Raw genomic sequence first — 103,655 nt, 5'->3', positions numbered from 1 at the left:
GCGGCGCACTTTGAGGCAGATCCACACAGACTCAGCCCAAAAAGGAGAAAACCAAGAACTTATCCACATCGTGAGCACCTTCTGCTCACAAAGAGTGTGGGTCAATATTCGATGGAAAACTCGGGTCAGACTTCAGCGGAATTCAACAGTGGTTCATTCCCATAACGGGATCAGATTCAATTTAGTTACTTCTCCGGCGACTCAATCAACGTCAAAGCGACGCGGCCAGCATCTCTTCGTATTCCCCCGCGCTGGCGATGCGCGGATTCGTCTTGTGGCAATGGTCGGCCAGCGCGCCGGTGATGATCTGGCCGAACTGCTCCCGCTGAACACCCATCGCGGCCAGGCCGGTCGGCAAGCCCAGCCGGGCATTCATGTCGCGGATCGCCTCCGCGATGTCGCCGCCTGAAGCCAGGCCCATGGCGCGGGCCATGCGGTCCAGGCGCTTGTCTTTTTGCACCGATTCGGCCTCGGCGTTAAAGCGCACCACCGCCGGCAGGAACATCGCGTTCAGCGTGCCGTGGTGCAGGCGCGGGTCCACGCCGCCCAGGCTGTGGCTCAGGCTGTGCACGCAGCCCAGGCCTTTCTGGAAGGCCATGGCGCCTTGCATGGAGGCGCTCATCAAATTGAAACGCGCGTCGCGGTCGCTGCCGTCGCGGGTGGCGCGTTCGATGTGGGCCCAGCCGCGTTCAAGGCCGTCCAGCGCGATGCCGTCGGCCGGCGGGTTGAAGGCCGCCGACATAAAGGTTTCCATGCAATGCGCGATGGCGTCCATGCCGGTGGCGGCCGTCAATTTGGCGGGCAGGCCCAGCGTGAGTTCGGGGTCGCAGATGGCGGTTTTGGGCACCAGGTGCCATGAATGAAACCCCAGCTTGCGGTGGTCGTCCACGATGAGGATGGCGCCGCGCGCAACTTCGCTGCCAGTGCCGCTGGTGGTGGGCACGGCAATCAGCGGCGCGGCGCGGTCGGTGATTTTGAGCGAGCCGCCTTCAATGGTGGCGTAGGTGGTGAGCGGCCCTTCGTGCGTGGCGGCGATGGCCACGCCCTTGGCGCAGTCGATCGCCGAGCCGCCGCCCACGGCGATCAGGCCGTCGCAGCCGCTGGCCTTGTACAGTTCCGCGGCGGCGCGCACGGCGGCCTCGGTCGGGTTGGAGGGCGTCTGGTCGAACACCGTGACCGTCATGCCTGGCAGGGCGTCCAGCGCCTTTTGCAAAACGCCGGCCGCCTTGACGCCGGGGTCGGTCACGATGAGCGGTCGGGTGATGCCCACGCGCTCGCACTCCTGCTTGAGCAGCTTCACGGCGCCGAACTCGAACTGGACCTGGGTCACGTAGTAAATGAAGGCCATGCGGGCTGTCTTTCTGCGTTGTACGATGTGGGGCTATGCGGGTTCCTGCTCTGACTTTAATGGCTTTCAAGGCCGCCCGCCCGAATCCCCCGCCCGCCAACCCCGATTTCCGTCACCTGCGCGATAGCGGCCTTCGCGCCGCCGTCCAGACCATCCCCTGATGCCGACCCATTTGCCCGATCCGCATTCCTTGCTGACCCATGCCATGCGCGATGTGCTCAGCCGCATCGCCCGCGCCAGGCGCCCGCCGTTCCACACCCTGACAGCGGAGCAGGCCCGCGCCGCCTACGAGGCCGGCGCCGGCGTGCTGGAAATTCCCAAACCCGCGCTGCAGCGCGTGAAGGATTTGCAGATTCCCGCGCGCGACGGCCAGTTGCTGGGCGCGCGGCTGTATGCGCCGTCGGCCGGTGCGCTGCCGGTGCTGCTGTTCTTTCACGGCGGCGGCTTCACGGTGGGCAGCATCGCCACGCACGACATCCTGTGCCGCCAGCTCAGCCTGCTGGCCGGCATCGCCGTGGTGTCGCTGGACTACCGGCTGGCGCCGGCGCACAAGTTTCCGACGGCGGCCAACGATGCCTGGGACGCGCTGCAGTGGGTGGCCGGCAATGCGGCTGCGCAGGGACTGGATGCCTCGCGCATCGCCGTGGGCGGCGACAGCGCCGGCGGCACGCTGGCCGCCATGTGCGCGGTGCTGGCGCGTGACGCCGGCCTGCCGCTGGCCCTGCAGCTGCTGATCTACCCGGGCTGCGCCGCCCACCAGGACACACCTTCGCACAAAACCTTCGCCCAGGGTTTTGTGCTGGACGAGGCCGACATCACATGGTTCTTCAGCCAGTACGTGCGCAGCGCGGCGGACCGCGACGACTGGCGCTTCGCGCCACTCAATGCGCCCGACGTGGAAGGCGTGGCGCCGGCCTGGCTGGGCCTGGCCGAATGCGACCCGCTGGTCGATGAAGGCGTGATGTATGCCGACAAGCTGCGCATGGCCGGCGTGGCGGTGGACCTGGAGATTTACCGCGGCGTCACGCACGAGTTCATCAAGATGGGCCGCATCATTCCCGAGGCCAGGCGCGCCCATGCCGATGCGGCCCAGGCCTTGCGCGGCGCCTTCGGCCTCGATTAACCCCACAACGACAGCAACACCCATGAAACGACAGGACTTCCGCTTTTTCCACCGCCTGCGCGTGCGCTGGGCCGAGGTGGACATGCAAAAAATCGTCTTCAACGCGCACTACCTGATGTACTTCGACACGGCCATCACCGACTACTGGCGCGCGCTGGCCTTGCCGTATGAAGAAACCATGGTGCAACTGGGCGGCGACCTGTACGTCAAGAAAGCCGGCGTGGAATACCACGGCTCGGCGCGTTTTGACGACAGGCTGGACGTGGCGCTCAAGTGCGCGCGCATCGGCACGTCGTCGATGACCTTTGCGGGCGCGATCTTTCGCGGGGATGAACTGCTGATCACCTGCGAACTGGTCTATGTGTTTGCCGACCCGGCCTCGCAGACCTCCAGGCCGGTGCCCGATGCGCTGCGCCGGGTGCTGACGGGCTATGAAGCCGGCGAGCCCATGCTGCACATCAAGGCCGGCGACTGGGCCGCGCTGGGCACCGATGCCGGCAAGGTTCGCACCGCCGTGTTTGTGGAGGAGCAGCGCATTCCCATGCAGATGGTATGGGACGAGGCCGACAACACGGCCCTGCATGCCGTGGCCTACAACGGGCTGGGGCAGGGGATTGCGACGGGGCGGCTGGTGCGCCATGCGGACGGCATGGGCAAGATAGGCCGCATGGCGGTGCACCGCGCGCTGCGGGGTTCACGCGTAGGCGCGGACATCCTGCACACGCTGATGGGCGCGGCGCGCGAGCGCGGCGACCGTGAAGTCATGCTGCATGCCCAGCGCAGCGCGGAAGGTTTCTACCAGCGCCTCGGGTTTGCGCCGCGCGGCGAGCCGTTTGAGGAAGTCGGCATCCCGCACATCGAGATGGTCAAGGCGCCCTGAAGCTCAATTGCTCGCGATGGATTGGCCCCGCTGCGCCCGCAATGGCGCCGCGCCCATGCGTGCGTTCTTCCAGCCGGATGTCCCAGTCACGGCCCGAAGCCGTGGCCAGCAGCACGGTGCTGCAACGCGTGCCGTAAGCGCGTCCCGGCACTTCGACAAATGCGCTTGAGAGCGCTTCTTCCAGGTCGGCCGGTACGCCGGTGTGCGGCAGGTCGGCGGGCAAGGCGCGCTGCCGGTTGCCCAGCGCGGTCCACAGCAGCGCTTGCAGGCTTTCGTCGCCCGCCGCCCCATCGCCCGATTGCAGCGCCGCCGACAACACCCGCTTCAGCTCTACCGTTTTGGGCCAAGGTGTGTCGAGCCCGGCGTTGGAGAGTCCATAGAGGCCGGGCGCCAACGCCTGGGCATGCAAAACCGGCGCGCCGGCGTATTTATTGGTCACCCAGGTCCAGGCCTTTTGCCGCAGGTCGCCCAGCACCAGGTTAAAGCCGCCAAAGGCCGCACCGTTTTCTTCAAGCCCTGCCACAAAACCCGCCGCGTCGGCGTCGCTTGTCAACCAGCGCGTGACCAGTTCCCCGCGCGAACGCGGCGCGGCTTCAGATGTGGCTTGCCGCACATTGGTCAGGAAGGCGACGCGGCCGCCAGGTGTGATACCCAGCCAGGTGCCGCCGGCGCGCAGGTCGCGGCCGGAGAGGATTTCCTGGCCCGAGGCGGTTTTCCAGCGCGCGAGCGGCAACGTGGGCCGCTCCAGGAATTCATCGCGGTTTGCCGCGATCACCAGCGGCCGGCGAGTGGAGGCGCCGATGGCAAACGCAACCAGGCACATCAGATGTCTTCGAGCAGCGCGTAGGGCAGGGGAAGCAGGCTCAGGGCTGCGCCCGAGGCGCTTCCCAGGGTGAGGCGGCCGCCTTCGGCATCGGCCGCGGCGGAGGTCTGCATGGACACGATGGCGTCAAAGCCTCCGACGGGATTGGGCGCCGCCGCCGCGACAAGGCCGCAAGGCTGGCCGGCATCCGAAGCATGAAACACCTCTTGCCCGACCGACGGCATGCCGGCGGTGTGGGCCACGTAGGCACGCCGTTTGAGCGTGCCGCGGAACTGGCTGCGCGCCACGATTTCCTGGCCGGGGTAGCAGCCTTTCTTGAAGTTCACGCCGCCCACGGACTCGTAATTGAGCATCTGCGGCACAAAGGCCTCGAAAATGGGCTGGGTGATCATCGCGATGCCGGATTGCACGCCCAGCCACTGCCAGTCGGCCAGGCTGATGGACGAGGCTTGGGGCGCGGGCGAGCTTGCCGGCGCGCACCACAGCGCGCGCGCCTGGCCGGCGCCGGGGTGCAGGAACACCAGGCTGGCGTCGCCAAGATCGACCTTTTCCCAGAGGGCTCCGTCACGGCCCGCGACCTGTGACACGGCGGCGCCGGCCACGCCGTACAGGGAAAATTCCGAGCTGGCGTCACTGAGCTTGGCCTTGGCGCGCAGCACAAACATGGAAAGCCGCTTGAGCGTGGCCGGCAGGATGTCGCGGTTGCAGACCAGCAGTACGTCCACGCCGTGTTTGAAAACCACAAAGCTGGCCTGCATGCGGCCCTTGGCATTGCAAAAAGCCGCCAGGCGCGCTTCGTTGTTGCCCATCAGCGCCATGTCTTGCGTCAGTTGCCCCTGCAGGAAAGTGACGGCATCGTCGCCGGTTGCGCGGATCACGCCCAGGTGCGTCAGTTCGGTGGTGCCGGAGATCGAGGGGAGGGTCATGGAAGTCTTCACAGTCTGTGGGGAGATGGGCTGAATTATCATAGGCCTGAGCTTTTGCGTTCTGTACAGAAAAGGTAGCTGGGTTGTGCGTCGTGTCTTTACAAGTCTGTTGATACTGGTATTTACCGGCGCCCTGCTGTTGTTCGGTGCGGGATTATGGTGGCTGCACGAGCCGATTCCGCTGCGCCTGACGCCCGGCAGCCAGGTGGTGGACCTGGAAATCGAGCCCGGCACGCCCGCCAGCGGCGTGGCCGAGGTCATCGTGGCCAGCGGCGCCGATGTGCCGGCGATTTTTCTCCATGCCTGGTTCCGCTTTTCGGGTCAGGGTCGGCTGATCAAGGCCGGCAGCTATGAGCTGGCGCCAGGCACCACGCCGCAAAAGCTGCTCAGCATGCTGGTGCGGGGTGATCAAGCCCTCAAAAGCGTCACACTGGTCGAAGGCTGGAACTTCAACCAGGTGCGCGCGGCGCTGCAAAAAGCCGAGCAGCTGTCGCCCGACACGCTGGGCATGGCGCCCGAAGCCATCATGCAAAAGCTGGGCAAGCCCGGCGTGCACCCCGAGGGCCGCTTCTTCCCCGACACCTATACCTACGCCAAGGGCTCCAGCGACCTGGCCGTGCTCAAGCGCGCGGCGCGGGCCATGGACAAGCGCCTGGACGCCGCCTGGGCCCTGCGCAACCCGGACACCCCGCTCAAGACGCCTGACGAAGCCCTGATCCTGGCCAGCATCGTCGAAAAAGAAACCGGAAAGCCCTCGGACCGGGCGCAGATAGGCGGCGTTTTCACCAACCGGCTGCGCCAGGGCATGCTGCTGCAGACCGACCCGACCGTGATCTACGGCCTTGGCGATAAATTCGACGGCAACCTGCGCAAGCGCGACCTGCTTACCGACACCCCTTACAACACCTACACCCGCGCCGGCCTGCCGCCCACACCGATTGCCATGCCGGGCCGCGCCGCCTTGCTGGCCGCGGTGCAGCCGGCGCCCACCAAAGCGATCTACTTTGTGGCGCGCGGCGATGGCAGCAGCCATTTCAGCAGCAGCCTCGACGAGCACAACCGCGCCGTGAACAAATACATCCGGGGTCAGTAAATATGGCCCCCACGCTTTTCACTGCGTCTTCGACTTCGTGTAATACGCTGCCCCCCGAGGGGGCGCTGCGCCTGCGGCCCGGCAAAGCCGGTTCCGCGGCCCCTGCTTGCAGCACAACTTCGGCCGGGCATTTGAGCGAAAGAGATCATGAGCAATAGACCTCTGAGCGGCCTCTTTATCAGCTTCGAAGGCATAGACGGCGCCGGCAAGTCCACGCACATCGCCGGCCTGGCCGAGGCCTTCAAGGCCGGGGGCAGGGCAGTGACGCTGACGCGCGAGCCCGGCGGCACGCCGCTGGCCGAGAAGCTGCGCGCCATGGTGCTCAACGACGCCATGGATCCGCTGACCGAGGCCTTGCTGATCTTCGCCGCCCGGCGCGACCACATCGTCAACGTGATCGCCCCGGCGCTGCGGCGCGGCGACGTGGTGCTGTGCGACCGTTTCACCGACGCCACTTTTGCCTACCAGGGCGCGGGGCGCGGGTTTGACCTGAATCTGCTGGCCACGCTGGAGCAATGGGTGCAGTCCGACGAAGGCCTGCTGGGCGACCCGGCCGGCAATTCGCCGATGAAGCCTGAAGTCGAAACCGTGATCGAGCCGCACCTGACCGTCTGGTTCGACCTGGCGCCCGAGGAAGCCTCCTTGCGCCTGGCCGGCGCGCGCGTGCCCGACAAGTTCGAGGCGCAACCGCTGGAATTCTTCCGCCGTGTGGCGCAGGGTTATGCCGACCGGCAGAAAAACCACCCCGAACGTTTCGCCCGCATAGACGCCGCCAAATCCCGCGACGAGGTCTGGCAGGCGGTGCGCCAGGTGTTCGAGGCCAAAGGCTGGCTGCCATGAGCGACATCAACGATACCGAATCGAATAACCCGCCGCTGGCGCCCTGGCTGCAAACCCAGCTGGAAAGCCTGCTGGTCCAGCGCGGCCATGCCTGGCTGCTGAGCGGGCCTTCCGGCCTGGGGCAGTTCGAACTCGCGCTGGCGCTGGCCCGGGCCTGGCTTTGTGAAGAGGCCACGCCCCAGGGCGCTTGCGGCCATTGCGGCAGCTGCCATGCGGTGGACGTGCACACGCATGCCGACCTCTGCATGCTGATGCCCGAAACCCTGTCGCTGTCGCTCGGCTGGCCGCTGGACGAAAAAACCCAGGACGAGCTCGACGCCAAAAAACGCAAGCCCAGCAAGGAAATCAAGGTCGACGCCGCGCGCGAAGCCGTGTCCTTCACCCAGTTCACGCGTTCGCGCGGCACGACAAAAGTCGTGCTGGTGTTCCCGGCCGAGCGCATGAACAACGTCACGGCCAACACTTTGCTCAAGACGCTCGAAGAACCGCCCGGCGCGGTGAAGTTCATCCTGGCCACCGAGGCGGCGCACCAGCTGCTGCCCACCATACGCAGCCGCTGCCTGGGCCACACCATGGTCTGGCCGGACTTTGAACTGGCGCTGGGCTGGCTGCAGCAAGAGATCTCCAACGCCGGCGAGGGCGCCGCCACCGGCAAAAAAACCGCCCCGGTGCCCAAGCCCGCCGACCTGCAAACCCTGCTGGTCGCCGCGGGCGGCCGCCCGGCCGACGCGTTGGCCTGGGCCCAAAGCAGCCCGCCGGGCGAAGCCGCCCTGCATTGGCAGGCCCTGCCCAAAGCCATGGCGCGCGGCGACGTCAGCGCCTTGTCGGACTGGGCGCCCGCGCAGGCGCTCGACGCCCTGCAAAAGCTTTGCCACGACGTGCTGGCCGTGCGCATGGGCGCCGCGCCGCGGTTTTTCAGCGCCGGCGACCTTCCCGCGCCACAGCCCAGCCGGGCCGGCAAGGCCGGAGGCGGCTTGTATGCGCTGGCCGCCTGGTCCCGCGAACTGGCCACCGCCGCCCGCACCGTGGAGCACCCCTACAACCCCGGCCTGATGCTGGAATCTCTGGTCAGCCGCGCCCGGCTGGCGCTCAACACCCAATAAGCAGGCCGATTTTTGTGCCGCAATGTGCAGCAATTGCGGGCGCCGTCGTCCTCAAACCGATAAACTAAGGCCATGAGTACACCTCCACCCGCCAGTACCCCCGCAGCCGCCGGCGCGCGACCCAGCGTCGTCCAGCTGGCCATCAAGGAAAAAGCCGCGCTCTACGCCGCCTACATCCCGCTGTTCAAGGAAGGCGGCGTTTTTATCCCCACGGCACGCGATTACAAGCTCGGCGACGACGTCTACGTGCTTCTGACGCTACCCGAAGACACGCAGCGCTACCCGGTCGCCGGCAAGGTCGCCTGGGTCACGCCCGGCAGGGCGGCAGGCAACCGCACCCAGGGTGTCGGCGTGCGCTTTCCGGCCGACGAAAAATCCCGCCTGCTCAAGCTCAAGATCGAGGAAATCCTCGGCGCGCACCTGGCCTCCGACCGGCCCACGCAGACGATTTAAGCGAACCGGCGGCTGCGCTGGCCGCCCCCTTTATGCTTCCTGCACCCTCATAGATATAGAGCGGCAGCGGCATCCCCATCCAGAGCCCTTGCGCCATGTTCACCGATTCCCACTGCCACTTAAGCTTTCCCGAGCTCCAGGCCCAGCTGCCGCAGATCCGCCAGGCCATGCAGGACGCCCAGGTCGACCGGGCGCTGTGCATCTGCACCACGCTCGAAGAGTTCGAGACCGTCCACGGGCTGGCCACCCGCTATGACAATTTCTGGGCCACCGTGGGCGTGCACCCCGACAACGAGGACGTCCAGGAACCCAGCCTGGAAGACCTGCTGACGCGCGCGGCGCTGCCCAAGGTGGTCGGCATAGGCGAAACCGGGCTCGATTACTACCGCCTGGGCGAGCGCACGGTGGCCGACATGGAATGGCAGCGCGAGCGCTTCCGGGTGCACATACGCGCGGCGCGCCAGACCGCCAAGCCGCTGGTCATCCACACCCGCAGCGCCTCCGACGACACGATTGCCATCCTCAAGGAGGAGGGCGGCAACATGGGAAGTGGGGGGCAGGCCGGCGCCGCCACCGGCGTTTTTCACTGCTTCACCGAAACCCTGGCCGTGGCCCGCGCGGCCCTGGACCTGGGTTTTTACATCTCGTTTTCCGGCATCCTGACTTTCAAGAACGCGGCCGATTTGCGCGAAGTGGCCCAGTTCGTGCCGCTGGACCGCATGCTGATAGAAACCGACAGCCCCTACCTGGCGCCCATGCCTTACCGCGGCAAAACCAACAACCCGTCTTATGTGCCCTTCGTCGCCAAACAGATCGCCGAGCTGACCCAGAAACCGCTCGAGGTCATTGCCGAGGCCACCAGCCGCAACTTCGAACAGCTTTTCAGTGGGGTCAAAGCATGACGAAAAACCTCATCCATCACTTTAAGACAGCAATTTACCTGGTTGTTATTGTTGGAGTTTCTGTGGCAAGCGCCGGCTCGTATGAAGACTTCTTCATGGCCGTGAAGCAAGACACGCCGAACCCCATCCAGAACCTGCTGCGGCGCGGGTTTGACCCCAACACCGTGGACCCCAACGGCCAGACGGGCCTCTTCATCGCCCTGCGCGAACCGTCCCCCAGAGTCGCCCAAGTGCTGATCGACTGGCCCAAGACCGACGTCAACCGGCTTAACAGCAAGGGCGAAAGCGCCCTCATGCTGGCCGCGCTCACGGACCAGCAGGACTTGGCAGAAAAACTCATCAAGAAGGGCGCCGACGTCAACAAGACCGGCTGGACGCCGCTGCACTACGCGGCCACCAAGGGCCACCTGGCCATCATCAGCCTGCTGCTGGAGCAGCATGCCTATATCGATGCCGAATCCCCGAACGGCACGACGCCCCTGATGATGGCCGCCATGTACGGCACCCCCGCGGCCGTCAAGCTGCTGCTGCAGGAAGGCGCCGACCCGCAGCTCAAGAACCAGCAAGGCCTGACAGCCCTGGAGTTCGCCGAACGCGCCAGCCGGCCGGACGCGGTGGAATTGCTGGCCGCGGCCGTCAGGGGCAAAAAGCCGGCTGGGCAATGGTGATCGCCGCTCGCAAGAAAAAGAAAGCCCGGACAGTTTTGTAAAACCCGGTCATTAAACTGCAGGTAAAAGGAGCGCCGTTTCAGGCGCCGCTCAACATAAGGCAAAGGAAAAAAATGCACGATACCGCCATGGAGCACGGGGCCGCGTTCTTTAACACCTATCTGAGGTATTCGACAAACCTGACCATTGTGGACATCGGTTCACAAGACGTGAACGGAAGCCTGAGATCGGTCGCTCCGCCAGACAACAAATACGTAGGCGTGGATTTTGAGAATGCCAAAGGCGTTGATGTGGTCATCACGGATCCTTATTCTTTGCCTTTTGAAAATGAATCGGTGGACGTGGTGGTGAGTTCCTCCTGCTTCGAGCATTCGGAATTTTTTTGGCTTTTATTCAACGAAGCTTTAAGAATCCTCAAACCCACCGGGCTGCTCTTTATCAACGTACCGTCCAACGGGGCGTTCCACCGATATCCGGTGGATTGCTGGCGCTTTTACCCCGATAGCGGCGTGGCCCTGCAGAACTGGGGAAAAAGAAGCGGCTACAGCTGCGCACTGCTGGAGTCATTTATAGGCGGCAAACAACAAGACATCTGGAATGATTTCATCGCAGTATTCGTGAAAGACGAACGCCATGAATCCAGGTATCGCGATCGCATGCAAGATGCGCTGCCGGCAATTACCAACGGCCGCCTGTATAACTCGGAAGAGATCAGGAACTATGTCCAGCCGTCCGAGGACCAGGCTGCCCATACAAAGCTTGCCGCCATCGTTCAATCCATCAATCAGATCCTGAGCACCTGATCTGTAATGGCCGGCAACCCGCTCAAAGCGCAGCTTGCTTGCGGCCAGGACACCATGGGAGTCAGTTCTGTCAAGTCCTCAGCGAGATGTGCAGCAGTTGCTCCGCATCGGGGTGTTTGAGGCCCAGGTCAGCCAGCACGCTCGGACGTGCCGGGCCTGTTCAAGACGGTCAGCGAGGTACTGGGGCACCTTGCGAGACTCTCGCTCAATATTCCACGATGTATATTATGTTAACTAACATTTGGAGCAAAGTCGTGGAAGCATCCAGCTTGTCAAAGCAGCCTTATAAAACGGCGAGCCTGGTGGCTGTCTGCGCGGTGCTCCTTGCCGGTTGCGCCTCTGATGGCCACACGCCGGCCAACACGCGCTGCGGTGATCTTCAGTTCAGCCAGAACGACCGTCTTGTGGAGTCCAACGGGGCGTCGGTCACGATCCGCCGCATGCCCTTTACCGTGAGTTATGCCGGAAAGGCACAGGGCGTGTTCAGGCTGCACGCGGCCTCGCCGAACTCCCCGACCAACGGCCTGCGCGATGCGCCCAAGGACCTCTGGCTTGTGGATTCCAGGCCGCTGGTACGCGAGCCTGGCGATCTGCGCCTCGCCGGACATCTTCTGGAACACACACGCTTGTCCAGCTACTCTGCAGGCCCTGACATGAGCATGCCTCGGCAACTCCGGCGCCCGGCAGTCCCGCCGTCGGATTCCCGCGCAGTTGGCCGCCTGGACTACAACGAAACGACCGTGGGCGACGACCCCGGCAAGCGATTGATGCGGGTGACCAAGGTGCAGGGGCAAGCACTTCCCGGCTCGAAGTGGCCTGTATTGCATTTGACTTCGCTGGTCGGCGCGCTTGCGCCGGCCTCCTCCTCCCCGGAAGTGGTGAACTGGTCGGCCTGCACCGTGTTCTTCGAGTGAGCGGGCATCACCTGAATGGGCCGAATACTGCGGCACACACGCCTCCTGCTGAGCGCCTCTCGTACCTTTCGCCCCCTTCCGGCGCACCGATCACGCAGCCATCCAATACGATGAAATCCTGGCGGCGCTCAAGCGTCGCCAGCCGTCCCCTCCGCGCCTGCCGTGCGGTCAAGGTTTGCAATCAGCCGGGTGAGAAAAGCGACAAACTGGGTGGCTTCATCTTCCGTGAAGCCGTTCAGGGCGTCGCGGTTGCCCTGGAATAGGGTCGCGCAAGCCTCCGGCAGGCGTTGGCGCGCAGTGTCCGTCAATGCGATCTGACTGCTGCGCCCGTCATTCGGGTCAGGCGTGCGGAGGATCAAGCCGTCCCGCTCCATGCGGGCCAGCATTTGCGCCATTGAAGGCTGCTCGATGCGGGCGAAGCGTGCCAGGTCACGCTGCGATGCTGCCGGCCAGTCCTCCAGCGCAATCAAAACCGGCAGATGGCCGACTCCAAAGCCCAAAGGCTTGAGACGGGCTTCGCTCAGCCGTGCAAACCCACGTGCCGCCAGGCTGATCAGATGCCCGGGTGAAGACAGCACTTCGTGCATGGATTTCTCTACTTGCATAGGCGCCTATTGTTTTATATAGTTACCTATATTAATCAGAAATCACCCTGCCTCGCAAGCAGTCGCTGCATGCCGGAGCCTGCACCCTACCGAAAGAAGGAACTCAAATGACCGAAAACGTGGAAATTCTCAAACGCATGTACGAGCGCTTCAATGCAAGGGATATAGACGGCGTCCTGGCCGCCCTCACCGACGACGTCGCCTGGGCCAATGGGATGGACGGCGGGCATGTCCATGGCCGTGAGGCTGTCCGGGACTATTGGACACGCCAATGGGCCGTCGTGAGCCCGCGCGTCGATCCCGTGAGTTTCGATACGGCTGAGGACGCCTCGGTCCTCGTGAAGGTTCAACAGTCCATCCGCGATCTCGAAGGCCGCCCGCTGCAGGACCAGGCACATGGGCTGAAGGACAAGCTGGTCGGGCACCTGTTTCAATTTCGCCAGGGTCAAGTCGCCCGCTTCGATATCCAAGACTTCTGAGGTCCGCCGGCCTCAGGGATTCCGCACCAGGCGAATCGCCGTCGGCGAAGAGCTCGTGGATTCACCGGCCGTGCCATCCACGAAATCCACACGCAGAAAGTAATGCGCTCCCGCGGGGGTTGAGGACCAGAACCTGCCTGGCGGTGTGTCCGGGAAGGCTTTCGGGTCTATCGCCGCCGTGTTGGCGGTGACGTCGGCCAGCGTGAGAGATGCGATGGAAAGCAGTTCCTTCACGGTGGGCAGGCGCCAGGGCTTTCCTGTCGCGGCGTTGACCTGGGCCGCACGCAACACGGCGAGCTGGTGCGTCAGTGGTTCTATCGTTCCGGTGCAGCGGTTGTTCTTGTATTCCATGCCGACCGCGCACCGTGACCAGACCAGGTTTGTCTTGCTGTCCACGACTTCCATGCCGTCACCGGACACCTGGTAGCGGCCCTGCGCGCCGGCGGTCAGATGAAACCCCATTGCAAGCACCAGGAACAAAAGCGTTTTCATGACAAGCCCTCCAGAGGTAGTCGATCCGGCCGTGCCGAAATGGTCAATGGTGCAAATCTCTCACCAGTTGGTGGCGATGTATTTGGCCTCGGAGAATTCCAGGATTCCCTCGTGCGCGCCCTCCCGGCCCAGGCCGCTTTGCTTCACGCCGCCGAAGGGGGCGGCCGGGTCGGACACCAGGCCCCGGTTGAGCGCCACCATGCCGCTTTCAATCTGCATGCTGACGCGCAGGCCCCTGGCCATGTCCCGGGTGTAGACATAGGCGACCAGGCCGTATTCGGTGTCGTTGGCCAACGCAATGGCTTCGGCCTCGGTGTCAAACACCACCAGGGGAGCGACCGGGCCAAAGATTTCCTCTCCCAGCAGCCTCGCATCCCGGGGCACGTCCGCCAGCACCGTCGGCATGTAGAAGTAGCCGCCGCGCCCGGGCCGCGTGCCGCCGGCCAGCACGCGCGCGCCGCGGGCGACCGCGTCGTCGACCAGGTCGCTGACTTTGTTCACCGCTTTGGGGGTGATCAGCGGGCCGCAGCCGGTGGCCGGGTCCAGGCCGTTGCCGACCTGGATGGCGCCCATGCGCTCGGCCAGCCTGGCCGCGAAGCCGGCGTAGATGCCGCGCTGCACATAAAAACGGTTGGCCGCGGTGCAGGCCTCACCGCCGTTGCGCATCTTGGCGACCATCGCGCCTTCGATGGCGGCGTCGATGTCCGCGTCGTCAAACACCAGGAAAGGCGCGTTGCCGCCCAGCTCCATCGAGCATGAAATCACCTGTCCTGCCGCGCTGCGCAGCAAGGTGCGGCCGACCTGGGTCGAGCCGGTGAAGGACAGCTTGCGCACGCGCGGGTCCGCCAGCATCGCGTCAATCACCGGGCCGGGCTCGGAGGTTGTCACCACGTTGACCACGCCGTCCGGCACGCCCGCTTCGGCCATCAGTTCGGCCATGGCAAAGGCGGTCAAAGGCGTTTCGGCCGCTGGCTTGAGCACACAGGTGCAGCCTGCCGCCAGCGCGGGCGCGATCTTGCGCGTGGCCATCGCGGCGGGGAAGTTCCACGGCGTGACCAGCACCGAAACGCCTATGGGCTGGTACTGCACCATGATGCGGTTGGCGCCGCCGGGCGCCGTGCCGAGCTGGCCGTTCAGGCGCACGGCCTCCTCGGAAAACCAGCGGAAAAACTCCGCCGCATAGGCAACTTCGCCCCGCGCATCGGAGAGCGACTTGCCGTTTTCGAACGAGATCAGTTGCGCCAGGTATTCCTTGTCGCGGATCATGAGTTCGAAGCAGCGCCTGAGCATCTCGGCGCGCTCGCGGGCAGGCAGGCGCGCGAAGGCCGGCGCGGCGCGGCTGGCGGCGGCGACGGCATCGAGGCCGTCCTGCACGCCCGCATCGGCGACTTCAGCGATCAAGGCTTCTGTGGACGGATCAATGACCCGAAGGCGGCGGCCATCGCCGGCGTTGCGCCACTGGCCGTCGATAAAAAGCTGTACGGGAGGAATACGTGGTGTCATGAGTGGTGGGGAGTCTGTTGAAGGAAGTCTGGCGGAGGCCATGAGTGAATGAATGAGCGAATGGTTCAGACCGGTGCGGGCGGCCTGCCCTGATGCGCCGCCCGCGTGATCGCGGCCATCGCGGCTTCATCCAGCGGGCGCGGGTTGTTGTTGACCAGCCGCGCCGCCAGCATGGACTGCGCCGCCACGTGCGCCAGGTCGTCGCCGGAAAGGCCGATGTCCTGCAGCGTTGCGGGAATGCCGATGCGGCTCAAGAGGCCGCGCACGGCCTCGATGGCCGCATCCGCGAGTTTTTCCTCGTCATGGCCTTCCACGCCCATGGCGCTTGCGATCTTTGCAAACTCGGCGGTGCAGGCGGGCCGGTTAAAGGCCATGACATAGGGCATCAGCACCGCCACACCGATACCGTGGGCGGTGTGCGTCAATGCGCCCACCGGGTACTGGATGGCATGGGCGGCCGCGGTGCCGGCCGTGCCGAATGCAAGGCCGGCATGCAGGGCCGCCATCATCACGCCCGCCCTCGCCTGCGTGTCGTCGCCGTTTTCAACCGCCCGGGGCAGGTATTTCGCAAGCAGGCCTATGGCCGTGAGCGCGTGCACGTCGGTCAGCGCGTTCTTGCCCACAAACACTCGCCCGGTGGCCAGGTCCGCCGCGGCTTCCCTGCGGACGGCGGTGAAGGCCTCGATCGCATGTGTCAGCGCGTCCGCACCCGAACACGCGGTGAGCCCTGGCGGGCAGCTGCGGGTCAACTCCGGGTCACAGATGGCGGTATGCGGAATCAGGTGCGGGCTGGATACGCCGACCTTCATGTCCTTCCGGTCATCGGCCACCACTGCCACTGCGGTTACTTCCGAACCGGTGCCGGACGTCGTCGGGATCGCGATCAGCGGCATCAGCGGCCCCGGCACCTTCAACTCACCGTAGTAGTCCGACAGGTCGCCGCCGTGCGTCAGCAGCAGGCCCACCAGCTTGGCCATGTCCATGCAACTGCCGCCGCCAATGCCTATCACCACGTCCGGCGCGAAGGCCCGCGATCGTTCAACGCATTCCAGGACGCCGGCCATCGGCAACTCGGCCTGGGTCTTGTCATAGACCATGGTTTCAAGGCCGCAGGTTTGCAGGTTCTGGATCATCGCGCCGAACATGGCATCGGCGGCCAGGCGTTCGTCCGTGCAGACCAAGGCACGCGTGCCGAGTGTGCGGGCGACGGCGCCCAGTGCGTGGCGCTGGCCGCCGCCAAAAAGAATGGCACGCGGCGAGCGCAAAAACCCGGAAAACCCCGAAAACCCGGCGCTGGCCGGCATGGATAGAGACATGAAACTTTCCTTGAAATGGATCCTGTAAAAATCGTATCGTATTTGATTCGTCAATCTATTAGGGTAAATCCGATACGATATTTGATTTTCAGACTTCACAATCCACGCCATGACTTCGATAAGCCCCCTGCCCCATCCCGACCCCATCCCCTCCTTTGGCGATGGCGACGCGGAACCGCAACTGCGGTCCCGGCGCTCCGTCGGCGATGACATTTATGAAGTGCTGCTGGCGCGGCTGATCTCGCTCAAGGTCCCGCCCGGCGCGCGTATTTCCATCGACAAATTGGCCCGTGAACTGGGTGCATCCCAAACGCCGATACGCGCCGCGCTGATCCGGCTGGAAGCCGAAGGCCTGATCGTCAAGACGCACCTGGTCGGCTACAGCGCCACGGCCATCCCCTCTTCCCAGCGCTTCGGCGAGATCTTCCAGCTCCGCCAACTGCTGGAGCCGCATGCCGCCGCGCAGGCTGCCGCAAAACTCAGCGCCGAAGAGCGCGAAGACCTGCGCGCCCTGGTCAACAACATGTACGAGCCGTCCATGGACGATGAAAAGCTGGCCTACGGCAAGTTCGCGCACTGGGATGCGCACTTTCACCGCCTGATCGCGCTGTCCGGCGGCGGGCAGCTCATGGCCGAAACGCTGGACCGCCTGCAGACGCACATGCATCTGTTCCGGGTGCTTTTCCATTCCAGCGTGACGCAGGAAGCCATCAAGGAACACGAAGAGCTGTTCGACGCGCTGGTCGCCGGCAACGCCGACCGCGCCCGCACCGCCATGAAGCGGCACCTCCAGCTGTCGTTCAAGCGGATCTCGCCCGTGCTTGAAGCCTATGGCGATACGGGCTCTTTGCGCAGGGAGATTGCCGCCAGGCGCACGCCGTGACGAGCCGGGATTGACAGGGCCGGCCATCCCCCGGCCGCGCAACCACTATTAATAAGGAGACAAAAATGAAACGCAGACAACTTGCGATTGGACTGGGCGGCCTGGTAGCAGGCCTGGGCACGCGCCCGGCCTTCGCGCAAACGGCCGCGCCCTACCCCGCCAAACCCATCACCCTGGTCGCGTCGTTTTCAGGCATGACGGACCAGATGGGCCGCGTGCTGGGCGAAGCGATCAGCGCCAAAACCGGGACCCCGGTCGTCGTGGATACCAAGGCTGGCGCCAGCGGCATCATCGCGGCGGAATACGTGCTCAAGTCGCCGCCCGACGGTTATGTGCTCCTCCACACCACCAACACCACGCACGCGGCCAACCAGTCGCTGTTCAAGACTCTGCCCTACGACTACATCAAGGACTTCATTCCGGTCACGGGCGTGCTGCGCGGCTCCCTGATGATGGTGGCGAGTTCGGCGTCGCCCGCAAAAACCATTTCCGACCTCACGGAGATGGCCAGAAAACAGCCGGGCAAGCTGTCCTTCGGCTGGGGCGCCTCCGCCGTGCGCGCCGCCGTCGAGCTGTACCGCCAGACCGCATCGCTCGACTTTGTGTCGGTGCCCTACAAGACCAACGCCCAGGCCGTCGTCGACCTCATAGGCGGCAGGCTGGACTTCATGGCGCTGGACGCCCTGACGGCGGCGCCGCACATCGCCAGCGGCCGCATGCGCGCGCTGGCGGTCACCGGCGAAAAACGCATGCCGGGCTATCCTGCCGTCCCGACCATGCAGGAATCGGGTATTCCCGGTTATTCGATGACCTTCTGGCAAGGCATTTATGCGCCCAAAGGCACGCCCGACGCTGTGATCAAACGCGCCGCGGCCCTGCTGGTCGATGCCATCAACAGCCCGCAGGCCCGCAAATTCATGGCCACGGTCAGCGTCGATCCCTTCCCGATTTCCGGCGACGAACTGATGAAGTTCCAGCAGGCCGAAGCCGTCAAGTGGCGCGCGATCGTGGCCGCCGCCGGCATACAGCCTGAATAGAGCCCGGACAGAGCCTGAATAAAAGACCTCTTCAACCCGCAACACCGAACAGACAGAAAACCACCCATGCGTAAAGTCATCGTCACCTGCGCCGTCACCGGCTCCATCCACACGCCCTCGATGTCGCCGTACATCCCGATCACGCCGAAGGAGATCGCCGCCGCATCGATAGAGGCGCATGCCGCGGGCGCGTCCATCATCCACCTGCACGCGCGCGACCCGAAAGACGGCCGGCCCTCGCAGGACGTGGAACTGTTCCGGCAGTTCCTGCCCGAGATCAAAAATGCCTGCGACGTGGTCATCAACCTCACCACCGGCGGCGCCTCGACCATGTCGGTGCTGGAGCGCCTGCAGCCCGCGCTGCAGATGAAGCCCGAGGTCGCGTCGCTCAACATGGGCAGCATGAACTTCGGCCTCTACGAGATGCTGGGCCGTTACCCCAACCTCAAGCATGACTGGGAGCGCCCCTACCTGGAAGAAAGCGACGATCGCGTGTTCAAGAACACCTTCAAGGACATCGCCTACATCCTCGAGTCCTGCAGCGACAACGGCACGCGCTTCGAGATCGAGTGCTACGACATCGGCCACCTCTACACGGCCGCGCACTTCCTGGACCGCGGCCTCATCAAGGCGCCCATGATGATCCAGTCGGTTTTCGGCATACGCGGCGGCATAGGCGCCGACGTGGAAGACCTGATGCACATGAAACGCACCGCGGACCGCCTTTTCGGCGAAGACTATGTGTGGTCCGTGCTGGGCACCGGGCGCTCGCAGATGCCGCTGGCCGCCGCCGCCATCGTGGTCGGCGGCAATGCCCGCGTCGGCCTGGAAGACAGCCTTTGGGACGGCCCCGGCAAGCTGGCCGAAAGCAACGCAGCGCAGGTCAAGCGCCTGGTGTCCATCATCAAGGCGCTGTCGCTGGAAGTCGCCACGCCGGCCGATGCCCGCGCGGCGCTCAAGCTCAAGGGCAAGGACAACGTGGCGTTCTAGATAAAAAGCCGCTGCCGCTCCTCCATCCATCCCCATCCCATCGGAATACGACACCATGTACGACAAGACCGATCTGCGCTCAACCCTGTCCGCCACGGCCCCCGCAGCCGCCACGGCGCCGGATGCTTCCAAGCCTTTCGGCGGCGCCTCCTGCGTCCACTTCAAGCAAGGCCCCGCCGACGACAGCGATGCCCTGTGCCGCAAGTGGTACGGCCGCGGCCACAACTTCGTCATCTGTTATGTCGAGGCCAAGGCCGGCGCAAAAATCACGCGTGCCGGCCAGCCCGACGAGTTCGTCATCCTCTCGCCCCTGCACGCCACCGAACTGCACATCCGGTCCGACCACGGCAGCGCGGACATTCCGGGCTACTCCGTCGTCATCGTTCCGGCCGGCGCCAGCACCATCGAGGTCAAGAGCGACGGCCACTTCTTCATCCTCTACACCGCCCGCAGCAAGGACCTGGCGGCCAAGGCCGCCAACGCCGCGGCCTATGAAGCGCCGCGCCACCACGTCGCCCCGCTCGCGCCCTGGCCGGACCCGCTCGGCGGCCCGAAGATACGCCGCTACAGCATGGAAGTGGCCAACGAGCCCGGCCGCTTCGGCCGCATCTGGCGCTGCACCACCTTCATGGTCAACCTGTTTGTGGAAACCGCCCCGCGCGACGTCGAGAAGGTCTCGCCCCACTACCACGACGACTTCGAGCAGGGTTCGCTGCTCATGAGCGGCACCATGAGCCACCACATCCGCTGGCCCTGGACCACCAACATGCGCAACTGGCTGTCCGACGAACACATGGACTGCACCAGTCCCTCGATCGCCGTGATCCCGCCGCCGGCCATCCACACCTCCAACGGCACAGGCAGCGAGCTTCGCTTGCTGGTGGACGTGTTCTGCCCACCCCGCGTCGACTTCTCCCAGAAGCCGGGCTGGGTGCTCAACGCCGATGAATACCCCATGCCGGCGCAGCAACACGCCACCAACTGAAACCAATCTGCAACACAGCCATGAATCCAACACAAGGCGCGCGCGCCGCGGCATTTCGTGAGCGTGTCCTGAAACGGGAAACCGTCTATGGCACCTTCATCAAAACACCCAGCAGCCACAGCATCGAGATCATCGGCGGGGCGGGCTACGACTTCGTCCTGATCGACGCCGAACACGCGCCGTTCGGCCGCGTGGCGGCGGACAGCTGCATCCTGGCGGCACGGGCCGTCGGCGCGGCCCCGCTGGTGCGGGTGGCCTCACCCCATGACATTCTTGGCGCGCTGGACGATGGCGCTTTCGGCGTCATGGTGCCGCACCTGACCTCGGCCGCCTCCACCCGGGAGATCGTGGACCTCTGCCGCTACGCCGGCAAACGCGGCTTCTCGAACTCCCCGCGCGCCGGCGACTATGGCGTGCGCACCACCTGGGAGCACATCGACGCTTCGGACAAGGAGGTGCTGCTGCTCGGGATGATCGAGGACCCGGAGGCGGTCGAAAAGGCCGACGAGATCCTGGCGGTCGACGGGCTCGATGCGGTTTTCATCGGCCGAGGCGATCTCACGGCGGCTTACCGCGACCGCGAAGCAGGCTCGCCCAGGGTCAGGGCCGCGACGCTGAAGGTGATGGAGGCGGCCGGGCGCCACAACAAGCCCGTGTTCCTGCTGACGGCCAATGCCAAAGAAGCGGCCGAATACGCGGCGCTGGGCGCCAGCGGCTTTGTGACCGGCACGGACCAGGGATTCATGCGCGCCGCAGCCACTTCGGCCCTGCGCGAATACCAGTCGGCACTGGCCGGGAGATGACTTTCAGGGCCTGGCGATGGAAGGGCCGGCAGCCCTTCCCCGCCGGCCGTCAACCGGGCTGATTCCACCCAAGCCCGCACATTCCCTGCAAAACAAGGAGACACAAAATGAAAAAATTCAGCATTCCAGTTCTTCGCGCGAGGACTTTACTGCTGGCCGGCTTCACGGCCGCCGGCGCGCTGGCAGGCTCCCACGCCCTGGCGCAGGCTTACCCGACCAAACCGGTGAAGCTGGTCGTGCCCTACCCCGCCGGCGGCCCGGTCGACGGCGTTGCCCGCGGGTTGGCCGATCGCCTGGCAAAGATATGGAATGTGCCCATCATTGTCGACAACCGCGCCGGCGCCAACGAGGTGATCGCGGCGGACATCGTCGCAAAGTCCGCGCCTGACGGCTACACCATCCTGGCCGGCGCCGATCCCACCTTTGCGACCAACCAATATCTGTTCAAGAAGCTGCCCTACAACCCCCGCACCGACCTCATACCAGTCAGCCGCGTCGCCTTTGTGAACATGGCCCTGGTCGTCAACGGCAACTTTCCGGCCAACACCATGAAAGAGTTTGTGTCGGTGGTGCGCGCCAACCCCGGAAAGTACAACTACTCCGCCGGCTCCGGCACTGCGGCCCATGTGCACTTTGACGCCTTTTTGCGGCAACAGAAGCTGGACATGACCCATATCTCCTACCGGGGCGTCGCGCCGGCATTGCAGGATTTGCTGACCGGCCAGATCCACGCCACCATAGGCGGCATCACCACGGCGAAGCCGCACCTGGCCTCGGGCAAACTCAAGTTGCTGGCCATCAACGGCAGCAAACGCGCCAAGTCCCTGCCCGATGTGCCCACCTTCGCGGAAGCGGGGTTCCCCAACACGGAGGCCTACTTCTATGTCGGGCTGGCGGTTCCGAAAGGCACGCCCAAGGCCATCGTCGACGCCATTGCCAGCGCCAACAGCAAAGCCGTATCGGACCCCACTTTTGCCGGGAAAACCCTGGAACCGTTTGCCTATGACGCGCTCAGCGAAACCCCCGCGGAGTTCGAGGCCTTCCTGGTCGAAGACCGGGCCAAGGCCGAGAAAAAGATACGCGACGCCGGCGCCAGCCTCGACCAGTGACGGCCATGAGCAGCGCCAAGGGGAAGCTTCAGGAATTCACCATGCCTCCAAAACTTCTGTATGCCCTGTGTCTTGCCCTGTGCGCGGCGATCCTGCCGGCGGCCGCACAGGAAACGTTTCCGAACAAGCCCATCAAGATCGTCGTGCCGCTGGGCCCGGGCGGCTCGTCCGACCTGGGCGCAAGAATCGTGGCGCGCAAGCTCTCCGACGAACTCAAACAACCTGTGGTGGTGGAAAACCGGTCCGGCGGCAACCAGGTGATAGGCATTGGTGCGGTCAAAAACGCGCCGCCCGACGGCTATACCCTGCTGTGGACGACCAGCGGCATTTTTGCCGCCGCCGTCGTCAACAAGTCGGTGCCCTTCGACGCCTTGAAGGACTTTGAACCCATCACCCTGGGCGGGCGCACCAATGCGGTGGTCATCGTCCACAACTCCGTGCCTGTCAACAGCCTGAAGTCCTTTGTCGACTACGCCAAGGCCAACCCCGGCAAGCTCAATTTCGCCTCCACCGGCGGCTCCGTCACCTTGCTGATCCACCATTTCATGCAGACGGTCGGCATCGACATGCCCGTCATCGCCTACAAAAGCCAGCCCGCCAGCATGAACGACTTCCTGGCCGGGCAGGTGCAGGTCATGATCGACAGGCCCAGTGTCTACAAGGCGCAGATTGCCGGCCGCGGCCGGGCCGTGGCGGTCACGGGCGCCGGCAGGGACAGGGATATTCCGGATGTGCCCACCGTGGCCGAGCAGGGCTACAAGGGCTTTGACATCGACACCTGGCAGGCCATGTTCATCAGGTCCGGCACACCGCCGGACCGCGTGTCCAAAATCAGCAGCGCCATGGCCCGCGTGATGGCCGACCCTGAAGTGCGCAGGCAGTTCGTGGACATCGGCGTGGAACCTGCGGGCTCAAGCGCCAAAGAACTGGAGGCCTTGAGCCGCAGCGATGCCGCGCGATGGAAAGCAGTGGCCGCGAAATCAGGGTTCCAGGCCGAATAGCCCGGCCCGGCGGCAGGCCTTCCCCCAATTTTCCCTTTCGTGTCTTTTCTTTTTTTTTGATGGAGCACCCCTGTATGGTCGACGACGACACCCTGAAACTCAACGCGCAGCTTTCGCTGCAACTCTCCGAATATTGGAACGAAATCGACGTCAACGGCGGCACAAACGCCTCCGCCTATTACACGGAGGATGCCGAGTTCCACGGCCAGGCCGCCTCCTACCTCGGCCGCGCGAAGATCCAGCAGTTCTACGACTGGCGCGTGAAACAGGGGCCCCGCCTGTCGGTCCACAGTTTCACCAATTTCAGGGCCTGGTTCACAGGGCCGGACACGGCCGAGGCCACCAACTACCTGTGCCTGTATGCCGCCAACGGCGTCCGCATACTGCCCACCCATCCGCCCATCTCGATATCGCTCGCAACCGACCGCTACAAACGGTCGGCGGACGGCCGCTGGCTGTGCACCTACCGCCGCTTCGAGCACTGGTTTGAAGGCGGCGCGCCGATTACCAACCCCAAGCTCGACGACAAGTAGCCGTCACCGAGGCATGCGAACATGCGGCATGTGGCATGCACGGGCTTGCCCCTCTTTCCTGTTTTTTCAACGTCCGTCTGAATAATGGTCAATTTTCCGAGGTAAACGAATGTCTGAAGTCATCATCATCACCGGCGCCAGCAGCGGCATAGGCGCGGCCACTGCCCGCATTCTGGCGGCGCAGGGCGCGAACATCGTCATCAACTACGTCAGTTCCAGGGACCTGGCCGAGGGCGTCGTCGCTGAAGTCAAGAAGCTGGGCGGCAATGCCATCGCGGTGCAGGCCGACATGGGCTCCGAAGCGGACATCGTCCGCCTGTATGCGGAAGCCGACAAGGCCTTCGGCCCCGTCACCGGCGTCGTCAACAATGCGGCCGTCAATTCGCCGACGCACCGCAAAATCGCGGACTACACCTTTGAGGAAGTCATGCGCGTGCTGGGCGTCAATGCCGCCGGCGTGCTCATCTCCTGCCGCGAGGCGGTCAAGCGCATGTCGACCAAAAACGGCGGCAAGGGCGGCGCCATCGTCAATGTGTCGTCCATAGGCGCGCTGACCGGCTCGCCCGGCCGTTTTGTCCACTACGCGGGCTCCAAGGCCGCTGTCGACACCATGACCATGGGCCTGGGGGTTGAGCTCGCGCGCGACGGCATACGCATCAACGCCATCCGCCCCGGCATGGTCGACACCCCCATGCACGCCAAGACAGGCCAGGCCGAGCGCGTCGCCGAAGGCGCCGCCGCCACTCCGCTGGGCCGCGCCGGCCGCCCCGAAGAAGTGGCCGAATCCATCGTCTGGCTTCTGTCTGACAAGGCCTCGCTGGTGACCGGCGCCGTCCTCAATGTGATGGGCGCGCAGCGCTAGGGGCTGAGAGCGTCATTTGCCTGGTTATTGAGTCAGGCCGGCGCGGCCGCCGCCGGCGTGGCCGTGCGCTCCCAATCTCAACACACCTGCCTGCAGGGACGACCGCTACGACCGCAACCGGGAAACGCCTGGCTGCGCCCCCGGTTAACGGGACCGGCCACCGACCGGATACTGATCTCTGAAAACAGTATGGCGCACACTATGCCTGTTCCCCGAACGTCAGGATCCCAATATGCAGCTCTCAACATTCATCAACGCCAGCATCGAGGAAATTCTCGGTGAATGGAACAGGTTTGCGAAGACCCTGTTCCCTCCCGAAGACAAGAGCAACGCGTATCTCCTGCGTGACCATGCGCGAGAGCCTTACAGCATGAGCCTGATGCCGAATGCGGCCGGCAGCGCCGCGCAGGCGCGCTCTATAGGCCGGTGCAGCGTCATGTAGCCCTCAATCACGCCGGGACCGCCCAACCGCGAGCGTCCTGCCGCAATACTCACAGCAGAAGCCGCGGATCCAGCTCTGCAATGGCGAATTTGCGCACATGCGCAATGAAGGGATCGACCAGCTTGGGCGGGGTGCGCTGCAGGGGCGTCAGCACTGAAAACTCCAGCGGCACCGAGGGCTCGAAGGGAATGAAGCGCAGGTCGCCGCCCTTGTATTCCATGGCCGTGATGGCATCGACCAGCGCAATGCCCTGCCCCGCCGCCACCAGCGAACACATCGCGGCCGAAACCTGGACCTCCACCTGGGCCGGTTTGTATTTCACCCCGTGGGCCGCGAACATGGCATCGATCAGCAGCCGCGTTGCGATGTTGTTCGGGTGCGAAATAAACAGTTCGCCTTCGATGTCGGCCGGCACCACCACCTCACGGCCGGCCAGGCGGTGGCCGACGGGCACGACGCACACGTGCGCGGCCGACAAAAGGGTGTCTCCGTGCGTGCCGGTGTTGCTGATGGAGAGGTTGACGATGCCCACGTCGCAGCGCTGGCCTATCACCATGTCGACGATGGTGCGCGAGTCGTACACCCCCAGCATGATCTTGATCTCGCCATGGTCCTTCAGGAAGCCCGCGATCGCGCGCGGCAGGAAGGACAGCGCAATCGACGGCGGCGCCGCCACGTGCAGCGCGCCGCGCTGCTGCGTCTTGATGGCGTGGGCCATGCGCGCGATGCGTTCGACGCCGATCAGCGAGCGGTTGACCTCCTCATACAGCAGTTGCGCTTCCGCCGTCGGGTGCAGGCGCCCGCGCGCGCGTTCGAACAGCGGGAAACCCGCGCTCTCTTCCAGATCGGCGAGCAGGCGCGTGACGGCCGGCTGCGAGATGAACAGCATGTCGGCCGCGCGGGTGACGGTCTGGCACAGCATGATGGCGCGGAAGGCTTCGAGTTGTCTGAGACGCAAGGGAAAACCCCGAAAACTCCATAACACAATGTTATGGATGTAAAAAATAATTGTATTGGTTTTACATCAAGCCGCCATCTACCATTGAATTCGTCAGTGTAGATGTGGGTTGTGTGGCCATTATCGACCCATAACCTGTTGTGTCAAATTAGTGCGTGAAGCGCCCCAGAGTGGGCCGGATGCACCGTTATGGAGAACCCCGATGAAAGCAAAATTCCTGGGCGCGCCGCTTGCCGCAACCGTCGCCCTGGCCTGTGCGGGCCTGGCCCACGCGCAATCCGTCCCCACCGTTTACGTGGGCTCGTACGGCGGCTCCACCGAAAAGGCGTTCAAGGAAAAAATCATCCCGGCCTTTGAGGCAGCCCGCAAGGTCAAGGTCGTCTACGTGGCGGGCAACTCCACCGATACCCTGGCCAAGCTGCAGGCGCAGAAGGACAAGCAGGAGCTGGACCTCGTGCTGCTGGACGACGGCCCCATGCAGCAGGCCGTGCAGTTCGGCTTTTGCGACAAGGTCAAGGACGCGCCCATCTACAAGGATCTTTACCCGCTGGCCCGCATCGACGACCGCTCCATGGCGATCGGCGCCGTCGCCACGGGCCTGGCCTACAACACCGAAGCCTTCAAGAAAGCCGGCCTGCCCAAACCCGACTCCTGGCAAATCCTCACCGACAGGAAGTTCAAGCAGAAGCTGGCCATCCCGCCCATCTCCAACACCTACGGCCTGCAGACGCTGATCATGTACGCAAAGATGCGCGGCGGCGGCGAAAAGGCCATCGACGCCGGCTTCGACGCCATGGCCAAGGAAGTCGCGCCCAACGTGCTGGCCTGGGAGCCATCGCCCGGCAAGATGACCGAGCTGTTCCAGAACGGCGACATCAACCTCGCGGTGTGGGGCAGCGGGCGCACCGAGTCCTTCAGGGCCACCGGTTTCCCCATCGAGTTCGTCTATCCCAAGGAAGGCGCGATGGCGCTGCTGATCGCGGCCTGCCCGATCGTCAACAGCGACGTGCCCGAGCACGCCCAGGCCCTGCTGCAATACCTGATGACGCCTGAAGTGCAGGTCCTGCTGGCCGAGACCCAGGGCTTCGGCCCGGTCAACAGCAAGGTCAAGCTGGAGCCCGCCATCGCCGCCAAGGTGCCCTACGGCCCGGCGCAGATCGGCAAGCTGCTGCCGACCAACTGGTCTGTGGTCAATGAGAAGCGCGGCGAATGGACGAACCGCTGGAACCGCACCATCGAACGCTGAAGGGGGATAAACCTACTGCGCGGCCCGAGGCCGGCGCTGCGGTCCTCACCGTACTGGTGTACGGTTCCGGTCCTCCCACCGGCCTCGGACCGCTCGCTACGGTTTCTCCGCCCTTCAGCTCCCTTCGCGATCTCCTTTTTCTGGCGATTTTTTTCGGCAGCTCCTTAGCCACCTGAATTGAGCACCTATGACCTTCCTCTCCCTCCAAAAGCTCACCCGGCATTTCGACGATTTTGTCGCGGTCGAATCGCTGGACCTGGACATTGAGCGGGGCGAGTTCATCTCGCTGCTCGGCCCGTCGGGTTGCGGCAAGACGACCACGCTGCAGATGATCGCGGGTTTCGTGACGCCGACGCGCGGCAGCATCGTGCTCGAGGGCCAGGACATCACCGCCCTGCGTCCTGAAAAGCGCGGCATGGGTGTGGTGTTCCAGAGCTATGCGCTGTTTCCCCACATGACGGTGGAAGCCAACGTTGGTTTCGGCCTGGAGATGCGCGGCATGGGCCGCAGCGAGCGCGCCCGGCGCATCGGCGAGACGCTGGACCTGGTGCGGCTGGGCGGCCTGGGCAAGCGCTTCACGCGCGAACTCTCGGGCGGCCAGCGCCAGCGCGTGGCCATCGCCCGCGCCCTGGCCATACGCCCGCAGCTGCTGCTGCTCGACGAGCCCATGTCCAACCTCGACGCCAAGCTGCGCGAGGACATGCACATCGAGCTGCGCGCCATCCAGCGCCACCTGGGCATCACCACCTTGCTGGTCACGCACGACCAGGTCGAGGCCATGACCATGAGCGACCGCATCGCCGTCATGCACGGCGGCAGGATCGTGCAGCTGGCCATGCCTTTCGAGGCCTACGAGCAGCCGGGCTCGCCCTTCGCCTCGGCTTTTCTCGGCAAGACGAATTCGCTGAGCGGGCGCGTCGTCACCAACAACCAGCGCTGCGCCGTCGTCACTGTAAACGAGCGCGAGTTGCACATCCCGCACGGCGGCCGCAGCCTGGACGGCGAGGTGCACGTCTTCGTGCGGCCTGAAAAGCTGCGCCTGGGTGCGGCCGGCGGCGGCCTGCCCGGCCAGGTCAAGACGCGCGTCTTCCTCGGCAACCACTGGATGCTGCAGGTCGACACCGCCATGGGCCTGATGAGCGTGAGCCTGCCCAACATCGGCGAGGTGCCGCCGGCCGAAGGCAGCACCGTCGGCGTCAGCTGGTCGGACGACGACCTGCGCGTGCTGCCCCGGCAGGAGGTGGCCCATGGCTGAAGCCACCGCCGCCATGCCCGGGGCCGGCGCCGCGCCGCCGCGCCGAACATCCACCGAAGGCGCCGGCGCCACGCCCTGGCTGCTGGCTTCGCCCGCGCTGCTGCTGTTCATCGGCCTGCTGCTGGTGCCGCTGCTGCTGACGGCGCTGCTGTCCTTCCACGCCTTCGACGGCACGCGCGGCGTGCTGCCCGACTACACCTGGCGCAACTACCTTGAAGTGTTCTCGGACGGCTATTACCACGAGATATTCCTGCGCACCGGCGGCCTGGCCCTGGGCGTGACCCTGCTGTGCGTGCTCTTCGGGGTGCCGGAGACGCTGATCCTGGCGCGCATGAAAAGTCCCTGGCGCGCCCTCTTCCTCATCGTCATCCTCGGGCCCCTGCTGATCTCGGTGGTGGTGCGCACGCTGGGCTGGGCCATCCTTTTCGGCAACAACGGGTTGATCAACAGCACGCTGATGGGCCTGGGCATCACCAGTGAGCCGGTGCGCCTGCTGTTCAGCATGACGGGCGTGGCCATCGCGCTGACCCATGTGCTGATTCCCTTCATGGTGATCTCGGTCTGGGCCAACCTGCAAAAGCTCGATCCGCAGGTGGAAAACGCCGGCCTTTCGCTGGGCGCCCCGCCGCGCAAGGTGTTCTGGCGCGTGATGCTGCCGCAGTTGCTGCCCGGCATTCTCTCGGGCGGCATCATCGTCTTCGCCCTGTCGGCGTCGGCCTTCGCCACGCCGGCCCTGCTGGGCGGGCGCAAGCTCAAGGTGGTAGCCACGGCCGCCTACGACGAGTTCCTCAACACCCTGAACTGGCCGCTGGGCGCCACCATCGCCATGCTGCTGCTGCTGGCCAACGTGCTCATCATCCTGGGCGCCAACCGCTGGGTAGAACGACGCTTCAGCCAGGTCTTCTCCTGAAGGTATGAATAAACCTGTTGCGCCCTCCGATCCCGGCACTGCGGTCCTCACCGTACTGATGTACGGCTCCGGTCCTCCTACCAGGCTCGAAGCGCTCGCTACGGTTTCTTCACACCTTCAAGGCACTGATCAGCACTAATCATCAAGGCACAGGATTTTTATGCGCAAGAACGGTTTCTTTTCCCTGCTCTACCACGCCCTGTTCATCGGCTTCATCATCGCGCCGCTGGTGGTGGTGATGCTGGTGTCCTTCACCAGCAAGGGCTTCATCTCCATGCCCTTTGCCGAAGGCTTTTCGCTGCGCTGGTTCCGCGCCATCCTCGGCTCGACCGAGATCATCCGCGCGTTCTGGTTCTCGCTCTGGCTGGGCCTGGCCTCGGCCACCGTGGCTATCGCGCTGGCCGTGCCGGGGGCGCTGGCGCTGACCCGCTACAAGTTCGCCGGCCGCGGCGTACTGGTCGGCTTTTTCATGTCGCCGCTGATGATTCCGCACGTCGTGCTGGGCGTGGCCTTCCTGCGCTTTTTCACGACCATCAACGTGACCGGCTCCTTCATCTGGCTGGCCGCCACCCACGTCATCGTGATCGTTCCTTATGCGCTGCGGCTGGTGCTGTCCTCGGCCACCGGGCTGGACCGCGATGCCGAGCGCGCCGCGCTGTCGCTGGGCGCCTCCCCCTTCACCGCCTTCCGGCGCGTGGTGCTGCCGCTCATCCTGCCGGGCGTGGCCGGCGGCTGGATGCTGGCCTTCATCCAGAGCTTCGATGAACTCACGATGACGGTCTTCGTCGCCACGCCGGGCACCACCACGCTGCCCGTCGCCATGTACAACCAGATCGCCCAGACCATAGACCCGCTGGTGGCCGCGGTGGCCACCGTGCTCATCGTCGGCACGCTCGTCGTGATGGTCGCCATGGACCGCCTTGTCGGCCTGGACCGCGTGCTGATCGGCAAGAACTGAATACCGCATGACAAACACCACACCCCCCCACAACAACAGCGACGTCATCGTCATAGGCGGCGGCCTGGTCGGCAGCGCCCTGGCCTACGGCCTGGCACGCCAGGGCGCCCAGGTCACCCTGCTCGACGAAGGCGACCAGGCCTTGCGCGCCTCGCGCGGCAACTTCGGCCTGGTCTGGGTACAGGGCAAGGGCTTCGGCATGACGCCCTATGCCCGCTGGACGCGGTCCTCGGCAAGCCTCTGGCCGCGGCTGGCGCGGGAACTGCTCGACGACACCGGCATCGACGTGCGGCTGGAGCAGCCCGGCGGCTTTTGCTTCACCTTCTCCGATGAAGAGAAAGAAGAGCGGCGGCTGCGCATGCAGGCCATCCAGGATGAACTCGCGGGCGACTACCCCTTCGAGATGCTGGACCGGCAGGAGGTCATCGCCCGCGTGCCCGCCCTGGGTCCCGCCGTGACCGGCGCGAGCTACACGCCCATGGACGGCCACACCAACCCGCTCAAGCTGCTGCGCGCCCTGCACGCGGCCAGCCTCAAGCGCGGTGTGCGCTACGTCGGCGGCCAGCCGGTGAAAACCGTGACGGCCCAGCCGCGCGCCGGCGGCAGCCTGTTCACCGTCGAGGGCCGCTGGCAGGCGCCGCGCGTGGTGCTGGCCGCCGGTCTCGGCAATCGCGACCTGGCCGGGCAGGTCTGCCTGCACGCGCCCGTGGTGCCCAACCGCGGCCAGGTGCTCGTCGGCGAGCGCACGGCGCGCTTCCTGGACTACCCCACGCTCAACGTGCGGCAGACCGACGAGGGCACCATCCAGCTCGGCGACTCGATGGAAGAGGTCGGCTTCAACGACAACGTCACCACCGGCGTGCTGGCGGATATCGCCCGGCGCGGCGTGCGCACCTTTCCCGTGCTGGCCGGCCTGCGCCTCGTGCGGGCCTGGGGCGCGCTGCGCGTCATGAGCCCCGACGGCTTTCCCGTCTACGACGAGTCGCCCCGGCACCCCGGCGCTTTCGTCACCACCTGCCACAGCGGCGTCACGCTCGCCGCCGCGCACGCTTTCCGCGCCGCGCCCTGGATCAGCGGCGCGCCGCGGCCCGAAGAGATAGGCGTCTTCCAGGGCGACCGCTTTTTAAACCCCAACTACCGCCCCAGCCATGCCCACTGATTCCCTCTTTCAACCGCTGGCCCAGGCCGGCGCCTCCACCACGGCGACCGTCGCCGTCACCCTCAACGGCCGGCCGCTGCAGGTACCCATGGGCGCCAGCGTGGCGGCCGCCCTGCTGGCCGCCGGCGTCAAGCGCTTTCGCAACTCGCCGGTGTCAGGCGAGGCCCGGGCCCCTTACTGCATGATGGGCGTGTGCTTCGAATGCCTGCTGGAGATCGACGGCGTGCCCAACCGCCAGGGCTGCCTGGTTCCTTTGGAAGCCGGCATGGCCATCCGTACACAAGATGGCATGCGCGACCTGCTGGCCGAAGCCCAAACCAAAACCCCGGCCCTTGCGCTCGCGCAGGCGATGGAGGCACCCCATGGCCTATGAAGCATCAGCGCCTGTGGCGCCCCGTCCCATTGAGCAGGTCGACGTCGCCATCATCGGCGCCGGCCCCGCCGGCATGGCCGCGGCCATCGCCGCGCGCAAACACGGCGCCAGTGTCGTGCTCCTCGACGAACAGCCGGCCGCCGGCGGCCAGATTTACCGCGGCGTCACCGATGCGCCCGCCGCCCGCCTGGACATCCTGGGCCCCGATTACGGCGCCGGCGCCGCGCTGGCCGGGGACTTCGCCGCCAGCGGCGCCCGCCACATCACCGGCGCCGCCGTCTGGCAGGTCACGGCCGAACACCAGGTGCACTACCTGCAGGACGGCGGCGTGCGCTCCGTGCAGGCCGGCTGCGTGCTGCTGTGCACAGGCGCCATGGAACGGCCCTTTCCCATCCCGGGCTGGACGCTGCCCGGCGTGCTGACGGCCGGCGCCGCGCAAATCCTGCTCAAGGGATCCGGCATGGCGCCGACGCAGCCGGTGGTGCTGGCCGGCTGCGGCCCGCTGCTCTACCTGCTCGGCTGGCAGTACGTGCGCGCCGGTGTGCCGATTGCGGCCATCGTCGACACCACCGACGGCGCCGACTACCGCCGCGCCATCCGCCATGCGGGCAACGCGCTGGCCGGCTGGCGTTACCTGCACAAAGGCCTGTCGCTCATGGCCGCGCTGAAGAAAGCCGGTGTGCCCTTCTACAAAGGCGCGACCGGGCTGCACGTGCTGGGCAATGGCCAGGCCAGCGGCCTGGGCTTTGCCAGCGGCGGCGCCCTGCGCAAGGTGGACAGCCCGCTGGTGCTGCTGCACCAGGGCGTGGTGCCCAACACCCAGTTCTCCTGGTCGCTGCGCGCCAAACACCTGTGGGACGAGGCTCAGCTCTGCTGGTCGCCCGTCACCGACACCTGGGGCGAGCTTGACGTGCCCGGCATCTTCGTCGCCGGCGATAGCGGCGGCATAGGCGGCGCCCGCGTGGCCGCGCTGCAGGGCGAACTCGCCGGGCTGGCCGCCGCCGCGCGGCTCGGCAAACTCGCCGACTCCACGCGGGACAGCCTGGCCGCACCACTGCGCGCCGAAATGCGGCAGCACCTGTTCATCCGGCCCTTCCTCGACGCCCTGTACCGCCCGAAGAAAGCCAACCGCATTCCGGCCGACACCACCATCGTCTGCCGCTGCGAGGAGGTCACCGCCGGCGACATACGCGGCTATGTCGGGATAGGCTGCGCCGGTCCCAACCAGGCCAAGAGCTTCGGCCGCTGCGGCATGGGGCCTTGCCAGGGCCGCCAGTGCGGCCTGACGGTGACGGAAGTCATCGCCGATGCGCGCGGCGTATCGCCCGGCGAGACCGGCTACTTCCGCATCCGCCCGCCCATCAAGCCCATCACGCTCGGGGAACTTGCGCGTGAGGCCTGAGGGCGCCGCGCGGCCGATGGGCAGCGACGTCATCGTCATAGGCGGCGGTTTTCACGGCACCTCAAGCGCGTTTCACCTGTCGCGCCGCGGTGCCAAGGTCACGCTGCTGGAGGCCGAGTACTGCGCGCGCCACGCCTCGGGCGTCAACGCCGGCGGCGTGCGCACCCTGGGCCGCCACCATGCCGAAATACCCCTGGCGCGCGCCTCGCTGGGACTCTGGCATCGCCTGACGGAGTTGCTCGGTGAAGACGGCAGCTTCGTGCCCAGCGGCCAGTTGCAGATCGCAGAAACACCGCAGGAACTGGACACCTTGCGCCGCCGCGTGGCCGGGTTGAACGCGCTCGGCTTCACCCATGAAGTCATCGTCGACGCACAGCAGGTGCGTGAGATCGCGCCGCGCCTGGCACACCACGTGGTCGGCGGCATCTGGGTCAAGGACGACGGCCATGCCGTGCCCTACCGCGCCGTCACGGCCTTTCGCCAGGCCGCGCAACGCCTGGGCGCGCAGTTTCATGAGGCCACGCCCGCGCAGGCGATAGAGCGCGTCGGCAGCCAGTGGCGCGTCAGCACGCCGCGCGGCACCTTCACCGCGCCGTGGCTGGTCAACGCCGCCGGCGCCTGGTCCGGCGACTTCGCCGCGCAGGCCGGCGACACCGTGCCCATGCAGCCCGGCGGCCTCATGCTGATGATCACGCAGCGCGTGCCGCACTTTGTCGACCCGGTGCTGGGCGCCGCCGGGCGGCCGCTGTCCTTCAAGCAGTTCGCCAACGGCACGGTGCTCATAGGCGGCGGCCTGCGCTGCGCGGCCGACGTGGTGCGCCGCCACGGCGAGGTCGACTTCCTCAAGCTTTCGTCGAGCGCGCAAACCGTGACCGACCTGTTTCCGCACCTGGCCGGCATCAACGTCGTGCGCGCGTGGGCCGGCGTCGAGGCCTTCATGCCCGACGAGATTCCCGTCATCAGCCTGGGCCGCCATGCGCCGCAACTGGTGCACGCTTTCGGTTTCTCGGCCCACGGCTTCGAGCTCGGCCCCATAGGCGGGCAGATCGTCGCCGAGCTGGTGCTCGACGGGCGCAGCACCCTGCCGATAGCGCCCTTTGCCGTGGACCGGTTCGCGCCGGCCACCGTGCATTGATCCGCCTTCTTCCCTCTTCCTGCTTTCCGTTTCCTTCCCATCCCACCACTACAAAGAAAGACTCTTCCATGTCCGATATCCAGCGCTACGAATCCACGCCCCGCCTGTCCCGCGTCGTCGTTCACAAGGACATCGTCTACCTCGCCGGCATCACCTCCGCCGTGCGTGACGGCGACATCCATGTGCAGACAAAAAGCGTGCTCGACACCATAGACGCGCGCCTGGCCAGCGTCGGCAGCAGCAAGGAAAAAATCCTGAGTGCACAGATCTGGCTCAAGAACATCGATCGCGATTTCGCGGGCCTCAATGCCGTGTGGGAAGCCTGGGTTCCCGCCGGCGCGGTGCCGACGCGTGCGACCTGTGAAGCCAAACTCGCCGCGCCGGAGTTGCTGGTGGAAATCATCGTGATCGCAGCCTTGTAAGCAGCGCTCACGTCGGGCTGGGGGTGCCGACGGACACCACCAAGCCTCAACCCAATCTGAGCACCCCCACCTGCAGCGTATTGAGCGCATGCAGCGTCTGTGCCTGTGCGCCGAATTGCGATCCGGTCACCACGTCCTGGGCCTTGTCAAAGCCGATACCGCCGAGTGTGCCGTCACGGCCATAGTAGTAAGCCAGGTCGCCGCCCAAGGCTTCGCTGTCGCTGCCCGCCAGGTGGAATTGCGTCAGCCCGTTGCTCAGGGACCAGCTGCTCAAGGATGGATTCGTGGCCAGCGCCGTATCGAATGCCGCGACCAGGCCTTGAAAGTCGAAGGTCTGGACCTTTTTATTGAGCAGGGGGTCGCTGGATCCCGCATCGAACGCCGACATGGCCTCAGCGACCAACTGGAGGTTCAACACGTTTTTGTTGGCGGTGCTCGCGTACCAGTTGCTGAAGGTGAGCTTGTCGTTGGCGCTGACGTTCAGGATCAGGTCATTGCCGTTTTTCTGCAGGCTCAGGCTGGCGTAGCTGAGCCCGGCGCCGCCCAGGGAGACCGTGTCGTCCAGGCCGCCGCCGGGGTTCACCGTGTCCTGGCCGTCGCCGATATTGAAGGCGATCACGTCCGGGCCGTTTCCGCTGGTGATGACGTCGTTGCCGGCGCCGCCTGCCAGGAAGTCAGCCGCGGCACCGCCGGTCAAGGTGTCCGCGCCATCGCCGCCGTTGTAGTAACTCGCGCCTGAGGTGTCCGCCAGGATGTCGTTCCCCGCCCCGCCTTCCAGCGCGTCGAAGCCGCCCGCGCCGTCCAGGGTGTTGTTTCCAGAATTTCCGCGCAACAGGTTGGCCAGGCTGTTGCCCGTGCCGTTGTTGTTCCCGAAGCCCGCAAGCACCAAGCCTTCCAGGTTGGCGCCCAGGCTGTAGCCGATGGCGCTGATGACCGTGTCCGTGCCTTCAGCCGCATTCTCGGAGACCGTGTCCGCGGCGTTGTCCACATAAAAGGTGTCGTCGCCGGTGCCGCCGTCCATGGCGTCCGCCCCTGCCCCGCCGTCCAGCACGTCGTTGCCGCCGCCGCCGCTGAGGGTGTTGTTGCCGCTGTTGCCGCTGATCTGGTTGTCCAGCGCATTGCCGCTGCCGCCCAGGTTGGCGGTGCCCGCCAGGATGAGATTTTCGACGTTGGCGCCCAGGGTGTAGCCCAGGCTTGCAATGACCACGTCGATGCCTTCGGCCGCGTTCTCGGCCACGGTGTCGCCCGCGTTGTCGACAAAATACGAATCGTTGCCCATGCCGCCGGCCATGGCGTCGGCGCCCGTGCCGCCGTCCAGCATGTCGTTGCCCCCACCGCCCGTGAGGGTGTTGACGAGACTGTTGCCGAGCAGGGTGTTGTCCAGGCCGTTGCCCGTCAGCGTGGTGGCCGCGCCGAACAGCACGGCGTTTTCCACGTTGGCGGCCAGGGTCAGGTTGACGCTGGTGTAGACCGTATCGATGCCTGCGTCCAGGCCTTCCGTGACCGTGTCGCCGGCGTTGTCGACGTAGTAGCTGTCGTTGCCGGCGCCACCGGCCATGGCATCCGCGCCCTGGGCGCCGTCCAGGATGTTGTCGCCCGCATTGCCTGCCAGCACATTGGCCAGGTCGTTGCCCGTGCCGTTGATGTTGCCCGCGCCGGTCAGCGTCAGGTTTTCAAAATTGTTCCCCAGGGTCCAGGATACGCCGGACTCCACCGTGTCGGTGCCCTCCCCCGCATTTTCATAGGCCGTATCCAGCTGGTCGTCCACCACATAGACATCGTTGCCCAGACCGCCGATCAGGCTGTCGGCCTCGGCCCCGCCGTCCAGGCGGTTGTTGCCCGCATTGCCGACCAGGCGGTTGCGCTGCGCATTGCCTGTCGCGTCGAGGTTTGCGGCGCCCGACAGCGTGAGGGCTTCCACGTTGTCGCTCAAGGTGTAGCTCACGCTGGACTGCACGGTGTCATAACCGCCGCCCGGCAGTTCATTGATGGTGTCGCCGCTGTTGTCGACAACGTAGCTGACTGTCAGTTCTGACAGGTGATTAATCCATGCACCGCTCCCTGGCCACCTCCGCTCAAGCAGGCACAGAGCGACCCATGGTGGGGCGCATCCGCGGTCTTGTCTGTCCCCAGTTTTAGCGACAGGTTTTGGAGAGAACTAAATCGCTATACGCCTGAGCGTGAATATTCACGGCGCACAGGCGGCGCGTTTTTATGGGGGTGTGAACCACCCCGAGCGGTGGCCTGCTCCGGCTGGCTGCCAGGCGGAACTATCCAGGCAGCATGGCAAGCTGCAACGCTGCGGCAAACGGCATTGCCGCGGCGGCGATACGCTTGCAAGCCGGCATGCCACACCGTGGATGGCCATGGCGTGATGACAAGCCGCTATGGCGGCGAAAGCCTTGACTTCGGGTGCGGCGTTTTATTCACCCTTGATGCCCGCCTTGCGGATCACATCCGTCCACTTGCGCGTCTCGTCCTCGATGAACTTCCCGAACTCGGCGGCGGTGGTGCCGCGCGCATCCAGGCCCTGGGCCAGCAGCTTGCTCTTGACCGTCGCATCGGAAAGCGCGCGAATGACCGCGGCCTGCAGGCGGGCGGTGATCGAGGCGGGCGTGGCCGCCGGCACCATGAAGCCATACCAGCCCGAAGCGATCACGTTGGGAAAGCCCTGCTCACTCAGGGTTGGCGCCTGGGGATAGATCGGCGAGCGGGCCGCGGAGGCCACGCCCAGCACCCGCAGCTTGCCGCTCTCGATGTGCGGCAAGGCGGTAGTGATGGCCGTGAAGGTCGCGTCGACCCGGCCGGCCAGGAGTTCGGTGTAGGCGACGGCATCGCCGCGTACATGGGCGTTGAGCCCTTTGACGCCGGCATCGCGTAGCAGCAACTGCGCCGCCAGGTGCGGTTGCGATCCCGCGCCCGGCGACGCAAACGTCAGGCCGTCGGGCCGCGCCTTGCCAAAGGCGATGAAGTCCTTCACGGTCTTGAAGGGCGTCTCGCTGTTGACGATCAGGAAGAGCGGGGCCAGCGCGGCCATGGCCACGGGTTTCAAATCCTTGCGCGGGTCGAACGCCTGTTTTCCGTAGAGCGCTTCAGCTGTCGCATAAGGCGCCGCCGCATACAGCACGGTGTACCCGTCCGGCGCCGCGCGCGCGGCCAGTTCGTTGGCGATGCGGGTTCCCGCGCCGGGCTTGTTCTCCACCAGGAAGGTCTGGCCCAGGGTGCCTCTCAGGTGCTCGGCCAGGATGCGCGCCGAAATGTCGCTGGCCCCGCCCGCCGCATAGGGCGATATCAACCGCACCGGCCGCGAGGGCCAGTCGGATTGCGCCAGCGCCTGCAAGGCGGGAGCAGCGGACAGGCTTGCGGCGGCGGCCCCCAGGACGGCGCGGCGTGTGACGTTCATGAATGTCTCCTTGCGTTATAAGAATAGGAAGATTGAAAAGAACAGGGTCACGCGACGTCTTCTCACCAGAACGCCGCCTCCCCTCCTCCTGCAAAACCCGCCTCAGGCCGCAACGATAGGCGTGCGCCTTGCGCAAGACAATATGTATTTTCCGACGAACCTATCGTTTAATCTTATAAATGCCGCGTGCCCGCGGCGGGGAGTACCAGGATGTCCATGCATGTGACCCTGCGCCAGCTGCGCGCCTTCGTCGAGGTGATCGAGACCGCCAGCTTTTCTGAGGCGGCCAAGTCCATGCACCTGTCGCAGGCGGCGCTCAGCGGCCTGATCCGCGAACTCGAAAACCGCGTCGGCATGCGCCTGCTGGACCGCAACACCCGCAGCGTCAGCCCTTCGGCGGTCGGTGAGGTTTTCGAGCCCATGGCCAGGCGCGTGCTGTCCGACCTGGACGAAGCGCTGGAGAGCCTCGGCAACCTCAAGGAGCTGCGCCGCGGCCTGGTGCGGGTGGCCGCGCCCGAGCCGCTTTCCTGCACGCTGATGCCGGAACTCATGGCGATGTACAACAGCAGCCACCCCGGTGTGGAGGTGCGGTTCGACGACGTGCCCATTGACCAGGTGCTGGCCGGGCTGCAGGACGGCGCCAGCGACATCGGCTTTGGCCCGGCAAAAGTCGTTGTGGACGACTCCGTGGACGTTCACCCGCTGTGGGCCGATCCGCTGCGGGTTGCCTTGCGCGCCGACGACCCGCTCAGCAAAGGCGCGTTCGTGACCTGGAAGGACTTGCGCGAACGCCCGCTGATCAACTACATGCCCAACTTCGCCCTCAACGTGTTGAGCAACGTACCGCCGCGCCATCACCCCTTGCAGCTGGTGCCCGTGCACCGGGTGAACACCGCCCTGTCCCTGCTCAAGGTCAGGCAGGGCGCCGTCATCTGCCCTTCGATGGCGGAGCCGCTGGTCCACGGATTCGGCCTGAAATTCCTGCCGCTGGCGCAACCCGAAGTCAGCTGGAAGATCGCCATGTTCGTGCGGCGCCGGGCATCGCTGTCGCCCGCCGTGGAAAGCTTCCTGCATTTCACGCTGAACCTGGCCAGCACCTGGGAAGCCATCAGCCGGGAGGCCGGCCGCGACGCCGCAACGGCGGTTTAAAGGCCCGGCGCGGACGGCCGCGCATTCGGGGCCGGGCCAATTATTCACAAAATCTGATAAGTGGATAGAAATTCACGTCTTGTCCGATAAAAGCCCGCTGGCTATATTGGGCGGCTGCATCGCGGGCGGGCCCTGATTCACGGGCCGCAGGCGATCCCGGGGGCCCTGCCCTCTTCAACCGTCAAGCAGCACGCCGTGGCCCCACCCGATCTCGATTCTTTTTTTGCGCCCCGTTCCATCGCGGTCGTCGGCGCCTCCGCCGCGCCGGAAAAAATCGGCGCCGCGCCTTTGCGCTACCTGCTGGACCACGGCTATGCCGGAGCGGTCTACCCGGTCAACCCGGGCCGCGCTGAAATCCTGGGCCTGCGTGTGTATCCGCGCCTGCAGGCCGTCGGCCAACCCATAGACCTGGCGATCTTCGCGATACCCGCGGCGCAGGCCGACGCGGCCCTGGACGACGCCCTGGCGGCCGGCGTCAAAAACATCGTGATGTTCTCGGCCGGCTTTGCCGAAACCGGGGAACAAGGCGCGCAGGCGCAGCAGCGCTTCATCAACAAGGCGCGCGAAGCGGGCATACGGGTGCTCGGCCCGAACTGCCTGGGCTTCATGAACGCCGCGCTGGGGGTGTACGCGACCTTCTCGCCGGCCGTCTCCACCGGCATCGCGCCCTCCGGCTGCGTCGGCATCGCCAGCCAGAGCGGCGCCTTCGGCGCCTATGCCTACGGCATGGCCCGCGAACGCGAGGTGGGCCTTTCCACCTGGGTGACCACCGGCAACGAGTCGGACATCGAGGTGGCGGACTGCATCGCGTGGATGGCGCGCGACCCGGCGACCCAGGTCATCATGGCGTATATGGAAGGCTGCAAGGACGGCGCCAAGCTCAAGCGGGCGCTGGGCCTGGCGCGCTCCGCGGGCAAGCCGGTGGTCATGGTGAAGGTCGGGCGCACGGAACTCGGCGCCATGGCCGCCGCCTCGCACACGGCCGCGCTGGCGGGCGACGACGCCGCATTTGACGCCCTGTTCCGCCAGTACGGCGTCTGGCGCGCGCGCACCATCGACGAGTTCTTCGACATCGCCCATTGCCTGGCCGTCTCGGGCCTGCCCGCCAACGCCAGCGTGGGCCTGCTCACCGTCTCCGGAGGCGTGGGTGTGCTGATGGCCGACGAAGCCGCGGACGCAGGCCTGGACATCGCGCCGCTTGCGCAATCCGCGCAGGACCGCATCCTGGCCCGCGTGCCCTTCGCCGCCACCCGAAACCCGGTGGACGTGACCGGGCAGGTGACTTCGGATCCCGGCCTGCTCGAGCTTGCCGCCGGCGCGATGCTCGGTGAAGGCGGCTACGGCAGCCTGCTCATCTTCCTCGCCGCCGCCGGGCTTTCACCCGTGATGCAGGACATGCAGAAGACGCTCGCGCGCACGCTGCGGCGCGACTACCCGGGGCGCCTGGTGATGTTCAGCACGCTGGCGGACCCGGCGCAGCAGCGCGCGCTGCAAGCGCTGGGCTGCCTGACGTTCCCGGACCCCAGCCGCGCCATCCGGGTGCTTGCCGCGGTGAACTTCTTTTGCGAAAGCCGAAAGGAGGCCAGCCATGCGCCGTCCCCGCCGGCCGCGCCTGTTCTGCTGGATCGCGCGACGTACAACGAGGCCGACGCGCTGGATCTGTTGCGCAGCCACGGCGTGCCGGCGGTGCCGCTGCGCCGGGCGCCATCGCGCGCCGAGGCGATCGCCGGCGCGCGCGAACTCGGCTTTCCCGTGGTGATGAAGGTGCTCTCCGCGGACATCACGCACAAGAGCGAGGTCGGCGGTGTGGTGCTGTCCGTGGCGGATGCCGAGCAGGCGGGCGAGGCCTACGACCGCATCCACGCCAGCGTCAAGGTTGCCGCGCCCGAAGCGCGGGTAGACGGTGTTCTGGTCGCGCCCATGGTGCGCGGGGGGGTGGAGTGCATCCTGGGCGTGCACCGCGATCCCGTGCTGGGCCATGTGCTGATGCTGGGCCTGGGCGGCGTGAACGTGGAGCTGCTGCGCGACGTGGCATTTCGCGTCGCGCCGGTGGACCTTGCCCAGGCACGCGGCATGATCAGCGAGCTGAAGACCACCGCCCTGCTGCACGGCTTTCGCGGCGCGCCCATGGCCGACGTCGACGCCCTGGCCCAGGCGATTGTGAAATTGTCCGGTCTCGCCATGGCCGCCGGTGATTCGCTGCAGGCCATCGACATCAACCCCTTTACCGTACTGCCGCGCGGAAAAGGCGCGATGGCGCTGGACGCGGTGGTGCTGGGCCGGGCGGCCGCGCTTTCGCAGCCGACGGCCCAGGCGGTGATGGAAACGCTGCCGCTTTTCGAGATGGCGCGCATGCGCGCGGCCAACACCGCCCGGCGCCATCCGGTGCACGGCTTCGCCGGCGACGGCCCGGCCTCCACCCTGCGCTGGGTGAACCAGTTCACGCACACACGGCGGCTGCGCGGCCCTGAAGACAGGGAAGTCGTCACGCCGAACAACGACACGCTCTTCACGAACGCCTGGCTGGACCTGTCGGGCGGCCCGGTCGTCATCGACGTGCCCGAAATGGGCGAACGCTACTGGACCCTGGGCTTCCTGGATGCCTGGACCAACCCCTGGGCCTATGCAGGACGGCGCACCACGGGCGGGTGCGCGCAACGCCTTTTCGTGCACGGCCCGACATGGCGAGGCGCCACGCCCGCCGGCATGCACACCATCAGCGCCCCCGGCGACGACGTCTGGGTCATAGGCCGCATCCTGGTAGACCATGATGAGAAGGACCACGCGCTTGTCCATTCCCTGCAGGACCGCTTCAGCATCAGCCGGCCGGACGGCGCCCCGGCCGTGTCCCGCATCGACACCCTTCTCGATGGACGCGGCACCGGCGTTCCGGATGCCGGTGAGTACCTGCGCGTTCTCGGAGAGATGATGTCCCGCAACCCCGCGGAACACGCGCTGACCGGCTGGCCGCCTTCGCCCGGTGAGCTGCAGCCGGCGCTGGCCCAGGTCTACCGCGACTTGCGCGGCGCCAGCCACGACGCGGAACTGGGCGGCGGCTGGACCACCGCCGTCTCGGTGCGGACGCACTTCGGCCGCGATTTCGCCACACGGGCGCGCGTGGCCCGGAACTGGATAGGGACCCTGGGCATCGAAGAGGCCATGTACATCATGGCCGAAGTCGACGCCGCCGGCGCCGAACTCGACGGCAGCTTTCGCTACCTGCTGCGCTTCCCCGCCGGCGCGCCGCTGCAGGTGGACGCTTTCTGGTCGATCACGCTCTACCAGCGCAAGGACTGCCTGCTGGCGGCCAATCCGCTCGGGCGTCATTCGATTGGCGACCGTACGCGCGGGCTGCGGCTGGATGCCGACGGCGGCCTGGACATTGCCATCCAGGCCGATGATCCCGGCGAAGGAAGGAACTGGCTGCCCGCCCCCGCGGGCGAAGCGTTTTACCTGGTGCTGCGCCTTTACCAGCCGCGCAGCGCCCACCTGGAGGGCCGCTTCAATTACCCGCCGGTTCAGCGGGTGGATTGAGCGCCCCCTCAATCAATCTTGATGTTCGCCTTGCTGATGATCGCGCCGTAGCGTTCCAGGTCCCGCTGGATGACGTCGGCAAACTGTTTGCTGCTTCCACCGACGGCTTCGTACGATATCTTTTCCATGCCGTCCCTGATTTCCGGGCGCGCCAGGGTCTTGTTGATCTCGGCGTTGAGGCGGGCGATGACGGCGTCGGGTGTGCCGGCGGGTGCCAGGGCGCCGAACCAGACCTCGATGTCATAGCCCGGAAGATTGCTTTCCTGCACCGTCGGCAGTTCAGGCGCCAGCGCCGAACGTTTGGCGCTGGTGACGGCCAGGGCCCTCACCTTTCCCGTCTGCACAAAGGGCCGGATGTTCGCGACGGTGTTGAACACCACGTCCACCAGGCCGCCGGCGGCATCCACCGCCGCCGGGGAGCATCCCTTGTAGGGAATGTGGGTGATGTCCACCTTGGCCATCATCTTGAACAGTTCACCGGCAATGTGCTGCGGCGAGCCGGACCCGCAGGAGGCATAGCTGAGCTTGCCCGGGTTCTTTCGGGCCATGGCGATCAGTTCCTGGATGGAGTTCACCGGCAACGAGGCTTTGACGCCAACAACAACCGGCGACGATCCCAGCAGCGCGACGGGCTTGAAGCTTTTCTGCGGGTCGAAGGCCAGCCTGGGAAACAAAAACTTGTTGATCGCCAGGGAGTTGGGCACCACCAGCAGCGTGTAGCCGTCTCCCGGCGAGCGTGCGACGAACTCGGTGCCGATGTTGCCGGTGGCGCCGGATTTGTTGTCCACCAGAAAGGGTTGCCCCAGCGCCTGCTGCAAGGCCAGGCCCAGGGTGCGGGCCATGGTGTCGGTGCCGCCGCCCGCCGGGAAGGGCACGACGACACGAACCGGCTTGTCGGGGTACTTGTCGGCGGCATGGGCCGAAAGCCATAGCGGCAGGCAGCAGAGCACGAGTGCACTTGCGCGCAACAATTTGAATCTGGGGATCACGGCTGTCTCCTGTTTTTGGGTTTTGGTTTTTGGAAGTGATGAACGGGCAAGGGGAAAAACTTCTTCAGCTGTCCAGGTCGACGGCGCCCAGCCGCTTGATCCACAGGTTCCACGAGCGCGGGATCTGCCCGTCATTGGCCTCCGAACACAGCCGGGCTTCCTCGGCATTGAGGAAGGTGATCTCGCCCAGGCCCTGGGCCGCCAGTTGAAGCCTGGCGTTGGTCTCGGTGTAAATCGCGCGGTAAACCGCCTGCTCGATGGAGGTGCCCACCACGGTCGAGCCGTGCCCGCGCATCAGCACACAGCTGTGCCGCCCCAGCGAAGCGGCCAGCGCGGCGCCCAGGTAGGTGCTGCGGATCAGCATATCGGTGTTGCCGGCGACGTCGCGGATCTCGAAATGCGCCGCGCCCTCCTCCAGGAAGCCGGCCATGTGAAACACCGGCCGCAAGGCCGTCTGCGTGCTGGCGAAGGGGATGACGTTGTGCGAATGGCTGTGCACCACGGCCATCACATCCGGGCGTGAGCGGTAGATTTCCGCATGGATGAAACGCTCGAGGTAGGGGCGCTCTGCCGTTTCGGACACGGCGTTCCCGTCCAGGCCGTAGCACACGATGTCCTGGCGGCGCACCAGGCCGGGCGCGCGGTTGCAGGACAGCAGGAAGACATCCGGGTCGCTCTCGTGCCGCACGCTTGCGTGGCCCAGCCCGTCGACGACACCTTGGTCGTACAGGATGCGGTTGGCATAAACCAGCTTGTCGACAGCTTCGGCGGAAGGGGAATGAAGGGTCACGTGGGTCTTTCGGAGCTTCAGGTTTTAAGGGGTCAGCGCGTTTCGTACACGCCGAGCTTGCGGTGCAGCGGCGATTCATCCGCCATGAAGATAAAGGCCGGTTCAAGCTCCGAGCGGTTGCGCAGCTCGACGGCGGTGTAGCCCGGGACCACGGCGGTATCGGCTTCCAGCAGGGCAAAGGCCTTGCCGTCCACGTCCACGTCGGTCTGGCCTTCGATCTGGTGCAGGACCTGCGCCGGGGAGCGGGCCGCCAGCCGCAGCGACTGGCCCGGGCGCAGCATCAGGGCATAAAAGCCGAGGATGTTCTCCGCGTCCCGGCCGGTTTCCGGGTTGACGTAGGTCACCTGCACCGCGCCCGTATCGGGCTGGTCTTCCGCCAGCGACAGCAAGGCCGCCCTGGTGTCCGCCCAGGGGTAGCACAGCATGGGGTAGCGTTTGCCGGAACGCTGGAAGACGGTGGTGGGCACCACGCCGCCGCGCGCATAGGCCTTCGCGCCCTGCCCGGCCTGCGCCTCCTGGTGCGGGCCCTCCACGTGGTAGGAGGTCTCCATGTAATACACCAGCGGGATGTCCAGCACGTCCAGCCAGATCACAGGGTCCGCGCCGTCGTGCCCGTGCTCGTGCCACATGCCGCTCGGCGTGAGGATCAGGTCGCCGCGGTTCATGGGGCATTTCTCGCCGTCCACCAGGGTCCAGGCGCCCGTGCCTTCCACCACCATGCGGACCGCATTGGGCGTATGCCGGTGGGCCGGCGCCTTTTCACCCGGCAGCAGCAGTTGCATGCCCAGGTAGATGGCCGGGCTGGCCTGCATCTTGTCGATGCCGTGGCCGGGGTTGGCGAGCACCAGGACACGCCGCTCGGCTTTTTCAATCGGCGTCAGTTCACCGGCCTTGAGCAGCAAGGGGCGCAGCGACCGGTAGGCCCAGTGCGTGGTTTCCGTCCTGCGCGCCGGCACGTGGGGCGGCAGCATGGCGCGCAGGCTGGGCCAGAGCGGCGCCAGGTTCTGGGCGGTGAGTTCATCGCGGTAGGACTGGGGCAGGTCTTCGAGGCGTCCCAGCGACTCGAAACGGCCGGTGTCTTTGGTGTCTTGCGTGTCTTGCATGGGATGTTCCTTGCGCGTGGTCAATCGGTGAATCGGTGAATCGGCTGATCGGCTGATCGGCTGATCGGCTACCCGGCTAGTCGGTTTGAAGGCAGTTGGTGACCTTCCAGCCGTAAAGCCATTCGATGGCGTCGTAATAACGCTCCTGGCTGCGGCCCTTCCAGAGGCTGTTGCGCACCAGGCGCTCCACGCCCGACATGTGGAACAGGCGCCCCATCTCGCGGCCCGACAGCACGATGCGCGCGGTGCGGGTGACGCGGCTGCGCTGGTAGAGCGCCAGCGCCCTGCCCCAGTCGTTGCCGGAGACACGCAGCGCCTCGCCCAGCGTCACGCCGTCCTCGACGGCCATGCAGGCGCCCTGGGCCATGTACTGCGTGGTCGGGTGCGCGGCATCCCCGAGCAGGGTGACGCGGCCGAAGTTCCACTGCGCGATCGGGTCGCGGTCCGCCGTGGCCCAACGCTTCCAGCTTTTCGGCAGTTTGATGAGCTGGCGCGCTTTCGGGCAGACGCCCTGGAAGTAGCTTTCAACCTCCTCCTGGCTGCCTTCGGTGACGCCCCACTGCTCCTGCTGCCGGCTGTGGAAGGTCACCACCACGTTGTACTGGGCGCCGCCGCGCAGCGGGTAGTGCACCAGGTGGCAGTTCGGCCCCACCCAGATGCTGGAGGCGTTCCATTTCAGGTCGGCGGGAAAGTCCGCCTCGTCGACCACGGCGCGGTACACCACATGGCCGGTCACGCGCGGCTGGTCGTTGACGTACTGGGCGCGCACCACCGACTTGCCGCCGTCCGCGCCTATCAGGGCCTGGCCGGTCCAGCGCTTGCCGTTCTGGTCGGTCGCCGTCACGGTGCCGGCGGCTTCATCCTGCTCCACCTTTTCGATGCGGGTACTGGTGAAGAACTCCACCCTGCCGGTCTCCGCCGCGCCCTCCATCAGGGCGGTATGCACGTCCACACGGTGGACCACCGCATAGGGGTTGCCGAAACGTTGGCGGAAGGCTTCGCCGGTCTCTATCCTGCCGACCTGGTACTCGTCGAGCGCATCGTGCATCACCGCATAGTCGGTGTACACGGCGCGGCTGCGGGCTTTCTCGCCGACACCCAGGGCATCGAAGGCATGGAAGGCATTCGGGCTGAGCTGCACGCCCGCGCCGATCTCGCCGATCTCGCAGGCCTGCTCCAGCACCTGGACGGTAAAGCCCTGGCGAACCAGCGCAAGGGCCGCGGCCAGGCCGCCTATACCGCCGCCGGCAACCAGCACCGGCATTGAGTTGGGATTCATTGAAATTTTCTCCACTGATTGATAAACGGCCGGCGCGGGTGCCACCGGCAAGAGCCCAAGAGCTCACTCGGGCTTGATGCCCAGCCTGTCGAGCACGCTTTGCGCGGACTTCCTGTCCTGCTCGATGTGCTCCAGCAGCTGTTCGGGCGTTCCCGGGCGCGGGTAGGTTCCCAGCTCGCGCGACTTGGCGACCACGTCGGGGCGCAGCAGCACGTCGTTCAGGTCGCGGTTCATTTTGGTGAGGGCCGCGGCAGGAACGCCCTTTTTTGCGATCACGGCGAACCAGCCATGCGCCACCGCGCCGGGTACCGTTTTATTGGCCAGCGGAAACTGTTCCAGGCCCGGCTCGACGCGGTCCGACATCGAGGCCAGCACGCGCAGCTTTCCGCCCTGGACATTGCCGGCGACCACGTTGTAGGAATCCACCATCATCTGTATCTGCCCGCCGAGGGCGGCCTGCATCGCCTGCGCGCCGCCCGGGTAGTGGACCTCCAGGAACTGCGCGCCGGACTGTATGCCCAGCAAGGCCGATGCCAGGTGCGGCGCGGTGCCGCGGCCCACGTCGGCAACTTCAACACTTTTGGGATTGGCCTTGGCCGCCGCGACCAGGTCGGCCAGCGTCTTGTGCGGCGAATCGGCTGGCACCACCAGCACAAAGGGCGCCACCGCCGCCAGCGTCACCGGCACAAAATCGCGCTTGAAGTCGTACTTCACATCCTTGATGATGCTGGGCGCCACGGAGATCGCCGAGCCCTGCACAAAACCGAACACGCTTCCGTCCGCAGGCGCCGTGAGGATGGCGTTCATGCCGATCACGCCGCTGCCGCCCGGCCTGTTGTCGACGATCACCGATTGGCCCCACTTCTCCGTCAGCTTCACGCCGACAAAGCGGATCAGCACGTCGGGCGCGGAGCCGGCGGGGAAAGGCACGACAAAACGCACGGGCCCTGTGGGCCAAGCGGCTTGCGCGGGCTGGGCCTGCGCCATGGGCGCAAGGGCCGCCAGCAGGGAACAAGCGGCAACCCAGGTTCTGATGCTTTTGTTCATCTTGTCTCTTTCAGTTTTTGGATTTTTATAAGGAGATGCGGTTTCTTCAATCCGCGTGGATGCCGACTTCCATACGGCCCAGGCCTTCAATCTCCGCCACCATCCGGTCGCCGGGAAAGACCTGTGACACACCCTCGGGCGTGCCGGTCAGCAGCACGTCGCCGGGTTTGAGCGTGTAGAACGAGGATGCGAATGCTATGAGCTGCGGAACGGTCATGATCAGGTCCCGCGTGTTCGCGCGCTGCCGCACTTCGCCGTTGACCGTGATGACCAGTTCCAGGCTGGCGGGGTCCGCGATCTCGTCCGGTGTCGTCAGCCAGGGGCCGAGCACCGTGTAGCCGTCGGGCGACTTGCGCATGCTTCGCTCTTCCGGGCCCCTGACGGTCATGTCCAGCCCTATGCAATAGGCCGCCACGTGGTCCAGCGCATTCGCGGCGGCGATGTTGCGTCCGGCTTTCCCGATGATCACGGCCAGCTCGATTTCATGGTCGTTGCGCCTGTCCGGCCGCGCGATCTTCACGCCCGCCGAAGGCCCCTCGACGGAACTCGTGGCCTTCAGGAACATGCCGACACGCTGGATTTCACCGATCTGGTTCTGGTGGTGGATGGCCTTGTCCTCGCGCGCTTCTTCCAGGTGCTTGAGGTAGTTCACCGGCGCGGCCACCACCTTGCCCGGGTTCGCGACCGGGCTCAGCAGGCGCAGCGAGGCCAGCGGATGGCGCTCGGCCCCGGCGGCCGACGCAAGCTTTTGCACTTCGCCGCGAATCGCTTCGAGATTTGCGATCAGCAGGTCATGCGCCGGCAGCGGATAGTGGCAGGCGGGCAGCAGGCGCAGGGCCGCCGTGACGTCGACCACTTCGTCGCCCAGCACCAGGCCCAGCCGGCCGTCGTTGAATCTGCAAAGTTTCATGTGTCTCCTCAATGCGTTCGTTGTTCAGAAAGGAGGGCTGCTGTTGGCGCGGCCCTCGATGGACTGAAATTTACGGGGCCTGCACTATCAATACAATGCGTACTTATCGATTCACACAATCGAAAATATCAATAGTGGGATGCCATGAGCGAACTCGATTTACGCCACCTGCGCATATTTGTCGCGCTGTGCGCCGCCCGGAACGTGACGCGCGCCGCCGAAGCGGTGGGCCTGAGCCAGTCCTCGGTCAGCGTGGTGCTGGCCCAGCTGCGTGAGCACTATGAGGACCCGCTGTTTGTGCGCACCGCGCAGGGCATGCAGCCCACGCCGCGCGCCAAGCTGATCGAGCCGGTGCTGCGGCAGGCCCTGCAGCTGCTGGACCAGAGCCTGGTGCGGCCCGCCGAATTCAATCCCGCGGAGATCACGCGCAGTTTTCGCATCTGCATGACGGACGTCGGCCAGATGACGCTGCTGCCGCGCCTGCTGCCGAAGATCCAGCGGCTGGCCCCCAACGTCAAGATCGAGATCGCCAACCTCAGCTTCGAGACGGCGCGCCAGCTTGAGTCCGGCGAGGCCGACCTGGCGGCCGGCTTCACGGCGCAGATCAATGCCGGCTTCTACCAGCAGAAACTGTTCGACGAAGGTTTTGTCTGCATCGCGTCCAGCAACCACCCGCGCATCGGCAAACGCATGACGCTGGCGCAGCTGCAGCAGGAGCGCCACGTCAACATCCTGCTGTCGGCCACCTCGCACGCCATCGTCGACAAGTTCCTGGAACGCAAAGGCGTGCAGCGCGTCTTCGCGCTCAAGGTGCCCTCCTTCCTCGGCCTGGGCCAGGTGGTGGCCGGCTCCAGCCTGGTGGCCATCGTCCCCTTGCGCCTGGGCGCCATTTTCGCGGCCGAAAAAGGGGTGAAGGTGGTGTCCCTGCCGGTCAGGTTTCCCAGCTACGCAGTCACCCAGTACTGGCACGACCGCTACCACCGCGACCCGGGCAACGCCTGGTTGCGCGCGCAGATCTACGAGACCGCGGTGAACCTTCCCCTGGATGCGGCCGTTTCCGAAATCGGTGGGCGCGTCCGCGCCAGGGCAACGGGTTCATAGGCGCCCGCGGTCCTTAACCCGCCCTGGAAATCATCGCGGCGGCGGCACTGCGGGCAACTCCCGCATGGCAGGCAGGCCGCCCCGCCCGCTTGAACCGCCCTACTCCGCCGTCTCGCGCAGCCCGGCGCGCGGACCGCGCGCAACGGCCGGCATGCGCAAGCCCTCATCCACAACCCTGACCGGCAACTCGCCCCCGCAGTTGCCGCGGCTGTCCGCGCAGGCAAAGAGCTGCCTGACTTCAGGCACGGGCAAGGGCTTTTGCCGGGCTGCCTGTTGCTGCTCGTTCTGCCCGGGGGTGCCGAGCACCGGCGCGGCCGTGATCACCAGGCTGCCCGGCGTGTAGTCGATGGTGTAGTTTCCATTGGAGGCCAGTAGGCCCTGGTTGATCGCGTAGGCGCCCGCCTGTTCCCCCGCGGCGCGCTGCAACTGGCCGCTGAGCACCGAAGCCGCGCTGTCGCCCGCGGCGAACGGCCCGGTGGTGTAGGTCAGCAAGGGGTCCGCGGTATTGGCCTGCTTGGCCTGGTTGTCCGCCACCACCGACAGCGACGCCGGCGTGATGACGCCGCCGGTGTTGGCGACGTAGCTGACGGCATAGTTGTTGCCGCCGTTGCCGTCGTTCATCACGAGGCCGGCCGCGTTCAGGGTCTTGCCGGTGCCGGCATTCCTGTTGTCGAAGCTTTGCGTCGCCGCACTGCCGATCGCATCGTAGAGCGTGCCGGTGACGACCGGGCCCACCGAGGACGCGGTGCTGCCGTTGTAGACACGGTTGTCGGCCTGCGCCGTCACCGTCAATGCGGCGGGCGTGATGTCGGCCGTGGTGGCCGTCTGGCCGGTGATCGCGTAGTTGCCGGCGTCGGCGCCGCTGTAGTTGCCGGCCAAGGTCACGGTTTTGCCGGTGGCCGCGTGTTTGTCGGCGAAAGTGCCCGTGACCGTGAGCGTCAGGTCGTCGCCGCCTATCAGCCCGCTGTAGGTCGCGCCCGCGGTGTTGACGGTGGCGGCGGTGCTGCCGTCGTAGACCTTGTTGCCGGCCGTGACGCCGCTGACCGTCAAGCCCTTGGGCGTGATGCTGGCCGTCGTCGTGGCCTGGCCCGTGATGCTGTAGTTGCCGAGGTCGGCGCCGCTGTAGCTGGTGGCCAGGGTGACGGTTTTTCCGTTGCCCGCGTTCTTGTCGCCAAAGCTGCCGGTGGCGCTGACCGTGAGGTCGTCGCCGCCGACCAGGCCGGTGTAGCTTGCGCCGCTGGTGTTCACCGTGGCGGCCGTGCCACCGTCGTACACCTTGTCGCCGGCCGTGATGCCGCCCATCGTCAGCGCCTTGGGCGTGATTCTGGCCGTCGTCGTTGCCTGGTCGGTGATGCTGTAGTTGCCGAGGTCGGCGCCGCTGTAGCTGCTGGCCAGGGTGACGGTTTTTCCGTTGCCCACGTTCTTGTCGCCAAAGCTGCCGGTAGCGCTGACGGTCAGGGCATCGCCGCTCACCAGGCCTGTGTAGCTTGCACCGCTGGTGTTCACGGTGGCGGTGGTGCCGCCGTCATACACCTTGTCGCCGGCCGCGATGCCGGTGACGGTCAGCGCTTTGGGTGTGATGTTCGCCGTGGTGGAGGCCTGGCCGGTGATGCTGTAGTTGCCGGCATCGGCGCCGCCATAGCTGCTCGCCAGCGTGACGGTTTTGCCATTGCCCACGTTCTTGTTGCCAAAGCTGCCGGTGGCGCTGACCGTGAGGTCATCGCCGCCGACCAGACCCGTGTAGCTTGCGCCGCTGGTGTTCACGGTGGCGGTGGCGCCGCCGTCGTAGACCTTGTCGCCGGCCGTGATGCCGCCCACCGTCAGCGCCTTGGGCGTGATGCTGGCCGTGGTCGTTGCCTGGCCGGTGATGCTGTAGTTGCCGAGGTCGGCGCCGCGGTAGCTGCTGGCCAGCGACACGGTTTTGCCGGTGCCCACGTTCTTGTCGCCGAAGCTGCCGGTGGCGCTGACGTTCAGGGCATCGCCGCTCACCAGGCCTGTGTAGCTTGCGCCGCTGGTGTTCACGGTGGCGGCGGTGCCGCCGTCGTAGACCTTGTCGCCGGCCGTGATGCCGCTGATGGTCAGAGCCTTGGGCGTGATGCTGGCCGTGGTGGAGGCCTGGCCGGTGATGCTGTAGTTGCCGAGGTCGGCGCCGCCATAACTGCTGGCCAGCGTGACGATTTTGCCGTTGCCGACGTTCTTGTCGCCGAAGCTGCCGGTGGCGCTGACGGTCAAAGCATCGCCGCTCACCAGGCCTGTGTAGCTTGCGCCGCTGGTGTTCACGGTGGCGGCGGTGCCGCCGTCGTAGACCTTGTCGCCGGCCGTGATGCCGCTGATGGTCAGGGCCTTGGGCGTGATGTCGGCCGCCAGCCCGGCCGGGTTGCTCACGCTGTAATTGCCGGCATCGGCGCCGGACAGCAGGCCGGCGCCGCTCAGGCTCACGGCCTTGGCAGTGCCCACGTTCTTGTCGGCGAAGCTGCCGGTGACGCCGCTCAGGTTGACGGCCACGGTGTCGCCGCCTATCACGCCCGACAGCGCGGCCGCGCCTGTGTTCAGCGCGGCGGTGGCGTTGCCGTCGTAGACCTTGTTGCCGGCGCTGACGCCGCTGACCGTCAGCGCCTTGGGCGTGATGCTGGCTGTCAGCCCGGCGGGGCTGCTGACGGTGTAGTTGCCGGCGTCCGCACCTGACAGCAGGCCGGCGCCGGTCACGGTGACCGCCTTGGCATTGCCCACGTTCTTGTCGGCGAAGCTGCCGGTGGCGCCAGCGAGGTTGATGGCCACGCTGTCGCTGCCCAGCACGCCGCTCAGCGCGCCTGAACCGGTGTCCAGCGTGGCGGTGCTGGTGCCGTCGTAGACCTTGTCGCTGGCCGTCACGCCGCTCACGGTAAGCGCCGCCGGGGTGATGGTCAGAAGCCCGCCCACGATGTCCAGGCCCTGCTGCCCGGAAAACGCGGTGTAGGTGCCGGCGTTGCGGCCGCTGGCGGCGGTGCCGGTGCGCGTGCCCGAGGGCGCCACCACGCTGCCGGCCTGCGTCGCCGCGTTGTAGACCGCGCTCACATTGGCCACGTTTTGCGCCACCAGGAAGCTGCGCAGCAGCGGGCCGGTCTGGCCTTCGTAAATGCGCCAGGTGCTGCCGGTGCCGCCCAGGTTGTCGATGCTCCAGCCGGCAAAGGTGGCGGCCTGTTTCATCTGGGCGCTGGTCTTGCCGGTGCCGACGGGGCTGGTAGCCTGCCCCGTGCTGACGGTGTCCCAGTAGCTGTTGGTGACGCCGCCGATCGAGGTGCCGATCAGCCCGCCCGTGGCGCTGTTGCCAGTGACCGCCCCCGTCGCGTAAGTGCGGTTCAGCGCACCGACGATGTGTTCGCCGATGAGGCCCCCGACCCGGGCGGCGCCGGTGACGCTGCCGGTGGCATAGGCATCGGTGAGGCTCGCCGCGCCACCGTAACCGATCAGGCCGCCCACCGCGTCGCCCGTGCCCGTCACGTTGCCCGAAGCATAGACGGCGCGGAATCGTTCCTTTGCGACCCATCCCGGGTTCAAGAAGCCCCCCGCCCCCACCAGCCCGCCAACGCTACCGGCGCCGCTGACGTCGCCGGTGGCGTACAGGTTCTCCATCCAACCCAGGCTGTCCGTCGGGCCGTCGATTCTTGAATGCCCTATCAGCCCGCCGACCATGTTGCCGTTTGCCTCGACCCGGCCCGTTGCGGAACTGTTGACCACCAGCGATTCCGAATATCCGATCAGGCCGCCCGCCTCGCTGTCGCCGGTCCCCGTGGCACGCACGGCACCCTCGGCCCGAGCGTTTCGCACGGTCATCAGATTGCCGCTGGTTCCGATCAGGCCGCCGACCTGGCTGACGCCCTCTACCCTGCCGCGGGCGACGGCATCCGTGACGTCATACACCGTCCTGCCGATCAGCCCCCCTACGTCCAGCCCACCGGTGACGTTCCCGGTGGCTTCCGCATTCGAGACAGGCGCGAGGGCGCTGCCAACCAATCCGCCAGTGGCTTGATAGAGGCCAGTCACGTCGCCGGTCGCTTTGGCGTTGTCGATGGTGCCTAACGCCAAACCGACAAGGCCGCCGACCAGGTAGTAGCCCGTCACGGCCCCGCTGGCCTGGCCATCGGTGAGGCTGCCGCCGTTCAGGTGTCCCACCAGACCGCCGACCCAATGCCCGGCCGCCCCCACGCCGGTGCCGGTGTTCGTCACCGATCCGCTGGCGCGGGCATGGGTCAGCGCCGCTCCGGTCGAGCGTCCTATCAGCCCGCCGGTGTATTGGCCCTGGCTGGTGAGGTTGGCGTTGGACCTTGCATTCTGGATATCGCCACCGCTGTGGTCACCGATCAGGCCGCCGGTGTAGTTGCCGGGTCCATCGACGGTCAGCGCGTTGGAATACGCATCCGTCACAGCGCCGATGTTCTTGCCCACCAAGCCGCCGGTGTAGTTGCCCCCTGAAGTCACGTTACCGGTGGCGTAGACGGTGGTCAGGGTACCCGTGCTGCTCCCCACCAGCCCGCCCGTGTAGTCGCCATTGGACTTCACATCGCCGGTGGCGTAAACGGAAGTCATGTCACCCGTGCTGCTCCCCGCCAGGCCGCCGACGTACTGGGCCTTGCCAACCAGGTTCGTGGCGGTGACGGCGCCGGTGGCGTGGGAGTCGCTGATCGACCCGGAATGGTTGACGCCGACCAGCCCGCCAATACCGCTGTAGCTGTACTGATTGAGGCCATCGGCCAGCACCTCGCCTGTCGCGCTGGCCTGGCTGATGTTGCCGAAGTTCCAGCCGATCAGGCCGCCTACGTTGCGGTTGGTGCTGGAACCAAAACCGATGCCGGTGACGTTGCCGGCGGCGCTGACGTTGACCAGGTTCGCGCCGGACGTTGCCGCCGTGGGGTTGCCATTGGCGCCAATCAAACCGCCCACGTTTGCCGCTCCCTTGACCTTGCCTGTGGCGCGCGCATTCTCCAGGGAGCCCCCCTGCATCCGGCCAATCAGCCCCCCCACATCGTTGTAGCCCGTCGCCGTGACATCGCCGGAAGCCGAGACATCGCGCATAGCCGTGTTGAGAGCAGTGCCAACGAGGCCACCGACATCGCTGAGGCCGGCGCTTGTCATGTTGACCGTGACTCTGGCGTGCGCGTCCTGCAGTGTCCCGCCTGTCATCAGGCCGACCAGCCCGCCGACGTCGTGGCCGGGCCCCGTGAGCGTGCCGGACGCACGCAGGTTGTGCAAGGTGGCGCCGTTGGCGGAACCAGCCAGGGTGCCGTACCACTCGTCCACTCCACCGGTCACGCCGGCCAAATCCAGGTTGCGCACCGTACCGCCGTTGATGCCGGCGAACAGCCCGCCGTTGTTCACTGTCCTGATCTTCAGGTTGCTGATGCTATGGCCCAGCCCGTCCAGGGTGCCGCTCAGCCCTAGCAGCGGCGACGCGCCCTGGTTGCCGTTCCAGGTGGCCGTGGCGGCGGCGTCGATGTCCGCACCCAGTGCATAGCGCAGACTACCTTCGAGGTTGATGGACTGCAGGCCCGTGGCAGAGCCTTCGGTGCCGAGGGTGTTGATAACGATGTAACCCTCACCATTGATGGTGAGAAAGCCCGTGCCCGCCCGGTCGAAGTTGACGCGCCCGGCAAAACCCGTGACCGGATCCACCGCCACCTTGACCTTGCCGCCGGCAACACCCGCATCGGCGCCGTTGGCGGTGCCGGTGTTCATGACCAGGGCCGAGCTGCCGGTGGCGTCCATCACGGCGCGGATGTTGATGTCGCGCGCGGCGGTCAGCGTCAGCGTGTTGGCGGCCCAGTTCACGTTGTCGTTGACGTTGATGTCGCCATTACCCGCCGCCGTGCCGCCGCTGCTGGACAGGATGGTGACGTCGCTGTTGGCCAGGTTGCTGGACAGCGTGGCGCCGCTGATGTCGCCGCCGCTGGCGGCGATGGTGAAGTCAGCGGGGTCTATCAGCCAGGTGCCGGTCTTGCCCTGCGCGGCGCGCGTGCTGACGCGTGTGCCTTCGGCCACCTTGACATGCGCGCCCGAGGTGTCGACAAAACCGCCGTCGCCGCCGGTGGGCGCGGAAGCGTCCAGCGTGCCGCCCACCTGCACCGTGCCACCGTTGAAGCCGCCCAGCAGCTTGATGACGCCGCCGCGGTTTTCCAGGGTGCGCGCCTGGATGACGCCGGTGTTGTTGACCACGGTGCCGGCCAGTGCGTCGGCGGCTTTGGCGGTCAGCAGGGCGGTGCCGCCGTCGGCCTGCATCAGCCCGCCGTTGTGCGCCAGCGCATTGACCGCGCCTTCGTCGACCGCGAGTTTCAGCAGCCCGTCGCCGGAAAAATCAAGCGTGACCTGCTTGCCCGCGGCCAGCGCCACCGTGCCCAGGTTGGCCACCAGCGTACCGGTGTTGCTGACCTCGCCGCCCACCAGCGCAATGCTGCCGCCGTCCGCCGCGCGTATCGTGCCTTCGTTGCGCACGCTGCCGCCTCTTCCGCTGCCGTCGCGCAGCACATAGCGCCCGGCCATGAAGTCGGCGTCGCTCATGCCCAGGGTCGAGGCCACCAGCCCGCCCACGCTGACCTGCGCGCTCTGGCCGAACAGCACGCCGTTGGGATTCAGCAGGAAGACCTGGCCGTTGGCATTGAGCCGGCCCATGATCTGGCTGGCCTCGGTGCCCAGCACGCGGTTCAGCGCGACCGCATTTGCGCCGGGCTGCACGAAGTTGACGGTCTCGTTGCCGGCGATACCAAAGCTCTGCCAGTTGATGGCGAGTCTGGGCGTGGACTGGGTGATGGTGGTGGTGCCGCCGCTTTGCGCGATGTCGCCCTGCCCGGCGCTGACCTGCCCGCCCGCGGGCGCGGCCAGCGCCTGCGCCGCCGCGGCCAGGCCGGCCGCCAGGGCCAGCGCGCGCACGCCGCGCTCGCGTTTGCCCAGGCTGCGTTTTCCTTTGGCGCCGGCCGTTTCGGCCACGGCTTCAAAGCAGGCGCGTGCGTCGTTCCAGATGATGCGGTAGATGTGGTTCATGGCGGTTTTCCCTCACTCAGGTTGTGAATCAAACGGGTTGCAATCCTTGATGCGGCATGGGGCGCGGCGCTTTGGCATGTCAAAAGCTTTTGGCCAGCTGCAGCCACACGCGCTCGCCGCGATCCGGCTCGGCGGTGGCCGGGCCGCCGTGCAGCTTGCGCGCGTAAAAAATACGGGCCGACCAGCCCTGGGCGCCCGCCCAGTTCAGGCCCAGGCCGGCGCCCGACAAGCTGCGCCGGTTGGCCGCGCCGGTGCCCGCACCCGCAGGAAGAGGGTCGGTGTTGGCATAGCCGACGGCGGCATCAAAAAATCCCGCCAGGTGCCAGCCCTCGCCGAGCGGATATTGCAGCTCCAGCGTCAACAGGCTGGCACGGTCCGAGGGCGCCTCGCCCTGCGGGTAGGCGCGCACGGCGCCGGCGCCGCCCAGCGGCAGTTTTTCCGAGGAGTCCAGGTTCTTGCTGCCCCACTGGCCGGTGTAGGCAACCAGCAAGGTGGCCTTGCCCACGCTTTGCTGGCGCACGGCCTGCAGGCCCAGCTTGCCGAAGCCGCCGGCGCTGCGCACCGTGGCCTCGTCGATGGCGCGCGCCGCCGCGCTGTCCATGTCGAGCTGCCCGCGCGTGTAGGTGGCCGACAGGCTCCAGGCGCCGCCGCCGCCCCAGTCGTCGCGCGCGTCGCCCGACACGCCCAGGTTCAGCAGGCTCAGCTGCTTGTCGTCCACCGAGCCGACCAGGTCTATGCGGTCGCGCAGGCGCTTGTGCTCGGCGCTGGCCTGCACGTTCAGGTTGCGCGCGCGTGAACGCAGCAGCGGGTGGGCGGCGAACAGCGTCACGATGGACGCCGTGCCGTGCGCCTCCAGGCTTTCAAACTCGCGGCCCAGGCGGTAGTCCATCGCCGACACGGCGGCGCCCACGCGCGTGCCGTAGCCGCCCACCGGCAGCTGCCAGGCCAGGCGGCCATAGTTCAGGCCCCGGCCCGCGGTCAAGGCGCGCAGCGACAGCAGGTCGCCCAGGCCGGCCGGGTTGTTGAAATAGACGCTGGCGCCCACGCGCGTGCTGCCGGTGGCGCGGCTGCCGAAGTTGTCGGCCTCCAGCAGGCCCGTGACGGCCGGCCCGGGCTCGACCTCGACCACCAGCTCGCTGGTGCCCACCGATGCGCCCGGCTGCAGGGTGGAGCGCACTGCGATGCCGGGCACGTCGGCGGCCAGCAGCAGCGAGCGCTCCAGCGCCGCGTCGTTGACCAGCTCGCCCGGCGCCAGCGCGGCCAGCGGCAGCGGCGCGGGCAGCCCATCCTGCGGCTTCTGCGGCTTCACGGTGATGGCGCTGTAGCGGCCTTCCACCACGGCGATCTGCACCACGCCGTCCTGGATGTCCTGCGGCGGCAGGTAGGCGCGCGCCACCGTGTAGCCGTGCTGGCGGTAAAAGCGGCTCAGGCGCGCGGCCAGTTCCTCCAGCCCGGCGAAGTCCAGCTCACGCCCTATGGCGTCCTGCACCACCGCGAGCAGTTCCGCTTCCGCAAAAACGCTGGCGCCCGAAATCCTGATCTGCGCCACCCGCACCCGGGCCGCGGCCTCTCCCGTGGAGGCCGGCACCGGCGCCGCTTCAGGCGCGGCGGGCAGCACGGCCGGCGCTTCCTCGCGCGGCGCGGGCGCCGGAGGCGGCCGCAATTGCTGCAGCACGCTGCCCGCATCGGGCGGGCCGGCGGCGGCGGCCGGCTCCAGCCCGGCCAGGCAGGCGGCCCCGCACAGCAGCGCCGCGGCGCGGCGCACCGGGCTGGCGGAGATCGCGGAGATCACGGTAGAGGCCGGGCGCCGCGGCCGCGGCAGGCCTGTGGTGGAGCGGGAAGTGGTTTGCATGCCGCGTATGGTGTCGAGGCAGGGGGGCCCCTGCCTCCCCTGTTTCGGGGAGACGCCGCGAAATTTTTTGCGGTCCAATCAGCGCAGCCACTAAGATTTACGGCGGGATCGCCGGCACTTCAACCCAGAAGGAACAAGAAAGTATCCATGTCCATCCTGACCGTGACCCTGGTGGAAGACGACACACCGATACGCGAGGAATTCGCGCGCATGGTGGGTGAAGACGTCGGCCTCAAGCTGCTCGAGGCGGTCGGCTCCTGCGCCGAGGCGCGCCGCAGTTTCTCCTTCGCGCAGCCCGACGTGGCGCTGATAGACCTGGGCCTGCCCGACGGCGACGGCACCGAGCTGATCGCCGACCTGGCGCGCCGCTCGCGCCACACCAGCATCCTGGTGGTGACCATCTTCGGCGACGAGGCCCACGTGGTGCGCGCCCTGCGGGCCGGCGCCCACGGCTACCTGCTCAAGGACACGCCCACCGCCGAATTCGGCCGCGCCATACGCGCCGTCAGCGAGGGCGCGGCCCCGCTGTCGCCGCAGGTCGCGCGCTACCTGCTGCGCAGCTTCGCCGCGCCGCGCATGGACGCGCAGCGCTGGCCGGTGGAGCCGCTGACCCCCCGCGAAAAGGACGTGCTCATGGCCGTCTCGCAAGGGCTGTCGGTGCCCGAGACCGCGCGCCGCCTCGACGTCGCGCCCTCCACCGTGGCCGCGCACATCAAGAGCATCTACGGCAAGCTGGCCGTGCACTCGCGCGTTGAAGCGGTCAACCAGGCGCGCGCGCGCGGACTGATCTGAACATGCGCTGCCTGCGGCTTGCCTGTGCCGCGCTGTGCGCCAGCGCCGCGCTGCTGCTTGCGCCGCCTTCGCGGGCCGCCACGGCGGTCACGCTGGACCAGGCGGTCGTGGTGACCGAAGACGCCGGCCGCCCCGCCGACGTCGATTTCAGCGCCGCCTCCCCCGTGGCCCTGCCCGACAACTGGCGCCGCAGCCGTCCCGGTTTCACCGGCGTCGCCTGGTACGCGATACCGCTGGACGTGCCCCTGCAGGCGGCCGGCGCCACCGGCCCCGAGCAGGACCTCGTGCTCGTCGTGCCGCGCGTGGCCGACATCGGCGAGTTCTGGCTCAACGGCGAACGGCTGGACCTGGGCACCGGCAACGGCTTCACCCGCAACCGTACGCTGTGGGTGCCCCTGGGGGGCCACACGCTCAGGCGCTCGGGCAACCTGCTGCAGGTGCGCGTCACCGGCGGCGCCGACACGCGCGGCGGGCTGTCGCGCATGCGCCTGGGCACCGTGGCTGCCGTGGGGCCGGCCTTCCAGCTGCGCCGTTTCCTGCAGACCATCGCCCCCACCATGCTGATGTTCGCCGTGCCCATCTGCCTGTTCGGCGCCATCCCGCTGTGGTTCAAGACCCGCCGCTACATCCACCTGCTCTTTGTGCTGCTGTGCCTGAGCTGGATGCCCCGCGCGCTGGTGATGCTCGCGCCCGAAGCCGGGCCGCCCGGGCCCGAGTCCCTGCTGTTCGCGCTGGCCAGCACCTTTGTGTCCAACACGCTCATGATCATGCTGCTGCTGGAATACAGCCACTGGACCAGCCCGCGCTGGAAGCGCTACCTCAAGGTGCTCTACGCGGTCATCGCAGTATCCTTCGCGGCCGGGGTGGCCGCCTACCTGCAGGGCCACATGCGGCCCAACGTGGCGGCCGCGCTGCACTGGCCGTATTTCGCCCTGACCATCGCCGTCGTGCTGGCCCAGGTTCGCCGGGCCTGGCGCACACGCCGGCGCAACGAGGTTTTCCTGGCCGTGACACTGACCCTCTGGTGGGCGGCCGTGCTGCAGGACCTGGCCATTCCCGCCGACCTCAACGCCTTCGACAGCTTCTTCATGGCGCCCATGGCGGCGCTGCTGGTGCTGGCCACCCTGGTCGCGCGCACCCTAGAAGGCCTGGCGCTGCACAGGGCCAGCGCCGAGGAAGAAATCAACCTTGCCGTGGCCGGCGTCAGCACCGCGCACGGCCAGGCCCTCGAAGAAATGCGCGCCGAATTCGACCGCCGCAAGGCCGAGGAACGCCAGGCCGTCATCGCCGCCGAACGCACCCGTCTGCTGCACGACCTGCACGACGGCATGGGCAGCCAGCTCATCACCGCGCTGCGCATGACCCGCCGCGACGAAGTGCCGCGCGAGGAAGTCGCGCGCGTCATCGAGGATTCGCTGGACGACATGCGCCTCATCATCGACTCGCTGGACCTCGAAGAAAGCGACCTGCTGCCCCTGCTGGCCAACCTGCGCTACCGGCTGGAACCCCGCCTCAACGCCATAGGCGTGGGCCTGCAGTGGGAGGTCGGCCCCCTGCCCGAGATGGACTACCTGACACCCGAGACGGGCCTGTCCATCCTGCGCACACTGCAGGAAGCCATCAACAACGCCGTCCGCCACGGCGCCGCCAGAACCATCACCGTACGCGCCCGTGAAACCGCCACAACCCTGGAACTGTCCGTCATCGACGACGGCTGCGGCTTCGACACCAGCGCCACGCCCGCCCCCGGCAAAAAACAGCGCGGCCTGGTGGCCATGCGGCTGCGCGCGCAAAAGCTGGGGGGCGAGGTCCGCATCGCCAGCAGTGCGAACGGGACTTGTGTGACGCTGGAGTTGCCGTTGCGGCGCTGAGCCTGGTCTCCCGTAGCTGCCGCGGATCCCGCCGGTTGGCCCATGCGGTCTGTAGGTTACCGGACGGTCTGGCGGACGGATTTTTGCGATAAAGGCCGTGCATCGGTTCCTGGAGCATTTGCCCTGGCCAAAGAGCCATTTACTTGATCCAGGACAAAGCGCTGAGCTGGCAGTGCTCCAGACTGGGGAATGTCGAACGGCCGAACGGCATGGAGGCCACCCCGGGGTGTCTTTCGGGCCGACGCGCGTCAAGTGCCGTCGGATACGGTTCGCTGTTTCAATTCCAATCCTGGGTACACCCTGGATACCTCCAAGGTCGATCAACGATGCTCACGCACAGCACCATCACCACAGACGGCATCGCGCATACCGGCGTCATCCGCGCGCATGAAGAAGCACATCGGTCGCTGCAGCCCGAGGCCATGGGTTTTCTCACGATGCCGACGCGATATCTTTTCTTTACCGGAAAGGGTGGGGTCGGCAAGACATCGCTGTCCACCGCCACGGCGCTGGCGCTGGCCGACGCCGGGAAAAAGGTTTTACTGGTCAGTACCGACGCGGCATCGAATCTCGACGAAATGCTGGGCATCGAGCTGCGCAACATCCCCACACCGGTGCCCGGCGCCCCGGGGCTGTCGGTATTGAACATCGACCCGGACACGGCTGCGGAGTCCTACCGCCAGCGTGTGCTGGCCCAGATGGGCGCGCAGGCCAGCGAAGCGGAACTTTCAACGGTTCGTGAGCAGTTGTCAGGCGCCTGCACCACCGAAATCGCCTCTTTCGATGAGTTCGCATCCCTGCTGGCCGACGATGCGGACCACTTCGACCATATCGTTTTTGACACCGCGCCGACGGGACACACCTTGCGCCTTCTCAGTCTGCCCAAGGCATGGAGCGGGTTTCTGGACGGCAACGACCGCGGGGCATCCTGCCTGGGCCCTCACTCGGGCCTGAAGATGCAGGAGGAGCGGTTCAAGGCGGCGCTGGAGGCTTTGGGCGACCCGGCCAGGACCACCGTGATTCTGGTCACCCGGCCGGACAGGGGTGCGATCGCCGAGGCGGCACGCACCTCCGGGGAACTCCGCGTCTTGAGCCTGAACAACCAGCGGCTGGTGGTCAATGGCGAGTTTCACGCCAGCGACGCAGCCGATGCGGTGGCGGCCGCCATCGAAACTGTCGGGCAGCAGGCCCTGGCAGAAATGCCCCCTTCGCTGCACGTACTGCCGCAAGACAGGGTGCCGCTACGGGTGTTTGACACCGTCGGCTTGCCCGCCCTGCGCGCGCTTCTTGCCGCAGACGCCGGCCGCATGGAAGCCGGCAAGGCGGTGCCTGTAGAACCCGCCGCCCCACTACCGGGTCTGGACGCCCTGGCCGACGAACTGGCCGGAACCGGGCACGGGCTGATCATGGTCATGGGCAAGGGTGGCGTCGGCAAAACGACGGTCGCCGCCGCGCTGGCCCTTGGACTCGTCCAGCGCGGCAAAACCGTGCATCTGAGCACCACCGATCCCGCGGCCCACCTTGCAGGCACGATCAGCGGCGAAGTGCCAGGCCTGCGCGTGGACCGCATCGACCCGAAAGTCGAAACGAAGCGCTACATCGACAAGATCATGGCGGCCAGGTCGCCCGGCCTGGATGCGCAGGAGCAGGCCCTGCTGCTGGAAGACCTCCAGTCGCCATGCACCGAGGAGGTGGCCGTGTTTCACGCCTTCTCGCACGTTGTCAGCGAAGGACGCAGTGCCTTTGTGGTGCTGGACACCGCCCCGACCGGCCATTCCCTGCTGCTGATGGACGCCACCGGCGCCTACCACCGGCAGATGATGCGGGAGTATGAAGGCCAGGGCGCGGCGCGCGTTGTCACGCCATTGATGAGGCTGCAGGATGCTGCCTACACAAAAATCATTCTGGTGGCCTTGCCCGAAGCGACCCCGGTATCGCAGGCCGCAGCACTGCAGGACGACCTGCGCCGCGCCGGCATCGAGCCCTATGCATGGGTGCTCAACAAGAGCGTGCTGGCGGCCGGCACCACGGACCCCCTGCTGGCGGCGCGGCTTGGGGGTGAACGCAAGCAGATGGATCGCATGGCCGGGGGACTGGCCAAACGCGTCTTCATATTGCCCTGGCTGATCCGTCCGCCGGTCGGCGTGGTGGAGTTGTCCAGACTTGTGGCGAAAAAGTGAGAAGGTTGATACGGGCCTGGAGTAATGGGATGGCCCCTTTTAAAGGTCCGAAAACCGGAATCCTCGCAGCCATTTAAAGCGGGCTCAACTCCTGCCGCCCAAGCACCCGCACCACAAGACCGCCCAGATCGGTCGAAGCTTCAACTTGCAGCAGCATCCCATGCACGGCCGCGATGCGCTGCACAACGGACCAGCCCAGCCCGCTGCCGCTTTCGGTGTTGCCGGTCACCCGGAAAAAGCGCTCACCCAGGCGCCGGCGTTCGCCTTCGGTCATGCCCGGGCCGCTGTCTTCCACACGCAAAACCACCCGCCCATCCTGTTGCTGAAGCGACACCTTCACGCGCGCCATCCCAGGGCTGTACCTCACCGCGTTGTCCACAAGGTTGCGCACCAGCACGGCCAGCAGGATTTCGTCGCCCTGAAGATGGCAGGATTCGGCGGCGTCCAGTTCCAGCGTTTGGTTTTTGCTGATGGCCTTGGGTGCCAGCTCCGCGACCACGCGCCGCACCAAGGCGCTCATGTTCACTGGCGCAGACGCCGGCAGTGCGGCGGCGTCCAGCCTCGACAGGGTCAGCAACTGCTCCACAAGCCGGGCCGCCCGGTCGCAGCCCTCGAGCGTGTTGTGCAGCGCTTGCCTTCGCGGCCCTTCGGCGGTTTCGCCCAACGCCACCTCGGCCTGTGCCCGGATGGCGGCAATCGGGGTGCGCAACTCGTGGGCGGCATCGGCGGTAAAGCGCCGTTCGGACTCCAGCAGCGTAGCTATGCGCACAAACAGGGCGTTCAGGGCGTCAACCATGGGCACCATCTCCGATGGCACGCCGTCCACGGCAAGCGGCCGTATGGCCGCCGGTTGCCGCTCGGCCAACGCTTGGCCGAGCCGGCGCATGGGTGCAACGCCGCGGTACACGGCCCACCACAGCGCCAGGGCGAGCAAAGGAAGAGCCAGCGCCATGGGCCACAGCGTGCTGCGCAGCACCGCCAGCAAGATGTCGTTGCGGGAGGCCGTTTGCTCCCCCACATACACCTGCACATCGTCTTCTGCGCCGTAGGTGGCAAACACCCGCCACGCTGAACCGGCCATCTGCACGGTGGTGAACCCGGTTTTGAAATGTTTGCTGCGCTCGATCATGGGCGTGACAGGTGCGTTTGCGGAACGCAGCGTAAGCCGGTTCTCATGAAACACCTGGAACACCACTTTGGGCGCGTAGCGGTGCAGTGTTGGCGTATCAACGCCACGGTCGCCCTCCTCCGATTCCCGTGCCTGCTGCACCACCAACAGGGCGGCAGCCTGGGCCAGGTGGCCATCAAGCAGTTCGTCAAGTTCATGGCTCGCATCCAGCCATGTCAGCGCCGCGGTCGCCAGCCAGACCGTCAGCACCACGGAAAGCACCATGGCCATCAGCCGGCCCTGCAGGGAGCGCGGCCGCGTCATCACGATTTCTGCGCGTCGCGCTGCAACATATAACCGACACCACGCACCGTATGGATCAGCGTGCTGCCCAGCTTGCGCCGCAGGTTGTGGACATGAACTTCCACGGCGTTGCTCTCCACCTCCTTGCCCCAGCTGTAGAGCTGCTGCTCAAGCTGTTCACGGGAAAGGACTCGGTTGGCACTGAGCATGAGTGCTTGCAACAGGTCAAATTCGCGGGTAGACAGTGTGATGGACTGACCGGCCTGGTGCACGGAGCGGGCGGCCGGGTCGAGCACGACATCCTGCGCACGCAGGCACTCCTGCGGTTGGCCGTGCGCACGGCGCACCAGCGCCCGCAGGCGGGCGGCCAGCTCATGCATATCGACCGGCTTGACCACATAGTCGTCGGCTCCGACATCAAGTCCGCGTATGCGGTCCGGCACCGCGTCGCGGGCCGTCAGTACCAGCACAGGCGTTACGAAGCCCGCCCGCCGAATGTCGCCCAGAACCTCCAGGCCGTCCTTGCGCGGCAATCCGAGGTCAAGCACCGCGGCGTCATAGACCTGTGCACGCAACTCGCGTTCTGCGGCCATGCCATCGCGAACCCAGTCAACCTGAAAGCCAAGCTGTCTCAGGCCGGACTGCAGGCCGTCACCAAGAAGCGGGTCGTCTTCAGCAAGCAGGATGCGCATGCGGCAATTGTCCCATTTGTTCCACGGGAGCCCTCAGTCGTCATCACTATCCAGGCCGGCAGCTTTCGCCGCTGCTGCGGGACGGTCCGTCAGGCGGCCGGACGGAGCGCCTTGCCATTGCAGCCACCAGAAGCCCAGCACCGCCACGAGCATCAGGATGGCCACGCTGCGCCAGGCCCGTGCAACAGAGTCCTGAGGGCGGCCGGTCTTGTAGCCGGTGACCATGGCCCAAACGAGGTTCTCACGGTGCAACCAGCTGGCAGCCAGCACGCCGGCAATATGCACCCCCACCACCGCCAGCATGGTGTTGGCGGCCAGCTCATGCAGGTCTTCCAGCCAGCCGCCGTCAAGGTCGTTGTAGGTGGCCCAGCCCGTCGCCGCGATCAGCGCGGCCAGCCCCAGGAGCGCCACGATGGCCATCGCGCCGGCCGGGTTGTGTCCGATATGGTGCTCCGGCCGGCGGCGCAGCAACGCACGCAGGTAGCTTGCCACCGCGCGCGGTCCGCGCACAAAGCTGGAAAAGCGCGCATAACGCGTACCGATCAGGCCCCAGAGCACACGAAAGATCACCAAACCGGCCATGGTGTAGCCCAGCGTGACATGCAGCAGTCGCCAGCTTTCGCTTTCGGCGGTGATGTAGGCCCCCGTGAAACTGAGCACCAGCAACCAGTGAAAAACACGCACCGGCGCGTCCCAGACAAGCACCCTGGCCACGGCCTGTGCCTGAGCGGGTATTTCAGCCGAAGGTGTGGCCGCCGTGTCAGCGGGGGATGCGGATGTCGCGCTCATTGAATTCTCCTTGGTCAGCTCGTGTATGGCAGGCGATGCAGTTGGCCGCGCTTTTGACCGCCGGCAGTTTCCAGGTGGCGGGTGCCACCTCATCGTGTTTGCGAACGAACCACGCGGAACGGGTGATGCGATCCTGCGGCGGCTCTTGCGCCGCGCGTCTGTAGGTACCCGCGCGGGCGTCCAGCCAGACGGTCAGGTCTTTGACCGTGGCCGCGTCCAGCGAAGCGTCGGTGCCGTAATGGTTCTTCAGGTTGCCCATCACGCGCTGCCACGACGCGGCAGGCAGCATGCCCGGCGGGTAAGCCACATGGCACGCCGCGCATTCCTGCTGGTACTTCGGCAGCAGCGGCACCAGACGCCCGCCATCGGCCAGCGCGGTGTGCGCCACACCCACTGCGGCAAGCAGGCCGGCGCAGTATTTGTAGAAGCGGGAACGAAGGCGGCGAATCATGTGTTTTCCTTTCAGGGGGTGTTACCGGCGTCAGGGCTTGAGCGTGAGCAGCCAGCTCAGCACATCGGCCTTTTCGGCGGCGCTGCATTCGCGACCCAGCACGTCGTTGCAGTTGCGGCGGAACCATTTTTCGGTTTTCACTGCGTCCGTGAAACGCTCAGGGTTGAAGGCCGGCGCCAACGGGGCGAGCGACTTGCCGGTGGATGCGTGTTTGCCGGCCTGCGTGGGCACGGCACCGTGGCAAGAGGCGCAGTTCCATTCGCGGCCCTGCCGTGTGGTGAACAGCTGCTGGCCCCGGGCCGGCACGGCCGGCGCACCCGCCTGGGCGGTGTAGCCGCCCAACATCTCCGCCGGCGTGGCTGCCTGGGCGACCTGCGTATATACCGTGCCCGCGAGGCAGGCCGCGGCGATTGCTAGGCAGAGACCCCTGCGGCATGGGGGCGACGACGAAAAGTTCATTGGAGACACCTCTTTTTGGAATGACTTCATGATGTTGCGCCGTCCTTAGGGTTTTCTTAAGCGGGATGCGCTGTGCCCGAAATTGCGGCCGCATGCGGTGCCAACCGTGTTTGATATGCCCGTTTGACCAGAATCAAACGGAGTTCCCGGCCCCGGTCTATCCTCTTCCCATGCACACCGCAGACGATGCCCTTGTGTCCGCCCGCGAACTGGTCCATACACTGGCCGGTGTTTTGCCTGCGCGGGTGATAGAGACGCACATCTCCTGGGTGCTGCTGGGGCCGGAGCTGGCCTGGAAAATCAAGAAGCCTGTCCGCCTTCCTTTCGTCGACTACACGGGCCTGCAGGCCAGGCGGCATTTCTGCGAAGAAGAAGTGCGGCTGAACCGGAGGCTTGCGCCTTCGCTCTACCTGGGGGTCACGCGCATCACGGGTACACCGCACTCACCGGAATTGGATGGCGAGGGGCCGGTGCTGGAATACGCGGTGCGCATGCGCCGCTTTGCGCCGGGTGCGCTGTTCAGTGAAAAAGCCGACGCCGGCGAACTGGGTACGGCCGACATTGACGAGCTCGCCGCGCTGCTGGCGGGCTTTCATGAAAACGCACCGCGTGCGGACGCCGCCGGCGGTTTCGCGGGCGCACCGCAACGCCGGCAGGCGGCGCTGGCCGCGCTCGACGGCGCGCGGCCGCTGATGGACGATGCCGCGCACGCCGCGCTCGGCGCGTGGCTGGAGGCCGAGGCGGCGGCCCTTGCGCCGCTGTGGGCCGCGCGGCTGGCGGACGGCCGTGTGCGCGAATGCCACGGCGACCTGCACCTCGCGAATATCGTGCGCCTGGATGACGGTGTCGCGGCCTTCGACGGCATCGAGTTCGACCCGGCGCTGCGCTGGATCGACGTTATTGACGACATCGCCTTTGTGGTGATGGACCTTTGGGCCAACCAGCAGCGCGACCTGTGTTTCCGCTTCCTCAATGCCTGGCTGGATGTGACGGGCGAGCACGGCGGCCTGCCGGCCTTGCGCTTTGCGGTCGTCTACCGGGCGCTGGTCCGGGCCCAGGTGGCGCAGTTGCGCGATGCCGGCAGCCCGGCCGCGCGCCGCTACCTGGACACGGCGCTGGCCTGGGCCGCGCCGGCCGCTGCCCACGCGAGCGCCCGGCTCTCCATCACCCATGGCTTGCCGGGCTCCGGCAAGACCTTCGCCTCGCAGCGCATCGTGGAGCACGAAGGCGCGATCCGCCTGCGCTCCGACGTGGAGCGCAAACGACTGCACGGCCTGGGCATGCTGGAGGACTCGCGCGCCAAAGGCGTGGACCTGTACCAGGCCGAGGCCGGCGCGCGCACCTACGCGCACCTTTTTGCCATGGCGCGCACGGCGCTGCGCGCGGGCTACCCGGTGATACTCGACGCGGCCTTCCTGCGCCGCGCCGAGCGCGACCAGGCGCATGCGCTGGCACTGGACCTGCGCGTGCCGTTCGGCATCGTGGACTGCGAGGCGCCGCTGGACGTGCTGCGCGCGCGCCTGCTGGCACGCCGCGGCGATGCTTCCGAAGCCGATGGCGCTGTGCTGAACCGCTTGCGGGAAACGGCGGAACCGCTGTCCTCGTCGGAGCGCGCCTACGCGCAGGCGCCCTTGGCCGGGTAATGCACTCCGGCCCGGACTTGCGCTTTATCAAGGCCGGTGGCGTTTGCCGCGCCTACAGTGGCAGGAAGGACCGCCATGCAAGTACCTGCCCAAGACCCCCTCCCCAACCGCCTGCGCCTGCGCAGGCTGGGCATAGACACCTATCAGGAGCCGGTGCTGTACATGCACCGCGACTGCCCCGTCTGCCGTTCGGAAGGCTTTGAGGCGCAGTCGCGGGTGGAGCTGCGGCTGGACGGCCGCACCATTGTCGCGACGCTCAACGTGGTCAGCGGCGATTTCCTGTCGCCCGATGAAGCCGGCCTTTCCGAGGCCGCCTGGCGCCTGCTGGACGCCCGGCCGGGCGCCGAGGTGTCGCTGCGCCATCCCGCGCCGCTTGAATCGCTGGGCCATGTGCGCGCCAAGGTCTACGGAAAGCGCCTGGGCCAAGCGGCCATCGATGCGGTGATTCAGGACGTGGCGGCGGGCCGCTATTCGGACCTGCAGCTGGCGGCCTTCGTCACGGCCTGCGCGGGCGAGCACCTGGACATGGACGAAACCATTGCGCTGACGCGCGCCATGGTCAACGCCGGTGAGCGCATGCAGTGGGGCGAAGGCCTGGTGATGGACAAGCACTGCGTGGGCGGCCTGCCCGGCAACCGGACCACCATGGTCATCGTGCCCATCATCGCGGCCTGCGGGCTGCGCATGCCCAAGACCTCGTCGCGCGCCATCACCTCGCCGGCCGGCACGGCCGACACCATGGAGACGCTGGCGCCGGTGGACCTGGACGTGGCGCAGATACGCCGCGTGGTCGAGCGCACCGGCGGCTGCATCGTCTGGGGCGGCTCCGTGCGGCTCAGCCCGGCCGACGACATCCTGATCCGCGTCGAGCGCCCGCTGGACCTCGACAGCCAGGGCCAGCTGGTAGCGTCCATCCTGTCGAAGAAGGCGGCGGCCGGCGCCACGCATGTGCTGATCGACATGCCCGTCGGGCTGACCGCCAAGGTGCGCAGCGCGCATGCCGCGAACCAGCTAGCCCGGCAGCTCGAGCAGGTCGGCCATGCGCTGGGCCTGCACATGCGCGTGGTGCAGACCGACGGCGTGGCGCCCGTGGGCCGCGGCATAGGCCCCGCGCTGGAGGCGCGCGACGTGCTGTCGGTGCTGCGCCGCGAGGGCGCTGCGCCGGCCGACCTCGCCCAGCGCTCGCTGCACCTGGCCGGACAGATTCTGGAATTCGGCGGCGCGGCGCCGGCCGGCGGCGGCACGGCGCTGGCCACCACCGTGCTGGAGGACGGGCGCGCCTGGAAAAAATTCCAGGAAATCTGCGAAGCCCAGGGCGGCCTGCGCGAACCGCCCGTCGCCCCCTGCCGCCAGCCCGTGCCCTCGCCGCGCGCGGGCACGGTGATCGCCATCGACAACCGGCGCCTGGCCCGCATCGCCAAGCTCGCGGGCGCGCCCACCTCGCCCTGCGCCGGCATCGACATGAATGTGCAGCTGGGCGCGGTCGTGGAGCGCGGCCAGACCTTGTTCACCCTGCACGCGGCGTCGCCGGGCGAGCTGGCCTATGCGCTGGAATACGCCACCGGGCAGGCCGAAGCCGTGCATGTGATGGAGGACGCGCGGTGAAACCCGACCCGCTGCTGGTCCTCGCCCTGCCCGGCGGCGCCCCGCTGGCCGCGGCGCTGGCGCGCAGCCTGCGCTGCGGCTGGAGCGAACTGGCGTTGCACCACTATCCCGACGGTGAAACCGGCGTGCGCATGGACGCCTCGGTCAAGGGCTGCCGCGTCGTGCTGGCCGGCAGCCTGAACCAGCCGGACGCCAAGACCCTGCCCCTGGTGTTTGCCGCCGACGCGGCGCGCGAGCTGGGCGCCTCGCAGGTCGGCCTGGTGGCGCCCTACCTGGCCTACATGCGGCAGGACAAACGTTTTCACCCCGGCGAGGCCGTCACCTCGCGCAGCTATGCGCGGCTGCTGTCCGCGTCGCTGGATTTCCTGGTGACCGTCGACCCGCACCTGCACCGCGTGCACAGCCTGGGCGAGATCTATGCCATCCGCACGCAGGTGGTACCGGCCGCCCCCTTGATTGCCCGCTGGCTGCGCGGCCACGTTGCATCACCCTGGCTGATAGGGCCCGACGAGGAAAGCGCGCAGTGGGTCGCCGAAGTGGCTGAACTGGCCGGCGCGCCCTGGACCGTGCTGCGCAAGACACGGCGCGGCGACCGGGACGTGGGCGTGAAGCTCGCCGGCCGCGAGCGCCGGCCGGGGCGCGTGCCGGTGCTGGTCGACGACATTGTTTCCACGGGCGAAACCATGCTCGCCGCGACACGCCTGTTGCTCAAAGCCGGGCTGGGCGCGCCCGTGTGCATCGCCGTGCACGCGCTGTTTGACGCTGAGGCCCAGCGCCGCCTGCTCGACGGCGGCGCGTCGCGCGTGCTGAGCTGCGACACGGTCACCCACCCTTCCAACGCCATCCGCATGGCGCCCTTGCTGGCCCGCGCCGTGCGCCAGATCAGCGCGGGCAAGGTCCCCGCCTGAAACCCACGGATAACCCAAGGAGATCGCATGAACCCAGTCCCCTCTCCCCTGCCCGCCGCGCCACTGCCAGCCAGTGCCGGCGGCGGCCTCCTCAAGCGCGCCGGCCTGGCCGCCGCGCTCGCGGCATTGCTGGCGATTGCGTGGATGCCGGCGCTCGAAGGCCTGCCGCGCTCCGGCCAGCTGATGCTGGCCATCCTGGCCTTTGCGGTGATTGTCTGGATGACCGAGGCGCTCGACTATGCGGTGAGTTCGGTGGTGATAGGCGCGCTGATGATCTTCCTGCTGGCCTGGGCGCCCGATGCGGCCAGGCCGGGCGGGCCCGCCATGGGCACCGCGGCGGCGCTCAGCCTGGCCCTGTCCGGGTTTTCCAACAGCGCGGTGGCGCTGGTGGCCGCGGCCTGCTTTATCGCCGCCGCCATGTCGGCCACCGGTCTGGACAGGCGCATTGCCCTGAAGGTGCTGTCCAAGGTGGACGCCGGCACCAACCACATCGTGATCGGCGCCATGGCCACCGGCTTTTTGCTGTCCTTCATCGTGCCCAGCACCACGGCCCGCGTGGCCTGCCTGGTGCCCATCATGATGGGCTTCATCCTCGCCTTCAAAGTGGATAAACGGAGCCGCTTCGCCGGCCTGCTGGTCATCACCGCGGCGCAGACCGCCAGCGTCTGGAACATCGGCATCAAGACCGCAGCCGCGCAGAACATGGTGGCGATCGGTTTTATTGAAAAGCAGTTCGGCACCGGCATCAGCTGGGCCGAATGGTTTGTGGCCGGCGCGCCGTTTTCGGCCCTGCTGAGCATCGCGCTGTATTTCATCATGACCCGCATGATGAAACCCGAGATGAAGGAAATCGCGGGCGGCCGGGCCACGATACGCGATCAGCTCCAGGCGCTGGGGCCCATGACGGGCCGGCAGTGGAAGCTGCTGGCCATCGTGCTGGTGCTGCTGGGTTTCTGGGCCACCGAAAAGGTGCTGCACGACTTCGACACCTCCTCCACCACCATCGCCGCCATCGCGCTGATGCTGCTGCCGCGCCTGGGCGTGATGGACTGGAAGGAGTCGCAGCGCGGTTTTCCGTGGGGCACGGTCCTGCTGTTCGCGGTGGGCATCAGCGTCGGAACCGCGCTGCTGAAGACCAACGCCGCCGGCTGGCTGGCCGGCCTGATCGTGCAGCACCTGGGGCTGCAGCAGGCCGGCGCGTTCACGATCCTGATGCTGCTGTCGCTGTTCCTCATCGTGATCCACCTCGGTTTTGCGAGCGCCACGGCGCTGGCCTCCACCATGGTGCCCATCATCATCAGCGTGCTGCTGGCCGTGCAGACGCCGGGCATCAACGTTGTCGGCATGACCATGCTGCTGCAGTTCGTCGTGAGCTTCGGTTTCATCCTGCCGGTCAATGCGCCCCAGAACATGATCGCCTACGGCACCGACACCTTCGACGCGCGCGATTTTGTGCGCACCGGCCTGGTCATCACCCTGGCGGCGGCGGCGCTGCTGGTGATTTTTGCGCTGACCTACTGGCCGTGGATGGGCTACATGACCAAGGCGGCCTGAAAGCCCGGGAGCCGCAAAGCCTGGACCCCGCAACCGCACCAACCCAAGGAAAACCGGTATGACAACCATGAGTAAATTCGCCCTCGGCCTGATGGGCAAGCTGCGGCCGCGGCCCGCGCTGGGCGGCGCGGCCGCCGTGATCACCCTGCCGCCGCCCGACAGGCAGGGCGGCCTGCCGCTGATGGAGGCCCTGGCCGCGCGCCGCTCGCGCCGCGATTACAAGCCGGACGCCTTGCCGCCGCAGCTGCTGTCCAACCTGCTGTGGGCGGCGGGCGGCGTCAATCGCGACGACGGCGGACGCACCGCGCCTTCGGCGCTGGGCGCGCACGAAATTGATATTTATGCGGCGCTGCCGGCCGGCGCCTACCGCTACGACGCCGCCAAGCATGCGCTGCAACTGGCCGCGGGCGCCGACCTGAGGCGCATCACCGGCTACCAGGACTTTGTCGACGATGCGCCGCTGGACCTGGTCTATGTCGCCGACCATGCGCGCATGCGCTTTATCCCCGCCGGCCGGCGCGAGGCCTACGCCCACGTCGCGGCCGGGGCCATGGCGCAGAACGCCTACCTCTACGCCGCCGGCAGCGGCCTGGGCGCGGTGATACGCGCGTGGATAGACCACGCGGCGATCGCCGATGCGCTGGGCCTGACGCACGACCAGCAGGTGCTGCTGTCGCAGACCGTCGGCTACCCCGCGGGGGCCTGAGCGCCGCGGCCCTTCCCTAGCGAAACTCAGGCCGTCTGCGCGACAGTCCTGCGAAAGCTGCCCAGCGAGGCCGCGAACAGCACCAGGCCTATCACCGTGATGGCCAGCAGCTGCGGCCACACCACCGCCAGGCCCGCGCCGCGAAACAGGATGGCCTGGCCGGCCGAGACGAAGTGCGTGGTGGGCGCCACCAGCATGATGTTCTGCACCAGGTGCGGCATGCTCTCCCGGGGCGTCGCGCCGCCCGACAGCATCTGCAGCGGCAGCAACACCAGCACCAGCAGCATGCCGAACTGGGGCATGCTGCGCGCCAGGGTCGCCAGGAAGATCCCCATGCAGGTGGTGGCGAACAGATGCAGCGCGGCGGCCAGCATGAACAGGCTGACGGAGCCCTGCACCGGCACCCGCAGCACGCCCTGCACGATGACGGTGAGCGACACGCCGGCGGCCAGCAGCACGACCAGGCCCATGGACCAGATTTTGGCCAGCATGATTTCAGCCGGCGTGACCGGCATGGCCAGCAGGTGCTCGATGGTGCCGTGCTCGCGCTCGCGTATCAGCGCGGCGCCGGTCAGGATGATGGACAGCATGGTCACGTTGTTGATGATTTCCATCAGCGAGCCGAACCAGGACTGGTCCAGGTTGGGGTTGAAGCGCAGGCGCATGGCAAGCTCGACCGGCAGCACGGTTTCGGCCCGGTAGCGGTTCACGAAGGCGTTGACCTCGCCGCCCACGATCTGCTGGATGTAGCCGCTGCCGGTGAAGGCCTGGCTCATGCGGGTCGCATCCACATTGAGCTGTATGGCGGGCGAGCGGCCCGCCAGCACGTCGCGCTGGAAACCCGCCGGTATGGCCAGCACGAAGGTGTAGTCCCCGCGGTCCAGGCCGCGGTCGCCCTGCGCGGCCGTGACGCGCTGCGGCGTGGTGAAACGCGGGAGGTAAAAACTCTCGGTGATGCGCGCCGACAGCGGCGAGGCGTCCTCGTCGACGATGGCGATGGCCGCGCGGTGCAGGCTTTCGGGCATGGCGGTGGCCGCGACGTAGATCGACACGGTGAAGGTGTAGGCGATCAGCACCAGCATCATGGGGTCGCGCGCCAGGCTCCAGAGTTCCTTGACACCCAGGCGGAAAATGTTGGACAGGGACGGGTTCATGTCAGCGCGCCTGCTTTTTGAGAAGCACCACCGCAAGCCCCAGGATCACCGGCACCGCCGCGAGCAGCGGCCAGAAGGAGGCGGCCAGTTCGCCGGCGCCCAGGCCCTTGTTGAACACGCCGCGGCTGATGGTCAGAAAATGCGTGGCGGGGTAAATGCGGCCTATGAAAGCGCCCGCGCCGGAGAGCGAGGACACCGGGTTCAGCAGCCCGGCGAACTGCACGCAGGGAATGATGGTGCCTATCATGGTCACGAAGAGCGCGGCGATCTGGCTCTGGGTGAAGGTGGACACCAGCAGGCCCAGGCCGGTCGCGCAGACCACATACACCAGCGCCGCCAGCGCCAGGGTCGCGAAGCTGCCCTTGATGGGCACATCGAACACCGTGACGGCCAGCGCCGCCATCAGGAAAAAATTGAGCAGCCCGAGGGCGATGTAGGGCAGCTGTTTCCCGAGCAGGAATTCGCCGCGGGTGACCGGCGTGACGTAGAGGTTGATGATAGAGCCGAGCTCCTTTTCGCGCACCACCGACAGCGCGGCCAGCATGGCCGGGATCATCATCAGCAGCATCGGTATGACGGCCGGCACCATGGCCGGCAGGCTCTTGACGTCGGGGTTGTAGCGAAAGCGGATCTCCACCGCGGCGGCCGCAACGGGCGCCACGCCCAGCCGGTGCAGCGACAGATCGGCCAGCCACAGCTGGTGCATGGCCAGGATGTAGCCGCGTATGGTTTCGGCCCGGGCGGGCATGGCGCCGTCCACCCAGGCGCCTATCTGCGCCGGCGCGCCGCGCTCCACGTCGCGCGCGAAGCCCGAAGGAATTTCAACGGCCAGCGAGATGTCGCCGGCGCGCATGCGGCTGTCGAGTTCGGCTTCGCCGGCAAGCGGCGCCTTCTCGATGAAGTACGGCGAGCCCGACAGGTTCAGCGCGTACGCCCGGCTGAGCACGGTCTGGTCGCGGTCCAGCACCGCATAACTCAGGTTCTCCACGTCCAGGCTGATGCCGTAGCCGATGATGAACATCAGGATGGCCGTGCCCAGCAGCGCCAGCGTCGCGCGCACCGGGTCGCGCCGGAGTTCCAGCGTCTCGCGCAAGGCATAGCTCCAGGCGCGGCCGGCACTGAAGCCGCCGTGCCGCGGCGCGGCACGGGACGCGGCCGTGTCCGCAACTTGCGCGGCCGCTGCTTCAGGAGCGGCAACAGCAGCAGCCGGTACGGCGGCAGGCGCGGCTTCTTCGAGGTAGCCGATGAAGGCCTCCTCCAGCGTGGCGGTGCCGCGCGCCTGCACCAGCGCCGCCGGCGCATCGGTCACCAGCACCCGGCCCGCGTCCATCAGCGAAATGCGGTCGCAGCGCGCGGCCTCGTTCATGAAGTGCGTCGAGATGAAAATCGTCACCTGGTCCTTGCGTGCCAGGTCCACCATGAGCTGCCAGAACAGGTCGCGGGCAATCGGGTCCACGCCCGAGGTCGGCTCGTCCAGGATCAGCAGCTCCGGGCTGTGCACCATGGCCACCGCGAGCGACAGGCGCTGGCGCACGCCCAGCGGCAGGTTTTCCGGCAGGCTGTGCTGCGCGCCGTCCAGGCCGAAGCGGCCCAGCATCTCGTCGACCCTTGTCTCAATGCCGGCTTCCGGCAGGCTGAACAGCCGCGCATGCAGCACCAGGTTCTGCCGCACGGTCAGTTCGGCATACAGCGAAAACGCCTGCGACATGTAGCCGACGCGGCGGCGCGTGGCCATGTCGCGCGCATCGACCGCGCGGCCGAACAGCAACGCCTGGCCTTCGCTGGGCGCCAGCAGGCCGGTCAGCATTTTCATGGTGGTCGATTTGCCGCAGCCGTTAGAGCCCAGGAAGCCGAAGATCTCGCCGCGCCGTATTTTGAAGTCCACATGGTCGACCGCCACGAAGTCGCCGAAGCGTTTGCTGAGGCCCTGCGCCTCGATGGCATAACCCGCGCCGCCCTGCCCGGCCAGCGGCGGGATCACCACCTCGGCATGGCCGCGCCGCCGGGCTTCGGGCAGCAAGGCGATAAAGGCCTCTTCGAGCGACCGGCAACCCGTGTGCGCCTTCAGATCGGCCGGCGCGCCTGCCGCCAGCACGCGGCCGGCATCCATGGCGACCAGCCAGTCGAAGCGGTCGGCCTCTTCCATATAGGCGGTGGCGACGATCACGCTCATGCCGGGGCGGCCGGCGCGTATTTGCGCGATGAGCGTCCAGAACTGCGCGCGCGACAGCGGGTCGACGCCGGTGGTCGGCTCGTCCAGTATCAGCAGGTCCGGGTCGTGGATCAGCGCGCAGCACAGGCCCAGCTTTTGTTTCATGCCGCCCGACAGCTGGCCGGCGGCGCGCGACAAAAAGGGCGCCAGCCCGGTGCCGGCCGTCAGCGTGTCTATGCGTTGCCGGCGCCCGGCCGCGTCATGGCCGAACAGGCGGCCGAAGAACTGCAGGTTTTCCTCGACCGACAGCGTGGGATAGAGGTTGCGGCCCAGGCCCTGCGGCATATAGGCGATGCGCGGGCACACCGCTTCACGGTGGGCGGCCTCGCGCATGTCGCCGCCCAGCACTTCGACGCCGCCCTGCTGCACCTTGCGGGCGCCGGCCAGCAGGGACAGCAAGGTGGACTTGCCCACGCCGTCCGGCCCTATCAGCCCGACCATGCAGCCGGCGGGAACGGCCAGGCTGATGCCGTCCAGCGCGACGGTCTTGCCGTAGCGCAGGCCCACGCCCGAGAGCTTCGCGACCGCGGGCACTTGCAGCGACAGGGTCACTGCGGAACTTTCACCGCCAGTTCAGGCGGCCACGGCTGCTTCGGGTCCAGCCGCACCCAGGCCACGCCGGGCACGCCGGTCTTGACCTGCCGCAGGTATTTGAGCAGCAGTTCCCTGTCGATCTGCGCCTTGATGCGGAACATCAGCTTCTCGCGTTCGCTGGCGGTCTCCACCGTCTTGGGCGTGAACTGCGCGGTGCTGGCGACGAATGACACGCGCGCCGGGATCACGTACTGCGGCGCGGCGTCCAGCACGATGTGCACCTCGCTGCCCAGCGCCAGGCGGCCCGCGGCGGCTTCCGGCAGGAAGAAGGTCAGGTAGACCTCGGACAGGTCCACCATGTTCAGCAGCTTGCCGCCCGCGCCCAGCACCTCGCCCGGCTGGGCGATGCGGTACTGCACCCGCCCCGCGCGCGGCGCGACCAGCGCGCTGTCGTCGATGTCGGCCTTCACCCGGGCCAGCGTGGCGGCGGCCGCGGCCACCGCCGCGCGCGCGCCGGTCACCTGGGTGCGGGCGGCCACCACGGCGGCCTCGGCGGCCCGCACCTGCGCGCGTGTCGCGGCGGTCGTGGCCTGCGCGCCGCGCACGCGGGCCCGGTCGTCGTCCAGTTCCTGGTCGGAGGCCGCGCCTTCGCGGGTCAGTATTTCCGAGCGGGCCAGCCGGCGCTGGGCGCTGTCGAGGTCGCTCTCGCGCTGCACCACGCCGGCCAGAGCCGCCTCGCGGTCGCTTTCACGCACCGCGACCTGCGCCTCGGCGCTGGCGACGGCGCTGACGGCCTGCTGCTGCCGGGCGAGGGCCTCGTCGCGCTGCGCGTCCAGCGTCTGCACCTGCATGTGGGCCAGCAATTGCCCGGGCGAGACAAATTCGCCCTCGCCCACCAGGATGTCCTGCACGCGCCCGCCCAGCTTGGTGGCGATGTCGATCTCGGTGGCCTCGATGCGGCCGTTGCCGCTGGCAAAACCTTCCCCGGGCCCGGCCGGGTACAGCGCGTTCCAGCCATAGGCCATGGCGACGGCCGCGGCCAGCGCGGCGGCGGCGCCCGCTGCCAGCCAGGGTTTGGGGGGGAGTTTCAAGGTCATGGGTTTCCTGCTTCGCGAGGGGAAAGGGGGTTTGCCGGGGCGCCCGCAAGGGCATCGGAAGAGTCCGGCCGGCCGCCGCCGAGCGCGGCATAAAGACCGACACGGCTCGACAGCAAGGCACGCCGCAGTTGCACCACCAGCTGGCGCGCGGCCAGCAGGTCGCGCTGCGCATCCAGCACCTCCAGAAAAGCGGCCGCGCCGTTGTCGTAACGCAGCTGCGACAGCCGCGCGCGCTCGGCCTGCGCGGCCAGCGTGCCGGCGGCCACGGCCTGCTGCGCGGCCAGCCAGCGGCCCGCCGCGAGCGCGTCGGCCACGTCCCGAAAGGCCGACTGGATGGCTTTTTCGTAGTTCGCCACGGCGATGGCCTGGCGCGCCTCGGTGGCGTGCAGGTTGGCGCGCAGCCGGCCGCCGTCAAAAATGGGCAGCGAGATGGCGGGTGAAAACGTCCAGGCCCGGCTGCCCGCGCTGAACAGGCCGTCCAGGCTCGCGCTGGCCGTGCCGAAAGATCCCGTCAGGCTCACGCGCGGGAAAAATGCCGCCCGGGCCGCCTCGATGCTGGCGTTGGCCGCCAGCAGCCGGTGCTCCGCCGCCATGATGTCGGGCCGCCGCAGCAGCAGGCCGGAGGGCAGGCCCGGATCGAGCTCGCGCAGCAATCCGGCGTCGGGCAGCGGCCCGGCGGCCGCCAGCAAGGGGACCGGTTCGCCGACCAGCAGGGCCAGGGCGTTGAGCTGCTGCTCCCGCGCCTGGGACAGCTGCTCGCCCAGCAATTGCGCCTGGTCGTGCAGCACCTGTGCCTGCGTGAGGTTCAATCGCGACGTGGCGCCGGCTTCGACGCGCCGCCTGAAGATGCGCAGCGTTTCGGCGCGGCTGGCCAGGGTCTGGTTCGCGATGGCGATGCGCTCGTCCAGTTCACGCAGGCCGAGGTAGGCATCGGCCACCTGCGAGACCAGCAGCACCGTCACGGCATCGCGCCCCTCCTCGCTGGCGAGATAGCCCTGCCGCGCGGCTTCATCCTGGCTGCCGAAACGGCCCCAGAAGTCGGGCTCCCAGCTGGCGGCGATGCCGGCCTGGTACTGGCTGGTCACCATGGGGCGGCCGGTCAGGCTGAGGTCCGCCGGCACGCGGGCCCGGTCCCCGCCCGCCTGCGCGGCAAAGGCCGGCAATGCATCGGCATGCTGCAGCCGCCAGAGCTGGCGGGCCTCGGCGACACGCAGCGCGGCCACGCGCAGGTCGCGGTTGCCGCGCAAGGCCTGGGCAATCAAGTTTTGCAGCGTGGGGTCGGGAAAGTATTCGCGCCAGCCGGCGGTCGCGGGCAATGAAGATGGGCTCGTGTCCGTCCCCGGGTAGCGGCCGGGCACGGGCATGACGGGCGCCGCCACATGGGAAGCCGGCCCGGCGCAACCGGCGACCAGCAATGCCAGGGACAAACCGGCACAAGCCAGGGCGCGGGGCCACACCGTGCGCCGGCCAGGCGCGGGGGATGAAAATTCCCGCGCCAGCAGGGCGATGCGCGGACCGCGGGAAATCGTTTCGGAATGACGGGCTCTCACAGCTGATCCTTTTAGTCCGGCCGTGTTGCCGTCTCAAGCCAGATTAAGGGCTGCGGCCCCGGACCCGCTTGCGCAAGATCAAGCAAGCGGACATTCGGGGGCAATCTCCAGCCGCGCAAGCCTTCACGCGCCGCGGGCCCTTCCCTCGCCTATTCGTGCGGCAGCGGCGCGGGCTTGCGGTGCGGCAGGAAGGGCGGCGGGCTCCACGGCGGCCTGTCCTCGCGCGCGGATTCGACCACCACCAGGTAGCGCCCCGCCTCGGGAACCGGCTCGCGGTCCGCCCGCAGCACCCAAAGCTGCCGGCCTTCCCGCACCGACTGCAGGTAGTCGGCATCCAGGATGGCGTGGCGGTCCAGAAAGGTATTGAGCGTGGCGGGGATGCGCACGCATCCCTTGGACTGCGCGCTGCCCAGGCGCTGCTCCAGCGCGTCCGGGTCGGTGGCATGCATCTGCAGCCGCATCTCCATCACCTTGCCGTCGCCCCAGCCCTTGGGCACGCGCTGCCAGCCAAAATCAAAGACGCGCATGCCCCTGGCCCCGTAGCCGCGTATGCCGTTGGCGTTCAAGGTGCCTTCGGCGCGGAAATCCGGGTTGGCCAGGCTGTGCGCGAAGACGCCCAGCGGCGTCTCGAAATGGTCGAAGCTGCCGGGCAAGCCCGTCGAGACCGGCGCCGCGCCCATGCCCGACCACTCGCCGCCGGCCGAGCGCAGCAGCACGAAAGCGGCCTGGACGTAGGGATGGCGGTCCACCACCACAAGGTACTGCGGCCCCTCCAACACGACACCCGCTTGCGCGAGCGCCGCCTCGGCAAGCCTGCCGTAGCCGGCGAACTCGGCGTCGGGCACCTCCAGGCGGCGGTCTACTTCCGCGCGGAAGGCGGCCGCGATGCCGGCGCCGGGCTGTGCCTCTTGCGCCTGCGCCTGCACGCCATGAAAGGCCAGCACGAAAACAGCGGCCACCGCGCAGCGTGTCAGTGCGCGCATGGCCGGCTCGTCGCGGGGCACAAACCCGGTGGGGTGGCGCATCATGGTTTCTCCTTGGAATGCCCGCCATTTTGCGGAGCCGCGGGCCGCGGCCCTTGACCGGCATCAAGCGCGGCGCTGCGCGCCAATTCCGGGCGGCCTGCCGTTCGCGCTGTTTGATGCAGCGCAATGCGCGGCCGGTGCATGCGCCTAGAGTGGTCTCAGGCGGTTCCGGCGCACGGCCGGAACCGCCCTCTTCCCACAGGAGGCCAAGCCATGATGCGCGCAATGGTTCTGCATACGCCCGGCCAGGCGCTGCGCCTGGAGACACGACCGGTTCCCGAACCGGCGGCCGGCGAAGTGCGGCTGCGCATTGAAGCCTGCGCGGTCTGCCGCACCGACCTGCACATCGTGGACGGCGAGCTGCCGCTGCCGCGCCTGCCGCTGGTGCCCGGCCACGAGATCATCGGCATCGTCGAGTCCCTCGGCGAAGGCGTGCACAGCCTGCATGCCGGCGACCGCGTCGGCGTGCCCTGGCTTGCGCACACCTGCGGCGATTGCCCCTTTTGCCGCCTGGGCCGCGAGAACCTCTGCGACCACGCGATCTTCACGGGCCACGGCCGCGACGGCGGCTTTGCGACCCACACGCTTGCCGAAGCCGCTTTCTGCATGCCCCTGCCGCGGTCGGCGGACCCCGTGCACATGGCGCCCATGATGTGCGCCGGGCTGATCGGCTGGCGCGCATTGCGCATGGCGGGCGGCGACGCGGAAAAGCTCGGCCTCTACGGCTTCGGCGCCGCCGCGCACCTGGTGGCGCAGGTCGCCCGGCGCCAGGGCCGCAAGGTCTATGCCTTCACGCGCCAGGGCGATACACGCGCCCAGGCCTTCGCGCGCTCGCTGGGCGCGGTATGGGCCGGCGGGTCGGAAGAAACGCCGCCCGAGCGCCTGGACGCCGCGATCATCTTCGCGCCCGTGGGCGAGCTGGTGCCCCTGGCGCTGCGCGCGGTGCGCAAGGGCGGGCGCGTCGTCTGCGGCGGCATCCACATGAGCGATATCCCGTCCTTTGCGTATGAACTGCTCTGGGAGGAACGGCAGCTGGTGTCGGTCGCCAACCTCACGCGCGCCGATGCGGCCGCCTTCCTGCATTTCACGGCGGCGCAGCCGCTGCGCGCCGAAACCACCATCTACCCGCTGGAGCGGGCCAACGAGGCCCTGGACGACCTGCGGGCCGGCCGGCTCAACGGGGCCGCCGTGCTGGTGCCTTGATCCCGCCGGAAAATGGGCGTTATGCGCGCCTGTCTGCGCTGTGTCTGCGCTATGTCAAACACGCCGGTTTGCGGCGCGCCTAAGCTGCCGCCATGAAGATCCAATTCCTGGGCGCCACCGACACCGTCACCGGCTCCAAATACCTGGTGCGCCACGGCGAAGCCTCCGTGCTGGTCGATTGCGGCCTGTTCCAGGGCTACAAGCCGCTGCGCCTGCGCAACTGGTCGCCGCTGCCCGTCGCCGCGGCCGACATCGATGCCGTGATCCTCACCCATGCCCACATCGACCACAGCGGCTACCTGCCGCTGCTGGCGCGCCAGGGCTTCACCGGCAAGGTGTTCTGCACGCCGGGCACGGCGGACCTGTGCCGCATCCTGCTGCCCGACGCCGGCCACCTGCAGGAAGAAGAAGCCGAATACGCCAACCGGCACGGTTTTTCAAAGCACGCGCCGGCCCTGCCGCTGTACACGCGCGAGGATGCGATGCGCTGCCTCAAGCTGCTGCACCCGGTGCCGGCCGGCAAACCCTGGCACCCGGTGCCCGGCCTGAACGCCAGCCTGACACCTTCGGGCCATATGGTGGGCTCGTCCTTCGTGCGGCTGGACGACGGCTCGCGCTCCATCCTGTTTTCCGGCGACATAGGCCGGCCCAACGACCTGGTGCTCAGGCCGCCTTCACCGATGGACGGCGCCGATTACCTGGTGGTCGAGTCCACCTACGGCGACCGCCTGCACAAGGATTCCGACCCCGTGCTGGCGCTGGGCCAGGTCATCAAGCGCACGGCCGCGCGCGGCGGCGTGGTGGTGATTCCCGCTTTCGCCGTGGGGCGCGCGCAAAGCCTGCTGCACTGCATCGAGGTGCTCAAAACCCAGGGCGTGATTGACCGCAAGCTGCCGGTCTACCTCAACAGCCCCATGGCGGCCAAGGCCACGCAGCTGTACCTCAAACACAAGGCCGAACTGCGGCTGACGTTCGCGGAGTGCGAGGCCATGGCGCACACGGCCCACATCGTCGAGTCGCCCGAGGAGTCGCGCCTGCTCAATGCCAAACACGGCCCCATGGTCATCATCGCCGCCAGCGGCATGGCCACCGGCGGGCGCGTGGTCCACCACCTCAAGGCCTTCGCGCCCGACAAGCGCAACACCATCCTGTTTGCCGGCTTTCAGGCCGGCGGCACACGCGGCGCCCTGATCGCCGGCGGCGCGCCCACGGTACGCATCCACGGCCAGGAGGTGCCGGTGCGCGCCGAGGTGGCGATGCTGGACGACCTGTCGGCCCATTCGGACGCCGCCGAAATCACGGGCTGGCTGCGCGGCTTCAAGTCCACGCCCAAACAGACCTTCGTCACCCACGGCGAGCCCGCCGCGGCCGATGCCATGCGCCAGCGCATAGAGCGCGAGTTGCACTGGCCCTGCCACCTGCCCTGTTACCTCGAGTCGGTTTCGCTCGACTGATTCAGTTCGCCGGCAAGCGGTCGGTTTCAGGCCAGCCCGCACCACTCGGCAATGCGGTGCATCATGTCGCTCCACAAGCCGAACACCGCGGCCAGCACCAGCACGCCGCCGGCCAGGCGCACGCCCAGCTGGTCGCGCAGGCCGTTGCCGGCGCGGCGCAGCCAGGCCAGCAGTTGCGGCGCCAGCAGCAGCGAGACACTGCTGCCCGCGGCAAACGCCGCCATGGCCAGTGCGCCCTGCAGCGGCCCGCCGCTCAAGGACGCGACCAGCAGCGCCGAATACAGCAGGCTGCAGGGCATGAAGGCCCAGAGCGCGCCGACGGAGAACATGCCGCCGCGCGATGCGGCCATGGCCCCGACCCGGGACCAGGCCGAGCGCCCTGCCCGGTCGGCCCAGGCCGGCTGGCTGGCTTTGACCACCAGCATCAGTCCCCAGCCGAGCACGGCCAGGTGGAACAGCACCCAGAGCGGCTTGACCACGGCGGCCTGTTCCGTGATCCAGGCAAAACTTTGCACCGCCGCCGCGGCAGCAGCGCCCGCGGTGGAATAGCCCACAAGCCGCCCGGCCTGGAAGACCAGCGGCGACTGCGGCCGGCGCTGCGGCTGCGCGCCCATGCGTCTGAGCCCGCCGCAGGCCGCGCCGCACATCACCGCGCAATGCGGCCCGCCGGCAAGCCCCATCAACAGGGCCGTGGTGGCGAGCGCGTAAGACATGGACATGGGCAGCGGCGCAACCGGGATCAGATGATGCGCGAGAAGCGGCTGCGGTTGAGGTCGGACTGCAGGTAGCGGTCGAACACCATGGCCACCGCGCGCAGCACGAAGCGGCCGTCGGGCGTCACCTCGATGCCGGTGTCGGACAGCACGACCAGGCCGGCGTCCTCCAGTTCGCGCAGGCGCTCGAGTTCGGCGGCGAAGTAGCTCTTGAAGTCCAGCATCCAGGCCAGCTCTATCGATTCGAACCAGACCCGGCCCTGGCACATGATGGCCATGATCACCGCGCGGCGCGCCAGGTCGTCGCGGCTCAGCGCCAGGCCGCGCGTGACCGGGAAGCGCCCCTGGTCCAACAGGTCGCAGTATTCCTCCAGGTCCTTGGCGTTCTGGCTGTAGGTGGCGCCGACCGCGCCTATGGCCGACACGCCCAGGCCCACCAGGTCGCGGTCGGGCTGGGTGCTGTAGCCCTGGAAGTTGCGGTGCAGCCGGCCCTCGCGGCTGGCCACGGCCAGGGAGTCGTTCTCGAGCGCGAAATGGTCCATGCCGATGTAGCGGTAGCCCGCGCCCTGAAAGCGTTGCATGGCCTCGGCCAGCATGGCGGCCTTGTCCTCGGCCGCCGGCAAGAGCGCGGACGCGATGTGCCGTTGCGGCTTGAAGCGTTCCGGCAGATGGGCGTAGGCGTAGAGGGCGATGCGGTCCGGCCTGAGGTCCTCGATCTGGCGTATGGTGCGCGCGAAGGAGGTCTGCGTCTGCCGCGGCAGGCCGTAGATCAGGTCCACGTTGATGGAGTCAAACCCGAGCGCGCGCGCCTGGGCGACCAGCGCGAAGACCTGTTCGGCGGGCTGCACGCGGTGCACGGCCTTCTGCACGTCGGGGTCGAAATCCTGCACGCCGAAGCTCAGGCGGTTGAAGCCCAGGGCCGCCAGCGCGGCCAGGCGCGTGTTGTCCACGGTGCGCGGGTCCACCTCGATGGCCATTTCCGCGCCGGGCGCGAAGTCGAAGTTGCGCCTGAGCATGTCCATGAGCCGCCCGAGTTCCGCGTCGGACAGAAACGTCGGCGTGCCGCCGCCCAGGTGCAACTGGCTGACGGGCTGGCCCTGCCCCAGGCGCGCCGTGTACAGGGCCACTTCGCGCTCCAGGTAGCCCAGGTAGGCGGTGGCGCGGCTGTGCTGTTTGGTGATGATCTTGTTGCAGGCGCAGTAGTAGCACAGCGATTCGCAAAACGGGATGTGCACATACACCGACAGCGGCGCCGCCGAGGTCTCGGCCCGCGCGCGCCTGTCGTCCAGCGCGCGCGCGTGGTCGGCAGCGGTAAAGGCCTCGACAAAACGGTCCGCCGTCGGAAACGAGGTGTAGCGCGGGCCGGAGATGTCGAATTTGCGAAGGGCCTGGGGTAGAACAGCGGGCATGGGGGGTTCAGGAAGTGAGGCCTCCACTGTGCCGCCCGCCTGCCCCGGCGGCGTTGATGTGGATCAACGAAGGCGCAAGGTGATAGAAGCTCTTCGCTGTCTGCAGGCGGCACAGCGGCGCGTTTGCCCTGTGCTTGACCTGCGTCAAATCGCCGCGCAGGGCGCGCCTTAAGCTGGCGGCTTCCCCATTGCACGGGTCGACGGCCCGGCCGCCAACCCTTTATTTCCTCATGTCCCTGTCACCCGCCATCCAAGCCAACCAGGCCACCGTCCTTCCGCACCGCAAAGTCCTGCGCTCCTGGCTTCTTCCCATTTCGGCCAAAAACACCGGCCTCGCCCTGGCGATGTCCCTGGCGGATTTCGCCCTGTTCGCCGCATGCATGGCAGGCGCCGTGCTCGCGAGCCACCCTTCCGTGCAATTGCTCATGGGCCTGCTGGCCGGCTTCATGATCGCCAGGCTGTTCATCCTGGGCCACGACGCCTGCCACCAGAGCTTCACCCCGCATCGCAGGCTCAACCGCTGGCTGGGCCGGCTGCTGTTCCTGCCCTCGCTGACGCCCTACAGCCTGTGGGACGTGGGGCACAACATCGTGCACCACGGCTACACCAACCTCAGCGGCTTCGACTTCGTCTGGCAGCCCGCGACCCTGGAAGCCTATGAAAGCATGCCCGCCTGGAAGCGGGCGCTGGAACGCGCTTACCGCAGCGGCTGGGCGCCCTGGCTGTATTACCTTGTGGAGATCTGGTGGAAGCGGCTGTACTTTCCGTCCAAAGCCGTGATGCCCACGCGCCGCAGCATTTTTGTGGCCGACAGCCTGCTGGTGACTGCGGGCGCGGCGGCCTGGGTCGCGGGACTTGTGCTTGCGGCATCAGCCACCGGCCAGTCGGCGCTCTGGCTCCTGGCCGTGGGGTTTTTCCTGCCGCTGCTGGTGTGGAACGGCCTGATCGGGTTTGTGGTCTATGTGCACCACACGCACACCAGCATCGCCTGGTACGACAACAAGAAGAGCTGGTCCGACGCCAACCCCTTTGTCTCCACCACGGTGCACCTGACCTTCAATTCGTTTTTCGGCGCGGCGCTGCACCACATCATGGAGCACACCGCCCACCACGTGGACATGGGCGTGCCGCTGTACCGCCTCAAAAAGGCCCAGGCCCTGCTGGAGGAAAAACTGCCCGGCCACATCGTGGTGCAGCCGTTCTCCTGGGGTTGGTATTTCGACACGGCACAGCGCTGCAAGCTCTATGACTTCGGGCGTCGGCAATGGACGGACTTTGCCGGCCGCCCGACCTCGCAGGGCATGGCCGGCCCCGTTCAGGCTGTGAACAACTTCTAGTGGACGCGCGTGTCGAAGACGCGCTGCAGCGCAGCCTGGTCCAGGATGCGGATGTGGCGCTTGTCGACCTCGAGGATGCCCTGCTGCTGGAAGGCCGAGAAGGTGCGGCTCACGGTCTCCAGCTTCATGCCCAGGTAGCTGCCGATTTCGGCGCGCGACATGCGCAGGTGGAATTCGCCGGCCGCGTAGCCGCGCAGCTTGAGCCGCTGCGAGAGGTTGAGCAGGAAGGCGGCCAGGCGCTCTTCGGCGTTCATGCTGCCCAGCAGCATCATCAGGCTGTGCTCCCTGACGATTTCGCGGCTCATCAGCCGGCTGACGGCCTGCTGCATGCCGGTGCTGGTGGCGGCCAGGCCGCTGATCTCGTCGTAGGGAATGGTGCAGACTTCGGTGTCTTCCAGCGCGGTGGAGTTGCTGGCGTAGGCGCCGTTGGCGATGCCGTCCAGGCCCATGAGTTCACCGGCCATCTGGAAGCCGCTGACCTGTTCGCGGCCGTCCGCCAGCGTCAGGCTGGATTTGAAGGTGCCCATGCGCACCGCGTAAATATTGCGGAAGGCCTGGCCTTCATGGTAGAGCGCCTCCCCGGCCTTGACCTTGGTGCGGTGGAACTTGAGGCCGTCCAGGCCGTCCACGTCCGAGGGCTTCATGCCGCAGGGCAGGCAGAGGTCGCGCAGGTTGCAGTTCGAGCACTGTGTCGTCAGCGGCGGAATGACCGCGGCGGATGAAGTATCGCTGGCGGTTGAACAGGCTGTGGTCATGACGGCTCCCTGGGTTAAGAGGATGAAACGGGTTGATGAAGAGTTCGCTGCGGCGACAGCATGGCCGCGGCTTGCACCTGGCCTGCGAGCTGGTAGAACTCGGCGTGTTTGTCGAGGAAGCAGGCGGCGCCCGCGGCCAGGTAGTGCGCGCGGTAGGCCGGCTCGGCGTGGTTGCTCAGGACGATGAAGGGAATGTCCCGCGCGGCCTTGCGAACGGCCTCCAGGACCTGCATGCCGGTGCCCTTTTCGAACTGCACGTCGAGCACCGCCACGTCGGGCCGTGTCGCCAGGATGCCGGCGACCGCCGATTCCGGCGTACCGGCCTGCCCCGCGACCACCATGCCCTGGGCCTGCAGCATCGCGGCCACACGGCTGCGGCTCAGCGCGGAGTCGTCGGCCAGAAAAACCCGGGTGGGTGAAGTGCTGTGTTGCATGCCCCTACTGTCGCGCAGGCGGCGCTTGCGGAACATCGGCTTTTGCTGAAAGGCCGGCTCGGATAAGGCTGGTTTGCCGGCGCACGCCTTCCGAGCCGGACTCGGAATTTTCCGAGTTCCCGGCTTCGCGGGCAGGCCGGCCGGACGCCTAGTGCGCCATCAACACCGGCAACGTCATGCTTTTGAGCACGGTCCGCGATGCGCCGCCCAGCACCCATTCATAGGCGCGGGCATGCCCGTAGCAGCCCATCACCAGCAGGTCGGCCTGCAGGTCGAAGGCGCGCGACAGCAGCACGTCGCCGAGGTTCGCGGGTTCCGCGCCTTCCCGGTGCCAGGTGGCGTCGATGCCATGGGCCTTCAGGTAAGACACGATGTCGGGGCCCTCGCCCTCACCTTCCGCCTCCGCATCGCCGCCCCAGCTCAGGATGTGCACGGAGTTTGCGCCGCGCAGTATGGGCAGCGCAGCCGTCACCGCGCGCGCCGCCCCTCGGCCGGGTTTCCAGGCGATCACCACCTTGCCCGGCAGACCGGGCCTGGCCGAGGTGTAGGGCAGCACCAGCGCGGGCCGCCCGCTCAGGGCGATCACGGTCTCCACGAAATCCGCAGGCATCAATGTGGACCAGCCCTCGCCCGGGCCGTGTTGCCCCAGCACCAGCAGGTCGGCATACAGCGCCCGCCCGGCAAATGCGGGGGCCAGCGGAAACTCATGGATCTCGGCCCAGGCGGCCGGCATGCCCGCGGGCCTGAGCTGCTCGAAGACCGAGCGCGCGCGCGCCAGTTCGGTGTCCTGTGCGTTTTCGCGCTTCACGGCCAGGCCAGTGCCCATGCCCGAGGCGACGGGAAGCGCCTCGGAGGCCGACGGCGAGGCGTACAGCGCGGTGACGCCTGCCCCGTGCCGGGCGGCGAGCCGGCAGGCGAACTCCAGGCGTTGCGCGAATTGCGGTGTGGCATCGGCATGGACCAGCAGCTGTTTCAGTTCATCGCTCATGGAACACCCCGGTTCAATCAAGTTGGAATGTCTTGACTGTAGGCAGGTGCGGCCGCGGCGGTGTTGACCCTCGTCAACACCATGCGCATTGCGCGGCGGTTTTCAGCTTTGCGCGCTCAGCCGTCCAGCGGTTCGGCCAGGCCGTGCTTGATCGCGTAGCGGATCAGCTCGCTCTGGTTTTGCAGCCCCATTTTCTGCATGAGGTTGGTCTTGTGGGTGCTGACGGTCTTGACCGACAGGTTCAGCTTTGTACCGATGTCCGTCAGGGAAACGCCGGCCACCAGCAACTGCAGCACTTCGAATTCGCGGTTGGAAAGGCTCTCGTGCGGCACCACCGGGCTGCCGGGCATGGCGCCCAGCGCAAGCTGCTCGGCGACCTCGGCGCTGATGAAGGCGCCGCCCGAGGCCACCTTGCGTATCGCCTGCTCCAGCTGGGCCGGCGCGCTTTCCTTGGTCAGGTAGCCGCTGGCGCCGTTCTTGATGGCGCGCACGGCGTATTGCAGTTCCTGGTGCATGCTCAGCACCAGGATGCGCAGCTGCGGCTTTTCGGCGCGTATCAGCTTGATCAGTTCCATGCCGCTGCGGCCCGGCATGGAGAGGTCCAGCAGCAGCACGTCGAAGTCCAGCTCGCGCACGCGCTGCATGACTTCCGTGCCGTTGCCCGCCTCGCCCATGACTTCCATGCCTTCAATCGACGACACGATGCGCTTGAGCCCCTCGCGCACGATGGAATGGTCGTCGGCAATCACAATCCGCGTCACGTCATGTCTCCTGTTTCGGGCACCGGGATGCTGACCCGTATGCGGGTGCCCCGGCCCGGCGCCGTGTCTATGTCCACCGTCCCCTGCAGCAGGCGGGCCCGCTCGCGCAGGCCCATGAGGCCCAGCGAGCTGGCCTTGCGCGGCGCGTCCGCCGCGAAGCCGGCGCCGTCGTCGGCCACCTCGAGTATCACGCCCGCGGCCGTGCGCTCTATGCGCACCTCGGCCTGCGACGCGCCGGCGTGCTTGGCCACGTTCACCAGCGACTCCTGCACGATGCGGAACACCGCGGTCGCATAGGGTTCGGCCAGCTCGACCTCCTCGTCCAGCGACAGCTGGCACGGCACGCCGTAGCGCTGGGTGAAATTGTGGGTCAGCCACTGGATGGCCGGCACCAGGCCCAGGTCGTCCAGCAGCAGCGGCCGCAGGTCCGAGGCGATGCGGCGCGTGGCGGCGACGGTGGTGTCCAGCAGGCCCAGCATGTCGTCGAGTTTGGCGCGCACGGCGCCGGCATCGGCGGGCATGGCTTCGCGAATCCAGGTGGCGTCCATCTTGATGGCCGTCAGCGACTGCGCGAGTTCGTCGTGCAGTTCGCGTGCGATGCGGGTTTTTTCGCTTTCGCGGATGGCGTGGGCCGCCGAGGCGAAAGCGCTCAGTTCCTCGCCGGCGCGCACGCGCTCGGTCACGTCGCGCAGGATGACAGTGTAGAGCTTGCCGTGCGCGGTGTCCAGCTGCGAGATCGAGGCTTCCAGCGGAAACTCCTCGCCGCCGGCCCTGAGCCCGTAGAGCACCGTGCCGTCGCCCATGCGCCGCGAGGTGATGCCGGTCTGGCCGAAGCTTCTGAGCTGCGCGCCGTGCATGCCCTGGTGGCGCTGCGGAATCAGGCGCGTGAGCGGCTGGCCCAGCATCTCGCGCGTGGGCCAGCCGAAAATCTTCTCGGCGGCCTTGTTGTAGAGGATCACGTGCTGCTCGCTGTCCACGGTGATGATGGCGTCCATGGCCGAGTCCAGCAGGCCGGCCAGCCTGGCGTCGGCGCCCTCCAGGGCCTGTTTGCCGGCACGGTCCCGCGCAGCGTCCCGCCCGGCCAGCAGCCAGGCGACGCCGCAGGTCAGGGCGGCCAGCGCCGCCACCAGTTGCAGGCCGGGCAGCGAGTGCGGGCTGTGTACCAGATTGAAGGCGGCCAGCAGCGTCAGGGTCGCCATCACGGCCAGGACGATGGCCGCCGAGCGCCGGCGCCTGGGCACCGTATCACCGACGTGGGGGAAAAGGGACATGGGGCGAGGACCGGGGAGTGGGTGCCCGATCTTACCGCCCTGCCCTTTTTGCGAAAACCGGCGCATGAAGGCCGGCATCAATCCTCTTGCGCGGAGGCGGCCTGCGCGGGCCGCGAAGGCCCGGGCACGGGCCCCATCAACAGCACCGTCAGCGCGCTGGAGGCGGCGCAGGCCAGCCAGAATACAAAAAAAGCGGCGGTCTGCAGCGCCAGCCGCGACAGCCCCGCGGGCTGGCCGTAGCGCAGCATTTCCTCAGGGTCGAACAGCCCGAACAGCAGCAGTTCCAGCAGGCAGGCCGACAGAAAGGCCGGCCAGGCGATGCCCAGTATCTTGTTGGCTGAAATCATCGTGTCTCCTCTTTATGGTTGCGCCCGTTGCGGACGTCAGGCGCCTGGAGGGCGCTCAGGGCCGCGCCGTCTTGTCCGGCGTGGCCGCGTGGTTGCGCCCTTCCAGCGCCGGGGCCAATGCCCTGGGCTGGCTCAGCACCAAAGGCCGCGATGCCCGCGCGGGCTGCTGCCCGCCTATGACCTCATCCTGGTACTTGACGGCCAGGAAGCCCGTCACCATGCTGGCCACGACCACCACAGCGGGCCCGGAAATCACCAGCCAGACATGGCCGTGCCGCCACCAGGGAGAGGCTTGGTCAGGGAGGGTATTCATGAAAGGCCTTTCATTGCAGTTCATCGCGATGCATCGCGGTTCATCGGGGAACAAGGAACACGGATTTTTCTTCGACGTGGGCGCGCCCGGCTTCATCGCCGACGCGGAACACGATGGGGTGGGAACCGGGCGCGGCCGAGCCGTAGGGAATCTGGACCCGCACGGCGACCCAGCGCGATTCGGTGGGGCCGACGCTGACCTCGGCTTCGGAGGCGACCGACAGGCCCTCCAGCCCGCTCGCCACGATGCTGTAGCGCTGCGGCTGCTCGGTGGCGTTCATGACCTGCAGGCGGTAGACATTTTCCAGCCGCCCGCCGGGCGCGATGCGCGAGAGCGCGGCGCGGTCGCGCACCACGTCCACCTTCAGCGGCATGCGCGCCACCAGGCTCCACAGCAGCGCCAGGCACAGCACGCCCAGCAGCGTGGTGTAGACCAGCACGCGCGGGCGCAGCACCCGGCGCAGCATGCGGGACGCGTCCCACTTGCCGGCCAGCGCGTTCTGCGTGGTGAAGCGGATCAGGCCGCGCGCATAGCCCATCTTGTCCATCACGCCGTCGCACACGTCCACGCAGGCCGCGCAGCCTATGCACTCGTACTGCAGGCCCTCGCGGATGTCTATGCCCGTCGGGCAGACCTGCACGCACAGGGTGCAATCGACACAGGCGCCCAGCGACAGCGCGGCCGGGTCGGCCTGGCGCGAGCGGGCGCCGCGCGGCTCGCCGCGCGCCGGGTCGTAGCTCACGATCAGCGTGTCCTTGTCGAACATCGCGCTCTGGAAACGCGCATAGGGGCACATGTATTTGCACACCTGCTCGCGCAGGAAGCCGGCATTGCCGTAGGTGGCGAAGCCGTAGAACAGCACCCAGAAGATTTCCCAGCCGCCCATCCGCGTCTGCAGGAACTGCATGATCAGCTCGCGGGCCGGCACGAAATAGGCGACGAAGGTAAAGCCGGTCCACATGGCCACGCCTATCCAGAGGATGTGCTTGAACCATTTCTTGACCAGCTTTTCCAGCGAGAACGGCGCGCCGTCCAGCCGCAGCCTGGCCGTTCGGTCGCCCTCGACCTTGCGCTCTATCCAGAGGAAGATTTCGGTGTACACCGTCTGCGGGCAGGCAAAGCCGCACCACAGCCGGCCCGCCACCGCGGTGAACAGGAACAGCGACAAGGCGCTGGCCACCAGCAGGCCCGTCAGGTAGATGAAGTCCTGCGGGTAAAGCACATAGCCCAGCAGGTAAAACCGCCGCGCGCCCAGGTCGAACAGCACGGCCTGGCGCTCGCCCCACTGCAGCCACGGCAGGCCGTAGAAGAACAGCTGGGTCAGGACCACAAAGGCCCAGCGCCAGCGCGCGAACAGCCCGCTCACCGAGCGCGGGTAGATCTTCTTTTGTGCCTCGTACAGGGACTCCCCGGCCGGGCCGGCGACCGGCACGATGGGAATGGTTTTGCGCAGGGGAAGCTGGGTCACCGTCGCCTCAGAGTTTCGCCGCGGCGGGAGCGGGTTTGTTGGACAGGCCCCAGATATAGGCCGTCAGCACGTGGATCTGCGCTTCCGTGAGCTTGCCGCCCTGCGCGGGCATCTCGTTGGTCTTGCCCTTGTTGACGATGTCGACGATGGCCTGCTCGCCCCAGCCGTGCAGCCAGATGTCGTCGGCCAGGTTGGGCGCGCCTATGGTCGTGTTGCCCTTGCCGTCCACGCCGTGGCAGGCCGCGCAGGCGGTGAATTTGGACTTGCCCAGCTGCGCGCGCACCGAATCATGCGGGCCGCCCGACAGGCTCAGCACGTACTGCGCCACATTGCGCACGTCGTCGGGCGTGCCGACGGCCGCGGCCATGGGCGGCATCTGCGCCTTGCGCCCGCCGGTCAGGGTTTCCTTGATTTTCTCGGGCGATCCGCCGTGCAGCCAGTCCTTGTCGGCCAGGTTGGGAAAGCCCTTGCTGCCGCGCGCGTCCGAGCCGTGGCACTGGGCGCAGTTGTTCATGAAGAGGCGCTCGCCCACCGCCATCGCATTGGCGTCGCCCGCAAGCTGCTCCGCAGGCTGGCCGGTGAACTGGGCGTACAGCGGCGCCAGCTCCTTGTCCGCCTTGACCATGGCGGCATCGTATTCACCGCGCGTGCTCCAGCCCATTTCGCCCTGGTAGGCGCCCAGGCCCGGATAGGCCACCAGGTACAGCAGGGAATAGACCACGCTGATCACGAACAGCCACATCCACCAGCGCGGCATGGGGTTGTTGGACTCGCGCAGGTCGCCGTCCCAGACGTGGCCCGTCGTGTTGTCGCTGCTCGGGACTATTTTTTGGCGGGCCGTGACCCACAGCAGGACCAGCGCGCCGAGGATGCCGATCAATGTCAGCGCGGCCACATACCAGGACCAGAAGTTGTCTGTGAAATCGCTCATGGCTCACACCCGATGTGTTGTGCGGTGAATAAAAAAACGGTGAAGAAGGTTTGCATGGCTGAAGGCCCTCAGTCCTGCAGGAAGGGGATTTTTGCGTCCTCTTCGAAGCGTTTTCGGTTGCGGCTGGAATAGGCCCACACCAGCAGGCCGATGAAAGTGGCAAAGCACAGCAGGGTTGCGATGATGCGCAGCGTGTTGACGTCCATGGCTGTTTTCCTTTATTTCAGGGCCTTGCCCATGACTTGCAGATAGGCGACGAGAGCGTCCATTTCCGTCTTGCCCTTCACCACGGCGGCGGCCTCGGCGATTTCGGCGTCGGTGTACGGCACCCCTACCCTGCGCAGCGCGGTCATGCGCGGCGCCGAGTCGGCGGGGTCGACGGGAGTTTTTTCCAGCCAGGTGTAGGCCGGCATGTTGGATTCGGGCACGACGTCGCGCGGGTTGTTCAGGTGGATGCGGTGCCATTCGTCGGTGTACTTGCCGCCCACGCGCTGCAGGTCGGGCCCGGTGCGCTTGCTGCCCCACTGGAAGGGGTGGTCGTAGACAAACTCGCCGGCCACCGAGTAGTGGCCGTAGCGCAGCGTCTCGGCGCGAAACGGCCGGATCATCTGCGAGTGGCAGTTGTAGCAGCCTTCCCGCAGGTAGATGTCGCGGCCGGCCAGCTGCAGCGCGCCGTAGGGCTTGACGCCTTCGAGCGGCATGGTGGTCGACTTCTGGAAGAACAGCGGCACGATCTCCACCAGGCCGCCGACGGCGATCACCAGCAGGATCAGGATGATCATCAGGAAGTTGTTGGTCTCGATCTTCTCGTGCGAGAAGCCCGCGGCCTTTGTGTTGTCGTCTTTCATGGGATGGACTTTCTTTCTTTTCTCTTGTCAGGCGTGGGCCAGCACCGGCACTTGAATCCGCACGGGCCGGCCTTTGGCCACCGTCATGCAGACGTTCCAGGCCATCAGCACCATGCCGCTCAGGTACAGCAGCCCGCCGAAGAAGCGCACCACGTAGAAGGGATAGGTGGCCTTGACGGCTTCCACAAAGGTGTAGGTCAGGGTTCCGTCGGTGTTGATGGCGCGCCACATCAGGCCCTGCATCACGCCGGCGATCCACATGGCCGCGATGTAGAGCACGATGCCCACGGTGGCCGTCCAGAAATGCACCTCGATGGCGCGCATGGAATACATCTGCTTCTGCCCGAACAGGCGGGGGATCAGGTAATACAGCGTGCCCATGGAGATCAGGCCCACCCAGCCCAGCGCGCCGGAGTGCACGTGGCCCACGGTCCAGTCGGTGTAGTGCGACAGCGAATTGACGGTCTTGATGGACATCAGCGGGCCCTCGAAGGTGCTCATGCCGTAGAAGGACAGCGAGACGATCAGGAAGCGCAGGATGGGATCCTCGCGCAGCTTGTGCCAGGCGCCCGACAGGGTCATCACGCCGTTGATCATGCCGCCCCAGCTGGGCGCCAGCAGGATCAGCGAGAACACCATGCCCACCGATTGCGTCCAGTCGGGCAAGGCCGTGTAGTGCAGGTGGTGCGGGCCCGCCCACATATAGGTGAAGATCAGCGCCCAGAAGTGGACGATGGACAGGCGGTAGCTGTAGACCGGCCGCTCGGCCTGCTTGGGGATGAAGTAATACATCATGCCCAGGAAGCCCGCGGTCAGGAAGAAGCCGACGGCGTTGTGGCCGTACCACCACTGCACCATGGCATCCTGCACGCCCGCGTAGGCGGAATACGATTTCATCCAGCCCGCCGGGATCTCCGCGCTGTTGACCACGTGCAGCACCGCCACCGCCAGGATGAAGGCGCCGTAAAACCAGTTGGCCACGTAGATGTGCCTGACCTTGCGGGTTCCCAGCGTGCCGAAGAAAACCACCGCGTAAGCCACCCAGACCAGGGTGATCAGGATGTCTATGGGCCATTCGAGTTCGGCGTATTCCTTGCCGGTGGTGTAACCCAGCGGCAGGCTGATCGCGGCGGCCAGGATAACCAGCTGCCAGCCCCAGAAGGTGAAGGCGGCCAGCCGCGGCGCAAACAGCGGCACGCTGCTGGTGCGCTGGACCACGTAGTAGCTGCTGCCTATCAGCGCGCAGCCGCCGAAGGCGAAGATCACCGCGTTGGTGTGCAGCGGCCTGAGCCGGCCGTAGCTGAGCCAGGGAATGCCGAAGTTGAGTTCAGGCCAGGCCAGCTGGGCGGCGATGAACAGCCCCACCAGCATGCCCACCACGCCCCACAGCACCGCGGCCAGTGAAAACTGGCGAACCACCGTGTCGTGGTAGGCCACCCCTCGTGTCGTTTCTTCGTTCATGAAGCACCTTTTGTCTAGATGCTTCAAAGTGTCGGCGCGGCGGGCGGCGCGGCACTTGATACAGGTCAATCATCGTGAAGAATGCGCTCGCCTTCCTGCTCCAGCGCCTCGAACTGGCCGCGCCATACGGCCCAGCCCAGCCCGCCGAGGATGAGCAGCGCCAGCACGACGGACAGGGGGATCAGTAAAAACAGGATGTCCATTTAATCTTGTGACGCGTTGCGCGCCAGCCTCGCCGAATTGGCCACCACCAGCAGCGAACTCGCCGCCATGCCGAAGCCGGCCAGCCAGGTCGGCATAAAACCCAGGATGGCCAGCGGCACGCAGGTCGCGTTGTAGAGCGCGGCCCACAGCAGGTTCTGGCGCACCACCGCGCGGGTGCGCCGCGCCTGCGCGAGCACGTCCGCCACGGTGAGAAGCCGGTTGCCTGTCATGATGAAATCCGCCCCGGCCTGGGCCAGCGGCACGGCCCGGCCCATGGCCATGGACACGTCGGCCACGGCCAGCGCGGGCCCGTCGTTCATGCCGTCGCCCACCATCATGACGCGGTGGCCTTCGCGCTGTAGGCCGCGCACGTGTTCGAGCTTGACCTCCGGCGTGCATTCGCCGAAATACCAATCAATGCCGGCGCGGCGCGCCAGTCGGGCCACGGCCCGGCCGGTATCGCCCGACAGCAGCTGCACCCGCACGCCCATCTGGAGCAGCGCGGCCACGGCCTGGGCCGCGTCGGGCCGCATCGCCTCGTCAAGCTCGAAGCCCGCCAGGTAATGCTCGCCGTCGGACAGGTGCGCCTGCAGCACCGGCACGTCGCGGCCCGGCACGGGCGCGCGGCAGAAAAAGGCCGAACCCAGGTAAAGGTATTGCGCGTCGCTGCCGTCCGGCCGCGCGACCTTGCCGCGCAGGCCCCGGCCCGTGACCTCTTCCACCTCGCTGGCCACCCAGTCATTCCCGGAAAGATTCGCCGGAAAGCGCGCGGCAATGGCGCGCGAGACCGGGTGCAGCGAATGCCGGGCCAGCGCGCCGGCCTTGTAGCAGGCCTCGTCGCGGTCCACGCCGGCGGTCACATGGGCCATGACCACGTCCATGCGGTCTTCCGTCAGCGTGCCGGTCTTGTCGAAGATGACGGTGTCGACGGCTGCGCAGCTCTCCAGCGCCTGCAGCTTGCGCACCAGCACGCCGCGCCGCGCCAGCGCGCCCGCGCCGGCCAGCATGGCCGCCGGCGTGGCCAGCGACAAGGCGCAGGGGCAGGTCACGATGAGCACCGAGACCGCGACCGCCATCGCATGCGCCTGGCCGAAAGGCCACCACCACCAGGCCGCGCCGGCGGCGGCCAGCAGCACGGCCGCCAGGAAGGGGCTGGCGATGCGGTCCACCAGTTGCACCAGGCCGGGTTTTTCGACCGAGGCCTGCTCCATCAGGGTGACGATTTCGGCATAGCGGGTTTGCGCGCCGACGCGCTGCACACGCACCAGCAGCACGCCCGTGAGGTTGTGGCTGCCGGCGATGACGCCGTCGCCCGCGCGCCGCAGCAGCGGTTTGGACTCGCCCGTCAGCAGCGACTGGTCGACGCGGCTCTCGCCGCCCTCCACCGTACCGTCGGCGGGAAAGGCCTGGCCCGGCAGCACGCGCACCAGGTCGCCGGCCGCGAGGCGGCGCACCGCCACCGCGCGAAAACTGCCGTCGGCCTCCTGCCGCTCCACGCTGTCGGGCAGCCGGCGCATCAGCGCTTCCAGCGCGCCGGCCGTGCGGTCGCGCAGGCGCTGCTCCAGCAGGCGGCCCGACAGCAGGAAGAAGACGAACATGGGCACCGAGTCGTACGAGGCATGCGCGCCCCAGGGGCCGCCCGGGTCGAAGGCCGCGGCCGTGCTGGCGCCGAAGGCGATCAGCACGCCCAGCGCCACCGGCACGTCCATGCCTATGCGCAGGTTGCGCACGTCCCGCAGCGCCGCGGCAAAAAACGGCCAGCAGGAAAACAGCAGCACCGGCAGCGTCAGCACCCAGGAGGCCCAGCCCAGCAGCGCCTGGATGTCGGGCGTGATCTCGCCGGGCGCCGACAGGTAGGCGGGCGCCGCGTACATCATGACCTGCATCATGCAAAAGCCCGCCACCAGCCAGCGCCACAGCATCAGGCGCTGGGCCTGCACCCGGCGGCCGGCCAGCAGCAGGTCGCCCGCCGGCAAGGCGCCGTAGCCGGCCTGGCGCAAGGCCGCCATCCAGAGGGACGGGCGCGTGGCTTGCGGATTCCATTGCAGCCGCGCCGTGGCCGTCACGCCGTTGACCTGGACCGTGTCCACGCCGGGCAGCCTGCCCAGCGCCTCCTCCACCGTGAGCGCGCAGGCCGCGCAGTGCATGCCTTCCAGCGCCAGGCAGGACTCCCACCAGCCCTCGCGCCCCGCCACCGGACGGCTGAAGCCCTCCCACTCGGCCGGCTCGTCCATCGCCTCCCATGCGGCGGCGCGGCCTGCGTCGGGCGGGGGAAGACCGGCGGGAACCGGGAAGGTAGCGGTTTGCATCACGCAAGCGTAGCCGTGCTGAGTGCCGCGCCCTTGACATGGATCAAGCCCGGGCGGGTGCGGCGCCTCTGCGTACGTTACCGAACAGTCCGATGGCCGGATGTTTGCGATAACGGCCATGCAGGGCTTTGCGCGGCGTTTGCGCCTGCCAAAGCGGCGTCGCCTTGATCCAGGACAAGCGGCGGAGCTTCCGGTGCCCCCAGACTGGCACCTGCCGAATGCAGCCTCCAGGCCGGCTTGCCTTTTGCCGCCTGGGTAAAACCGGACAAAAAAGACAACGATGAAAATCCCCCTCGCCGCTGAAAAAAGCCCGCGACCCGAAACACCCGGCGACCCGTCGGTCCGCGAGATCGAAGACGTCGCCGCCAGCACGGGCGCGGACCTGCTGCACGGCCTTTCTTCCGGCGAAGCGTCACGGCGGCTTGCCGCGCAAGGGCCCAATACCCTCAACGCCGCGCCGCCCGTGAGCGCCTGGCGGCGCGTTCTCTCGCAGTTCCAGGACCCCCTGATCTATCTGCTGCTGGCGGCCATTGCCATTTCGCTGCTCGCATGGGCCATGGACGGGCGGCACGGCTGGCCGATTGACGCCCTGGTGATTGCCGCCGTCGTCCTGCTCAATGCCGCGCTGGGCTACGTGCAGCAGGCCAAGGCGCGCAGCGCGGTGGAGGCCCTGGCCAAACTCACGCAGGCGAGTTCTTCGCTGATGAGGGACGGCCGCGTGCAAAAGGTGGCGCTGGCATCGCTGGTGCCGGGCGATTTACTGGTACTGAATGAAGGCGACGTGGTGGGCGCCGACGCGCGGCTGGTGGCCGCCGCCGCCCTGCGTGTCCACGAAGCCTCGCTGACCGGTGAAAGCGTGGCCGTGCTGAAAAGCACCGCTTCGCTGCAGGCCCCTGCCGCGCTGGGGGACCGCGTGAACATGGTCTTCAGGGGCACGGCCGTCACCCAGGGCACGGGCCGCGCGGTGGTCACGGCAACCGGCATGGACACCGAAATGGGCGCGATTGCCGCCATGCTTGAGGCGACCCCGGAGGCGCCTACCCCCTTGACCCGGGAAGTAAGCCGGCTGGGCCGGCTGCTCGGCATCGCGGTGCTCATCATTGCCACCGTGGTGGTCGCCACCATCCTGATGCTGTCGGAACTGCATTCGGCCGGCGACGTCATTGCGGTGATGCTTCTCGGCGTGGCCCTGGCGGTGGCGGCGGTTCCGGAAGGCCTGCCCGCCATCCTGTCGGTGGTGCTGGCCATGGGCGTGCAGCGCATGGCCAGGCACAAGGCGATCATCAAAAACCTGTCGTCCGTGGAGACCCTGGGCTGCGCCTCCGTCATTTGCACGGACAAGACCGGCACGCTGACGCGCGCGGAGATGACCCTGACCCGCGTTGCCACGGCATCCGGCATGGTGGACGTGACGGGCGTGGGCTATGTGCCCGAAGGCCGCCTCGAGCACGCCGGCGGCGAACTTGCCGCCGGGCCGCTGCGGGAAGAGGCGGCGTTTGCGCTGCTGGGCGGCAGCCTGGCGGGCAATGCCGGCCTGCGGCAGGACTCCGCCGGCATCTGGCGGATTCAGGGCGATGCCACGGAGGCGGCTTTCCTGGTCGCCGCGCGCAAGCTCGGCCCCGCGCTCCAGGCGCGCGCCGGCCGCTATGAGCGCATCAGGGAGATCCCCTTCACATCGGACCGGAAAATGATGTCGGTGATTCAGCGCGACCATGACCACGGTGGCGCCGCCATGCTCATCAGCAAAGGCGCGCCGGACGTGCTGATCGAGCGCTGCACCCATGTGAAGGTGGGCGCGGCGACCGTGACGATGGATGCCGCCCTGAAGGCCGCCCTGCTCCGCGACGTCGACACCCTCTCGGATGCGGCCTTGCGCACACTGGCCGTTGCCTTCCGTCCACTGCACGCCGGTGAAGACCCGGCATCCGCATCGCTGGAAGAAAACCTGGTCTACGTCGGCACCGCCGGCCTGATGGACCCGCCGCGCGAGGAAGCGGCCGTGGCGATACGCCAGGCCCAGCGTGCCGGCATCCGCGTCATCATGATCACGGGCGACCACCCGCGCACGGCGCTGCGGATTGCCGCGGACCTCGGAATCAGCGGCGCGCAATCGCCCGCGCTGACCGGCATTGAGATGGACCGGATGGGGGATACGGAATTTGCCGCCGCGGTTCGCCAGACGTCGGTGTATGCGCGTGTCGCGCCGGCGCACAAGCTGCGCATCGTGGATGCGCTGCAGGCCGGCGGCCAGGTGGTGGCCATGACAGGCGACGGCGTGAACGATGCCCCCGCGCTGAAGTCCGCGGACATCGGCATCGCGATGGGCCTGAGCGGCACCGAAGTGACGCGGCAGGCCGCCCGCATGATCCTGGCCGACGACAACTTCGCCACCATCGTGGAGGCGGTGCGCGAAGGGCGCGGCATTTTTGACAACATCCGGAAATTCCTGCGTTACCTGCTGTCCTCCAACATGGGGGAGGTGTTGACGGTGTTCCTCGGTGTGGTGGGCGCCGGCGTCATCGGGCTTCAAGCCCCCGGCGTTGCGGTGGTCCTGCCCCTGCTGGCCACACAGATCCTCTGGCTCAACCTCATCACCGATTCCTGGCCGGCGCTTGCCATGGGCATAGACCCGGCGGTCGGCGACGTCATGGCCCGAAAGCCCAGGGCTCGCGACGCGCGCGTGATCGACGCCCGCATGTGGTCGGGGATACTGCAGACCGGCGCCGTCATCGCGGTGGCGACGCTCCTGACCATGGACATGTTGCTGCCTGGCGGGCTGATCGAGGGCAGCCAGGACCTGGCCGTCGCCCGCACCGCCGGCTTCACCGTGCTGGTGCTGGCGCACCTGTTCAATGCCTTCAACGCGCGCTCGGAAACCGCCACCGCGTTTCGCCGCCTTTTCTCCAACCCATGGCTTTGGGCCGCGCTGGGCCTGTCATTGGGCCTGCAGATCGCGGTGGTCAACCTGGGGTTTCTGAACTACGCTTTCGGCACGGTGCCCCTGACGCTTGAACAATGGCTGCTGTGCGCCGCCATGGCCAGCACGGTCCTGTGGCACGCCGAATTGCGCAAACTGGCCGGCCGGGCATGGCGCCGGCGTGCGCAAATGCGAACCGCCGCGGCCGGCGGCCCGCAATGAAGACTTCACCTTGACGACAACGGAGAAACACCATGATGCCAAAAACCCACCCGGACAAGCGCTACGGCCCGATCTCCATCGGCCTGCACTGGTTCATGCTGGCCCTGCTGGCGGCGGTCTACCTGTGCATGGAACTCAGTGACGCTTTCCCCAAAGGCAGCGACATGCGCAGCGGGCTGAGAACCTGGCACTACATGCTGGGACTGTCTGTCTTTGTACTGGCCTGGCTTCGCCTGGCGGTCAATCTCTTGCATCGCGCCCCACCCGTTGATCCGGCGCCGCCGTTGTGGCAACACCGCCTGGCCTGGCTGGTGCAGGCGGGGCTTTACGGGCTGATGGTTGGCCTGCCCCTGGCCGGGTGGCTGATCCTCAGCGCCCGCGGCCAGCCCATTCCTTTTTTCGGGCTGCAGTTGCCCGCGTTGATGGCCGAGAGCAAAAATGCGGCCGGCTGGATCAAGGAGATTCACGAAGCGGGAGCGACGGCGGGCTACTTCCTCGTGGGCCTGCATGCGCTGGCGGCCCTGTACCACCACTACCTGCTGCGCGACAACACACTGACGCGCATGCTGCCCGGCCGCCGCTGATTCGATTTTTCTCCCGGAACCAAGGATTAGGCATGAGACACATTGAACGGCACAGAACCGCGCGCATAGGCTGGCTTCGCGCCGCGGTGCTGGGCGCCAACGACGGCATCGTCTCGACCGCCAGCCTGATCGTGGGTGTCGCCGCGGCCAGCGCGACGCACGGCAACGTGCTGATGACGGGCGTGGCGGCC

General features: G+C 67.2%; 91 protein-coding genes. 47 read left to right on the top strand and 44 right to left on the bottom strand.

Annotated elements, in window-relative coordinates; all coding sequences use genetic code 11:
• Positions 1-211: 211 nt before the first annotated feature.
• A complete protein-coding gene (locus ACLV74_RS13255) occupies positions 212-1,348 on the bottom strand; it encodes an iron-containing alcohol dehydrogenase (protein ID WP_411879852.1) in 1,137 nt (378 codons plus the stop codon).
• A 160-nt stretch (positions 1,349-1,508) separates the two neighbouring features.
• Here ACLV74_RS13255 and ACLV74_RS13250 point away from each other — a divergent pair, with 160 nt between their 5' ends.
• Together ACLV74_RS13250 and ACLV74_RS13245 are read left to right on the top strand one after the other, a co-directional pair.
• Positions 1,509-2,471, top strand: coding sequence for an alpha/beta hydrolase (locus tag ACLV74_RS13250; protein WP_411879851.1), 963 nt, complete (start codon positions 1,509-1,511; stop codon positions 2,469-2,471).
• Positions 2,472-2,493: 22 nt separating this feature from the next.
• Positions 2,494-3,351 (top strand): YbgC/FadM family acyl-CoA thioesterase, encoded by an 858-nt coding sequence (locus ACLV74_RS13245; RefSeq protein WP_411879850.1) that lies wholly within the window; start codon positions 2,494-2,496, stop codon positions 3,349-3,351.
• On the opposite strand, the gene ACLV74_RS13240 is transcribed toward ACLV74_RS13245, so the two are convergent.
• Complete coding sequence (locus ACLV74_RS13240; RefSeq protein ID WP_411879849.1) at positions 3,338-4,174, bottom strand: NRDE family protein; 837 nt, start codon at positions 4,172-4,174, stop codon at positions 3,338-3,340. The genes ACLV74_RS13245 and ACLV74_RS13240 overlap by 14 nt on opposite strands.
• Positions 4,174-5,100 (bottom strand): YgfZ/GcvT domain-containing protein, encoded by a 927-nt coding sequence (locus ACLV74_RS13235; RefSeq protein WP_411879848.1) that lies wholly within the window; start codon positions 5,098-5,100, stop codon positions 4,174-4,176. Before ACLV74_RS13235 ends, ACLV74_RS13240 begins: the two co-directional genes overlap by 1 nt.
• Positions 5,101-5,185: 85 nt before the next feature.
• Here ACLV74_RS13235 and mltG point away from each other — a divergent pair, with 85 nt between their 5' ends.
• The 8 genes from mltG (at position 5,186) to ACLV74_RS13195 (ending at position 11,876) form a co-directional block, all read left to right on the top strand.
• On the top strand, positions 5,186-6,193 hold the full coding sequence (mltG, locus tag ACLV74_RS13230; protein ID WP_411879847.1) for an endolytic transglycosylase MltG: 1,008 nt from the start codon (positions 5,186-5,188) through the stop codon (positions 6,191-6,193).
• 147 nt (positions 6,194-6,340) lie between these two features.
• Entirely contained in the window at positions 6,341-7,033 is a 693-nt protein-coding gene (gene tmk / locus ACLV74_RS13225) for a dTMP kinase (protein WP_411879846.1), read from the top strand.
• Positions 7,030-8,136: a DNA polymerase III subunit delta' gene (locus ACLV74_RS13220; protein ID WP_411879845.1), complete on the top strand. Its 1,107-nt coding sequence runs from the start codon at positions 7,030-7,032 to the stop codon at positions 8,134-8,136. The genes tmk and ACLV74_RS13220 overlap by 4 nt, the downstream gene beginning before the upstream one ends.
• A 72-nt stretch (positions 8,137-8,208) precedes the next feature.
• Positions 8,209-8,589 carry a PilZ domain-containing protein gene (locus tag ACLV74_RS13215; protein ID WP_411879844.1) on the top strand — a complete coding sequence of 127 codons (381 nt, stop codon included), beginning with the start codon at positions 8,209-8,211 and terminating at the stop codon, positions 8,587-8,589.
• Between the two features lie 95 nt (positions 8,590-8,684).
• Positions 8,685-9,491 carry a TatD family hydrolase gene (locus ACLV74_RS13210; RefSeq protein WP_411879843.1) on the top strand — a complete coding sequence of 269 codons (807 nt, stop codon included), beginning with the start codon at positions 8,685-8,687 and terminating at the stop codon, positions 9,489-9,491.
• The gene (locus ACLV74_RS13205) at positions 9,488-10,159 is read left to right on the top strand and encodes an ankyrin repeat domain-containing protein (protein WP_411879842.1); all 672 of its coding nucleotides are present in this window, start codon (positions 9,488-9,490) and stop codon (positions 10,157-10,159) included. The genes ACLV74_RS13210 and ACLV74_RS13205 overlap by 4 nt, the downstream gene beginning before the upstream one ends.
• Positions 10,160-10,272: 113 nt before the next feature.
• Entirely contained in the window at positions 10,273-10,962 is a 690-nt protein-coding gene (locus ACLV74_RS13200; protein ID WP_411879841.1) for a methyltransferase domain-containing protein, read from the top strand.
• Between the two features lie 254 nt (positions 10,963-11,216).
• Positions 11,217-11,876: a hypothetical protein gene (locus ACLV74_RS13195; RefSeq protein WP_411879840.1), complete on the top strand. Its 660-nt coding sequence runs from the start codon at positions 11,217-11,219 to the stop codon at positions 11,874-11,876.
• Between the two features lie 128 nt (positions 11,877-12,004).
• On the opposite strand, the gene ACLV74_RS13190 is transcribed toward ACLV74_RS13195, so the two are convergent.
• The gene (locus tag ACLV74_RS13190) at positions 12,005-12,463 is read right to left on the bottom strand and encodes a MarR family winged helix-turn-helix transcriptional regulator (RefSeq protein ID WP_411879839.1); all 459 of its coding nucleotides are present in this window, start codon (positions 12,461-12,463) and stop codon (positions 12,005-12,007) included.
• A 125-nt stretch (positions 12,464-12,588) separates the two neighbouring features.
• Here ACLV74_RS13190 and ACLV74_RS13185 point away from each other — a divergent pair, with 125 nt between their 5' ends.
• Positions 12,589-12,960 carry a nuclear transport factor 2 family protein gene (locus tag ACLV74_RS13185; protein ID WP_411879838.1) on the top strand — a complete coding sequence of 124 codons (372 nt, stop codon included), beginning with the start codon at positions 12,589-12,591 and terminating at the stop codon, positions 12,958-12,960.
• A 12-nt stretch (positions 12,961-12,972) separates the two neighbouring features.
• On the opposite strand, the gene ACLV74_RS13180 is transcribed toward ACLV74_RS13185, so the two are convergent.
• The 3 genes from ACLV74_RS13180 to ACLV74_RS13170 all read right to left on the bottom strand — a co-directional run bounded on the left by ACLV74_RS13180 (position 12,973) and on the right by ACLV74_RS13170 (position 16,271).
• A complete protein-coding gene (locus tag ACLV74_RS13180) occupies positions 12,973-13,452 on the bottom strand; it encodes a DUF1566 domain-containing protein (protein ID WP_411879837.1) in 480 nt (159 codons plus the stop codon).
• Between the two features lie 60 nt (positions 13,453-13,512).
• Positions 13,513-14,955: an NAD-dependent succinate-semialdehyde dehydrogenase gene (locus tag ACLV74_RS13175; RefSeq protein ID WP_411879836.1), complete on the bottom strand. Its 1,443-nt coding sequence runs from the start codon at positions 14,953-14,955 to the stop codon at positions 13,513-13,515.
• Between the two features lie 65 nt (positions 14,956-15,020).
• Positions 15,021-16,271 (bottom strand): iron-containing alcohol dehydrogenase, encoded by a 1,251-nt coding sequence (locus ACLV74_RS13170; protein WP_411879835.1) that lies wholly within the window; start codon positions 16,269-16,271, stop codon positions 15,021-15,023.
• Positions 16,272-16,380: 109 nt separating this feature from the next.
• Between ACLV74_RS13170 and ACLV74_RS13165 the strand changes: the two genes are divergently transcribed.
• The 10 genes from ACLV74_RS13165 (at position 16,381) to ACLV74_RS13120 (ending at position 24,916) form a co-directional block, all read left to right on the top strand.
• Positions 16,381-17,154: a GntR family transcriptional regulator gene (locus ACLV74_RS13165; RefSeq protein WP_411879834.1), complete on the top strand. Its 774-nt coding sequence runs from the start codon at positions 16,381-16,383 to the stop codon at positions 17,152-17,154.
• 65 nt (positions 17,155-17,219) lie between these two features.
• Positions 17,220-18,191 (top strand): Bug family tripartite tricarboxylate transporter substrate binding protein, encoded by a 972-nt coding sequence (locus ACLV74_RS13160; protein WP_411879833.1) that lies wholly within the window; start codon positions 17,220-17,222, stop codon positions 18,189-18,191.
• Between the two features lie 66 nt (positions 18,192-18,257).
• A complete protein-coding gene (locus ACLV74_RS13155) occupies positions 18,258-19,181 on the top strand; it encodes a 3-keto-5-aminohexanoate cleavage protein (RefSeq protein ID WP_411879832.1) in 924 nt (307 codons plus the stop codon).
• Between the two features lie 55 nt (positions 19,182-19,236).
• Entirely contained in the window at positions 19,237-20,166 is a 930-nt protein-coding gene (locus ACLV74_RS13150) for a hypothetical protein (RefSeq protein WP_411879831.1), read from the top strand.
• A 20-nt stretch (positions 20,167-20,186) separates the two neighbouring features.
• Complete coding sequence (locus tag ACLV74_RS13145) at positions 20,187-20,969, top strand: HpcH/HpaI aldolase family protein (protein ID WP_411879830.1); 783 nt, start codon at positions 20,187-20,189, stop codon at positions 20,967-20,969.
• A 107-nt stretch (positions 20,970-21,076) separates the two neighbouring features.
• Positions 21,077-22,078, top strand: coding sequence for a Bug family tripartite tricarboxylate transporter substrate binding protein (locus ACLV74_RS13140; RefSeq protein WP_411879829.1), 1,002 nt, complete (start codon positions 21,077-21,079; stop codon positions 22,076-22,078).
• A gap of 41 nt (positions 22,079-22,119) precedes the next feature.
• The gene (locus tag ACLV74_RS13135) at positions 22,120-23,079 is read left to right on the top strand and encodes a Bug family tripartite tricarboxylate transporter substrate binding protein (protein WP_411879828.1); all 960 of its coding nucleotides are present in this window, start codon (positions 22,120-22,122) and stop codon (positions 23,077-23,079) included.
• A gap of 74 nt (positions 23,080-23,153) precedes the next feature.
• The gene (locus tag ACLV74_RS13130) at positions 23,154-23,612 is read left to right on the top strand and encodes a hypothetical protein (RefSeq protein ID WP_411879827.1); all 459 of its coding nucleotides are present in this window, start codon (positions 23,154-23,156) and stop codon (positions 23,610-23,612) included.
• Positions 23,613-23,721: 109 nt separating this feature from the next.
• Positions 23,722-24,474, top strand: a complete 753-nt coding sequence (locus tag ACLV74_RS13125; RefSeq protein ID WP_411879826.1) for an SDR family oxidoreductase — start codon at positions 23,722-23,724, stop codon at positions 24,472-24,474.
• A gap of 232 nt (positions 24,475-24,706) precedes the next feature.
• The gene (locus ACLV74_RS13120; RefSeq protein WP_411879825.1) at positions 24,707-24,916 is read left to right on the top strand and encodes a hypothetical protein; all 210 of its coding nucleotides are present in this window, start codon (positions 24,707-24,709) and stop codon (positions 24,914-24,916) included.
• 49 nt (positions 24,917-24,965) lie between these two features.
• Here the strand turns inward: ACLV74_RS13120 and ACLV74_RS13115 are convergent, their stop codons facing one another.
• Complete coding sequence (locus tag ACLV74_RS13115; RefSeq protein ID WP_411879824.1) at positions 24,966-25,874, bottom strand: LysR substrate-binding domain-containing protein; 909 nt, start codon at positions 25,872-25,874, stop codon at positions 24,966-24,968.
• A gap of 202 nt (positions 25,875-26,076) precedes the next feature.
• Between ACLV74_RS13115 and ACLV74_RS13110 the strand changes: the two genes are divergently transcribed.
• The 9 genes from ACLV74_RS13110 to ACLV74_RS13070 all read left to right on the top strand — a co-directional run bounded on the left by ACLV74_RS13110 (position 26,077) and on the right by ACLV74_RS13070 (position 34,734).
• Entirely contained in the window at positions 26,077-27,120 is a 1,044-nt protein-coding gene (locus tag ACLV74_RS13110; protein WP_411879823.1) for an ABC transporter substrate-binding protein, read from the top strand.
• Positions 27,121-27,307: 187 nt separating this feature from the next.
• Positions 27,308-28,375, top strand: a complete 1,068-nt coding sequence (locus ACLV74_RS13105) for an ABC transporter ATP-binding protein (protein ID WP_411879822.1) — start codon at positions 27,308-27,310, stop codon at positions 28,373-28,375.
• Positions 28,376-28,388: 13 nt separating this feature from the next.
• Positions 28,389-29,285 (top strand): ABC transporter permease, encoded by an 897-nt coding sequence (locus ACLV74_RS13100; protein ID WP_411879859.1) that lies wholly within the window; start codon positions 28,389-28,391, stop codon positions 29,283-29,285.
• 160 nt (positions 29,286-29,445) lie between these two features.
• Positions 29,446-30,243, top strand: coding sequence for an ABC transporter permease (locus ACLV74_RS13095; protein ID WP_411879821.1), 798 nt, complete (start codon positions 29,446-29,448; stop codon positions 30,241-30,243).
• Positions 30,244-30,250: 7 nt separating this feature from the next.
• A complete protein-coding gene (locus ACLV74_RS13090) occupies positions 30,251-31,402 on the top strand; it encodes an NAD(P)/FAD-dependent oxidoreductase (protein WP_411879820.1) in 1,152 nt (383 codons plus the stop codon).
• Entirely contained in the window at positions 31,392-31,775 is a 384-nt protein-coding gene (locus ACLV74_RS13085) for a (2Fe-2S)-binding protein (protein WP_411879819.1), read from the top strand. Before ACLV74_RS13090 ends, ACLV74_RS13085 begins: the two co-directional genes overlap by 11 nt.
• Positions 31,765-33,177 (top strand): NAD(P)/FAD-dependent oxidoreductase, encoded by a 1,413-nt coding sequence (locus ACLV74_RS13080; RefSeq protein ID WP_411879818.1) that lies wholly within the window; start codon positions 31,765-31,767, stop codon positions 33,175-33,177. The genes ACLV74_RS13085 and ACLV74_RS13080 overlap by 11 nt, the downstream gene beginning before the upstream one ends.
• A 16-nt stretch (positions 33,178-33,193) precedes the next feature.
• Positions 33,194-34,312 (top strand): NAD(P)/FAD-dependent oxidoreductase, encoded by a 1,119-nt coding sequence (locus tag ACLV74_RS13075; RefSeq protein WP_411879858.1) that lies wholly within the window; start codon positions 33,194-33,196, stop codon positions 34,310-34,312.
• 68 nt (positions 34,313-34,380) lie between these two features.
• Positions 34,381-34,734: a RidA family protein gene (locus tag ACLV74_RS13070; RefSeq protein ID WP_411879817.1), complete on the top strand. Its 354-nt coding sequence runs from the start codon at positions 34,381-34,383 to the stop codon at positions 34,732-34,734.
• A gap of 46 nt (positions 34,735-34,780) precedes the next feature.
• Here the strand turns inward: ACLV74_RS13070 and ACLV74_RS13065 are convergent, their stop codons facing one another.
• Positions 34,781-36,691 carry a calcium-binding protein gene (locus ACLV74_RS13065; protein ID WP_411879816.1) on the bottom strand — a complete coding sequence of 637 codons (1,911 nt, stop codon included), beginning with the start codon at positions 36,689-36,691 and terminating at the stop codon, positions 34,781-34,783.
• Positions 36,692-37,156: 465 nt separating this feature from the next.
• Positions 37,157-38,137 carry a Bug family tripartite tricarboxylate transporter substrate binding protein gene (locus ACLV74_RS13060; RefSeq protein ID WP_411879815.1) on the bottom strand — a complete coding sequence of 327 codons (981 nt, stop codon included), beginning with the start codon at positions 38,135-38,137 and terminating at the stop codon, positions 37,157-37,159.
• A 216-nt stretch (positions 38,138-38,353) separates the two neighbouring features.
• Between ACLV74_RS13060 and ACLV74_RS13055 the strand changes: the two genes are divergently transcribed.
• Positions 38,354-39,286: a LysR family transcriptional regulator gene (locus ACLV74_RS13055; protein ID WP_411879814.1), complete on the top strand. Its 933-nt coding sequence runs from the start codon at positions 38,354-38,356 to the stop codon at positions 39,284-39,286.
• A 195-nt stretch (positions 39,287-39,481) separates the two neighbouring features.
• Positions 39,482-42,820 carry an acetate--CoA ligase family protein gene (locus ACLV74_RS13050; protein ID WP_411879813.1) on the top strand — a complete coding sequence of 1,113 codons (3,339 nt, stop codon included), beginning with the start codon at positions 39,482-39,484 and terminating at the stop codon, positions 42,818-42,820.
• Between the two features lie 8 nt (positions 42,821-42,828).
• On the opposite strand, the gene ACLV74_RS13045 is transcribed toward ACLV74_RS13050, so the two are convergent.
• The 6 genes from ACLV74_RS13045 to ACLV74_RS13020 all read right to left on the bottom strand — a co-directional run bounded on the left by ACLV74_RS13045 (position 42,829) and on the right by ACLV74_RS13020 (position 48,938).
• Positions 42,829-43,809 carry a tripartite tricarboxylate transporter substrate binding protein gene (locus tag ACLV74_RS13045; protein ID WP_411879812.1) on the bottom strand — a complete coding sequence of 327 codons (981 nt, stop codon included), beginning with the start codon at positions 43,807-43,809 and terminating at the stop codon, positions 42,829-42,831.
• Positions 43,810-43,873: 64 nt separating this feature from the next.
• Positions 43,874-44,599 (bottom strand): class II aldolase/adducin family protein, encoded by a 726-nt coding sequence (locus ACLV74_RS13040; protein ID WP_411879811.1) that lies wholly within the window; start codon positions 44,597-44,599, stop codon positions 43,874-43,876.
• Between the two features lie 32 nt (positions 44,600-44,631).
• Positions 44,632-45,702, bottom strand: a complete 1,071-nt coding sequence (locus tag ACLV74_RS13035; RefSeq protein ID WP_411879810.1) for a cupin domain-containing protein — start codon at positions 45,700-45,702, stop codon at positions 44,632-44,634.
• Between the two features lie 76 nt (positions 45,703-45,778).
• Positions 45,779-46,981 (bottom strand): 3-hydroxybenzoate 6-monooxygenase, encoded by a 1,203-nt coding sequence (locus tag ACLV74_RS13030; RefSeq protein WP_411879809.1) that lies wholly within the window; start codon positions 46,979-46,981, stop codon positions 45,779-45,781.
• Between the two features lie 63 nt (positions 46,982-47,044).
• Positions 47,045-48,028: a Bug family tripartite tricarboxylate transporter substrate binding protein gene (locus ACLV74_RS13025; protein WP_411879808.1), complete on the bottom strand. Its 984-nt coding sequence runs from the start codon at positions 48,026-48,028 to the stop codon at positions 47,045-47,047.
• Positions 48,029-48,074: 46 nt separating this feature from the next.
• The gene (locus ACLV74_RS13020) at positions 48,075-48,938 is read right to left on the bottom strand and encodes a fumarylacetoacetate hydrolase family protein (protein ID WP_411879807.1); all 864 of its coding nucleotides are present in this window, start codon (positions 48,936-48,938) and stop codon (positions 48,075-48,077) included.
• A gap of 144 nt (positions 48,939-49,082) precedes the next feature.
• On the opposite strand from ACLV74_RS13020, the gene ACLV74_RS13015 reads away from it, so the two are divergent.
• Entirely contained in the window at positions 49,083-50,039 is a 957-nt protein-coding gene (locus ACLV74_RS13015) for a LysR family transcriptional regulator (protein ID WP_411879806.1), read from the top strand.
• A gap of 99 nt (positions 50,040-50,138) precedes the next feature.
• On the opposite strand, the gene ACLV74_RS13010 is transcribed toward ACLV74_RS13015, so the two are convergent.
• Both ACLV74_RS13010 and ACLV74_RS13005 read right to left on the bottom strand, forming a co-directional pair.
• Positions 50,139-57,050, bottom strand: a complete 6,912-nt coding sequence (locus tag ACLV74_RS13010; protein ID WP_411879805.1) for a YDG domain-containing protein — start codon at positions 57,048-57,050, stop codon at positions 50,139-50,141.
• A 79-nt stretch (positions 57,051-57,129) separates the two neighbouring features.
• Positions 57,130-58,902 carry a ShlB/FhaC/HecB family hemolysin secretion/activation protein gene (locus ACLV74_RS13005; RefSeq protein ID WP_411879804.1) on the bottom strand — a complete coding sequence of 591 codons (1,773 nt, stop codon included), beginning with the start codon at positions 58,900-58,902 and terminating at the stop codon, positions 57,130-57,132.
• A gap of 147 nt (positions 58,903-59,049) precedes the next feature.
• Here ACLV74_RS13005 and ACLV74_RS13000 point away from each other — a divergent pair, with 147 nt between their 5' ends.
• From ACLV74_RS13000 to arsA, 3 genes are all read left to right on the top strand, one after another.
• Positions 59,050-59,694, top strand: a complete 645-nt coding sequence (locus ACLV74_RS13000; protein WP_411879803.1) for a response regulator — start codon at positions 59,050-59,052, stop codon at positions 59,692-59,694.
• Between the two features lie 2 nt (positions 59,695-59,696).
• Positions 59,697-61,565: a sensor histidine kinase gene (locus tag ACLV74_RS12995; protein ID WP_411879802.1), complete on the top strand. Its 1,869-nt coding sequence runs from the start codon at positions 59,697-59,699 to the stop codon at positions 61,563-61,565.
• A 422-nt stretch (positions 61,566-61,987) separates the two neighbouring features.
• Positions 61,988-63,745, top strand: coding sequence for an arsenical pump-driving ATPase (arsA, locus tag ACLV74_RS12990; protein ID WP_411879857.1), 1,758 nt, complete (start codon positions 61,988-61,990; stop codon positions 63,743-63,745).
• 73 nt (positions 63,746-63,818) lie between these two features.
• On the opposite strand, the gene ACLV74_RS12985 is transcribed toward arsA, so the two are convergent.
• From ACLV74_RS12985 to ACLV74_RS12965, 5 genes are read right to left on the bottom strand one after another with little or no spacing between them, the layout of a single operon-like run.
• The gene (locus tag ACLV74_RS12985; RefSeq protein WP_411879801.1) at positions 63,819-65,177 is read right to left on the bottom strand and encodes an ATP-binding protein; all 1,359 of its coding nucleotides are present in this window, start codon (positions 65,175-65,177) and stop codon (positions 63,819-63,821) included.
• Positions 65,177-65,848 (bottom strand): response regulator, encoded by a 672-nt coding sequence (locus ACLV74_RS12980; protein ID WP_411879800.1) that lies wholly within the window; start codon positions 65,846-65,848, stop codon positions 65,177-65,179. Before ACLV74_RS12980 ends, ACLV74_RS12985 begins: the two co-directional genes overlap by 1 nt.
• A 33-nt stretch (positions 65,849-65,881) precedes the next feature.
• Complete coding sequence (locus ACLV74_RS12975) at positions 65,882-66,637, bottom strand: cytochrome b/b6 domain-containing protein (protein WP_411879799.1); 756 nt, start codon at positions 66,635-66,637, stop codon at positions 65,882-65,884.
• Complete coding sequence (locus ACLV74_RS12970) at positions 66,609-67,088, bottom strand: diheme cytochrome c (RefSeq protein ID WP_411879798.1); 480 nt, start codon at positions 67,086-67,088, stop codon at positions 66,609-66,611. Before ACLV74_RS12970 ends, ACLV74_RS12975 begins: the two co-directional genes overlap by 29 nt.
• Positions 67,089-67,118: 30 nt before the next feature.
• A complete protein-coding gene (locus ACLV74_RS12965; RefSeq protein WP_411879856.1) occupies positions 67,119-67,547 on the bottom strand; it encodes a DUF1924 domain-containing protein in 429 nt (142 codons plus the stop codon).
• Positions 67,548-67,717: 170 nt separating this feature from the next.
• On the opposite strand from ACLV74_RS12965, the gene ACLV74_RS12960 reads away from it, so the two are divergent.
• The 5 genes from ACLV74_RS12960 (at position 67,718) to ACLV74_RS12940 (ending at position 73,963) form a co-directional block, all read left to right on the top strand.
• Positions 67,718-69,190: an AAA family ATPase gene (locus ACLV74_RS12960; protein ID WP_411879797.1), complete on the top strand. Its 1,473-nt coding sequence runs from the start codon at positions 67,718-67,720 to the stop codon at positions 69,188-69,190.
• A gap of 75 nt (positions 69,191-69,265) precedes the next feature.
• The gene (locus ACLV74_RS12955; RefSeq protein ID WP_411879796.1) at positions 69,266-70,795 is read left to right on the top strand and encodes a thymidine phosphorylase family protein; all 1,530 of its coding nucleotides are present in this window, start codon (positions 69,266-69,268) and stop codon (positions 70,793-70,795) included.
• Complete coding sequence (locus tag ACLV74_RS12950; RefSeq protein ID WP_411879795.1) at positions 70,792-71,703, top strand: ribose-phosphate pyrophosphokinase; 912 nt, start codon at positions 70,792-70,794, stop codon at positions 71,701-71,703. The genes ACLV74_RS12955 and ACLV74_RS12950 overlap by 4 nt, the downstream gene beginning before the upstream one ends.
• A 27-nt stretch (positions 71,704-71,730) precedes the next feature.
• A complete protein-coding gene (locus ACLV74_RS12945; RefSeq protein ID WP_411879794.1) occupies positions 71,731-73,257 on the top strand; it encodes a DASS family sodium-coupled anion symporter in 1,527 nt (508 codons plus the stop codon).
• Positions 73,258-73,324: 67 nt separating this feature from the next.
• Positions 73,325-73,963, top strand: coding sequence for a SagB/ThcOx family dehydrogenase (locus ACLV74_RS12940; protein WP_411879793.1), 639 nt, complete (start codon positions 73,325-73,327; stop codon positions 73,961-73,963).
• A 26-nt stretch (positions 73,964-73,989) separates the two neighbouring features.
• Here the strand turns inward: ACLV74_RS12940 and ACLV74_RS12935 are convergent, their stop codons facing one another.
• From ACLV74_RS12935 to ACLV74_RS12915, 5 genes are all read right to left on the bottom strand, one after another.
• On the bottom strand, positions 73,990-75,117 hold the full coding sequence (locus tag ACLV74_RS12935) for an ABC transporter permease (RefSeq protein ID WP_411879792.1): 1,128 nt from the start codon (positions 75,115-75,117) through the stop codon (positions 73,990-73,992).
• A 1-nt stretch (position 75,118) separates the two neighbouring features.
• Positions 75,119-77,881, bottom strand: a complete 2,763-nt coding sequence (rbbA, locus tag ACLV74_RS12930; RefSeq protein WP_411879791.1) for a ribosome-associated ATPase/putative transporter RbbA — start codon at positions 77,879-77,881, stop codon at positions 75,119-75,121.
• Positions 77,878-78,960: an HlyD family secretion protein gene (locus tag ACLV74_RS12925; RefSeq protein ID WP_411879790.1), complete on the bottom strand. Its 1,083-nt coding sequence runs from the start codon at positions 78,958-78,960 to the stop codon at positions 77,878-77,880. The genes rbbA and ACLV74_RS12925 overlap by 4 nt, the downstream gene beginning before the upstream one ends.
• Positions 78,957-80,510 (bottom strand): efflux transporter outer membrane subunit, encoded by a 1,554-nt coding sequence (locus ACLV74_RS12920; RefSeq protein WP_411879789.1) that lies wholly within the window; start codon positions 80,508-80,510, stop codon positions 78,957-78,959. Before ACLV74_RS12920 ends, ACLV74_RS12925 begins: the two co-directional genes overlap by 4 nt.
• A 149-nt stretch (positions 80,511-80,659) precedes the next feature.
• Positions 80,660-81,538, bottom strand: coding sequence for a L,D-transpeptidase (locus tag ACLV74_RS12915; RefSeq protein WP_411879788.1), 879 nt, complete (start codon positions 81,536-81,538; stop codon positions 80,660-80,662).
• Positions 81,539-81,751: 213 nt separating this feature from the next.
• On the opposite strand from ACLV74_RS12915, the gene ACLV74_RS12910 reads away from it, so the two are divergent.
• Positions 81,752-82,738, top strand: a complete 987-nt coding sequence (locus ACLV74_RS12910; protein ID WP_411879855.1) for a zinc-dependent alcohol dehydrogenase family protein — start codon at positions 81,752-81,754, stop codon at positions 82,736-82,738.
• A gap of 92 nt (positions 82,739-82,830) precedes the next feature.
• A complete protein-coding gene (locus tag ACLV74_RS12905) occupies positions 82,831-84,192 on the top strand; it encodes an MBL fold metallo-hydrolase RNA specificity domain-containing protein (RefSeq protein ID WP_411879787.1) in 1,362 nt (453 codons plus the stop codon).
• A 26-nt stretch (positions 84,193-84,218) separates the two neighbouring features.
• Here the strand turns inward: ACLV74_RS12905 and ACLV74_RS12900 are convergent, their stop codons facing one another.
• Complete coding sequence (locus ACLV74_RS12900) at positions 84,219-84,905, bottom strand: sulfite exporter TauE/SafE family protein (protein WP_411879786.1); 687 nt, start codon at positions 84,903-84,905, stop codon at positions 84,219-84,221.
• Between the two features lie 26 nt (positions 84,906-84,931).
• A complete protein-coding gene (hemN, locus tag ACLV74_RS12895; protein ID WP_411879785.1) occupies positions 84,932-86,314 on the bottom strand; it encodes an oxygen-independent coproporphyrinogen III oxidase in 1,383 nt (460 codons plus the stop codon).
• 230 nt (positions 86,315-86,544) lie between these two features.
• Between hemN and ACLV74_RS12890 the strand changes: the two genes are divergently transcribed.
• On the top strand, positions 86,545-87,651 hold the full coding sequence (locus ACLV74_RS12890) for a fatty acid desaturase (RefSeq protein WP_411879784.1): 1,107 nt from the start codon (positions 86,545-86,547) through the stop codon (positions 87,649-87,651).
• On the opposite strand, the gene ACLV74_RS12885 is transcribed toward ACLV74_RS12890, so the two are convergent.
• From ACLV74_RS12885 to ACLV74_RS12820, 14 genes are all read right to left on the bottom strand, one after another.
• Positions 87,648-88,406: a helix-turn-helix domain-containing protein gene (locus tag ACLV74_RS12885; protein ID WP_411879783.1), complete on the bottom strand. Its 759-nt coding sequence runs from the start codon at positions 88,404-88,406 to the stop codon at positions 87,648-87,650. The genes ACLV74_RS12890 and ACLV74_RS12885 overlap by 4 nt on opposite strands.
• A 14-nt stretch (positions 88,407-88,420) precedes the next feature.
• Complete coding sequence (locus ACLV74_RS12880; protein WP_411879782.1) at positions 88,421-88,840, bottom strand: response regulator transcription factor; 420 nt, start codon at positions 88,838-88,840, stop codon at positions 88,421-88,423.
• A gap of 148 nt (positions 88,841-88,988) precedes the next feature.
• Positions 88,989-89,828, bottom strand: a complete 840-nt coding sequence (locus ACLV74_RS12875) for a universal stress protein (protein ID WP_411879781.1) — start codon at positions 89,826-89,828, stop codon at positions 88,989-88,991.
• A 116-nt stretch (positions 89,829-89,944) separates the two neighbouring features.
• Complete coding sequence (locus tag ACLV74_RS12870; RefSeq protein ID WP_411879780.1) at positions 89,945-90,589, bottom strand: response regulator; 645 nt, start codon at positions 90,587-90,589, stop codon at positions 89,945-89,947.
• On the bottom strand, positions 90,586-91,860 hold the full coding sequence (locus ACLV74_RS12865) for a PAS domain-containing sensor histidine kinase (protein WP_411879779.1): 1,275 nt from the start codon (positions 91,858-91,860) through the stop codon (positions 90,586-90,588). The genes ACLV74_RS12870 and ACLV74_RS12865 overlap by 4 nt, the downstream gene beginning before the upstream one ends.
• A gap of 77 nt (positions 91,861-91,937) precedes the next feature.
• Positions 91,938-92,207 carry a hypothetical protein gene (locus tag ACLV74_RS12860; RefSeq protein WP_411879778.1) on the bottom strand — a complete coding sequence of 90 codons (270 nt, stop codon included), beginning with the start codon at positions 92,205-92,207 and terminating at the stop codon, positions 91,938-91,940.
• A 55-nt stretch (positions 92,208-92,262) separates the two neighbouring features.
• Positions 92,263-92,520 carry a nitrogen fixation protein FixH gene (locus ACLV74_RS12855; protein ID WP_411879777.1) on the bottom strand — a complete coding sequence of 86 codons (258 nt, stop codon included), beginning with the start codon at positions 92,518-92,520 and terminating at the stop codon, positions 92,263-92,265.
• 40 nt (positions 92,521-92,560) lie between these two features.
• The gene (gene ccoG / locus ACLV74_RS12850; protein ID WP_411879776.1) at positions 92,561-93,988 is read right to left on the bottom strand and encodes a cytochrome c oxidase accessory protein CcoG; all 1,428 of its coding nucleotides are present in this window, start codon (positions 93,986-93,988) and stop codon (positions 92,561-92,563) included.
• 7 nt (positions 93,989-93,995) lie between these two features.
• A complete protein-coding gene (ccoP, locus tag ACLV74_RS12845; protein WP_411879775.1) occupies positions 93,996-94,919 on the bottom strand; it encodes a cytochrome-c oxidase, cbb3-type subunit III in 924 nt (307 codons plus the stop codon).
• 68 nt (positions 94,920-94,987) lie between these two features.
• A complete protein-coding gene (locus ACLV74_RS12840; protein WP_411879774.1) occupies positions 94,988-95,125 on the bottom strand; it encodes a cbb3-type cytochrome oxidase subunit 3 in 138 nt (45 codons plus the stop codon).
• Between the two features lie 12 nt (positions 95,126-95,137).
• A complete protein-coding gene (gene ccoO, locus ACLV74_RS12835) occupies positions 95,138-95,767 on the bottom strand; it encodes a cytochrome-c oxidase, cbb3-type subunit II (RefSeq protein ID WP_411879773.1) in 630 nt (209 codons plus the stop codon).
• Between the two features lie 27 nt (positions 95,768-95,794).
• Positions 95,795-97,228, bottom strand: coding sequence for a cytochrome-c oxidase, cbb3-type subunit I (gene ccoN / locus ACLV74_RS12830; RefSeq protein WP_411879772.1), 1,434 nt, complete (start codon positions 97,226-97,228; stop codon positions 95,795-95,797).
• Between the two features lie 65 nt (positions 97,229-97,293).
• Entirely contained in the window at positions 97,294-97,431 is a 138-nt protein-coding gene (gene ccoS / locus ACLV74_RS12825; protein ID WP_411879771.1) for a cbb3-type cytochrome oxidase assembly protein CcoS, read from the bottom strand.
• Positions 97,432-99,741 (bottom strand): heavy metal translocating P-type ATPase, encoded by a 2,310-nt coding sequence (locus ACLV74_RS12820; protein ID WP_411879770.1) that lies wholly within the window; start codon positions 99,739-99,741, stop codon positions 97,432-97,434.
• A 280-nt stretch (positions 99,742-100,021) separates the two neighbouring features.
• Here ACLV74_RS12820 and ACLV74_RS12815 point away from each other — a divergent pair, with 280 nt between their 5' ends.
• From ACLV74_RS12815 to ACLV74_RS12805, 3 genes are all read left to right on the top strand, one after another.
• A complete protein-coding gene (locus tag ACLV74_RS12815; protein ID WP_411879769.1) occupies positions 100,022-102,880 on the top strand; it encodes a cation-translocating P-type ATPase in 2,859 nt (952 codons plus the stop codon).
• Between the two features lie 35 nt (positions 102,881-102,915).
• The gene (locus tag ACLV74_RS12810; RefSeq protein ID WP_411879854.1) at positions 102,916-103,464 is read left to right on the top strand and encodes a cytochrome b; all 549 of its coding nucleotides are present in this window, start codon (positions 102,916-102,918) and stop codon (positions 103,462-103,464) included.
• Between the two features lie 32 nt (positions 103,465-103,496).
• On the top strand, positions 103,497-103,655 hold a 159-nt coding region (locus tag ACLV74_RS12805), incomplete at its 3' end, for a VIT1/CCC1 transporter family protein (RefSeq protein ID WP_411879853.1).

It is taken from the genome of Polaromonas sp. YR568, assembly GCF_943369415.1.
GTDB lineage: Bacteria > Pseudomonadota > Gammaproteobacteria > Burkholderiales > Burkholderiaceae_C > Polaromonas.
Note: the sequence above shows the minus strand (reverse complement) of the source record. Positions and strands in the feature narration are given on the sequence as shown.

Excerpts from the sequence above, each read along its gene's own strand:
- ACLV74_RS13060 (WP_411879815.1), bottom strand. The coding sequence starts at position 38,137 with ATGAACGTCACACGCCGCGCCGTCCTGGGGGCCGCCGCCGCAAGCCTG.
- ACLV74_RS12955 (WP_411879796.1), top strand. The coding sequence starts at position 69,266 with ATGCAAGTACCTGCCCAAGACCCCCTCCCCAACCGCCTGCGCCTGCGC.
- ACLV74_RS12820 (WP_411879770.1), bottom strand. The coding sequence starts at position 99,741 with ATGCAAACCGCTACCTTCCCGGTTCCCGCCGGTCTTCCCCCGCCCGAC.
- ACLV74_RS13150 (WP_411879831.1), top strand. The coding sequence starts at position 19,237 with ATGTACGACAAGACCGATCTGCGCTCAACCCTGTCCGCCACGGCCCCC.
- ACLV74_RS12810 (WP_411879854.1), top strand. The coding sequence starts at position 102,916 with ATGCCAAAAACCCACCCGGACAAGCGCTACGGCCCGATCTCCATCGGC.
- ACLV74_RS13085 (WP_411879819.1), top strand. The coding sequence starts at position 31,392 with ATGCCCACTGATTCCCTCTTTCAACCGCTGGCCCAGGCCGGCGCCTCC.
- ACLV74_RS13155 (WP_411879832.1), top strand. The coding sequence starts at position 18,258 with ATGCGTAAAGTCATCGTCACCTGCGCCGTCACCGGCTCCATCCACACG.
- ACLV74_RS13030 (WP_411879809.1), bottom strand. The coding sequence starts at position 46,981 with ATGAATCCCAACTCAATGCCGGTGCTGGTTGCCGGCGGCGGTATAGGC.
- ACLV74_RS13120 (WP_411879825.1), top strand. The coding sequence starts at position 24,707 with ATGCAGCTCTCAACATTCATCAACGCCAGCATCGAGGAAATTCTCGGT.
- tmk (WP_411879846.1), top strand. The coding sequence starts at position 6,341 with ATGAGCAATAGACCTCTGAGCGGCCTCTTTATCAGCTTCGAAGGCATA.
- ACLV74_RS13070 (WP_411879817.1), top strand. The coding sequence starts at position 34,381 with ATGTCCGATATCCAGCGCTACGAATCCACGCCCCGCCTGTCCCGCGTC.
- ACLV74_RS13110 (WP_411879823.1), top strand. The coding sequence starts at position 26,077 with ATGAAAGCAAAATTCCTGGGCGCGCCGCTTGCCGCAACCGTCGCCCTG.
- arsA (WP_411879857.1), top strand. The coding sequence starts at position 61,988 with ATGGGTTTTCTCACGATGCCGACGCGATATCTTTTCTTTACCGGAAAG.
- ccoS (WP_411879771.1), bottom strand. The coding sequence starts at position 97,431 with ATGGACATCCTGTTTTTACTGATCCCCCTGTCCGTCGTGCTGGCGCTG.
- ACLV74_RS13200 (WP_411879841.1), top strand. The coding sequence starts at position 10,273 with ATGCACGATACCGCCATGGAGCACGGGGCCGCGTTCTTTAACACCTAT.
- ACLV74_RS12995 (WP_411879802.1), top strand. The coding sequence starts at position 59,697 with ATGCGCTGCCTGCGGCTTGCCTGTGCCGCGCTGTGCGCCAGCGCCGCG.
- ACLV74_RS13105 (WP_411879822.1), top strand. The coding sequence starts at position 27,308 with ATGACCTTCCTCTCCCTCCAAAAGCTCACCCGGCATTTCGACGATTTT.
- ACLV74_RS12910 (WP_411879855.1), top strand. The coding sequence starts at position 81,752 with ATGCGCGCAATGGTTCTGCATACGCCCGGCCAGGCGCTGCGCCTGGAG.
- ACLV74_RS13005 (WP_411879804.1), bottom strand. The coding sequence starts at position 58,902 with ATGCAAACCACTTCCCGCTCCACCACAGGCCTGCCGCGGCCGCGGCGC.
- ACLV74_RS13145 (WP_411879830.1), top strand. The coding sequence starts at position 20,187 with ATGAATCCAACACAAGGCGCGCGCGCCGCGGCATTTCGTGAGCGTGTC.
- ccoP (WP_411879775.1), bottom strand. The coding sequence starts at position 94,919 with ATGAGCGATTTCACAGACAACTTCTGGTCCTGGTATGTGGCCGCGCTG.
- ACLV74_RS13135 (WP_411879828.1), top strand. The coding sequence starts at position 22,120 with ATGCCTCCAAAACTTCTGTATGCCCTGTGTCTTGCCCTGTGCGCGGCG.
- ACLV74_RS12815 (WP_411879769.1), top strand. The coding sequence starts at position 100,022 with ATGAAAATCCCCCTCGCCGCTGAAAAAAGCCCGCGACCCGAAACACCC.
- ACLV74_RS13175 (WP_411879836.1), bottom strand. The coding sequence starts at position 14,955 with ATGACACCACGTATTCCTCCCGTACAGCTTTTTATCGACGGCCAGTGG.
- ACLV74_RS12885 (WP_411879783.1), bottom strand. The coding sequence starts at position 88,406 with ATGACCACAGCCTGTTCAACCGCCAGCGATACTTCATCCGCCGCGGTC.
- ACLV74_RS12865 (WP_411879779.1), bottom strand. The coding sequence starts at position 91,860 with ATGTCCCTTTTCCCCCACGTCGGTGATACGGTGCCCAGGCGCCGGCGC.
- ACLV74_RS13100 (WP_411879859.1), top strand. The coding sequence starts at position 28,389 with ATGCCCGGGGCCGGCGCCGCGCCGCCGCGCCGAACATCCACCGAAGGC.
- ACLV74_RS13020 (WP_411879807.1), bottom strand. The coding sequence starts at position 48,938 with ATGAAACTTTGCAGATTCAACGACGGCCGGCTGGGCCTGGTGCTGGGC.
- ACLV74_RS13035 (WP_411879810.1), bottom strand. The coding sequence starts at position 45,702 with ATGCAAGACACGCAAGACACCAAAGACACCGGCCGTTTCGAGTCGCTG.
- ACLV74_RS12900 (WP_411879786.1), bottom strand. The coding sequence starts at position 84,905 with ATGTCTTACGCGCTCGCCACCACGGCCCTGTTGATGGGGCTTGCCGGC.
- ACLV74_RS13055 (WP_411879814.1), top strand. The coding sequence starts at position 38,354 with ATGCATGTGACCCTGCGCCAGCTGCGCGCCTTCGTCGAGGTGATCGAG.
- ACLV74_RS13255 (WP_411879852.1), bottom strand. The coding sequence starts at position 1,348 with ATGGCCTTCATTTACTACGTGACCCAGGTCCAGTTCGAGTTCGGCGCC.
- ACLV74_RS13125 (WP_411879826.1), top strand. The coding sequence starts at position 23,722 with ATGTCTGAAGTCATCATCATCACCGGCGCCAGCAGCGGCATAGGCGCG.
- ACLV74_RS12840 (WP_411879774.1), bottom strand. The coding sequence starts at position 95,125 with ATGGACGTCAACACGCTGCGCATCATCGCAACCCTGCTGTGCTTTGCC.
- ACLV74_RS13235 (WP_411879848.1), bottom strand. The coding sequence starts at position 5,100 with ATGACCCTCCCCTCGATCTCCGGCACCACCGAACTGACGCACCTGGGC.
- ACLV74_RS12960 (WP_411879797.1), top strand. The coding sequence starts at position 67,718 with ATGCACACCGCAGACGATGCCCTTGTGTCCGCCCGCGAACTGGTCCAT.
- ACLV74_RS12965 (WP_411879856.1), bottom strand. The coding sequence starts at position 67,547 with ATGAACTTTTCGTCGTCGCCCCCATGCCGCAGGGGTCTCTGCCTAGCA.
- ACLV74_RS12890 (WP_411879784.1), top strand. The coding sequence starts at position 86,545 with ATGTCCCTGTCACCCGCCATCCAAGCCAACCAGGCCACCGTCCTTCCG.
- ACLV74_RS13000 (WP_411879803.1), top strand. The coding sequence starts at position 59,050 with ATGTCCATCCTGACCGTGACCCTGGTGGAAGACGACACACCGATACGC.
- ACLV74_RS13075 (WP_411879858.1), top strand. The coding sequence starts at position 33,194 with ATGGGCAGCGACGTCATCGTCATAGGCGGCGGTTTTCACGGCACCTCA.
- ACLV74_RS12875 (WP_411879781.1), bottom strand. The coding sequence starts at position 89,828 with ATGAGCGATGAACTGAAACAGCTGCTGGTCCATGCCGATGCCACACCG.
- ACLV74_RS13160 (WP_411879833.1), top strand. The coding sequence starts at position 17,220 with ATGAAACGCAGACAACTTGCGATTGGACTGGGCGGCCTGGTAGCAGGC.
- ACLV74_RS13140 (WP_411879829.1), top strand. The coding sequence starts at position 21,077 with ATGAAAAAATTCAGCATTCCAGTTCTTCGCGCGAGGACTTTACTGCTG.
- ACLV74_RS13010 (WP_411879805.1), bottom strand. The coding sequence starts at position 57,050 with ATGAACCACATCTACCGCATCATCTGGAACGACGCACGCGCCTGCTTT.
- ACLV74_RS13185 (WP_411879838.1), top strand. The coding sequence starts at position 12,589 with ATGACCGAAAACGTGGAAATTCTCAAACGCATGTACGAGCGCTTCAAT.
- ACLV74_RS12905 (WP_411879787.1), top strand. The coding sequence starts at position 82,831 with ATGAAGATCCAATTCCTGGGCGCCACCGACACCGTCACCGGCTCCAAA.
- ACLV74_RS12855 (WP_411879777.1), bottom strand. The coding sequence starts at position 92,520 with ATGAATACCCTCCCTGACCAAGCCTCTCCCTGGTGGCGGCACGGCCAT.
- ACLV74_RS13220 (WP_411879845.1), top strand. The coding sequence starts at position 7,030 with ATGAGCGACATCAACGATACCGAATCGAATAACCCGCCGCTGGCGCCC.
- ccoO (WP_411879773.1), bottom strand. The coding sequence starts at position 95,767 with ATGAAAGACGACAACACAAAGGCCGCGGGCTTCTCGCACGAGAAGATC.
- ACLV74_RS12945 (WP_411879794.1), top strand. The coding sequence starts at position 71,731 with ATGAACCCAGTCCCCTCTCCCCTGCCCGCCGCGCCACTGCCAGCCAGT.
- ACLV74_RS12925 (WP_411879790.1), bottom strand. The coding sequence starts at position 78,960 with ATGACCTTGAAACTCCCCCCCAAACCCTGGCTGGCAGCGGGCGCCGCC.
- ACLV74_RS12975 (WP_411879799.1), bottom strand. The coding sequence starts at position 66,637 with ATGAGCGCGACATCCGCATCCCCCGCTGACACGGCGGCCACACCTTCG.
- ACLV74_RS12915 (WP_411879788.1), bottom strand. The coding sequence starts at position 81,538 with ATGATGCGCCACCCCACCGGGTTTGTGCCCCGCGACGAGCCGGCCATG.
- ACLV74_RS12935 (WP_411879792.1), bottom strand. The coding sequence starts at position 75,117 with ATGAACCCGTCCCTGTCCAACATTTTCCGCCTGGGTGTCAAGGAACTC.
- ACLV74_RS13095 (WP_411879821.1), top strand. The coding sequence starts at position 29,446 with ATGCGCAAGAACGGTTTCTTTTCCCTGCTCTACCACGCCCTGTTCATC.
- ACLV74_RS13130 (WP_411879827.1), top strand. The coding sequence starts at position 23,154 with ATGGTCGACGACGACACCCTGAAACTCAACGCGCAGCTTTCGCTGCAA.
- ACLV74_RS12970 (WP_411879798.1), bottom strand. The coding sequence starts at position 67,088 with ATGATTCGCCGCCTTCGTTCCCGCTTCTACAAATACTGCGCCGGCCTG.
- ACLV74_RS13250 (WP_411879851.1), top strand. The coding sequence starts at position 1,509 with ATGCCGACCCATTTGCCCGATCCGCATTCCTTGCTGACCCATGCCATG.
- ACLV74_RS12860 (WP_411879778.1), bottom strand. The coding sequence starts at position 92,207 with ATGATTTCAGCCAACAAGATACTGGGCATCGCCTGGCCGGCCTTTCTG.
- ACLV74_RS13210 (WP_411879843.1), top strand. The coding sequence starts at position 8,685 with ATGTTCACCGATTCCCACTGCCACTTAAGCTTTCCCGAGCTCCAGGCC.
- ACLV74_RS12880 (WP_411879782.1), bottom strand. The coding sequence starts at position 88,840 with ATGCAACACAGCACTTCACCCACCCGGGTTTTTCTGGCCGACGACTCC.
- ACLV74_RS13205 (WP_411879842.1), top strand. The coding sequence starts at position 9,488 with ATGACGAAAAACCTCATCCATCACTTTAAGACAGCAATTTACCTGGTT.
- ACLV74_RS12940 (WP_411879793.1), top strand. The coding sequence starts at position 73,325 with ATGAGTAAATTCGCCCTCGGCCTGATGGGCAAGCTGCGGCCGCGGCCC.
- ccoN (WP_411879772.1), bottom strand. The coding sequence starts at position 97,228 with ATGAACGAAGAAACGACACGAGGGGTGGCCTACCACGACACGGTGGTT.
- ACLV74_RS13190 (WP_411879839.1), bottom strand. The coding sequence starts at position 12,463 with ATGCACGAAGTGCTGTCTTCACCCGGGCATCTGATCAGCCTGGCGGCA.
- ACLV74_RS12985 (WP_411879801.1), bottom strand. The coding sequence starts at position 65,177 with ATGACGCGGCCGCGCTCCCTGCAGGGCCGGCTGATGGCCATGGTGCTT.
- ACLV74_RS13245 (WP_411879850.1), top strand. The coding sequence starts at position 2,494 with ATGAAACGACAGGACTTCCGCTTTTTCCACCGCCTGCGCGTGCGCTGG.
- ACLV74_RS13090 (WP_411879820.1), top strand. The coding sequence starts at position 30,251 with ATGACAAACACCACACCCCCCCACAACAACAGCGACGTCATCGTCATA.
- ACLV74_RS13080 (WP_411879818.1), top strand. The coding sequence starts at position 31,765 with ATGGCCTATGAAGCATCAGCGCCTGTGGCGCCCCGTCCCATTGAGCAG.
- ACLV74_RS13215 (WP_411879844.1), top strand. The coding sequence starts at position 8,209 with ATGAGTACACCTCCACCCGCCAGTACCCCCGCAGCCGCCGGCGCGCGA.
- ACLV74_RS13015 (WP_411879806.1), top strand. The coding sequence starts at position 49,083 with ATGAGCGAACTCGATTTACGCCACCTGCGCATATTTGTCGCGCTGTGC.
- ACLV74_RS13170 (WP_411879835.1), bottom strand. The coding sequence starts at position 16,271 with ATGTCTCTATCCATGCCGGCCAGCGCCGGGTTTTCGGGGTTTTCCGGG.
- ACLV74_RS13165 (WP_411879834.1), top strand. The coding sequence starts at position 16,381 with ATGACTTCGATAAGCCCCCTGCCCCATCCCGACCCCATCCCCTCCTTT.
- ACLV74_RS12980 (WP_411879800.1), bottom strand. The coding sequence starts at position 65,848 with ATGCGCATCCTGCTTGCTGAAGACGACCCGCTTCTTGGTGACGGCCTG.
- ACLV74_RS13240 (WP_411879849.1), bottom strand. The coding sequence starts at position 4,174 with ATGTGCCTGGTTGCGTTTGCCATCGGCGCCTCCACTCGCCGGCCGCTG.
- hemN (WP_411879785.1), bottom strand. The coding sequence starts at position 86,314 with ATGCCCGCTGTTCTACCCCAGGCCCTTCGCAAATTCGACATCTCCGGC.
- ACLV74_RS13025 (WP_411879808.1), bottom strand. The coding sequence starts at position 48,028 with ATGAACAAAAGCATCAGAACCTGGGTTGCCGCTTGTTCCCTGCTGGCG.
- ACLV74_RS13180 (WP_411879837.1), bottom strand. The coding sequence starts at position 13,452 with ATGAAAACGCTTTTGTTCCTGGTGCTTGCAATGGGGTTTCATCTGACC.